113 protein-coding genes and 1 tRNA gene (1 of these 114 only partly in view) are annotated in these 111,417 nt (G+C 71.8%); 58 read left to right on the top strand and 56 right to left on the bottom strand.

Going from position 1 to position 111,417, the window contains the following annotated elements:
- The 9 genes from NVV95_RS14325 to NVV95_RS14285 all read right to left on the bottom strand — a co-directional run.
- A protein-coding gene (locus tag NVV95_RS14325) for a beta-galactosidase (protein ID WP_259487228.1) crosses the window boundary here: on the bottom strand, positions 1-1,051 show its 5' portion. Its footprint begins 992 nt before the window's first position; only the first 1,051 of its 2,043 coding nucleotides appear in the window; the start codon lies at positions 1,049-1,051; the stop codon falls past the left edge of the window.
- Positions 1,052-1,070: 19 nt separating this feature from the next.
- Complete coding sequence (locus NVV95_RS14320) at positions 1,071-2,084, bottom strand: LacI family DNA-binding transcriptional regulator (protein ID WP_259487227.1); 1,014 nt, start codon at positions 2,082-2,084, stop codon at positions 1,071-1,073.
- A 48-nt stretch (positions 2,085-2,132) separates the two neighbouring features.
- Complete coding sequence (locus tag NVV95_RS14315; protein ID WP_259487226.1) at positions 2,133-3,080, bottom strand: aldo/keto reductase; 948 nt, start codon at positions 3,078-3,080, stop codon at positions 2,133-2,135.
- Entirely contained in the window at positions 3,077-4,096 is a 1,020-nt protein-coding gene (locus tag NVV95_RS14310) for an ABC transporter permease (RefSeq protein WP_259487225.1), read from the bottom strand. Before NVV95_RS14310 ends, NVV95_RS14315 begins: the two co-directional genes overlap by 4 nt.
- Positions 4,093-5,109, bottom strand: coding sequence for an ABC transporter permease (locus NVV95_RS14305; protein WP_259487224.1), 1,017 nt, complete (start codon positions 5,107-5,109; stop codon positions 4,093-4,095). The genes NVV95_RS14310 and NVV95_RS14305 overlap by 4 nt, the downstream gene beginning before the upstream one ends.
- 86 nt (positions 5,110-5,195) lie before the next feature.
- A complete protein-coding gene (locus NVV95_RS14300; protein WP_259487223.1) occupies positions 5,196-6,293 on the bottom strand; it encodes a sugar ABC transporter substrate-binding protein in 1,098 nt (365 codons plus the stop codon).
- A gap of 128 nt (positions 6,294-6,421) precedes the next feature.
- Positions 6,422-7,249 carry an ATP-binding cassette domain-containing protein gene (locus NVV95_RS14295; RefSeq protein WP_259487222.1) on the bottom strand — a complete coding sequence of 276 codons (828 nt, stop codon included), beginning with the start codon at positions 7,247-7,249 and terminating at the stop codon, positions 6,422-6,424.
- 102 nt (positions 7,250-7,351) lie between these two features.
- The gene (locus NVV95_RS14290; protein WP_259487221.1) at positions 7,352-8,329 is read right to left on the bottom strand and encodes a heparan-alpha-glucosaminide N-acetyltransferase domain-containing protein; all 978 of its coding nucleotides are present in this window, start codon (positions 8,327-8,329) and stop codon (positions 7,352-7,354) included.
- A 130-nt stretch (positions 8,330-8,459) separates the two neighbouring features.
- On the bottom strand, positions 8,460-10,181 hold the full coding sequence (locus NVV95_RS14285; protein WP_259487220.1) for a cell wall-binding repeat-containing protein: 1,722 nt from the start codon (positions 10,179-10,181) through the stop codon (positions 8,460-8,462).
- Between the two features lie 116 nt (positions 10,182-10,297).
- Between NVV95_RS14285 and lpdA the strand changes: the two genes are divergently transcribed.
- Together lpdA and NVV95_RS14275 are read left to right on the top strand one after the other, a co-directional pair.
- Positions 10,298-11,698, top strand: coding sequence for a dihydrolipoyl dehydrogenase (gene lpdA / locus NVV95_RS14280; RefSeq protein WP_259487219.1), 1,401 nt, complete (start codon positions 10,298-10,300; stop codon positions 11,696-11,698).
- Positions 11,699-11,735: 37 nt separating this feature from the next.
- On the top strand, positions 11,736-13,004 hold the full coding sequence (locus NVV95_RS14275) for an MFS transporter (RefSeq protein ID WP_259487218.1): 1,269 nt from the start codon (positions 11,736-11,738) through the stop codon (positions 13,002-13,004).
- A 16-nt stretch (positions 13,005-13,020) separates the two neighbouring features.
- On the opposite strand, the gene NVV95_RS14270 is transcribed toward NVV95_RS14275, so the two are convergent.
- The 3 genes from NVV95_RS14270 to NVV95_RS14260 are packed head-to-tail and all read right to left on the bottom strand — an operon-like array spanning position 13,021 to position 14,436.
- Entirely contained in the window at positions 13,021-13,365 is a 345-nt protein-coding gene (locus NVV95_RS14270; protein ID WP_259487217.1) for a hypothetical protein, read from the bottom strand.
- Positions 13,358-13,951 (bottom strand): Asp23/Gls24 family envelope stress response protein, encoded by a 594-nt coding sequence (locus NVV95_RS14265; protein WP_259487216.1) that lies wholly within the window; start codon positions 13,949-13,951, stop codon positions 13,358-13,360. Before NVV95_RS14265 ends, NVV95_RS14270 begins: the two co-directional genes overlap by 8 nt.
- Positions 13,948-14,436 carry an RNA polymerase sigma factor gene (locus NVV95_RS14260; RefSeq protein WP_259487215.1) on the bottom strand — a complete coding sequence of 163 codons (489 nt, stop codon included), beginning with the start codon at positions 14,434-14,436 and terminating at the stop codon, positions 13,948-13,950. Before NVV95_RS14260 ends, NVV95_RS14265 begins: the two co-directional genes overlap by 4 nt.
- A 212-nt stretch (positions 14,437-14,648) precedes the next feature.
- Between NVV95_RS14260 and NVV95_RS14255 the strand changes: the two genes are divergently transcribed.
- A complete protein-coding gene (locus NVV95_RS14255) occupies positions 14,649-15,695 on the top strand; it encodes an AraC family transcriptional regulator (protein WP_259487214.1) in 1,047 nt (348 codons plus the stop codon).
- 20 nt (positions 15,696-15,715) lie between these two features.
- Here the strand turns inward: NVV95_RS14255 and NVV95_RS14250 are convergent, their stop codons facing one another.
- Positions 15,716-15,946, bottom strand: coding sequence for a hypothetical protein (locus NVV95_RS14250; protein ID WP_259487213.1), 231 nt, complete (start codon positions 15,944-15,946; stop codon positions 15,716-15,718).
- A 136-nt stretch (positions 15,947-16,082) separates the two neighbouring features.
- On the opposite strand from NVV95_RS14250, the gene NVV95_RS14245 reads away from it, so the two are divergent.
- A complete protein-coding gene (locus NVV95_RS14245) occupies positions 16,083-18,035 on the top strand; it encodes a cell wall-binding repeat-containing protein (protein WP_259487212.1) in 1,953 nt (650 codons plus the stop codon).
- 42 nt (positions 18,036-18,077) lie between these two features.
- Here the strand turns inward: NVV95_RS14245 and NVV95_RS14240 are convergent, their stop codons facing one another.
- The gene (locus NVV95_RS14240; protein WP_259487211.1) at positions 18,078-18,656 is read right to left on the bottom strand and encodes a hypothetical protein; all 579 of its coding nucleotides are present in this window, start codon (positions 18,654-18,656) and stop codon (positions 18,078-18,080) included.
- Complete coding sequence (locus tag NVV95_RS14235) at positions 18,646-19,743, bottom strand: hypothetical protein (protein WP_259487210.1); 1,098 nt, start codon at positions 19,741-19,743, stop codon at positions 18,646-18,648. Before NVV95_RS14235 ends, NVV95_RS14240 begins: the two co-directional genes overlap by 11 nt.
- Positions 19,744-19,909: 166 nt before the next feature.
- On the opposite strand from NVV95_RS14235, the gene NVV95_RS14230 reads away from it, so the two are divergent.
- Positions 19,910-21,127: an ATP-binding protein gene (locus NVV95_RS14230; RefSeq protein WP_259487209.1), complete on the top strand. Its 1,218-nt coding sequence runs from the start codon at positions 19,910-19,912 to the stop codon at positions 21,125-21,127.
- Positions 21,128-21,138: 11 nt separating this feature from the next.
- Here NVV95_RS14230 and NVV95_RS18425 read toward each other — a convergent pair whose 3' ends face one another.
- Genes NVV95_RS18425 through NVV95_RS14200 form a run of 5 tightly spaced genes read right to left on the bottom strand, consistent with a single transcriptional unit; the run spans position 21,139 to position 25,706 of the window.
- On the bottom strand, positions 21,139-22,428 hold the full coding sequence (locus NVV95_RS18425) for a sensor histidine kinase (RefSeq protein WP_269909052.1): 1,290 nt from the start codon (positions 22,426-22,428) through the stop codon (positions 21,139-21,141).
- On the bottom strand, positions 22,425-23,093 hold the full coding sequence (locus NVV95_RS14215; protein ID WP_259487208.1) for a response regulator transcription factor: 669 nt from the start codon (positions 23,091-23,093) through the stop codon (positions 22,425-22,427). Before NVV95_RS14215 ends, NVV95_RS18425 begins: the two co-directional genes overlap by 4 nt.
- A gap of 32 nt (positions 23,094-23,125) precedes the next feature.
- Positions 23,126-23,881 (bottom strand): FAD:protein FMN transferase, encoded by a 756-nt coding sequence (locus tag NVV95_RS14210; RefSeq protein WP_259487207.1) that lies wholly within the window; start codon positions 23,879-23,881, stop codon positions 23,126-23,128.
- Positions 23,882-23,883: 2 nt separating this feature from the next.
- The gene (locus NVV95_RS14205) at positions 23,884-24,396 is read right to left on the bottom strand and encodes an FMN-binding protein (RefSeq protein WP_259487206.1); all 513 of its coding nucleotides are present in this window, start codon (positions 24,394-24,396) and stop codon (positions 23,884-23,886) included.
- Positions 24,393-25,706: a ferredoxin reductase family protein gene (locus NVV95_RS14200; protein ID WP_259487205.1), complete on the bottom strand. Its 1,314-nt coding sequence runs from the start codon at positions 25,704-25,706 to the stop codon at positions 24,393-24,395. Before NVV95_RS14200 ends, NVV95_RS14205 begins: the two co-directional genes overlap by 4 nt.
- Before the next feature lie 225 nt (positions 25,707-25,931).
- On the opposite strand from NVV95_RS14200, the gene NVV95_RS14195 reads away from it, so the two are divergent.
- Together NVV95_RS14195 and NVV95_RS14190 are read left to right on the top strand one after the other, a co-directional pair.
- Complete coding sequence (locus NVV95_RS14195) at positions 25,932-26,666, top strand: VIT1/CCC1 transporter family protein (protein WP_259487204.1); 735 nt, start codon at positions 25,932-25,934, stop codon at positions 26,664-26,666.
- Positions 26,667-26,700: 34 nt separating this feature from the next.
- Positions 26,701-27,231, top strand: a complete 531-nt coding sequence (locus NVV95_RS14190; RefSeq protein ID WP_259487203.1) for a DUF2231 domain-containing protein — start codon at positions 26,701-26,703, stop codon at positions 27,229-27,231.
- A 46-nt stretch (positions 27,232-27,277) separates the two neighbouring features.
- Here the strand turns inward: NVV95_RS14190 and NVV95_RS14185 are convergent, their stop codons facing one another.
- From NVV95_RS14185 to NVV95_RS14145, 9 genes are all read right to left on the bottom strand, one after another.
- Positions 27,278-27,883 (bottom strand): response regulator transcription factor, encoded by a 606-nt coding sequence (locus NVV95_RS14185; RefSeq protein WP_259487202.1) that lies wholly within the window; start codon positions 27,881-27,883, stop codon positions 27,278-27,280.
- Positions 27,880-28,995 carry a sensor histidine kinase gene (locus NVV95_RS14180; protein ID WP_259487201.1) on the bottom strand — a complete coding sequence of 372 codons (1,116 nt, stop codon included), beginning with the start codon at positions 28,993-28,995 and terminating at the stop codon, positions 27,880-27,882. Before NVV95_RS14180 ends, NVV95_RS14185 begins: the two co-directional genes overlap by 4 nt.
- Before the next feature lie 30 nt (positions 28,996-29,025).
- Positions 29,026-29,823: an ABC transporter permease gene (locus tag NVV95_RS14175; protein WP_259487200.1), complete on the bottom strand. Its 798-nt coding sequence runs from the start codon at positions 29,821-29,823 to the stop codon at positions 29,026-29,028.
- A complete protein-coding gene (locus NVV95_RS14170) occupies positions 29,820-30,791 on the bottom strand; it encodes an ABC transporter ATP-binding protein (RefSeq protein WP_259487199.1) in 972 nt (323 codons plus the stop codon). The genes NVV95_RS14175 and NVV95_RS14170 overlap by 4 nt, the downstream gene beginning before the upstream one ends.
- 118 nt (positions 30,792-30,909) lie before the next feature.
- On the bottom strand, positions 30,910-32,088 hold the full coding sequence (locus NVV95_RS14165) for an MFS transporter (RefSeq protein ID WP_259487272.1): 1,179 nt from the start codon (positions 32,086-32,088) through the stop codon (positions 30,910-30,912).
- Between the two features lie 62 nt (positions 32,089-32,150).
- Complete coding sequence (locus NVV95_RS14160; protein ID WP_259487198.1) at positions 32,151-33,068, bottom strand: ABC transporter ATP-binding protein; 918 nt, start codon at positions 33,066-33,068, stop codon at positions 32,151-32,153.
- Positions 33,065-34,117 carry a FecCD family ABC transporter permease gene (locus NVV95_RS14155; RefSeq protein WP_259487197.1) on the bottom strand — a complete coding sequence of 351 codons (1,053 nt, stop codon included), beginning with the start codon at positions 34,115-34,117 and terminating at the stop codon, positions 33,065-33,067. The genes NVV95_RS14160 and NVV95_RS14155 overlap by 4 nt, the downstream gene beginning before the upstream one ends.
- Positions 34,114-35,160, bottom strand: coding sequence for a FecCD family ABC transporter permease (locus NVV95_RS14150; protein WP_259487196.1), 1,047 nt, complete (start codon positions 35,158-35,160; stop codon positions 34,114-34,116). The genes NVV95_RS14155 and NVV95_RS14150 overlap by 4 nt, the downstream gene beginning before the upstream one ends.
- A complete protein-coding gene (locus NVV95_RS14145; protein WP_259487195.1) occupies positions 35,157-36,185 on the bottom strand; it encodes an iron-siderophore ABC transporter substrate-binding protein in 1,029 nt (342 codons plus the stop codon). Before NVV95_RS14145 ends, NVV95_RS14150 begins: the two co-directional genes overlap by 4 nt.
- A gap of 148 nt (positions 36,186-36,333) precedes the next feature.
- Between NVV95_RS14145 and NVV95_RS14140 the strand changes: the two genes are divergently transcribed.
- The 10 genes from NVV95_RS14140 (at position 36,334) to NVV95_RS14095 (ending at position 43,546) form a co-directional block, all read left to right on the top strand.
- Positions 36,334-37,398 carry a permuted SH3 domain-containing protein gene (locus NVV95_RS14140; RefSeq protein WP_259487194.1) on the top strand — a complete coding sequence of 355 codons (1,065 nt, stop codon included), beginning with the start codon at positions 36,334-36,336 and terminating at the stop codon, positions 37,396-37,398.
- Positions 37,395-38,084 carry an ABC transporter ATP-binding protein gene (locus NVV95_RS14135; protein WP_259487193.1) on the top strand — a complete coding sequence of 230 codons (690 nt, stop codon included), beginning with the start codon at positions 37,395-37,397 and terminating at the stop codon, positions 38,082-38,084. The genes NVV95_RS14140 and NVV95_RS14135 overlap by 4 nt, the downstream gene beginning before the upstream one ends.
- Positions 38,081-39,334 carry an ABC transporter permease gene (locus tag NVV95_RS14130; RefSeq protein ID WP_259487192.1) on the top strand — a complete coding sequence of 418 codons (1,254 nt, stop codon included), beginning with the start codon at positions 38,081-38,083 and terminating at the stop codon, positions 39,332-39,334. The genes NVV95_RS14135 and NVV95_RS14130 overlap by 4 nt, the downstream gene beginning before the upstream one ends.
- Before the next feature lie 115 nt (positions 39,335-39,449).
- The gene (locus NVV95_RS14125) at positions 39,450-39,866 is read left to right on the top strand and encodes an Asp23/Gls24 family envelope stress response protein (protein WP_259487191.1); all 417 of its coding nucleotides are present in this window, start codon (positions 39,450-39,452) and stop codon (positions 39,864-39,866) included.
- Positions 39,863-40,051: a DUF2273 domain-containing protein gene (locus NVV95_RS14120; protein WP_259487190.1), complete on the top strand. Its 189-nt coding sequence runs from the start codon at positions 39,863-39,865 to the stop codon at positions 40,049-40,051. The genes NVV95_RS14125 and NVV95_RS14120 overlap by 4 nt, the downstream gene beginning before the upstream one ends.
- A complete protein-coding gene (locus NVV95_RS14115) occupies positions 40,048-40,506 on the top strand; it encodes a hypothetical protein (protein WP_259487189.1) in 459 nt (152 codons plus the stop codon). Before NVV95_RS14120 ends, NVV95_RS14115 begins: the two co-directional genes overlap by 4 nt.
- A complete protein-coding gene (locus NVV95_RS14110; RefSeq protein ID WP_259487188.1) occupies positions 40,503-41,081 on the top strand; it encodes an Asp23/Gls24 family envelope stress response protein in 579 nt (192 codons plus the stop codon). The genes NVV95_RS14115 and NVV95_RS14110 overlap by 4 nt, the downstream gene beginning before the upstream one ends.
- Positions 41,078-41,680, top strand: a complete 603-nt coding sequence (locus NVV95_RS14105; protein ID WP_259487187.1) for a hypothetical protein — start codon at positions 41,078-41,080, stop codon at positions 41,678-41,680. The genes NVV95_RS14110 and NVV95_RS14105 overlap by 4 nt, the downstream gene beginning before the upstream one ends.
- A gap of 41 nt (positions 41,681-41,721) precedes the next feature.
- Positions 41,722-43,227, top strand: coding sequence for an Asp23/Gls24 family envelope stress response protein (locus NVV95_RS14100; RefSeq protein WP_259487186.1), 1,506 nt, complete (start codon positions 41,722-41,724; stop codon positions 43,225-43,227).
- 4 nt (positions 43,228-43,231) lie between these two features.
- Positions 43,232-43,546 carry a hypothetical protein gene (locus NVV95_RS14095; RefSeq protein ID WP_259487185.1) on the top strand — a complete coding sequence of 105 codons (315 nt, stop codon included), beginning with the start codon at positions 43,232-43,234 and terminating at the stop codon, positions 43,544-43,546.
- 132 nt (positions 43,547-43,678) lie between these two features.
- Here NVV95_RS14095 and NVV95_RS14090 read toward each other — a convergent pair whose 3' ends face one another.
- The 5 genes from NVV95_RS14090 to NVV95_RS14070 form a co-directional block, all read right to left on the bottom strand.
- Entirely contained in the window at positions 43,679-44,209 is a 531-nt protein-coding gene (locus NVV95_RS14090) for a hypothetical protein (protein ID WP_259487184.1), read from the bottom strand.
- Positions 44,210-44,354: 145 nt separating this feature from the next.
- The gene (locus NVV95_RS14085; protein ID WP_259487183.1) at positions 44,355-44,942 is read right to left on the bottom strand and encodes a hypothetical protein; all 588 of its coding nucleotides are present in this window, start codon (positions 44,940-44,942) and stop codon (positions 44,355-44,357) included.
- A gap of 90 nt (positions 44,943-45,032) precedes the next feature.
- Positions 45,033-46,442 carry an L-serine ammonia-lyase gene (locus tag NVV95_RS14080; RefSeq protein ID WP_259487182.1) on the bottom strand — a complete coding sequence of 470 codons (1,410 nt, stop codon included), beginning with the start codon at positions 46,440-46,442 and terminating at the stop codon, positions 45,033-45,035.
- A gap of 199 nt (positions 46,443-46,641) precedes the next feature.
- Positions 46,642-47,601, bottom strand: a complete 960-nt coding sequence (locus NVV95_RS14075; protein WP_259487181.1) for an alpha/beta hydrolase — start codon at positions 47,599-47,601, stop codon at positions 46,642-46,644.
- A complete protein-coding gene (locus NVV95_RS14070) occupies positions 47,601-48,449 on the bottom strand; it encodes an alpha/beta fold hydrolase (RefSeq protein ID WP_259487180.1) in 849 nt (282 codons plus the stop codon). Before NVV95_RS14070 ends, NVV95_RS14075 begins: the two co-directional genes overlap by 1 nt.
- A 132-nt stretch (positions 48,450-48,581) precedes the next feature.
- On the opposite strand from NVV95_RS14070, the gene NVV95_RS14065 reads away from it, so the two are divergent.
- Positions 48,582-49,154, top strand: a complete 573-nt coding sequence (locus NVV95_RS14065) for a TetR/AcrR family transcriptional regulator (RefSeq protein ID WP_179547158.1) — start codon at positions 48,582-48,584, stop codon at positions 49,152-49,154.
- A gap of 19 nt (positions 49,155-49,173) precedes the next feature.
- Here NVV95_RS14065 and NVV95_RS14060 read toward each other — a convergent pair whose 3' ends face one another.
- Complete coding sequence (locus NVV95_RS14060) at positions 49,174-50,529, bottom strand: APC family permease (protein WP_259487179.1); 1,356 nt, start codon at positions 50,527-50,529, stop codon at positions 49,174-49,176.
- Positions 50,530-50,709: 180 nt separating this feature from the next.
- Between NVV95_RS14060 and NVV95_RS14055 the strand changes: the two genes are divergently transcribed.
- From NVV95_RS14055 to NVV95_RS14045, 3 genes are all read left to right on the top strand, one after another.
- Positions 50,710-50,985, top strand: a complete 276-nt coding sequence (locus NVV95_RS14055; protein WP_259487178.1) for a hypothetical protein — start codon at positions 50,710-50,712, stop codon at positions 50,983-50,985.
- A 48-nt stretch (positions 50,986-51,033) separates the two neighbouring features.
- The gene (locus tag NVV95_RS14050; RefSeq protein WP_259487177.1) at positions 51,034-51,945 is read left to right on the top strand and encodes a cation diffusion facilitator family transporter; all 912 of its coding nucleotides are present in this window, start codon (positions 51,034-51,036) and stop codon (positions 51,943-51,945) included.
- Between the two features lie 105 nt (positions 51,946-52,050).
- Complete coding sequence (locus NVV95_RS14045; RefSeq protein WP_259487176.1) at positions 52,051-53,292, top strand: kynureninase; 1,242 nt, start codon at positions 52,051-52,053, stop codon at positions 53,290-53,292.
- Positions 53,293-53,342: 50 nt separating this feature from the next.
- Here the strand turns inward: NVV95_RS14045 and NVV95_RS14040 are convergent, their stop codons facing one another.
- Entirely contained in the window at positions 53,343-53,816 is a 474-nt protein-coding gene (locus NVV95_RS14040; protein WP_259487175.1) for a MarR family winged helix-turn-helix transcriptional regulator, read from the bottom strand.
- A 21-nt stretch (positions 53,817-53,837) separates the two neighbouring features.
- On the opposite strand from NVV95_RS14040, the gene NVV95_RS14035 reads away from it, so the two are divergent.
- On the top strand, positions 53,838-54,086 hold the full coding sequence (locus NVV95_RS14035) for a hypothetical protein (RefSeq protein WP_259487174.1): 249 nt from the start codon (positions 53,838-53,840) through the stop codon (positions 54,084-54,086).
- A 22-nt stretch (positions 54,087-54,108) separates the two neighbouring features.
- Here NVV95_RS14035 and NVV95_RS14030 read toward each other — a convergent pair whose 3' ends face one another.
- A complete protein-coding gene (locus NVV95_RS14030; RefSeq protein WP_259487173.1) occupies positions 54,109-54,399 on the bottom strand; it encodes a hypothetical protein in 291 nt (96 codons plus the stop codon).
- A gap of 71 nt (positions 54,400-54,470) precedes the next feature.
- Between NVV95_RS14030 and NVV95_RS14025 the strand changes: the two genes are divergently transcribed.
- Together NVV95_RS14025 and NVV95_RS14020 are read left to right on the top strand one after the other, a co-directional pair.
- Positions 54,471-55,451, top strand: a complete 981-nt coding sequence (locus NVV95_RS14025) for an alpha/beta fold hydrolase (protein ID WP_259487172.1) — start codon at positions 54,471-54,473, stop codon at positions 55,449-55,451.
- Between the two features lie 85 nt (positions 55,452-55,536).
- The gene (locus NVV95_RS14020) at positions 55,537-56,190 is read left to right on the top strand and encodes a GNAT family N-acetyltransferase (RefSeq protein WP_259487171.1); all 654 of its coding nucleotides are present in this window, start codon (positions 55,537-55,539) and stop codon (positions 56,188-56,190) included.
- An 11-nt stretch (positions 56,191-56,201) separates the two neighbouring features.
- On the opposite strand, the gene NVV95_RS14015 is transcribed toward NVV95_RS14020, so the two are convergent.
- Together NVV95_RS14015 and NVV95_RS14010 are read right to left on the bottom strand one after the other, a co-directional pair.
- Positions 56,202-57,470: a type II toxin-antitoxin system HipA family toxin gene (locus NVV95_RS14015; protein ID WP_259487170.1), complete on the bottom strand. Its 1,269-nt coding sequence runs from the start codon at positions 57,468-57,470 to the stop codon at positions 56,202-56,204.
- Positions 57,470-57,769, bottom strand: a complete 300-nt coding sequence (locus tag NVV95_RS14010; protein WP_259487169.1) for a helix-turn-helix domain-containing protein — start codon at positions 57,767-57,769, stop codon at positions 57,470-57,472. The genes NVV95_RS14015 and NVV95_RS14010 overlap by 1 nt, the downstream gene beginning before the upstream one ends.
- Before the next feature lie 154 nt (positions 57,770-57,923).
- Between NVV95_RS14010 and NVV95_RS14005 the strand changes: the two genes are divergently transcribed.
- Complete coding sequence (locus NVV95_RS14005; RefSeq protein ID WP_259487168.1) at positions 57,924-59,126, top strand: LLM class flavin-dependent oxidoreductase; 1,203 nt, start codon at positions 57,924-57,926, stop codon at positions 59,124-59,126.
- 78 nt (positions 59,127-59,204) lie between these two features.
- Here NVV95_RS14005 and NVV95_RS14000 read toward each other — a convergent pair whose 3' ends face one another.
- Positions 59,205-59,558: a hypothetical protein gene (locus NVV95_RS14000; RefSeq protein ID WP_259487167.1), complete on the bottom strand. Its 354-nt coding sequence runs from the start codon at positions 59,556-59,558 to the stop codon at positions 59,205-59,207.
- Between the two features lie 152 nt (positions 59,559-59,710).
- Here NVV95_RS14000 and NVV95_RS13995 point away from each other — a divergent pair, with 152 nt between their 5' ends.
- On the top strand, positions 59,711-59,872 hold the full coding sequence (locus NVV95_RS13995; RefSeq protein WP_259487166.1) for a hypothetical protein: 162 nt from the start codon (positions 59,711-59,713) through the stop codon (positions 59,870-59,872).
- Between the two features lie 160 nt (positions 59,873-60,032).
- Positions 60,033-60,317, top strand: a complete 285-nt coding sequence (locus tag NVV95_RS13990; RefSeq protein ID WP_259487165.1) for a hypothetical protein — start codon at positions 60,033-60,035, stop codon at positions 60,315-60,317.
- A 186-nt stretch (positions 60,318-60,503) separates the two neighbouring features.
- On the opposite strand, the gene NVV95_RS13985 is transcribed toward NVV95_RS13990, so the two are convergent.
- Entirely contained in the window at positions 60,504-60,902 is a 399-nt protein-coding gene (locus NVV95_RS13985) for a tryptophan synthase subunit alpha (RefSeq protein WP_259487164.1), read from the bottom strand.
- A gap of 135 nt (positions 60,903-61,037) precedes the next feature.
- The gene (ypfJ, locus tag NVV95_RS13980; RefSeq protein WP_259487163.1) at positions 61,038-61,922 is read right to left on the bottom strand and encodes a KPN_02809 family neutral zinc metallopeptidase; all 885 of its coding nucleotides are present in this window, start codon (positions 61,920-61,922) and stop codon (positions 61,038-61,040) included.
- Positions 61,923-62,026: 104 nt separating this feature from the next.
- Between ypfJ and NVV95_RS13975 the strand changes: the two genes are divergently transcribed.
- The 6 genes from NVV95_RS13975 (at position 62,027) to NVV95_RS13950 (ending at position 68,220) form a co-directional block, all read left to right on the top strand.
- Positions 62,027-62,821 carry a GntR family transcriptional regulator gene (locus NVV95_RS13975; RefSeq protein WP_310796078.1) on the top strand — a complete coding sequence of 265 codons (795 nt, stop codon included), beginning with the start codon at positions 62,027-62,029 and terminating at the stop codon, positions 62,819-62,821.
- The gene (locus tag NVV95_RS13970; protein ID WP_259487162.1) at positions 62,818-64,326 is read left to right on the top strand and encodes an MmgE/PrpD family protein; all 1,509 of its coding nucleotides are present in this window, start codon (positions 62,818-62,820) and stop codon (positions 64,324-64,326) included. Before NVV95_RS13975 ends, NVV95_RS13970 begins: the two co-directional genes overlap by 4 nt.
- Complete coding sequence (gene prpB, locus NVV95_RS13965) at positions 64,326-65,231, top strand: methylisocitrate lyase (protein WP_259487161.1); 906 nt, start codon at positions 64,326-64,328, stop codon at positions 65,229-65,231. The genes NVV95_RS13970 and prpB overlap by 1 nt, the downstream gene beginning before the upstream one ends.
- A 59-nt stretch (positions 65,232-65,290) precedes the next feature.
- Positions 65,291-66,412 (top strand): bifunctional 2-methylcitrate synthase/citrate synthase, encoded by a 1,122-nt coding sequence (locus NVV95_RS13960; protein WP_259487160.1) that lies wholly within the window; start codon positions 65,291-65,293, stop codon positions 66,410-66,412.
- 3 nt (positions 66,413-66,415) lie between these two features.
- Positions 66,416-67,636, top strand: coding sequence for a cation:proton antiporter (locus NVV95_RS13955; RefSeq protein ID WP_259487159.1), 1,221 nt, complete (start codon positions 66,416-66,418; stop codon positions 67,634-67,636).
- A 77-nt stretch (positions 67,637-67,713) separates the two neighbouring features.
- Positions 67,714-68,220: a nucleoside deaminase gene (locus NVV95_RS13950; RefSeq protein ID WP_259487158.1), complete on the top strand. Its 507-nt coding sequence runs from the start codon at positions 67,714-67,716 to the stop codon at positions 68,218-68,220.
- Here NVV95_RS13950 and NVV95_RS13945 read toward each other — a convergent pair.
- Positions 68,217-68,729, bottom strand: a complete 513-nt coding sequence (locus NVV95_RS13945) for an Lrp/AsnC family transcriptional regulator (protein WP_259487157.1) — start codon at positions 68,727-68,729, stop codon at positions 68,217-68,219. The genes NVV95_RS13950 and NVV95_RS13945 overlap by 4 nt on opposite strands.
- Before the next feature lie 142 nt (positions 68,730-68,871).
- Between NVV95_RS13945 and ald the strand changes: the two genes are divergently transcribed.
- From ald to NVV95_RS13920, 5 genes are all read left to right on the top strand, one after another.
- On the top strand, positions 68,872-69,999 hold the full coding sequence (gene ald / locus NVV95_RS13940) for an alanine dehydrogenase (RefSeq protein WP_259487156.1): 1,128 nt from the start codon (positions 68,872-68,874) through the stop codon (positions 69,997-69,999).
- 202 nt (positions 70,000-70,201) lie between these two features.
- Positions 70,202-70,615 (top strand): hypothetical protein, encoded by a 414-nt coding sequence (locus tag NVV95_RS13935; RefSeq protein ID WP_259487155.1) that lies wholly within the window; start codon positions 70,202-70,204, stop codon positions 70,613-70,615.
- Positions 70,616-70,715: 100 nt separating this feature from the next.
- Entirely contained in the window at positions 70,716-71,996 is a 1,281-nt protein-coding gene (locus tag NVV95_RS13930) for a helix-turn-helix transcriptional regulator (protein ID WP_259487154.1), read from the top strand.
- Between the two features lie 113 nt (positions 71,997-72,109).
- The gene (locus NVV95_RS13925) at positions 72,110-72,877 is read left to right on the top strand and encodes a hypothetical protein (RefSeq protein ID WP_259487153.1); all 768 of its coding nucleotides are present in this window, start codon (positions 72,110-72,112) and stop codon (positions 72,875-72,877) included.
- 35 nt (positions 72,878-72,912) lie between these two features.
- On the top strand, positions 72,913-77,415 hold the full coding sequence (locus tag NVV95_RS13920; protein WP_259487152.1) for an LPXTG cell wall anchor domain-containing protein: 4,503 nt from the start codon (positions 72,913-72,915) through the stop codon (positions 77,413-77,415).
- Between the two features lie 124 nt (positions 77,416-77,539).
- On the opposite strand, the gene NVV95_RS13915 is transcribed toward NVV95_RS13920, so the two are convergent.
- Positions 77,540-80,713, bottom strand: a complete 3,174-nt coding sequence (locus NVV95_RS13915; RefSeq protein WP_259487151.1) for a DEAD/DEAH box helicase — start codon at positions 80,711-80,713, stop codon at positions 77,540-77,542.
- A gap of 124 nt (positions 80,714-80,837) precedes the next feature.
- On the opposite strand from NVV95_RS13915, the gene NVV95_RS13910 reads away from it, so the two are divergent.
- Together NVV95_RS13910 and NVV95_RS13905 are read left to right on the top strand one after the other, a co-directional pair.
- Positions 80,838-80,914, top strand: a tRNA-Arg gene (locus tag NVV95_RS13910).
- A gap of 112 nt (positions 80,915-81,026) precedes the next feature.
- The gene (locus NVV95_RS13905; RefSeq protein WP_259487150.1) at positions 81,027-81,257 is read left to right on the top strand and encodes a hypothetical protein; all 231 of its coding nucleotides are present in this window, start codon (positions 81,027-81,029) and stop codon (positions 81,255-81,257) included.
- A gap of 73 nt (positions 81,258-81,330) precedes the next feature.
- Here the strand turns inward: NVV95_RS13905 and NVV95_RS13900 are convergent, their stop codons facing one another.
- The 4 genes from NVV95_RS13900 to NVV95_RS13885 all read right to left on the bottom strand — a co-directional run bounded on the left by NVV95_RS13900 (position 81,331) and on the right by NVV95_RS13885 (position 83,170).
- Positions 81,331-81,507: a hypothetical protein gene (locus NVV95_RS13900; protein WP_259487149.1), complete on the bottom strand. Its 177-nt coding sequence runs from the start codon at positions 81,505-81,507 to the stop codon at positions 81,331-81,333.
- Positions 81,508-81,558: 51 nt separating this feature from the next.
- A complete protein-coding gene (locus NVV95_RS13895; protein WP_259487148.1) occupies positions 81,559-82,098 on the bottom strand; it encodes a DUF5701 family protein in 540 nt (179 codons plus the stop codon).
- A 155-nt stretch (positions 82,099-82,253) separates the two neighbouring features.
- Positions 82,254-82,595 (bottom strand): hypothetical protein, encoded by a 342-nt coding sequence (locus NVV95_RS13890; RefSeq protein WP_259487147.1) that lies wholly within the window; start codon positions 82,593-82,595, stop codon positions 82,254-82,256.
- A 149-nt stretch (positions 82,596-82,744) separates the two neighbouring features.
- On the bottom strand, positions 82,745-83,170 hold the full coding sequence (locus NVV95_RS13885; RefSeq protein ID WP_259487146.1) for a YchJ family protein: 426 nt from the start codon (positions 83,168-83,170) through the stop codon (positions 82,745-82,747).
- Between the two features lie 31 nt (positions 83,171-83,201).
- Between NVV95_RS13885 and NVV95_RS13880 the strand changes: the two genes are divergently transcribed.
- The gene (locus tag NVV95_RS13880) at positions 83,202-84,086 is read left to right on the top strand and encodes an alpha/beta fold hydrolase (protein WP_259487145.1); all 885 of its coding nucleotides are present in this window, start codon (positions 83,202-83,204) and stop codon (positions 84,084-84,086) included.
- Here the strand turns inward: NVV95_RS13880 and NVV95_RS13875 are convergent.
- Positions 84,025-84,678, bottom strand: coding sequence for a TMEM175 family protein (locus NVV95_RS13875; RefSeq protein ID WP_259487144.1), 654 nt, complete (start codon positions 84,676-84,678; stop codon positions 84,025-84,027). The two genes, NVV95_RS13880 and NVV95_RS13875, sit on opposite strands and share 62 nt — an antisense overlap.
- Positions 84,679-84,836: 158 nt before the next feature.
- On the opposite strand from NVV95_RS13875, the gene NVV95_RS13870 reads away from it, so the two are divergent.
- Positions 84,837-86,291 carry an MFS transporter gene (locus tag NVV95_RS13870; protein WP_259487143.1) on the top strand — a complete coding sequence of 485 codons (1,455 nt, stop codon included), beginning with the start codon at positions 84,837-84,839 and terminating at the stop codon, positions 86,289-86,291.
- Between the two features lie 102 nt (positions 86,292-86,393).
- Here the strand turns inward: NVV95_RS13870 and NVV95_RS13865 are convergent, their stop codons facing one another.
- Positions 86,394-87,329 (bottom strand): aldose 1-epimerase family protein, encoded by a 936-nt coding sequence (locus NVV95_RS13865; protein WP_259487142.1) that lies wholly within the window; start codon positions 87,327-87,329, stop codon positions 86,394-86,396.
- A gap of 204 nt (positions 87,330-87,533) precedes the next feature.
- Between NVV95_RS13865 and NVV95_RS13860 the strand changes: the two genes are divergently transcribed.
- The 4 genes from NVV95_RS13860 (at position 87,534) to NVV95_RS13845 (ending at position 90,474) form a co-directional block, all read left to right on the top strand.
- A complete protein-coding gene (locus NVV95_RS13860) occupies positions 87,534-88,001 on the top strand; it encodes a DUF4190 domain-containing protein (protein WP_259487141.1) in 468 nt (155 codons plus the stop codon).
- Positions 88,002-88,213: 212 nt separating this feature from the next.
- The gene (gene cysK, locus NVV95_RS13855; protein WP_259487140.1) at positions 88,214-89,152 is read left to right on the top strand and encodes a cysteine synthase A; all 939 of its coding nucleotides are present in this window, start codon (positions 88,214-88,216) and stop codon (positions 89,150-89,152) included.
- A gap of 190 nt (positions 89,153-89,342) precedes the next feature.
- Positions 89,343-89,933 (top strand): serine O-acetyltransferase EpsC, encoded by a 591-nt coding sequence (gene epsC / locus NVV95_RS13850; RefSeq protein WP_259487139.1) that lies wholly within the window; start codon positions 89,343-89,345, stop codon positions 89,931-89,933.
- Positions 89,934-89,997: 64 nt separating this feature from the next.
- Entirely contained in the window at positions 89,998-90,474 is a 477-nt protein-coding gene (locus tag NVV95_RS13845) for a hypothetical protein (protein WP_259487138.1), read from the top strand.
- Between the two features lie 37 nt (positions 90,475-90,511).
- Here the strand turns inward: NVV95_RS13845 and NVV95_RS13840 are convergent, their stop codons facing one another.
- Positions 90,512-92,494: a glycoside hydrolase family 15 protein gene (locus NVV95_RS13840; RefSeq protein ID WP_259487137.1), complete on the bottom strand. Its 1,983-nt coding sequence runs from the start codon at positions 92,492-92,494 to the stop codon at positions 90,512-90,514.
- A gap of 118 nt (positions 92,495-92,612) precedes the next feature.
- Between NVV95_RS13840 and NVV95_RS13835 the strand changes: the two genes are divergently transcribed.
- From NVV95_RS13835 to NVV95_RS13825, 3 genes are all read left to right on the top strand, one after another.
- Complete coding sequence (locus NVV95_RS13835; RefSeq protein WP_269909051.1) at positions 92,613-93,506, top strand: SDR family oxidoreductase; 894 nt, start codon at positions 92,613-92,615, stop codon at positions 93,504-93,506.
- Positions 93,507-93,642: 136 nt separating this feature from the next.
- The gene (locus NVV95_RS13830; RefSeq protein ID WP_259487136.1) at positions 93,643-94,515 is read left to right on the top strand and encodes an HpcH/HpaI aldolase/citrate lyase family protein; all 873 of its coding nucleotides are present in this window, start codon (positions 93,643-93,645) and stop codon (positions 94,513-94,515) included.
- 65 nt (positions 94,516-94,580) lie between these two features.
- The gene (locus NVV95_RS13825; protein ID WP_259487135.1) at positions 94,581-94,916 is read left to right on the top strand and encodes a hypothetical protein; all 336 of its coding nucleotides are present in this window, start codon (positions 94,581-94,583) and stop codon (positions 94,914-94,916) included.
- A 40-nt stretch (positions 94,917-94,956) separates the two neighbouring features.
- On the opposite strand, the gene NVV95_RS13820 is transcribed toward NVV95_RS13825, so the two are convergent.
- Positions 94,957-96,303 (bottom strand): alpha-amylase family glycosyl hydrolase, encoded by a 1,347-nt coding sequence (locus tag NVV95_RS13820; protein ID WP_259487134.1) that lies wholly within the window; start codon positions 96,301-96,303, stop codon positions 94,957-94,959.
- A gap of 55 nt (positions 96,304-96,358) precedes the next feature.
- Here NVV95_RS13820 and argG point away from each other — a divergent pair, with 55 nt between their 5' ends.
- Positions 96,359-97,798, top strand: a complete 1,440-nt coding sequence (argG, locus tag NVV95_RS13815; RefSeq protein ID WP_259487133.1) for an argininosuccinate synthase — start codon at positions 96,359-96,361, stop codon at positions 97,796-97,798.
- 116 nt (positions 97,799-97,914) lie between these two features.
- On the opposite strand, the gene NVV95_RS13810 is transcribed toward argG, so the two are convergent.
- Complete coding sequence (locus NVV95_RS13810) at positions 97,915-98,094, bottom strand: hypothetical protein (RefSeq protein ID WP_259487132.1); 180 nt, start codon at positions 98,092-98,094, stop codon at positions 97,915-97,917.
- A gap of 83 nt (positions 98,095-98,177) precedes the next feature.
- On the opposite strand from NVV95_RS13810, the gene NVV95_RS13805 reads away from it, so the two are divergent.
- From NVV95_RS13805 to NVV95_RS13775, 7 genes are all read left to right on the top strand, one after another.
- Complete coding sequence (locus tag NVV95_RS13805; RefSeq protein ID WP_259487131.1) at positions 98,178-99,782, top strand: FAD-dependent oxidoreductase; 1,605 nt, start codon at positions 98,178-98,180, stop codon at positions 99,780-99,782.
- Positions 99,783-99,834: 52 nt separating this feature from the next.
- A complete protein-coding gene (locus NVV95_RS13800; protein ID WP_259487130.1) occupies positions 99,835-101,172 on the top strand; it encodes an MFS transporter in 1,338 nt (445 codons plus the stop codon).
- A 9-nt stretch (positions 101,173-101,181) separates the two neighbouring features.
- Positions 101,182-102,801, top strand: coding sequence for a carboxylesterase/lipase family protein (locus NVV95_RS13795; protein WP_259487129.1), 1,620 nt, complete (start codon positions 101,182-101,184; stop codon positions 102,799-102,801).
- A 73-nt stretch (positions 102,802-102,874) separates the two neighbouring features.
- A complete protein-coding gene (locus NVV95_RS13790) occupies positions 102,875-103,543 on the top strand; it encodes a trimeric intracellular cation channel family protein (RefSeq protein ID WP_259487128.1) in 669 nt (222 codons plus the stop codon).
- A 154-nt stretch (positions 103,544-103,697) separates the two neighbouring features.
- Positions 103,698-104,204 (top strand): FMN-binding protein, encoded by a 507-nt coding sequence (locus NVV95_RS13785; protein WP_310796076.1) that lies wholly within the window; start codon positions 103,698-103,700, stop codon positions 104,202-104,204.
- A gap of 17 nt (positions 104,205-104,221) precedes the next feature.
- Positions 104,222-105,202 (top strand): FAD:protein FMN transferase, encoded by a 981-nt coding sequence (locus NVV95_RS13780; RefSeq protein ID WP_259487127.1) that lies wholly within the window; start codon positions 104,222-104,224, stop codon positions 105,200-105,202.
- Entirely contained in the window at positions 105,199-106,719 is a 1,521-nt protein-coding gene (locus NVV95_RS13775) for an FAD-dependent oxidoreductase (RefSeq protein WP_259487126.1), read from the top strand. The genes NVV95_RS13780 and NVV95_RS13775 overlap by 4 nt, the downstream gene beginning before the upstream one ends.
- A gap of 9 nt (positions 106,720-106,728) precedes the next feature.
- Here NVV95_RS13775 and NVV95_RS13770 read toward each other — a convergent pair whose 3' ends face one another.
- Together NVV95_RS13770 and NVV95_RS13765 are read right to left on the bottom strand one after the other, a co-directional pair.
- Positions 106,729-108,111: a cryptochrome/photolyase family protein gene (locus NVV95_RS13770; protein WP_259487125.1), complete on the bottom strand. Its 1,383-nt coding sequence runs from the start codon at positions 108,109-108,111 to the stop codon at positions 106,729-106,731.
- Positions 108,112-108,178: 67 nt separating this feature from the next.
- Positions 108,179-108,622, bottom strand: coding sequence for a MarR family winged helix-turn-helix transcriptional regulator (locus NVV95_RS13765; protein WP_259487124.1), 444 nt, complete (start codon positions 108,620-108,622; stop codon positions 108,179-108,181).
- Positions 108,623-108,724: 102 nt separating this feature from the next.
- Between NVV95_RS13765 and NVV95_RS13760 the strand changes: the two genes are divergently transcribed.
- Positions 108,725-110,299 (top strand): cell wall-binding repeat-containing protein, encoded by a 1,575-nt coding sequence (locus tag NVV95_RS13760; RefSeq protein ID WP_259487123.1) that lies wholly within the window; start codon positions 108,725-108,727, stop codon positions 110,297-110,299.
- Between the two features lie 329 nt (positions 110,300-110,628).
- On the opposite strand, the gene NVV95_RS13755 is transcribed toward NVV95_RS13760, so the two are convergent.
- Positions 110,629-111,327: a winged helix-turn-helix domain-containing protein gene (locus NVV95_RS13755; protein WP_259487122.1), complete on the bottom strand. Its 699-nt coding sequence runs from the start codon at positions 111,325-111,327 to the stop codon at positions 110,629-110,631.
- Between the last annotated feature and the right edge of the window lie 90 nt (positions 111,328-111,417).

Genomic DNA, 111,417 nt, shown 5'->3' with positions numbered 1-111,417 from the left:
AGTGGAACTTCTCGCTGCCCCGCCTCGACTGCCGCCACTGGAAGAACAGGATGCCGTCGGCCCCGTGCCCCACGGCCTGCATCGACAGCGCGGCGAGCTGACCAGGCGCCTTGGGCGCGTTGCTCGGCCGCCAGTTCACGGCGCTCGAGGCCTGCTCCATCAGCAGCCACGGCGTCTCGGGCTTGAGCGACCGCATCAGATCGCGGGTGAACGCGGCCGCGCGGAACGCGGTGGGGTCGTTCGGGTCGGGGTAGCTGTCGTCGCTGATCACGTCGAGCTCCCGGGCCCAGCGCCAGTAGTCGGCCGGGGGGAAGGCTCCCATGAAGTTGGTGGTTACCGGTTGGGTGGCCCCGGCCGCTTTGATGACGTCCCGCTCCATCGTGTAGAGCTCGAGCAGGGTGTCGGAGGTGAAGCGCTTGAAGTCGAGCAGTCCGCCCGGGTTGTGGCTGTACGGGGCTTTCCGCGGCGGCACGATCTCCTCGAACGAGCCGTAGCGCTGCGACCAGAACATGGTGCCCCACGAGGCGTTCAGGGCGTCGACGTCGTCGGCGTAGCGTCGGCGAAGCCAGGCGCGGAATGCCACGGCGGCACTGTCGGAGTAGTCGTAGTGCAGGTGGCAGCCGTACTCGTTGTTGACGTGCCAGAGCACGACGGCGGGGTGGTCCTTGTAGCGCTCGACGAGCTCGGTGACGAGGCGGGCGGCCAGGCGACGGTAGTCGGGCGACGACGGGGCGTAGTTCTGGCGGCTGCCCTGCCAGTACACCGCCCCGTCCTCGTCCTGCGGCCGGATGCCCGGGTAGGCCGTCACGGCCCAGGCCGGCGGCGAGGCGGTGGCGGTGGCGAGGTCGACCGCGATGCCGTTCTCGTGCAGCAGGTCGATCACCCGGTCGAGCCAGTCGAAGTCGAAGGTGTGCTCGTCGGGCTGGATGCGCGACCAGGCGAACACGCCCACGGTCGCCGTCGTGACGCCGGCCTCGCGCATCCGCTCGACGTCGTCGGTCCAGGTGGCCTCGGGCCACTGCTCGGGGTTGTAGTCTCCGCCGTAGTGCATGTCGTCCTTTGTTCGGTGGTCAGTCGCCCGCCGGATGGCGGGTCGACTGGCGCGGCACGAGCACGGGCTCGAACCGGGTGATCAGGGGCTCGTCGGGCACTGCGCCGAGCCGCTGCAGCAGCAGCCGCGCGGCGTTGGCGCCCATGTCGTGGCTCGGCTGGCGCACCGAGGTGAGGGGCACCACGGCGGCCGCGGCGAAGTCGATGTCGTCGTAGCCGACGATCGAGACCTCGGCGGGCACCGCGATGCCGTGCCGCAGCAGGCCCTGCAGCACGCCGAGCGCCACGTGGTCGTTGCCGGCGAAGATGCCGTCGGGCCGGTCGGCCGCGGGCAGGGCCGCGATGCGGTCGCCGATCTCGCGGCCGATGCCGGGGTTGAGGGTCTGGGTCTCGATGAAGGTGAACCGTGCCCCCGCACGCTCGACCGCCGCCCGGGCGCCCTCGAGGCGTTCGCGCATCTGGTCGACGCGCACCGGGCCGCCGACGAAGGCGACGTGGCGGCAGCCCGACCGCAGCAGGTGCTCGGTGGCGAGGGTGCCGCCCAGCACGTCGTCGAGCGAGATCGACGGCAGCACGCCGTCGTGGTCGACCCGGTCGACCAGCACCACGGGCACGTCGCGCTTGCGGAAGCGCTCGAGCAGCTCGAGCGAGCCGCTGACGGGCGCGATCAGCACCCCGTCGAGGCGCTGCCGCTCGAACAGGTCGAGGTAGCGCGCCTCGCGCTGCTCGGAGTCGTAGCTGTTGCCGACGATCACCGAGTAGCCGGCGAGCTCGGCCTCCTCCTCGGCGCCGAGCACGACGTCGGAGAAGAACGGGTTCGTGATGTTCAGCACGGCCATGCCGATGGCGTTGCTGCGCCCCGCCCGCAGCTGCCGGGCCGCCACGTTGGGCACGTAACCCAGCGCGCTGATCGCCTCGGCCACGCGGTCGGCGGCGGTGCGCGAGACGAGCTCGGGGCGGTTGAGCGCGTTCGACACGGTGCTGACCGAGACGCCGGCGTGCGCCGCGACGTCTCGGATGCCGATCTCGGTCACGATGGAACCCCCGTCTGATCGGCGCTTCTCGGTGCGCGGACGCCTTGCTCAGTCATTCAGCCACGATTCCACGGGCGGGCACAGCGCGTCGAGCTCCGACCACAGTTCGTCGGCGATCTCGATCGAGGCGAACTGCACGGCCTCGTCGACCTGGCGGGGCGAGACGACGCCGCAGATCGTCGAGTGGATGCGCGGGTCACGCGTCGAGAACTGCAGCGCCGCCGCGATCAGCGGCACCCCGGCCCGCTCGCAGGCAGACCCCATCGCGTCGACGGCCGCCAGCAGCTCGGGCGACGCCTGGCCGTAGTGATAGCGCTCCGAGCGGCGCGGCCAGTTGGCCAGGATGCCCCCGCCGAAGACCGCCGCATTCATCACGCCGAGCCCGGCGTCGTGCGCCGTCTGCAGCAGCCGGTCGGCCGTGCGGTCGACGAGGGTGAAGCGGTTGTGGGTGATCAGGGCGTCGAAGAGGCCCGTCTCGACGAAGCGCCGGAGCATCGAGGCCGGGCCGCCCGAGATGCCGATGCTGTCGACGAGGCCCTCGTCGCGCATCCGCCGCAGCGTCTCGACCGGGCCGCCGGCGGCCATCGCCGCGTCGAAGCCGATGTGCTCGGGATCGTGCAGGTAGAGCAACGGCACGCGGGGGAGGCCGAGGCGGTCCAGGCTCTCGGCGAGCGAGACGCGCATCCGCTCGCCGTCGAAGGAGCCGGTGACCGGGTCACGGTCGAGCTTGGTCTGCACGACGAAGCCCTCGGGCAGCCCGCCCGCCTCGCGCACGGCGAGACCCACCCGGCGCTCGCTCTCGCCGTCGCCGTACTCGTTCGAGGTGTCGAGGATGGTGAACGCTCCGTCGAAGGCGCGGCGGGCGGTCGCCACGGCGACCTCCTCGGGCACCGCGAGGCCGTGCACGGGGGAGGTCACCCCCCAGGCCGAGGTGCCCACGCACAGGCTCGAGACGGTCAGTCCGGTGCGGCCGAGCCGAGTGGTCGGGAGGCTCATTCGAACGAGTCCCCGCCTCGGATGCGATCGACGAGCACGGCGGCGAGCAGGATGATCGCCACGATCAGGTCGAGGTAGTCGGGGTCGAAGAACTGCACGTTCAGGATGTTCGTGATGCCCGCCACGACGAGCAGCCCGAGCAGCCCGCCCAGCGGGTTGCCGACCCCGCCGCGGGTGATCGAGTAGCCGCCGATCATCAGCGCCGCGTAGATCTGGAACTCCAGGCCCGTGCCGAGCACGTTCGACGCCGAGCCGAGCTGGCCGACGTAGAGGATTCCTCCGATCGCGGCGCCGATGCCGCTGACCATCAGGGCGATGACGCGCACCTTCGTCACCGAGATGCCGGCGCGGGCGGCCGCGCGGTCGTCGCCGCCGACGGCCTGCACCTTGCGGCCCACGCGGGTCTTCGACACGATGCCGGCGGCGATCAGCGTGACGCCGATGCCGATCAGCAGCAGGGTCGGGAAGCCGAGGATGGCGCCCTGGGTGACGGTGTAGAGCGGGTCGATCAGGGTGCTCGGCGGTGCGCTCACGACGATCACCTGGCAGAGGCCGCGGAGCAGCGTCAGCATGCCGAGGGTGACGGCGAGCGGCTCCGCGCCGAACTTCACGATCACGAGCGCGTTGGTGAGGCCGACGACGGCGCCCACGACGACGGTGATCAGCGCGACCAGCCAGGGGTCGAGTCCGGCGGCGACGAGCTGGTTGAAGATCACGGCGCCGAAGCCGACCATCGAGCCGATCGACAGGTCGACCACGCCGGCCAGCAGGGCGAAGGAGGCCATCACCCCGACGATCAGCGGGATGGCGACGCTCACGCCGACGATCTGCACGTTCGAGGGGGAGAGGTAGGCGGGGCCCACCCAGATCAGGCCGATCAGCAGGGTGACCACGAGCGCGGCCGAGATGCTGCCGACGGGGCCCTTGAAGGTGCCGAGGATGCGCCGGGCGGTGCTCTGCTGCGGGTCGTCGAAGAGCGGGGCCGGCCGGGCCGGGGCGGTGCTGGTGGTCGTCATCGCGCTGTCCTCTTCAGTCGGTAGCCGTCGATGCCGACGGCGATGATGAGCAGTGCGCCCTGGAAGACCAGCGCCCAGGCGGGCGGCAGGCCGAAGAACGCGATCGAGGCGGGGATGGTGGCGAGGAAGCCGATGCTCAGCAGCAGCACGAGCAGGTTGCCCTTGCCGCCGGAGAGGCTGATGCCGGCGAGGATGACCGCGCCGATGACGATCAGCTGGAACCCCGCTCCGGCCGCCGCCGTGAAGCTCGGGGTGACCGCGCTGAACATCACGCCCGCCAGGCCCGCGACGGCTCCGGCTCCGATGAAGGTCGCGAGGCGCATCCGTCGCAGGTTGATGCCGCGCGCCTTGGCGGCCTGGGCGTTGCCGCCCACGGCAACCACGTGCCGGCCCCAGCGGGTGAAGTGCAGGGCGAGGCCGGCCACGATGATCACGATCACCATCGGCCAGAAGATGTTCGGCAGGCCGAGGAAGCGGCCGAGCCCGTAGAGCCGGAGGTCGGAGGCCGAGGGGATCTGCGCGGAGGTGAAGAAGATCAGCATCACCGCGAGGCCGCCGAAGCCGGTGGCCAGGGTGACGATGATCGGGTTAAGCTTGCCGAAGACGACTATCAGGCCGTTCAGCGCGCCCCAGGCGGCGCCGGCCAGGATGCCGATCACGATCGCGACCGGGGTCGGCAGGCCGTTGTTCAGGGCGGTGACCGTGGCCCAGGCGCTGAACACCAGGGCGACCGGGAGGCTCAGGTCGAGCAGGCCGCCCGAGATGACGATGATCGCCTGGGCGACGGCCAGGATGCCGGAGATCGACATCGTGAAGGTCACGGCGAGGAGGGTCTGGCTCGACAGGAAGTCGGGCCGCACGACGGTGGTCGCGACGATCAGCACCAGCCAGACGGCGGCGATGCTGAGGGCGTCGCGATAACCCGCCGGCCCCCGGCGATCGGGGCGGCGCCGGCCGCCTCGACCCTCGGGGGCGGCGGCCGGATCGGCCGCGGTGATGAGTGACGTGGTCATGGTCTTTCCCGTGTCGGTTCGATCCGGAGGTGGTGCCGAGCCGGCCGCGCGTGGTCGGCCGGCTCGGCACCGAGGGCTGCTCGGGCCTAGGCCTTGCAGAACAGGTCGTACTCGGTGGAGCCCTTGGGGGCCGAGGCGAGCTGGCTCACGCGGTCCTCGATCGAGGGGATGGACGCGGCCTCCTCGGCGGTGACGGGGCAGGGCTTGACGCTCACGGCGGCGTCGTCGCCGGTGTCCTTGACCGCGGGTGCGTCACCGGCCTCGATCGCGTCGGCGATCTCGAAGGCCGAGGCGGGGTAGCCCTCGAGGAAGTACATCACGCTGCCGACCAGGTTCGGGTCGACGTTGTCACCCGTGATGAGCCCGCCGTCCTGGCCCCACCCCATGATCGAGCCGTCGCGGCCGAGCTGGGTGGCGGCCTGGAGGGCGCCGACCACGGCCTGGTCGTTCAGGCCGACGACGAGGATGTTCTTCGCGTCGGGGTGGGCGGCGAAGACGCCGGGGGCGTTCGCCAGGGACGTGGTGAGGTTGCCGTCGGCCTCGTAGGAGACGTAGTTGCCCTCGGGGATGTCGGGGCAGGTCTTCTTCACGGCGTCACGGGCGTTGCCCGTTCGCCAGGTGTTGATCTGGCCGGCGGCGGTGCCCTCGGCGGAGATGACGAGGTCGACCTTGCAGTCCCACTTCTCCTTGGCGAGCTCGCCGAGACTGGTACCGCCCTCGGTGCCGGCGGCCGCGTTGTCGACGCCGACGAAGTACCAGCCGGGCTGGGCGATGTCGAAGGTGACGACCGGGATGCCCGCCGCCTCGTACTTCTTGGCGATCACCGGGTTCGCCGAGGGCTGCCCGTTGAACATCATCACGACGTCAACGCCCTTCTGGATGAAGATGTCGGCGTTCTTGGTGGCGGTCGCCTCGCTGTTGTCGTTGCTCAGCTCGACGAAGTCCCAGCCGCGCTGCTCGGCGAGACCCTGGGCCACGTCGCCCTGCAGCTGCTGCCAGTCGGCGTCGGGCTGGCCGCCCGTGGCGAAGCCGACGGTGAAGGTGCCGTCGTCGGCGGCGCCGGTCGCGCCGGAGTCGCCTCCGGCGGTGGAGCCGACCGTGCTGCAGCCGGTGAGGGCGAGGCCGGCGGCGAGGCCGATCAGGCCGAGGCGGGCGAGGCGCCCGCGGGTGGTGGAGTGCGTCATTGCAGTTGTCTCCTCGGTGAAGGGTGGGTGGGGTGGTGCGGGGTGGTGGTCGGGTGGTGCTGTGGTGGTCTGGGCGGCCCGGCCGGTGGGCCGGGCGGTGTGGGCCGGGCGGCCTGGGCCGGGCCGGGTCAGGCGACGACGGTCGCCGAGTCCTCGGGGGTGGCGACGTCGGCCGGGAGGGCGCCGGTGATGAGACCGATGATGGTCTCGGGCGTGATGTCGGCGACGGTTCGGGTGGCGATCGTGCGACCCAGTCGCATCACCGTGACCCGGTCGGCGACCTGGGCGAGCTGCTGCATGTTGTGGCTGACGAGGATGACGCTCACGCCGTGGTCTCGCAGCCGCCCGATGAGTTCGAGCACCTGCTGCGACTCCCGCACGCCGAGCGCGGCGGTCGGTTCGTCGAGGATGACGATCTGGCGGCCCCAGAGCAGCGCCCGCGCGATCGCGAGGCACTGCCGCTGACCGCCCGACATGCCCTTGACCGAGACGTTCACCGACTGGATGCCGACGCCGAGCTCGGCCAGCACCTCGCGGGAGCGACGACGCATCCCGCCGTCGTTGACGACGTTGAGCAGCCGCAGGAACGGGTTCTTCGACAGCTCCTCGCGACCGAGGTAGACGTTCTGCACGGCCGACATGGTGTCGACGAGCGCGAGGTCCTGGTAGACGGTCTCGATGCCGGCCTCGAGCGCGTCGGAGGGGCGGCGGAAGCTCTGTTCGACCCCGCCGATCTCGATCGAGCCCGTGTCGGGCACGACGGCGCCCGACAGGATCTTCAGGAAGGTCGACTTGCCGGCGCCGTTGTCGCCGACGAGGCCCATGACCTCGCCGCGGCGCAGGGTCATCGACGCGTCGGCCAGGGCCACGACGGCGCCGTAGCGCCGGGAGATGCTCGTCGCCTGGAGCGCCACCTCGGAGGCGGCGGACTGCGGAGCGGATGCGTTTTCGGCCATCGGGAACCTCGTCGTTGAGAACCTAAAACGTTCTAGATGAAACGTTCTAGGAGAGAATCGCACGCGCCCGGCGCGACGTCAAGAGTCAGATTGAAACGTTTTTCAGCTAGCGCGCGACACCGCGGCGAACGGCAGCCAGGTGTCGGCGAGCGGAGCGCCCGAGCTCCGCCAGACGGCGAGGGCCACGACGTGCGCGGTGTACACGGTGAGGGGCATGGCGCCGACGGCCTGCAGCGGGCGGAGCGCCACCCCGAGCATCCGTCGCCAGCCGCTCGCGGGCTCGGTCAGCATGAGCAGCGCGGCCGTCAGGGCGAGGGCGGCGCCGATCGCGCCGAGGTGCACGAGCAGCTCGGTCGGGAAGGGGCGTTCGCCGGCGTGCTCGTGGGCGCCGCCGGTGATGCGGGTCGCCAGGGTCGCTGTGGCGAGCACGGCCCCGGCGCCCAGGAGCAGGAGCTGGGTGCTCCGCCGCCGGAGCATCAGGCGCGAGAAGGCGAGGCCGAGGATGAGGAAGCCGAACCAGAGCAGCAGCGGGTACGGCCCGATCGCGAGCCACTCGAACAGCTGATTCAGCACCTGGTGCCGGGCGAGCTCGTCACGGGCAGGTGCCGGCAGGGCGGCGGCCGACGCCGACGCCGCCACCACGGCCACCGCGGAACCCGCGAGCAGCAGCGGCGTGCGCACCCGCAGCACGGGCAGCGCGATCAGGAACAGCAGGCCCCAGGTGTCGAGCACCACCGCGACACCCGACGCCATCGTCTGCAGCACGAGCCCGAGGGCGATCAGGGCGACGCCGCGCACCGCGATCTCCCGGCGGAGCTCGCGATCGGAGAGCCCGCGCCGCTCGGCGCTCGCCAGGTACAGGCCGAGGGCGATCCCGCCGATCACCGCGAACAGGGTGCGTGGGCGCTCGCCGCCGCCCGCCACCTCGACGAGGTCGAGGGCGCCGGTCGGTGCGGCCGGCTGCGCGTGGGCGACGAACATGGTCAGCACGGCGACCCCGCGCGCGATGTCGATCGCGGGGATGCGCAGGGACGACGGCGCCGGCGGGCGGCGGGTCGGTGCGGTGGCGGTCGAGGTCATCCGGGGCTCCGAGGGTCGAGGTCCAGGTGCAGGTCGAGGTCCAGGTCCAGGTGCAGGTCGAGGCCCAGGCGCAGGTCCAGGTCCAGGTGTCCAGAGGTCCAGGTGTGTGGTCGTCCAGGCGTCGGGCGTCTCAGCAGGTGCTGAGCGACGCCACCCCGGATCCGAGCGAGACCGGGCCGCCGAGCAACGTGACCTTCGTGTTGTCGAAGGAGCGGAAGCTCGCCTTCACGTCGGCCGGCACGCAGTTCTGCGGCACCACCAGCAGGGGAGCACCCAGGGCGCCGGCGTAGGCGGAGCCGGCCAGCGCATCCGGGAAGTTCGCCCCGGTCGCCAGGAAGACGCGGTCGCTCGTGGAGTAGGCGTCGTCGTTCACGGCGAGGGCCGTCTCGTAGCGGTCGTCGCCCGCGAGTCGCTTCACCGCGACACCCGGGAGGGCGTCGAGCGAGGACGCGATGCCGGGGGAGACGGTGTTCGGCCCGCCGGCGATCGAGACCGTCGAGACCTTCAGGTTCTTCAGCGTCGTGGCGGTGGCGGAGTCGATCGAGGATGCTCCGCCGTTCACGAGGATCACGGGCCGCCCGAGATGCCCGCCCGCGCCGCTGGCGCTCAGGGCGTCGGGGAAGTTCAGGCCGGTCGCGACGTAGGCGCCGTCCGCCCCGTTCGGGAAGGCCGAGGCGGCGATGTTGCGGGAGACCGCGAATCGGTCGTCGCCGGCGATGCGCTTCACGGTGCCCGCGAGCTTCGCCACCTGCTGCTTCACGGTGTCGGAGACCGCGTTGACGCCGCCGACGATGACCACGGTGCTCGGGTCGAGCCGAGTGATCTCGGCCCGCACCTCGTCGGGCAGGGTGTCGGGGGTGGTCAGCAGCAGCGGCCCGCCCGCGGCGACCGCGGCCGGACCGGCCGAGAGGGCGTCGGCGTAGCCCGTGCCGGTGGCGAGGTAGACCGTGTCGGCGCCCTTCGGGAACGCCCGCTGCGAGATGGCGACGGCGCCCTCGAAGCGGTCGTCGCCCTGGATGCGGTCGACGTCGATGTGCGGGAAGCCGAACCAGTCGGTGTAGACGAACCAGAACAGCAGGTTGCCGATGCTTGAGCAGCGGTTGCCGTTGCTGCCCTGCACCTTGGCGGCCGCGTTGGGCTGATAGGGCGTGTACGAGTAGAGGGCCGCCGTCGCCACCGTGCGCAGGGTGATCGTGGCCGCGCCGCAGTCGGCATTCGGCGAGTAGTCGATGGAGGTCGGGCTGCCCACCGGCAGGCGCGGGTCGGTGCGGTAGTCCTTCAGCTGACGGGCGGCGTTGTAGACCTGGAGGAAGAAGCCCTTGTACGCCGGGTCGCAGCTGTCGGTGTCGGGGCAGCCGTAGCCCGTGGCCTGGTCGTAGAGGGCGTTGCTCGGGTCGTTGCTGAGCACGACCGACGACTCCTTCTGGATCAGTGCGAGCAGGGCCTTCTGGCTCACCCCGCAGGCCTTGCCCGACGCGGCGATCATGGCCGAGGCCTTTGTGAAGCCGCCGGCCACCGCCGTGCAGTCGTCGTTCGCCGGCTGGGCCGGCGAGGCGGGGAAGGAGCGGATGTCGATGCAGTTGCCGCTGGCGCATTGCGGGGTGTTCGCCACGAGGAAGTCCTGCACCTGGTCGGCCGTCATCGCGCCGCCGTCGTACATCTTCGCGTCGGAGATGATGTCGTCGTTCCGGAAGCTCGCGACGCTGCCCTCCGCCAGGTAGGCGTCGACGCTCGGGCCGGGCGGCGTGGGCGGCGGGTTCTCCGTGGCGAAGGCGGGCGCGGCCGTCGCGGCGACCAGCACCACCACGAGGGCGGCGGCGGACGACAGCGACCGGAGCATCCTGACTCTCATGGGGTCACGCTAGCTGCGATCGACAGTTGTCGGAAGAGACCGGGGGTGAACTCCCGGCGACTAGGGTCGTTAGCGGGCTGCGCTGCCCGCACCCGCACTTCCCCCGAAGGAGATCCATGTCCTCGCACTACGACGTCGTCGTCCTGGGAGCAGGCCCCGGCGGTTACGTCGCCGCCATCCGCGCCGCCCAATTGGGCAAGAAGGTGGCCGTCATCGAATCGCAGTACTGGGGCGGTGTCTGCCTCAACGTGGGCTGCATCCCCTCGAAGGCGCTGCTGCGCAACGCCGAGCTGGCGCACATCTTCCAGCACCAGGCCGAGCAGTTCGGCATGTCGGGCCAGGTCGACTTCGACTTCGGTGTGGCCTTCGACCGCAGCCGCTCGGTCGCCGACGGCCGCGTCAAGGGTGTGCACTTCCTGATGAAGAAGAACGGCATCACCGAGATCGACGGCCGCGGCTCGTTCCAGGATGCGCATACCATCGAGGTCGTGCTGGGCGCCGGCGGCACCGAGACCGTCACCTTCGACGACGCGATCATCGCGACCGGCAGCACGGTGCGCCTGCTCCCGGGTGTCGAGCTGAGCGACAACGTCGTGACCTACGAGACCCAGATCCTCACCCGCGAGCTGCCCCGCTCGATCGTGATCGTGGGCGCCGGCGCCATCGGCATGGAGTTCGCCTACGTGCTGAAGAACTACGGCGTCGACGTGACGATCGTCGAGTTCCTCGACCGCGCGCTGCCGAACGAGGACGCCGACGTCTCGAAGGAGATCGCCAAGCAGTACAAGAAGCTCGGCGTGACCATCCTCACCTCCACCAAGGTCGAGACCGTCGTCGACGACGGCTCGCAGGTGACGGTGACCTACACGGCGAAGGACGGCTCGAAGGGCGAGTTGGTTGCCGACAAGGTGCTGATGTCGATCGGCTTCGCCCCCCGCGTCGAGGGCTTCGGCCTCGAGACCACGGGCGTGCACCTCACCGAGCGCGGCGCCATCGCGATCGACGACTTCATGCGCACCAGCGTCGACGGCATCTACGCCATCGGCGACGTCACGGCCAAGCTGCAGCTCGCCCACGTGGCCGAGGCCCAGGGTGTCGTGGCGGCCGAGACCATCGGCGGCGCCGAGACCCAGTCGCTCGGCGACTACCGCATGATGCCCCGCGCCACCTTCTGCCAGCCGCAGGTCGCCTCCTTCGGCCTCACCGAGCAGCAGGCGCGCGACGAGGGCCACGAGCTGCTCGTGTCGAAGTTCCCGTTCACCGCGAACGGCAAGGCCCACGGGCTCGGCGAGCCCACCGGCTTCGTCAAGCTGATCGCGGATGCGCAGTACGGCGAACTGCTCGGAGCCCACCTCATCGGTCCCGACGTCTCCGAGCTGCTGCCCGAGCTGACGCTGGCCCAGAAGTGGGATCTCACGGCCACCGAGCTCGCCCGGAACGTGCACACGCACCCGACGCTGAGCGAGGCGCTGCAGGAGGGCTTCCACGGCCTCACCGGCCACATGATCAACATGTGACGCGGCCGGCCGTGGCCGGGCGTGGCAGGCTCGTGGGGTGAATCCGCCCACCGAGCCGCCCGCCAGGCCACCCGCGGGGCCGCCCGCCGAGCCCCCGGCCTGGCGCGGGTTCGAGCGCGGTGAGCGCTCCTACGGGCGTATCGTCGTGGCCCTCTTCGCCGCCGGCTTCGCGACCTTCGCGCAGATCTTCGACGCCCAGGCGGTGCTGCCGGCCCTCGGCCGCGAGCTCGGCGTGCCGGCGGCGGGCGCCGCGCTGACCGTCTCGGCGACCACCATCGGCCTGGCGATCTCGGTGCTGCCCTGGGCCTCCCTCGCCGACCGCATCGGGCGCACGGCCGCCATGAAGATCTCCCTCGTCTCGGCCACGCTGCTGTCGCTGCTGGTGCCGCTCATGCCGGGCTTCGAGTCGGTGCTCGTGATGCGCGGCCTCGTCGGGCTCGCGCTGGGGGCCGTGCCGGCCATCGCCGTGGCCTACCTCGCCGAGGAGCTGCACGGCTCGTGGGTCGGGGTCGCCGCCGGCACCTACGTGGCGGGCAACACGATCGGGGGCATCGCGGGGCGGCTCGTGGCCGGGCCGCTGTCGGAGGTCGTCGGCTGGCGCTCCGGCCTGCTGGCCGTGTCGGTGCTGGGGGCGATCGCCGCCGCGACCTTCTTCCTGCTGGTGCCGCCGCAGCGGGGGTTCGTGCGGCTGCGGTCGGCCGCGGTGCCGCTCGGCACGCGCATCCTGTTCCAGCTGAAGGACCCGGTGATGCTCGCGCTCTACGCGGTGGGCTTCCTGCTGATGGGGTCGTTCTCGGTGGTCTACAACTACCTCGGCTTCCACCTCACCGGTGCGCCGTTCCTCGTGCCCCAGGCCCTCGTCAGTCTGCTCTTCGTCGCCTACCTCTCGGGTACCGTGGCGAGTCGGGTCTCCGGTGGTCTCGGCCAGCGCATCGGCTACCTGCGGGTGATGCTCGTTGGGATCGGGGTGATGGCGGTCGGGCTGGTGCTGCTGCTCGGCGACTCGCTCGTCGTGGCGATCGTCGGGCTCGTCGTGTTCACGATCGGCTGCTTCAGCGCGCATCCGGTGGCCAGCGGACTGAGCGGACGCTGGGCCCAGCTCGGCCGCGGGCAGGCGACCGCGCTCTACCAGCTCGCCTGGCTCGGCGGTACGGCGTTCTTCGGCTGGGCGGTGGGGCTCGTCTACGACGCTGCGGGCTGGCCGGCGACCGTGGCGACGGTGCTCGGAATGTGCGCGGCGGCGGCGCTCGCGTTGGTGGTCGGGGTCGGCCTGCTGGGGCGGAAGCGACCGGTCCCGCCCGCCTGAGGATTCTGAACAAGGCTCAGCGGGCCGGCGGCTCCGTGTCGACCAGCCGCACCGCGACCGCGATGACCACCGGCGGGGCGAGGCTCGGCTCGGCGTCGGTGGCCCGGCGCAGCAGCTCGCCGACGCGGCGCAGGGTGTCGGGGGCCGGCAGGGCGTCGGCCGCGGCGATCTGCACGCGCACGGTGGCGACGCCGTCGGCGCGCTCGATGTCGACGCTCGATCCGGCGGGTCGCAGCTCGAGCGTCTCGGCGACGACGCCCGCCGCCGCCTCGAGCAGCGGCTGGGCGGGGTAGACGGCGGTCACGCCCTCGGCGGCGCGCACGAGCGCGGTCAGCCGCCGCGAGAGCTCGGTGTCAGACATCGGCGGCACCGCCCCTCGGGTAGACGTCGTCGACGGCCACGTCGATCGCGCCGATGACGAGCTCGGTGTGGCGGGCCAGCTCGGCCCGCACCCGCTCGCGCAGCCAATCGACGGTGGGGGCGATCGGCAGGCCGTACGCGACGGCGCAGCTGAGGTCGAGGCGGATCACTGCACCCGGCTCGCCGACGTCGCCGTCGAGGACGCACCGGCCCATCACCACCCCGCCGAGGGTGTCTCCGGCCTGGCGCACGAGGCCGCGCACGGCGGCCTCCGTGAGGGTCAGGCGCAGGGCGGGGTCGGGATGCGCGACCGGCACGTCGCGCCCCGAGGCGATCTCGGCGCGGATGATCTCCAGCAGTCCCGCGATCCACAGCGCGTCGCGGTCGGGCTCCCGCTCGGCCTGACGGGTCAGCAGCCCACCGGAGAGCCCGGCGAGCCGGGTCAGGTTCGCCAGCGCGAGGCGGCATCCGGGAGAGTTCTCGATCGAGGGGTCGTACGGGGTGCGTCCCCGGTCGAGGTACTCGCCGAGCTCGGCCAGGGTGTGGCCGTCGAGCTCGGGGTCGGGAGCGGAGTGGTCGGGATTCATCGCCACGCCTCCATCTCCCGCAGCAGCGACTGCCGCGCCCGGGCGAGCAGCCCGCGCACCGTCGAGACGGGCAGGCCGAGGCCCTCGGCGATCTCCTGGTAGCGGTAGCCGCCGATCTCACGCAGAAGCCAACACCGCTGCTGCTCCGCCGGCAAGCGGTTGAGCGCCAGCCACATCGCGTCGAACTGCAGTCGCGCCTCGACGATGCGGTCGGGGGAGGAGGCGTCGGGAGCGGGCGGATCCCAATCGTCGATGTCGTCGTGGCTGCGGTGGAGGCGCATCCGGTCGATGGCCTTGGAGCTGACGATGCGCATCAGCCACGCCCGCACGTGCTCGGGACGGTCGAGGTCGCCGAGGCGCCGCCAGCCCACGAGGAACGACTCCTGCACGACGTCGTCGGCCTCGCCGTCGCTGCCGAGCAGGCGCGAGGCGTACACGCGCATCAGCGGGCCGTGCCGCCGGGCGATCAGGGCGAAGGCCTGCACGTCGCCGTCGATGGCGCGGGCCGCGAGGAGGGCGTCATCGGCCTGCAGCAGGGCGTCGTGCTCGATGGTGTCCGCCTCCTTCCGGCCCTTCGGCGCTCCGGGCTCCGCGGTGAGAGCCCCCCAGAGTGCCTATCATCGTTGCTCCGCGACCCCGTCCGAGGTATCCGTTTTGCGAAAGTTGTGACGAAACGTTCGTTCTCTACGTCTTATCTGTGACCGCGTATTCCGCGACCGGGCAGACCCGCCCCGGACGCCGCGCCGTCTTCGAGATGGAGAGAACGACGAGCACCTACACAGCAGGCCAAGAACCCGGTGGAGCCCTGCGCCGCTTCGAGAGCGCGGGCGCCGACCCGCGTGAGGCGGCGACCACCTATTCCGACGCGTACGGCGGCGGCAATCTCCGCGTGCGCGCGACGTCGGGCGACTTCACCTACCGTTACGCCTACATCGGCGACGAGCGGGTGACCCTCCGCACCTCCGAGTGCTCCGGCATCCTCAGCGGCGACGTGCTGCACCTGCAGGAGTACGTGGTGGGCTGGTTCCGCCGCGGCGGCGGCACGCTCGATCTGCGGCGCATCATCCGGCGCGGATCGGACACCTCCGACCCGCTGCTGCTGCCCTCCGAGCGGCGCTTCAGCCTCGAGTTCGAACCGCACCGGCAGAACCTCATCCACTTCGCCCCCGACTTCCTCGACAAGGTCGCGACGGAGTTCCACGACGGCCCCGTGCAGCCGGTGTCGTTCGACTACGCGGCTCCGGCCGACCCGTCGGTGCTCGACCGGTGGCGCACGGCGGTCAGCGAGGCGACGCAGGCGATCGCCCGGGTGGGCGCCGGCCCGCTGGTGCGGCTCGCCGCCGAGCTCGACCTCGCGCGGGTGCTGCTGCGCCTGTTCCCGTGGCGCGCGTGGGACGTCCCCGAGAGCATCCGCACCCCGGCCGCCTGGCGCACCCGGGTCGCGCTGGACTTCCTGCACCACCACGCGCACGACCCCATCGCGCCGGCCGACGCGGCCGAGGCGGCGGGCATCCACACCCGCACCCTGCAGCAGGCGACCCGACGGCACTTCGGCATGTCGCCGTCGACCTACCTGCGCAACGTGCGGCTCGACCGGGTGCACCAGGAGCTGCTCGAGCGCGACCCGGGGTCGGCGACCGTGGCCGAGATCGGGCGCGACTGGGGCTTCGGCAACCTGGGGCGCTTCGCGGCGTCGTACTCGGCGCGGTTCGGCGAGCGGCCGAAGGACACGCTGCGGCGGTAGCCGGTCGCGCGGCCGCTGGACTACAGCTCTCGGCGTTCCTTGAGGCGCAGGCGTCGCGCCTGGAACGCCGAGAGGCCGCCGAGCAGCAGCAGACCGATCGCCAGCGCGACCGCGACCTGCCAGAACTCGTTGCGCGTGAGCAGGTTCGCGAACAGCACGATCAGGCAGCCGCCGTTCAGGCCGAGCGCGAGGTACGAGTACTGCGCCGAGGTCCAGCGCGGGCGGTCGGCGGGCGGCAGGGGGCTCGGCATGCCCCCATTCAAGCAGAGCGGATGCGCGTGCCGGCTGCGCGCTCGGCTGGAGCGCGCGGCTGGCGCATGGGTCGTTCCTGGACCACACTGAAGCCGACGGTGTGGTGGGCGCCGTCGGACACACAGGGGGACGACGATGACCGGTCGCGCACGCAGACGAGCAGGAACGATACTGGGCGGGCTGGCGGTGACGGCGGCGCTGGCGCTCGCCGTGCCGCTGGGGGCGGTTGCGGCACCCGCAGATGCCCCCGCTCCCGCGGTCGACCGCGTCGCCGGCGCCGACCGCACGGCCACCGCCGTCGCGATCTCGAAGGCGACCTATCCGGCCACGGCCCCCGTGGTCTACGTCGTCACCGGCACCGGGTACGCGGATGCGCTCTCCGCCGGTCCCGCGGCGGCCGTCGAGGGCGGCCCGCTGCTCCTGACGGCGGGCGCCACCCTGCCGCAGGCGGTGGCCGAGGAGATCACGCGACTCGACCCCGAGCGCATCGTCGTCGTCGGCGGTCCCGCCGCGGTCGGCCGGGCCGTGATCTCGGCCCTCGTCCCGCTGGCCCCGTCGGTCGAGCGGGTCGCGGGCGACACCCGCTTCTCGACCTCGCTGGCCGTCGCCGAGCACGCCTTCGGGGCGGGTGCGGACACCGCCTACGTCGCCACGGGACGCGACTTCCCCGACGCGCTCACCGCGGGTGCGGCCGCCGGCTTCCACGACGCTCCCGTGCTGCTGGTCGACGGCCAGGCGTCGGCGCTCGACACCCCGACCCGCGACCTGATGACGCGACTCGGCGTGCAGGACGCCGTCGTGGTGGGCGGACCCGCATCCGTCACCCCCGCCCTCGAGGCCGACCTCGAGACGGTCGCCACGACCAGGCGGATCGGCGGCGACGACCGCTTCGCGACTTCGGCCGCCGTGAACCTCGACGGCTTCGCCAGCGCCGAGCGTGCCTTCCTCGTGACCGGATCCGATTTCCCGGACGCCCTGGCCGGCTCGGCCGTCGCGGGCAGCGTCGGGGCCCCGCTCTACGCGGTGCGCACCGACTGCGTGCCCGAGCAGACCCTCGCGGCGCTGCGGCAGCAGGGGGTCGACCGGGTGACGCTGCTCGGCGGACCGAACGCGCTCGGCGCCGGCGTCGCAGCGCTCACGGGCTGCGGAGACTTCCCGCAGGCGCCGGTGCGCGTGCCGGTCGGCTGCGACACGGTGCTGCCCGAGGCCACGGCGGAGGCGCTGGCGGGCGGGGCGCTCGACCCCGTCGTGCGTGGCGGAAGCGACCCTCTGGACTTCGCCGACGCGCGGGCGGGATCGCTCCGGTGCGCCTTCCAGGGCCCCGACGTGCCGCCCGGCCGCTACCCGGCGTCGGCCCGGCTCACGATCGTGCCCGACGTCACCGACGACGACTACGCCTGGACCGCGAACGGTGAGACCTTCGGGGGCGCCTCGTCGATCCCCGGCGGTGGGCCGGAGTCGAAGGAGTTCTGCCGGGTCGGCGGCACCTTCCCGATCTGCGGCCTGATCGACCACGTCGACGGCTACGGGCTGCGCCTGTCGGTGTCACCGACCTCCGGGGCCGTCACCCCCGAGCTGGTCGCGGCGGCGCGCAGCGCGTTCGCCGGTGCGGTCGCCGCGGTGGCCGCGGCGGGGGAGCCAGGCCCGCTCTGGCACCCGGCCGGGGCCGACCTCCCCGGCGCGACGGACTGCGACGGGCTGATCCCCCTCGGCCGTGTGGCCGAGATCGTCGGGGACGGGACGACCCACGTCTACCGCAGCTACGAGGGCGAGTACGCGCTCGCGAGCTTCCGCAGCAACCGTCAGGTCGGCGGCTGCGGCTGCGCCTGGTCGGGCGAGACGGCGCCGACCGTCTGGGCGTCGGTGCTGCCGGGCGGCGCGGGCTACTTCCGCGAGTCGACCCCGGTGGGCGGGGGCGGTTGGACGCCGACGACCGGCTACCCGGGCGAGGCCTTCGTCTCGACGGCGGGCGACCAGGTGAGCATCCTCGTCGACAACGCCTGGGTCGCGGTGCGGGTCACGCCGGGCCAGGAGGCGCTGCTGCCGCAGCTCGCGGCCGCCGTCGTCGACTCGGTGTCGGGGGACTGACGCGGGGTCGACCGACCCGCTGCCGGCGCGGGTCGGCCCGCGTCACTGGAAGACGCTGCGCAGCACCAGGGTGCGGCCGTCGGCGGCGAGGTGCGCCGTCGTGCGGATGTCGCCCGGCGAGAACGCCGCGTCGAGCGCGTCCGAGGTGAGGTACGGACCGTCCGGCAGTGCGGCTTCGAGACCGCTCTCGACGACCGGGTCGGCGGTGGCCGGCGCCGGCTGGGTGTCGGCGGCGAGTTTCTCGGCGTCGGCGGCGGGCAGGGTGACGACGGCGTCGATCCAGTAGGTGGAGGGGCCCGGCACCGAGTCGTCGCCGAGCGTGCCCGACATCCAGGTGACCGACTCGGCGTCGGCGAGCAGCGGGAAGCGCGAGGTGAGCGGCTCGAGGTCGGTGCGCAGCTCACCGGTGCCGCTGCGCTGGGTGCTGCTGCCGCTGTCGGTGCCTGTGCTGCTGCCGCTGTCGGTGCTCATCGGGGCCTCCGTGGTTCGTGAGTCGGTTCGGGGGGTGCCGGCCTGGCCGGGCGACAGGATGCCCGCGCATCCGCCGAGCGCCAGCCCGACGCTGAGCGCCAGCATGACCGGGCCGGCGACCCGGCGCTTCGCAGCTCGATCACCGGCCACTGGGCTCCTCCGGCTCCGAGACCTGCACCGACCCAGGGTCGCCGACGGTCCAGGTGACCGTGCGGGTCACCGATCCCGAGCTGTCGAACGGCTTCGCCCAGCCGAGCTCGGTGAACCGCCCGTTCTCGTCATCGGACGCGTTCGAGGCGATGTCGGCCTGTCCGCGATTGAAGTTGTAGTGGTCCTCGGCGTGCACGGTGACGACCATCGTGGCCTGGTCGCCGTCGACCGTGACGTCTCCGCTCGACCACTGCTGGTAGCCGCCGATGGCCTTCTGCCAGTTCTCGGTCTCGGGGTAGCCGTCGCCGGCCGACGCGGCGCCCGTGAACTGGAAGGAGTCGCCACCCGAGCCGATCAGCTCGTCGGCCGCCGCCTGCGCGCGCTCGATCTCGCTCTGCACGTTCGACGCGATCACCGGGTCCTCGCGCACGGCCTCCTCGTAGTCGAACTCCCACGGGTCGCCCGTGTTGTCCCAGTAGTGCGAGTAGGCGTCCATGCCGTCGTCGAGGTCGCGCTTCAGGATGCCCGCGCCGGCGAGCTTGGCCTTCCACTCCGCCGCCGAGACGTAGTCGCCCGGGTTCGGGCTCTCGGAGTCGTACTCGAAGTCCTCGTCCCACTGGAAGGTGGGTCGGTCGGGTGGGCCGATCGTGTACTGGCCGTCACCCGTGGTCACGGGGTCGGTGCCCGGCCCATGGGGCGAGAAGGGGTTCGTGCCGGAGTCGAACCAGGCGGGCATCGTGCTGAACACGGGGGTCTGACCGCCGCCGACCCAGGCAGGCATGGTGCTCAGCACCGGGCCGGTCCCGCCGCCGGCGGCACCCTCCTGGCTGGTCGCATCCTGCTCGTCGGCGTTGCGCAGCAGGCTCTCGGCTGCGGCGGCGAGCCCCGCGCCGACCTTCTGCAGTGCGGGCGCCAGCTGCCCGTTCCAGGTCGAGGTGAACTCGACGCCGTCGGGTCCGCCCCAGGATGCTCGGCCGATGTCGCTCGTCAGCGCCGACCGGATGGCCGCGAGCCGCTCCCCGCTCGTCGCCACCGACTTCGCCAGCCGCCGCAGCTCGGCGACGTCCGCCCCCACGAATCCCGTCATCCCGCTCACCCCTTCCGCGTGCCGTGTGCTGCGACCCTATCCCGGGCGTCTGCGCGGGTCGATGGGGAGAACTCCCCGTCGCCGTCGTCCGACCGGGGTGATTTGCGAAGTTTAGAACGTTTTATTGACCATGGATAAAGCCATCTAAACCGGACAACCTCACCGCATGGATGCGATCGACAACCCGTACACGCCGAACGCGGGCGCGCGCCCCGAGATCCTGATCGGCAGAGACGAGCAAACCGCCGCATTCACCACCCTGCTCCATCGCCTGCGCCGCGGTCGCACTGAGCAGTCGATGATCATCACCGGCCTCAGAGGTGTCGGTAAGACGGTGCTTCTGAACTCCTTCCGTTCCATCGCCCAGAGGGAAGGATGGGAGGTCATCGAGTTCGAAGCGGTCAAGCACGGGGAGAACCGCTTCCGTCAGACGATGGCGTCTCAGCTCAAGGCTGCGCTGCTCCGACTGTCGCCGAGGGCGCGGTGGACGGCGATCGGGCGCAGGGCGGCGGAGGTGCTGAGCGCCTTCGCCGTATCGGTCGATGCTGAGGGCACGTGGTCCATGGGATGGGACGTGCCTCCGGCCGAGGGGTCGGCCGATCACGGTGACCTCGGGATGGACTTGACCGATGTCCTCGTAGCACTCGGAGAGGCTGCGGCAGAACAGGACAAGGGGGTTGTGCTCCTCCTCGACGAAGTGCAGTTCCTGAACGCACCGCAGCTCGAGGCCATCATCCAGGCGGTGCACAAGATCGTGCAGCGAAGTCTTCCTGTCACGTTCGTCGGCGCAGGGCTCCCACAGATCGCCGAACTGGCGGGCGACGCGAAGTCGTACGCGGAGCGTCTCTTCACGTTCCCCCGGATCGACTCGCTCGATCGCGCCGACGCGAGCGCTGCGCTCGTCGAAACTGCAGCGGCCGAAGGGGCCGTCTATGACGGCGACGCGGTCGATCTCGCGGTCGAGATCACGAACGGGTATCCGTACTTCATCCAAGAGCTGGGCTATCAAGAGTGGACGGTCGCGACCGGGAACCGTATCACCCGCGGCGATGTCGAACTCGCCCGCGATGCATACGGGGCCAAGCTCGACACCTCGTTCTTCCGGGTTCGACTCGACCGGGCGACCCCATTGCAGACCGCCTACATGCGCGCGATGGCCGAGCTCGGATCGGAGCCTCAGAAGGCATCAGATGTGGCGTCACTCATGGGACGGACGTCCACTCAGCTCGGCCCGACCCGCGCTGAGCTGATCGAGATGGGTCTCCTCTACACGCCCGAGCACGGCTACGCGGCGTTTACGGTGCCCGACTTCGACAAGTTCATGAAGAGAGCGGTCCCCACCCTCGATGTGCCGCCGCTGATCCCTCGCCGCAAGAGGTCGTGACTCCGCTGCGCTCACCCGCGTGCGGGTCGGCGGTTGCGGGGGAAGACGCAGACGATCGACGCTCCGCTCGGCGGATGCTCGATCCGCACGGTGCCGTGGTGGCGGCGCACGATCTCGGCGACGATCGCGAGGCCCAGGCCGTAGTGGCGGGTGACGGCTGTTTCCGGGGCGGCGTCGGTGCCGGTGTCCGGGTCGGCGTCGACCCCGGCGGCGGCGGCCGCGCGGCCGCTCGCGAAGCGCTCGAAGGCGGTGGCCGCGACCTCGGGCGGGAACCCGGGCCCGTCATCGGCGACCCGGACGACCGCGTCCCCGCTCGCCGCCGAAGTGACCGTCACCGTCACCTCGCTGCGCGCGTGGTCCAGCGCGTTCGTCGCGAGGGCGATCACGAGCCGGAGCAGCGCCGCGCGGCTGCCGATCGTCTCGACGGCGACGGCCGCCCCGTCCCGGGACAGGCGGAGCCCGCGGCCCGCCGCCCCGTCCCGGAGCAGCGCGACCGCCTCGTCGGCCGTGGCCGCCAGGTCGACCGGCGTCGGGTCGGCGGCCTTCCGAGGGTCGGCGGCGATCAAGAGGTCCTCGAGGATCTCGGTCAGCGCCCGGGTGTCCGTGACGATCTCGTCGACCGAGCGGGTCACGTCATCGGGCAGCTCGGGCCCGCTCCGTCGCCGCAGCATCTGGGCGCGGGTGCTGAGCAGCGTCAGCGGGGTGCGCAGCTCGTGACTCGCGTCCGCGACGAAGCGGCGCTGCAGCGCGAGCGCGTCGGACAGGGGTCTGATGGCCCGTCGCGCCATCAGGTAGGCGGCCCCGAACGCGAGCACGGCGGCCAGCAGCCCGCCCACGATCAGCGCGGTGGCGAGTCGCCCGAGCTCCTCCCCGCTCTCGCGGAGGTCGAGGGAGACCTGCACCACGCGATCGTGGTTGCGGTCACCCGTGTCGGAGGTGGTGAGCTGGAGGTAGTCGTGCCCGTCGACGCTCCGTCTGATGCTCACGTCGGCGCCCCCGGCGGCCACCGTGGAGATCGCCGAGGTGTCGACGAGGCCCGCAGGGATGGCGTTCGACGAGATGAGGGTGTCACCGCTGCGCCCGTCGATCATCGACAGGTACGAGCCGGCGGGGGCGTCCCCGGGCGAGTCCAGCTGGCTGAGGGTCGTCAGGGTCCGCTGGTCCGCCTCGGCGATGCTCGTGCTCACGAGGGCGAACACCACGGCACCGACGATCGCCAGCAGCACCAGAACGAGCGCGGTGAACTGCGCCGTGAGCCGCAGGGATGCCCGCCGGAGGTCGTCCGGCCGTGCCGCGGTCACGGCAGCGGCCCCAGCCGGTAGCCGACCCCGCGCACGGTCGTCACGCTGCCTCGCCCGAGCTTCTTGCGCAAATAGTGCACGTAGGTGTCGACCACGCCGGGGTCGTCGGCGTCGGGGAACACGGTGGCGAGCAGGTCGTCGCGTTCGAACACCTGGTGGGGGCGCCGCGCGAGTCGTTCGAGGAGGTCGGTCTCGCGTTCCGAGAGGGTGACCGTGTGGCCGTCGCGAGTGGTGACCGTTCGCCCGCCGACGTCGAGCGAGCCGGCCGGCAGGGCCAGCGTGGGCACCGTGCTGCGGTGGCGGCGCAGCAGCGCGCGCACCCGGGCCAGCAGCTCGTCGATGTCGAAGGGCTTCGCGAGATAGTCCTCAGCGCCCCGGTCGAGGCCCTCGACGCGATCGGCCGGGTTGCCGAGCGCCGAGAGCACGAGGGCGGGCGTCAGGATGCCCCGGCTCCTCAGCCGAGTCAGCACCTCCAGCCCCTCCAGCACCGGCAGGCCCCGGTCGAGCACGACCACGTCGAACTCCTGGGTCAGTCCCTCGTGCAGCGCCCGCTGACCGTCGCGGGCGAGCACCGTGTCGTAGCCCTCCCCGGCGAGAAGCTGCTCGAGCAGCTGAGCCAGGCGCGCGTCGTCCTCCACCAGCAGGATGCGGGCGCGCTCGGGCATGGTCGAAGTATAGGCAGGCGACTCCTCCGTGCTCATGAGCGCGCGAGGCCGCGTGCCTGCGTGAAGCCGGCGGTCGCGGTGAGTGCGCCGTCGAGATCGACCGTCAGCACCTCGAGGTCGAAGCGGTCGACCAGTTCCTGGCATCGCTCCGGCCCGGCGGCGACCAGTGCCGTGGCCAGCACGTCGGCGGTCATGATCCCCTCGGCCAGCACCGACACCTGGCTGTAGGGGGCGGATGCGCGGCCGGCGCCGCGCCAGATGTGCTCGCCCCGCTCGGCGGTGCCCGAGGTCGCGAGAGCGAGGCGTCGCCCACCGAGCTCCACCGCCGTGAGCAGAGCACCCCGGTCGTCCGGGTCGACGACGCCCGCCCGCCAGGGCTCGCCCCCGATCGCCCCGGCGACCAGGATGTCGCCGCCGGCCACGAGCATCCAGTCGGTCTCGCCGGCCGCGTCGAGGCGGTGGGCCGCCGCCGCGATCGCCCGGGCCTTCACCGTGCCCGAGAGATCGATGACCCCGTCGGGCCGGTGCGGGGTGAAGGCGCCGCCGGTGCGGGCCGACCAGTCGATCGCCTCGGCATAGGTCTCGCGCAGCTCGACACTCGAGCGTGTGAGGGCGAGTTCGCCGCGGGCCACCCGGCTGAGCTCGGAGTCGGGGCGATAGAGGCTGAAGCGGCGGTCGTGCTCGTCGAAGGCGTCCTCGACGCCGGCGAGAGCGGATGCGGCCGCCGTCGGTCCCGCGAAGCGCAGGCTCACCGTGGTGCCCATGGTGGTGAAGACGTGCACGCCCACGGTCAGAGCCCGGCCTGGTCGAGGGCCGACTGCAGCGAGGTGAGGTAGCCGTCGCTCGTGTAGGTCGCACCCGACACGCCCTGCACGTTCGCGGATTGCGCGGAGAGCACCTCCTGACGCAGTACGGGGGCCGCACGGTTGCTGATCGAGACGGAGCGCTGGTCGTCGTCGGTGAGGTGCAGTGCGGTGACGTCGGTGAGGGTGCCGCTCTCGACGGTGATCTGCACCTGCACGGCGCCGTAGCGGGTCTGCACGGAGCTGCCGGTGAACGTGCCCGAGGCCCCGGCGGGGGTGGGCGCCGAGGCGGACGGAGATACCGAGGCCGGGGTCGAGGTGGAGGGTGTCGGTGTCGGTGTCGGTGTCGGTGTCGGTGTCGACGAGGCGACCGGCCCGGGTGCCCCCGCATCCGGAACCGACGCGCTCGGCGCCTGCTGGTTCTGGGTGCCGAGCTGCCAGCCCACCGTCAGCACGGCGACCGACGACAGGACGCTCAGCACCAGCGCGCGCGCCCTCACCAGTCGAACCTCTCGACGTGCAGCTGCGACTCGGGCAGACCGGCGGCGCGGGCGTCGCGGGCGACGAGCTCGGCCCAGGCCGACGGCCCGCAGACGTACAGGTCGGAGTCGAGCAGCTCGGGGAACACGCTGGTGATCGTCACTCCGCGGCCGAGGGCGTCGGCCGACATCCAGGTCGACAGCCCGGGCGGGCGGGAGCCCAGCATCGAGTACACGGCGCTGCGCCGCATGCTCGGGAGCGCTCCGATCTCGTGCCAGAGATAGCTCCCGCTCGGTTCGGTCGCCCGGAGCAGCACGGTGGCCTCGCCCGGCCTGAGCGGGGAGTGCTCGAGCAGCGAGCGGATGGGCGTGACACCGATCCCCGCCGCGACCACGGCCAGCCGCGGGGCGACCCGGTGAGCATCGGTGAAGACGCCGTAGGGGCCCTCGAACGAGACCCGGGTGCCCGGGCGCACCCGGCTGATCGCGGCGCTGCCCCGGCCGAGGTCGCGAACCGTGATTCGGGCCGCCATCGCGGTCGGCACGGCGGAGAACGAGATCGGATGCGCGTGCCACCAGGTGCCGCCCGACCAGAACCGCCAGATCGCGTACTGCCCGCCGGCGGTCTGCAGCCGGTCGAGGTCGCGGCCCACGAGGTGGATCGAGACCACCCCCGTCGCCACAGTCTCCACTCCGGCGACCCGGATGCCGTGCCGCAGACTGCGCCACGCGGGCACCGCGAAGCGGAAGACGCCGATCGCGCCGAAGGCCAGGGCGTAGAGACCGATCCAGTAGATCCGCTGCGCGGTGCCGGCGGCGAGCACTCCGCCGGCGCTCAACTGGTGCGGCAGCGCGACGAGCACGGCCAGGTAGCTCAGCAGGTGGACGAGGTGCCAGGCCTCGTAGGAGAACCGGCGCCGCACCGCGACGACTGAGGTCACCACGACCGCGACAAGCAACCCCAGTGCCAGATAGGCCAGGGCCAGGTCGGGGCCCTCGAACAGGGCGATCGTCTCGGCGACGACGTTCGAGCCGTCGCTCAGCGAGTAGCCGACGGTGAGCAGGATGCCGTGGGCGAGGATCAGGTACAACGCCGGCTTGCCGAGCTGCCGGTGCAGGGCCATCGCTGCGTCCTGACCGACCACGCGATCGATCACGGGGATGCGGGCGGCCAGCACGAGCATCAGCAGGAGGAGATCGGTGCCGATCAGCCCCGTGACGATTCCGGCCGAGGTCACTGCCGACCCGGCATCCGTCACCTGGGCGACACCGCCGTACGCCAGCCAGAGCGCCACGGCGGTGGCGACGGATGCCCAGACGAGCGCCACCATGGCGTCGGCCGCGCGTAGTCGTCGCCGCGTCCTCGTGCGGCGGTCGCGAGCGACGGAATCGCTCGCAACGGCCGTTCGTCGGGTGGACACCGGGGCCGGTGGGGTCCTGAGGCTCATGATCCGCTCGATTCGCTGGGGCCGTCTGCTGACCCTCCCAACGATCGTCCTGAATTCTTCCAGCTTTCTTAGGCGCCTTCTCCGGCGAAGAGGTGCTTGAGTAAGCGCATGTCGACTGACGCCACGGGTCTTCCCGCACCCCATCCCGACGAGCCGCACCGCGGCGGCATCGCGCAGCGCCTGAACTGGCTGCGCGCCGGCGTGCTCGGAGCGAACGACGGGATCGTCTCGGTCGCGGCGATCGTGGTCGGGGTCGCCGGAGCGACCAGCGCGACCGGACCGATCCTGACCGCCGGTGTGGCGGGTCTGGTCGGTGGCGCGATCTCGATGGCGCTGGGGGAGTACGTGTCCGTCAGCAGCCAGAGCGACAGCGAGCGCGCGCTGATCGCGAAGGAACGCGCGGAACTGCGCGAGATGCCCACCGAGGAGCTCGACGAGCTGACCTTGATCTACCGCGCCAAGGGGCTGAGCGAGAGCACGGCGCGGCAGGTGGCCGTGGAGCTGACCGAGCACGACGCGCTCGCCGCCCACCTCTCGGCCGAACTCAACATCGACCAAGACGACGTCGTCAGCCCCTGGCATGCGGCCGCGGCCTCGGCGGCCGCGTTCACGATCGGGGCCGTCCTGCCGCTGCTCGCCATCCTGCTGCCGCCCGCCGAGTGGCGCGTGCCGGTGACCTTCGTGGCCGTGCTGGTGGCGCTCGCGATCACGGGCACCCTCTCCGCGACGATCGGCGGCAGCTCGCGCCGGCGGGCCACCCTCCGCGTGGTCCTCGGCGGAGCCCTGGCGCTCGCCGCCACCTACGCCATCGGCGCACTCCTCGGCGCCTCGGGAGCCGTCTAAGAATTCTCGAAGAATCGGCTATGAGGCTGGCATCGTGTTCGACACCTTCTTCGGCTTGCCCCTCCATCCGCTCGTAGTCCATGCGACGGAGGTGGTGGTACCGCTGGCCGCCGTGCTCGTGCTGCTGACCGCCGTCTGGCCTCGGTTCCGGCGCTGGGCCGGGTACCTTCCGCTGGGAGTGGCGGTCGTAGCCCTCGCGCTCGTGCCGATCTCGAAGGAGTCGGGCGAGCGCCTCGAGGAGCGGGTGGGGGAGAACGACCTGATCGAGACGCACTCGGCCCTGGCCGACGGCCTGCTGCCCTGGGTCATCGGCCTCGTCGTGGTGGCGGGCCTGCTGCTCTGGTGGAACCTCACCGAGAAGCGCGCCCGCGCCGCCGCCTCGGCTTCGTCGGCCGATGCCCGACGCGCCCCGGAGCGCCCCCGCCTCCGCCCTCGATGGATCCCCATCGTCCTGATCGCGCTGGCCCTCGTGGCATCCGCCGGCACCACGGTGCAGGCCGTCCTCATCGGCCACAGCGGCGCCACCGCGGTCTGGCAACAGGACATGGACCCGAGGACCCGCTAGCAGCGCGTCAGCGCCCAGGGCTAAGACTGAGCGATGACTGCTCGTTTCAGAGCCAACCCCGCTCCTCTGCGACGCGCACCGCATCCGCCCGATTCTTCCCGCCCGTCTTGCCGATCGCGCTCGACAGATGGTTGCGCACCGTGCCCTGCGACAGGTGCACCGCCCGGGCCACGTCGGAGATCGAGCCGCCCTGCCGCGCCGCCGCGAGCACGTAGGTCTCCCGCTCCGTGAGCGGTGAGTCCCCTTGCGCCAGCGACTCCGCCGCCAGCTGCAGATCCACCACCCGGAGCCCCATCGAGACCCGGCGAACGGCGTCCGCGAGTTCCGCCGCCGGGGTGTCCTTCACGACGAATCCGGCCGCGCCCGCCTGCATGGCGCGAGCGAGGTACCCCGGTCGCCCGAAGGTGGTCACCATGAGCACGCGGCACTCCGGCAGCTGAGCCCCCACCAGCGCCGCGGCGGCGATGCCGTCGATGCCGGGCATCTCGATGTCGAGCAGGGCGACGGTGGCTCCGGATGCTCGCACAGCCTCGACGACCTCGTCGCCGCGACCGACCTGGGCCACCACGTCGATGTCCTGCTCGAGATCGAGCAACGCGGCCAGCGCCCCCCGCACCAGCGCCTGGTCGTCGGCGATCAGCAGCCGGATCACCACGTCACCCTCACCCTGAAGCCACCGAGATCGCTCCGGCCGAGCGTCAATCGTGCGCCCGAACCCTCCACGCGCTCTCGCAGACCGGTCAGCCCGGAACCCGACTCGGCTGCGGCCGACGGGCCGCAGCCGTCGTCGGCCACCTCGATGCCGCGGGGGTCCAGTCGCACGCGGCAGGTGCGGGCGCCCGAGTGCCGCACCACGTTCGTCACGGCCTCGCGCACCACCCAGCCGGCGAGCTCGCGCCGGTCGGCGGGCACCTGCTCCGTCGAGCCGGGAAGGTCGGCCGAGACGTCCGCGCTCTCGAGGGCGGCGCGGGCGGCGGCGAGCTCTCCGCTGATGCTCACGCCGCGGAAGCCGTGCACCGTCGCCCGCACGTCGGCCAGCGCACCGCGGGCGAGCTGTTCGATCTGCGCGATCTCGCTGCGGGCGGCGAAGGAACCCGCATCCTGGAGTCGACCGGCGAGCTCGGCCTTCACGATGATCACGGTGAGCGAGTGGCCGAGGATGTCGTGCACGTCGCGCGCGACCCGGCTGCGCTCGCGTTCGGCGGCGAGCTCGGCGACCTGGTCCTGGGCGGCACGCAGGCGGTCGAGGGTCGAGATGTTGCCGGTGAGCGTCGCCATCATCACCGAGACCGACAGGATGACCGCCGCATTCAGGGCGCTGAGGCCGACGTCGGCGTCGTCCCACACCCCGACGGCGAAGGTCAGGCCCGCGAGCACGAGAAGCGTCGCCCACAGTCTCCACCACGACAGGCGCGAGACCGCGATCGCGACGCCCACGAAGGTCCAGAGCCATCGCACGTCGGCGCCGATCCACGGCACGAGCAGCAGGCTCACCACGAACAGCGACCCGGCCGGCACGAACCGCGCCGCACCCGTGGGGAGCCGGCGCATCACCGGCACGGTCGCCAGGAACATCGCCGAGAAGACCACCACGAGCAGCGTCGGCACGAGGTCGACGAGGGCGGGCCGCGCCCAGATCTGGATGAGGATGGGCACCGTCCACGCGAGCGACATGCCCGCACCGATGAACCACCCGCGGTCGGAGAACCCCACGGGCCTCGCCGCCGCGGCAGCGGGGGTGCGGGTGCGCTCGACGTCGTTCATCACGCTCACTGTACGGCCGCGGCCGCCCACTCAGCTGCGTCGGGTGTCGCGGCGGAAGAAGTAGACCGTCCCCGCCACGAACACCGCGAGCCAGACCACCGCGTTGATCAGGGCGCCGAGGTCGAAGCCCTCGCCCGTCAGCGGTGAGCGCGCGAGTTCACCGATGCCGTAGACCGGGGTCAGCCTGCCGATCGTCTGCAAGAAGTCGGGCATGTTCGACAGCGGGAAGAACAGTCCGCCGAGGAACGCGAGCAGCACGACCACGAGGCTCGTGATCTGGGCGACGTTCTCGCCCGGCACCATGTAGCCCACCATCAGTCCGAGGGTGGTGAAGACCGCTCCGGCGAGCAGCCACGCGGCGAGCCCCGACACGATCCACTGCACGGCGGACAGCTCGACGCCCGCGATCATCGCCACGAGGTAGGTCGCGATGATGGCGACGAGCCCGAACATCATTCCGGCGATGGTCTTCACCGCGACGTTGACGAGCGGGTTCAGCGGGGTGAGACGCAGCTGCCTGGTCCAGCCCTGCGCCCGCTCGGCGGCGACCGAGGCGCCGGTCTGGGTGGCCGACATCATCGCGCCGTACATCGCCATCGACACCATGATGTAGGCGGCGACCGAGACGCCACCCGCCGCGATCGGGGTGTCGGTGAGGGGGGTGTCGAGCAGCTGGTAGCCGACGATGAAAAACATCAGCACGGGGAACGCGACGGTGAAGAACAGCCCGCGCGGATTGCGGATCTTGCGCACCAGCTCCAGCCGCAGGTAGGTGAGGGTGAACCCGCCGAGGGCGGGGACCGGGCGGTCGAGGGTGATGGCGGTCATCGTGCTGCTCCGTTCAGGGGGGCATCGACGGATGCCGCGAGGTGGGTGGGGGCATCGATAGATGCCGCGGGTTCGGTGGTGAGGGCGAGGAACACGCTCTCGAGGTTCTGGGCCGTGATCTCGAGGTCGCGCGCCTCCGTCGTCGTGAGCAGGTGCCGGGCGAGACCGTCGGAGTCGCGGGTGTGCACCGTTACCCGGTCGCCCGCGGTCTCGACCGAGTCGACACCGGGCACGGCCGACAGCGCGGTGAGGTCGGCGTTCGGCAGGGTCAGCTGCACGACGCGCCCCGAGACGAGGTTCTTGATCTCGGCCGTCGTGCCGTCGGCCACGATGCTGCCGCGGCTCATCAGCACGATGCGGTCGGCGTACTCGTCGGCCTCCTCGAGGTAGTGCGTGGCGAACATCACGGTGCGCCCGCGGGCGGCGTCGGCGCGGATGGCGCTCCAGAACGAGCGGCGCGCCTCGACGTCCATACCCGTGGTCGGCTCGTCGAGGATGAGCAGCGCCGGGTCGCTCACCAGCGCCATCGCGAAGCGCAGCCGCTGCTGCTCGCCGCCCGAGCACAGGCCCACCCGCCGGTTCGCCAGCTCCAGGATGCCCGCCCGCTCCAGCGCCTCGTCGACCGGCCTCCGCTCGGCGAACAGGCTCGCGGTGAGCTCGACCGTCTCGCGCACGGTGATGTCCTTCAGCAGGCCACCGGTCTGGAGCACGGCTGAGATCAGCCCCCGGGCCACGGCCCCACGCGGGGTGTGGCCGAAGACCTCGATCGAGCCGGCGTCGGCGTTCGTCAGGCCGAGGATCATGTCGATCGTGGTGGTCTTGCCGGCGCCGTTCGGGCCGAGGAAGGCGACGATCTCGCCGGGCTGGACGGTCAGGTCGACGCCGCGCACGGCGTGCACGGAGCCGAAGCTCTTGACGACCCCGCGCGCGTCGATCGCGGCGGGTGGGCGGGTGGTGGAGGAGGTCATGTCCTCATGCTGGCGGCGGCGGGGCCGAGGTGCCTCGGCCTCCTGTCACCTTTCGCCCATGACGTTTGTCACGGCCAAGGCGCAGGTGCAGGCGCAGGGGCGGACGCCGCCGCCGCGCTCAGTGCGCGTGCGCCCGCCGCGTCGAGAGCACCCCCGCGAACACCACCACGAGCAACCCCACCACCGGCACGATCAGGAGCCCCACCCGCAGGCTCGTGGCATCCGCGACCGCCCCCACGAGCGGCGGCGACACCAGGAAACCGAGCCGCAGCAGCCAGCTCACGATCGTCAGCCCCGTGCCCGGCCGGAACCCCGGCAGCTCGTCGGCCGCCTGCATCGCCGCCGGGATGAGCGTCGAGACCCCGAGCCCGGCCAGCCCGAAGCCCGCGATCGTGCCCCACACCGAGGGGAACGCCAGCGCGAGCCCCATGCCCACCAGCACGATCGCGCCGCCGGTGCGGGCCACCGCGCGCTGGCCGAAGCGGTCGACGAGGCGGTCGCCGAGCATCCGCCCGATGAACTGCATGCCCTGCAGGGCCACGAAGCCGATGCCCGCCACGAACGCCGAGGTCTCGAGCGACCCCGAGAGGTAGAGCGCAGACCACGACGCACCCGAATCCTCGACCACGGCGCCGGCCGAGGCGATCACCACGAGCGCCAGCAGCACCCCGTAGGTGACGAGGCGGCCCGTGCGACGAGGGGCGGATGCGCGTTCCGGCGCGGCCGCGGCCCCGACCGGCTCCACCGGCTCCACCGGCTCCACCAGCTCCACCGGCTCCGGACCCGGCAGCAGCAGCCGGTACGCGACCACGGCGACGACCGTGAACAGCACGCCGCTCACCGCGAGATGCAGCGGGATCGGCACCGCGATCTGGGCGGCGGCGGCCCCCATCACCCCGCCCGAGACGGCGCCGATGCTCCAGATCGCGTGGAACGAGTTCAGGATCGAGCGCCCGTACAGCCGCTGCACCCTGAGCGCGTGGGAGTTCTGGGCGACGTCGGTGATCGAGTCCATCGCGCCGGCGATGAAGAGCCCGCCGGCGAGCACGGCCCACGACGACCCCGATGCCGCGATCAGGATGCCCGCCGCACTCAGCACCGTCGCCACCACCGCCACCCGCGACGAGCGGAACCGCCGGATCAGCGCACCGGCGCTCAGCCCGGCGAGCAGCGCCCCCACCGGGAACGCGGCCACGGCGAGCCCGAAGACCGCCTTGCTGAGGTCGAGCTGCTCGACGATCTCGGGGTAGCGCGGCAGCAGGTTGGCGAAGATGGCGCCGTTCGTGAAGAACAGCATCGCCGTTCCGAAGCGGGCACGGCGGGCGGCGGTGGTCGGCGTCGTTCGGGTGGAGGCGGCGGTCACCGTTCCGACGGTAACGCACCATCGGGCACCGCGCCCGCCACCGTGAGGACGGTCGCGGCGCCGGCGCCCTGCGGCGGCAGGCCCGCCACGTCCCCCGCCAGGCTCGGCACCGCCCCCGCTACGTGATGCCGCCCCAGCGGCAGCATCAGCGGCTTGCCCGAGGTCGGGTCGGCGATGATCCGGTTCTCCAACCCGAACACCGCGCGCACGACGTCCTCGGTGAGCACCTCGGCGGGGGTGCCCGCGGCGTGCACCCGTCCGTCGGCGAGCGCCACCAGGTGATCGGCGTAGCGCGCCGCCAGGTTCAGGTCGTGCAGCACCATCACGATCGTGGTGCCCCGCGTGCGGTTGAGGTCGGTGAGCAGGTCGAGCACGTCGATCTGGTGGCTGACGTCGAGGAAGGTCGTCGGCTCGTCCAGCAGCAGCAGCTCGGTCTGCTGCGCGAGCGCCATCGCGATCCAGACGCGCTGGCGCTGGCCGCCCGAGAGTTCGTCCACCGGGCGGTCGGCCAGGGCCACGGTCTCCGTGGCCTCCAGGGCGGCGGCGACTGCGGCGTCGTCGGCGGCGTTCCAGCGGGCGAACAGGCTCTGGTGCGGGTGCCGCCCCCGGCCCACGAGGTCGGAGACCGTGATGCCCTCGGGCGCGATGGGCGACTGCGGCAGGAGGCCGAGGGTGCGTGCGAGCTCCTTGGCGGGAATCCGGTGCACCTGCTTGCCGTCGAGCAGCACCTGGCCGCCCTTCGGCGCGAGCAGGCGGGACATCGAGCGCAGCAGCGTCGACTTGCCGCAGGCGTTCGCGCCCACGATGGCGGTCACGGCGCCGGGCGGCACGGCCAGGTCGAGGCCGTCGACGACGGTGCGATCGCCGTAGCCGAGGGTGAGGTCGGCGGCGACGAGGGTGTGGTCGCGGGTCACAGCGAGCCTCCTGAGCGGTTCGAGCGGATGATCAGATACACCAGATAGGGAGCGCCGAGCACACCCGTGACGACCCCGACGGGGTAGCGCGTGCCGAAGGCGAACTGGCCCACGAAGTCGGCGACCACCACGAGCAGGGCGCCGACGAGGGCGGCGGGCACGAGCAGGGAGCCGCCCGGGCCGACCAGCCGCGCCGCGATGGGCCCCGAGAGGAACGCGACGAACGCGATCGGGCCGGCGGCCGCCGTGGCGAAGGCGATCAGGCCGACCGCCGCGACGATCACGATGAGCCTCGTGCGGTCGACGCGCACGCCGAGCGCCGAGGCGGTGTCGTCGCCGAGCTGCGACACCGCGAGGTTGCGGCCCTGGCCGAGCAGCACCGGCGAAAGCACCGCGACCGCGACGAGCACCGGCAGCACCTGCGGCCAGCTCGTGCCGTTCAGGCTGCCGGTGAGCCAGCGCATGGCCTCCTGCAGATCCCACTGCGCGGCCTGCGAGAGCACGTAGGCGGTGACGCTGTCGAGCATCGCGGCCACGCCGATGCCGATCAGGATCAGCCGAGTGCCGGCCACGCCGCTGCGGTACGAGAGCAGGTAGATCAGCAGGGCGACGGCCAGCCCGACGACGATCGCGAACACCGAGACCTCGGTGGCACCGAGCGACAGCGTCACGATGGCGAAGGCCGCGGCGGCGCTCGCGCCCGAGCTGATGCCGATGATGTCGGGGCTCGCCAGCGGGTTCCGCAGCATGGTCTGGAAGGCGACACCGCCGAGACCGAACGACAGCCCCGCGAGCACGGCGAGCGCGGTGCGGGGCAGGCGCAGCCGGCCCACGGTGAACGAGGCCCCGGGTACGTCCTGGCCGAGGATGACGCCGATGACGTCGGCGGGCGGGTAGAAGGTGCGGCCCGCCATCAGGCTCACGGCGGCCATCACGGCGATCAGCAGCGCGAGCACCACGATCACCGTTCGGCGGCGGCGGGCTCGCGCGGCGCGGCCGTGCTGCACCGCATCCGTCGTCGAGGCCCGAGCGCGGTCGAGGAGCGTCACAGGCTCTTCACCTTCTGTCGGCGCACGATCGCGATGAACACGGGTGCCCCCACGAGCGCGGTGATGATGCCGACGTCGATCTCGGCGGGCCGGGCGACGATGCGCCCGAGGATGTCGGCCGCGGTCAGCAGACACGCGCCGACGACGGCCGAGAACGGCAGCAGCCAGCGGTGGTCGACCCCGACCAGCAGCCGGCAGGCGTGCGGCACCACGAGCCCGACGAAGCCGATCGGCCCGGCGATCGCGGTGACCGCACCGCAGAGCACGACCGCCCCGAGGGCCGCCCCGCCGCGAGCGAGGGCCACGCGCTCGCCGAGACCCGCCGCCAGTTCGTCTCCGAGGGCGAGCGAGTTGAGCCCGCGCGCCGAGAGCAGGCAGATCGCGAAGCCGGCGAGCACGAACGGCAGCACCTGCTGGATGCTCGTGAAGGTCGCCCCGCCCACTCCGCCGATCTGCCACGACCGCACGCTGTCGGAGATGTCGCCGCGCGGCAGCACGATCGCGCTGGTGAACGACACGAGTGCGGCCGAGGTGGCCGCGCCGGCCAGCGCCAGCTTGAGCGGCGTGGCGCCCCCGCGACCGAGCGAACCCACCACGTAGACGAAGACGGCGGCGACCGCGGCCCCGACGATCGCCACCCAGATCTGCGCCGATGCGCTCGCCAGCCCGAAGAACGCGATGCCCGTCACCACCGCGAGCGACGCCCCCATGTTCACGCCGAGGATGCCCGGGTCGGCCAGCGGGTTGCGGGTGACGCCCTGCATCACGGCACCCGACACCGCGAGCGCGGCCCCCGCCAGCACGGCGAGCAGGGTGCGCGGGATGCGCGTCGCGACCGCGGCCCGGTCGAAGCCGTCGGTGGCGCCGCCCAGGGCCGCGACGATGTCGTCCCAGCCCACCTCGCGCGACCCCACGGCCACGCTCGCCGCCGCGAGCGCCACCAGGACGGCCGCCGCGATCAGCAGCCAGAGCGCGCGCAGCCGCCTCGGGCGCCGTACGACGGCGGCTCCCGAGGCGGCGGGGGCGAGGGCGGTGGAGGTCACGCCTTGTCGGCGGCCTCGGCGAGCAGCGCCAGGTAGTCGTCGAGCACCCACGAGATCGACAGCGGCGTGGGGTTCGCGGCGGTGCCGAGCGGGCTGGTGCCGGGCAGGGCGACGATCGCCTTGTTCGCCACGGCGGGCATCTGCGACAGCAACGGGTCGGCCTCCAGCGCGGTCAGCAGCTCGTCGCCGCCGTAGGTAACGATGATGTCGATGTCGGTGAACGCATCGGCCTGCTCGGCGCTCTGGGTCAGGGCGAAGAGGTCGGTCGTCGCCGAGGCGGTGGCGATGCTCTCGGGCGTGGTCAGGCCGAGGTCGTCGAAGAACATGGCCCGGGTGTCGTGCGTCGTGTAGAAGCTGACCTCGCTGAGGTCGGCGGTGTCGACGTGGGTGAGGAAGGCGGCCGAGGTGCCCTCGAGCTGCGGGTACTCGGCGGCGGCGTCGGAGATCTGCGTCTCGAGGTCGGCGATCAGGGCCTCGCCCTCGGCCTTCTTGCCGATGGCCCCGCTGTTCAGCTCGATCATCTCGCGCCAGGGGGTGCCCCAGGCGGTCTCGGGGTAGGCCACGACGGGGGCGATCTCGCTCAGCGTGTCGTAGTCCTCCTGCGTCAGGCCGGAGTACGCCGCCAGGATGACGTCGGGGTCGGTGTCGGCGACGGCCTCGAAGTCGATGCCGTCGGTCTCGTCGAAGAGCACAGGGGTCTCGGCGCCGAGCTCGGTGAGCTTCTCCTCGACCCAGGGCAGCAGTCCGTCGCCGTCGTCGTCGCCGAAGTTCGCGGCGGCCATGCCGACGGGCACGACGCCGAGGGCCAGCGGCACCTCGTGGTTCGCCCAGTTCACGGTGGCCACGCGCTCGGGCTGCGTCTCGATCACGGTGGTGCCGAGGGCGTGCTCGATGGTGATCGGCTCGAAGGCGCCGTCGGTCGAGGAGGCGTCGGTGCCAGCCGACGAGGGGGACGAGCAGGCGGCGAGCGAGGCGGTGAGCAGGGCCGCCGTGGTGAGGGCGGCGAAGCGCGTGGCGCGGGGCATGGAGGTGCCTTTCGGTGGGATGCGGGAGATCGCGGATCCGTGCTGCTGTGACGGCACGTTAGGTTTGCCTAACCAAACTACGGGAGGCGACGACCGGATTGCAAACCCCCTAGGATTCGATGCGGGGACAGGAAGGTACGACGTGGGTGTGGCGAGGAAATGGGTCTTCCCGGTCATCCGGATCATTCTGATCGCGGTGATCGCAGTGGCTCTGGGCAAGCTGGCGTTCTTCCCCGACAAGCCGGCCGAGGCCGATCCGGCGGTGCCCACGGGCGCGCTGGTCGAGCCGACGGTGGCCGTCGCGCGGGGCACGATCACGAACGACGTCGTGCTCGACGCGACCGTCTCGGCCGACCCGGCGGTGCCCGTGAAGTCCACGGCCGCGGGTGCGGTCGACGAGGTGTTCGCGGCGGTCGGGGCCTCGATCGCGGCGGGCGACGTGGTGTTCGACGTCAAGGTCGAGATCGAGCGCGACCCGGCCGAGACCGTCGACGCCGAGGGCAAGCCGCTGCCCGCGATCTTCCGCTACGAGCAGGTGCTCGCGCCCATCTCGGGCACCCTCAGCTCGCTCGGGGTCATCCCCGGGCAGACCGTGGCGATCGGCGAGGCCGCCGGCCAGATGGCGCCGCCCACCTTCTCGGTGACGGGGTCGCTGCAGCCGGCCCAGCAGTACCGGCTGGTGAACCGGCCGACCGAGGCGTCGGTGGCCATCACGAACGGGCCGGCTCCGTTCACCTGCACCGGGTTGAGCATCCGCACGCCGCTGGCCGGCGCCTCCGAGGGGAGCTCGGGCGGAGGCGCTACGGGCGGCGCGACCGACGGCGGCTCCGGCGCGGGCGGCGGGGGAGCATCCGGAAGCACCACCACCGTGAGCTGCCCGGTGCCCGACGGCGTGACGGTGTTCCCCGGGCTCGCCGCCCAGCTGACCATCGCGGGCGGCAAGGCCGAGAACGTGCTCGTCGTGCCCACCACGGCGGTGCGCGGCGCCGCCCAGAGCGGAACCGTCTGGGTCGTGACCGCCGACGGCGCGAACGAGGAGCGGGCCGTGGGGCTCGGCCTCAGCGACGGCAGCACGGTGGAGATCACCGGTGGGCTCGCCGAGGGCGACACGGTGCTGCAGTTCGCGCCGGGCGCCGCCGCGGTGCCCGCCGACGGCATGGAGGGCTGCACCTCGCTGCCCGACGGCAGCAGCGTCTGCGGATCGTTCTCGTGACCCTGCTGCACCTCGCGTCGGTGACGCGCACGGTGCTCCCGCCCGACCAGCCGGCGCTGACCATCCTGAACGGCGTCGACCTCGACGTGGAGGAGGACGACCGCATCTCGGTGGTGGGCCGCTCCGGCTCGGGCAAGTCGACCCTGCTGAACCTGCTGGGGCTGCTCGACACCCCCACCAGCGGGGTGCTCGAGTTCGCGGGCAAGCCGGTGAAGCAGTACTCCTCCCGTGAGCGCGACCGGGTGCGCGGGCGTGAGATCGGCTTCGTGTTCCAGCAGTTCAACCTGCTGCCCGGGCGCACCGCGCTCGAGAACGTGATCATGCCGCTGCTCTACGCCGAGGGGCGGCAGTTCTGGCGGCGCCGGGCGATCGCCGCCGAGATGCTCGAAGAGGTGGGGCTCGGCCATCGCCTGGAGAGCCTGCCCGACCGGCTCTCGGGCGGCGAGCAGCAGCGGGTCGCGATCGCGCGCTCGCTCGTGCGCGGGCCGCGGCTCATCCTCGCCGACGAGCCGACCGGGGCGCTCGACCTCGACACCGGGCAGAGCGTGATGGAGCTGATCGACGAGGTCGCGACCCGCACACGGGCGGCTCTCGTGGTGATCACCCACGACCCGGCGATCGCGGAGCGGTCGCGCGACCACTACCGCCTCGACCACGGGGTGCTGACCCGGGCGGAGGCCTCGTGACCCGCCTGCTCACCGGACTGCTCGGGGCGGTGCTCGAGGCGTGGCAGGAGCTGCGCATCCACCGCACGCGCGTGCTGCTCTCGCTGATCGGGGTCGCCGTCGCCGTCGCGTCGCTCACCACCGTCGTCGCGCTCGGGGGCATCCTGCAGCAGACGACCGCCGAGCAGAGCGAGCGCCAGAGCGGCCGGCCGGCCACCCTCTACGTCTCGGCCTACGGCGCCGACGGCGGCCAGGTCGACGCCGAGGCGCTGCAGAGCGCCTGGGTCGAGACGGTCGCGCGCTACGGCATCGACTACGCCAGCCGGGTCGTGAACGCGGGCGTCGCCGTCGACTCGCCGAACGGCGTGCTCTCCGTCGGCACCCAGGCCGTCGACCAGCCCTACGGCGAGATGCACAGGGTGCGCATCTCCGAGGGCTCGTGGTTCACGCCGGTCGACGCCGAGCAGCTCGCGCCCCGGGTGATCGTGAACTCGGTGTTCTGGGAGCGCCTCGGACGCCCGGCGCTCGACGGGCATCCGCTGCTCTCGCTCGGCGGGCACGGCGGCACCGGGGCGACGACCGCCGTGATCGTGGGGGTGTACCCCTCGGCCGAGTGGGAGACCGAGCCGGCGATGTTCATGCTCGCCGACCAGCTCGCGGCCTTCCAGCAGGCGGATGCCGGCGCCGGAGCCGCGGTCGACCCCTTCGCCGGGTCGTCGGTGCAGTACGAGCTGTGGGTGCCGACCGGCGACTGGGAGGCGCTCGCCGCCGCGGTGAAGCGCGACCTCGCGGCCGCGGTCGGCGACGGGGCCACAGTCGACGTGATGCGGCAGGACGCCGCCCAGTACGGCGACGACCCGTTCCTCGTCACGCAGATGATCGTCGGCGGCATCGCCCTGCTCGTGCTGCTGCTGGGGGCGCTGGGGCTCGTCAACATCGCGCTCGTCACCGTGAAGCAGCGGGTTCGGGAGATCGGCATCCGGCGCAGCTTCGGGGCGACGGCCGGACGGGTGTTCTTCGCGGTGATGATGGAGAGCGTCGTCGCGACGGTCGCCGCCGGGGCCGTGGGGGTGGCGGCGGCCATCCTGGTCGTGCAGAGCCCGATGGTGCACGACCTCGTAGGGCAGGGGCTCGTCACCGACTTCCCGCCGTTCCCGGTCGACGCGGCCGTGCTGGGGCTCGTCGCGGCCTCGGCCGTCGGTGCGCTGGCCGGAATCCTGCCCGCGCTGGTGGCGGTGCGGGTCAAGGTCATCGACGCCATCCGCTACTGAGCCCCTTCGCGCTCCCTTCCTGAACGCTCCCTGAGTGCGTATGCCCTCTTGCGTGCTGTCCACGTCTCACTGGTGAAGACCCGCTTCCACGAAGCCTCTACCCAAGGAGAAGATCATGACCGACACCACCACCGCCAAGCACTCCACCACCGCGTCGAAGGGCACCAACACCGTCGCCGACGGCGTGGTCGAGAAGGTCGCCGGCATCGCCGCCCGCGAGGTCTACGGCGTGCACGACCTGGGCGGCGGAGCCGCTCGCGCCATCGGCGCCATCCGCAACGCCATCAACGCGCAGGACCGCGGCCAAGGCGTCAAGGTCGAGGTCGGCGAGCGCCAGGTCGCCGCCGACATCACCGTCGTCGCCGAGTACCCCGTCGAGCTGCAGAAGCTCGCCGACGAGATCCGCGCCAGCGTCAGCCGCGCCATCACCACCGTCGTGGGCATGGAGGTCGCCGAGGTCAACGTGACCGTCTCCGACGTGCACATCCCCTCCGACGACGAGGGCGACGACGCCGAGAGCCGCGTCCAGTGAGCTCCGCCACCACCGGCGTCCTGATCGGCGCCGTGCTCGCGCTGACCGCGATCATCCTCGGCTTCTGGGCCTTCGTGTTCGTGGCCATCGCGATGGCGATCGGCTGGGCCGCCGGCCGGGTGGCCTCGGGCGACCTCGACCTGCGCTCGCTCGCCGAGTCGCTCCGAGGGCGGCGGTCGTCGTGAGCGCGGCGGTGACGTCCGGTTCCGGCGGCCTCGCCGGCTCAGCCTCCGGGCTCGGTCGGTCGGCCGGCTCGGCCTCCGGGCACGGTCGCACCACGATCGCCCCGCGGGCCCTGCGCCGGATCGTGTCGGCCGTCACCGCCGACGCGCTCGACGTCGACGCGTCCGACGTATCGGTCGAGCTCGCCGATCACCGGGGGGTGCTCGTCGTGACGGCGAGCACCCCGATCCGCATCGCGCCACTCTCGGGCGGCGGGCGCGGGGCCGGCGGCGGGCGCGGGGCCGGTTCGCCCACCCCCGGTTCGCCCACCCCCGGTTCGCCCACCCTGCTCGAGCGCGTCGCCCAGGCGCAGACGAGCATCCGCACCCGCTGCCTGCAGCTGACCGGCTCGACCATCGACCGCGTCGACCTGCGCATCAGCAGCGCCGAGCTGACCGAACGAAGGAGGGTCGCATGACGACTCCCGCCCTCTACCGCCGCCTCGTGCGGCGCGAGACCCACTCCTCGCGGGCCGGCGCGGCCATCGCGGTGGCCGTGGTGCTGATGCTGCTGCTCGCGTGGGTCGGCACCGAACTGGTGCTGTCCGCGCTCGGGCAGCCGGCCCTGCTCGTCGCCCCGACCGACGCGGTGAACGCCCTGGCGGGTGCCGTCGCCGCCCCGGCCGGCATCGTCGTGGCGATCGGCGCCGTGGTCGCGGTGATCGGGCTGGTCCTCGTCGTCGTGGCCCTCACGCCCGCCCGCCGTGACCGGCGGCGCTCGGGCCTCGATCGCACCGCCGCCGTCGTCGACGACCGGGTGATCGCGACGAGCCTCGCCCGCACCGCGGCCTACGCCGGTGACGTCGACCCCGAGCAGGTGCACGTCACGGTGGCGCGCCGCCGCGCATCCGTCGTCGTCACGCCCAGCTCGGGCCGGCGCACCGATCTGGCGGCCATCCGCTCGGCGGTCGACGCCGAGGTCGCCGACTACGACTTCACCCCGGCGCTGCGTGCGAACGTGCGCCTGACCGAGAACGGAACCGTCGGCGCATGACCTCCACCAACCGCTTCCTCAACCGACTGCTGGTGCTCGTCGCCGGTCTCGCGCTGCTCGCCGTGGGCGGGGCCATCGCCGTCGGCGTGCTGCTTCCGGATGCTCGCGACGCCGTCTCGGGTGTCGCCTCCGATGCCCCGTCCGCCGTCTCGTCGACGCTCTCGAGTGCCCCCTGGATCCCGTGGGCCGCCGCCGTCGCGTGCCTGCTGCTGATCGTGCTGCTGCTGTGGTTCGCGCTGCGGCAGGGCCACGGCCGCACCGGCACGCTGCTGCGCGTCGACGCCTCGCCGGGGCGCGGTACGCCCACCGGCGGTTCCGTGACCGTCGACGCCAAGGTCGCCGAGCAGGTGCTGACCGACGCGCTCAGCCGGGTGCCGGCGATCGTGGCGCTCGACGTGACCGCGTTCCGGGTGCGGCGGCAGAACGTGCTGCGCGTCACCGCGCACACCCGCCGCGGTGCCTCGCCGGTCGCCGTGCGCTCGGAGATCGACCGCGCGGTCGCCCACTGGGACGCCGTGCTCGGTCGCGAGACGCCGGTCGTCATCCAGATCGTCGCCGGGCTGCGCACCCGGGTGGCCAAGGCCGCCCGGGTGGCGTGAGCCGCCTTTCTTCCCCTCTTCCTTCTGCTCTGGAGATCCGCATGACTCCCACCACTCCCGTTCCCTCCTCGTCGCCGTCGCCGGCGTCGTCGTCGTCGGCCTCGTCGGCCTCGTCTCGTCACGTCGTGCCGATCGATCTCGCTCAGGCGCAGGGGCCCGCCGACCCGAACCTCGACCCCGCCGAGGTGCTGGCGCGCACCGTCGCAGACACCGCACTCGGCGTCAGCGGCGTGCACCGCCTCGGCAGCCCTTTCGGCCGTGCGGTCGACACCGTGCGCCGCAGCGTCACCGGCTCGGGCGCCTTCCCGGGTATCACGATCTCGCGCCGTGACGCCGGCCTCGTGATCACGGTGGCGCTCGTGGTCGAATACCCGGCGAACGTCACCGAGGTCGCCGAGTCGGCACGCACCCAGATCGCCCACGCGGTGGCGCAGCTGCACGAGCAGCCGGCCTCGATCGACGTCACCATCACCGACGTGCACGGCCCGTTCGACCCCGCGGAGACCCCGCTCGAGTCGGCCACTTCGGCGGCCACCGGCGCCGCGTCCACCGCGGCCTCCGCTGTCGCGTCGGGCGTCGCCTCGGCGTCGTCCGCGGCCCGCTCGGGCGCGGCCTCGGCGAAGTCCGGTGCCGCGTCTGCTGCCGCGGCGGTGAAGGACGGGGCCGCCTCGGCGGCCGAGGCCGTCAAGGACGGGGCCGCTTCGGCGAAGTCGGGCGCCGCGTCGGCTGCCGCCGCCGTGAAAGACGGGGCGGCTTCGGCAGCCGAGGCCGTCAAGGAAGGGGCCGCTTCGGCGGCGGAGACCGCCAAGTCGGCCGGTGCGTCCGCGTCGGCGACGGCTTCCGACGCCGCCTCGACCGCGGCCGATGCCGTGCGGAGCGCCGCTGCGAACGCCGCCGACACGGTGCAGGACGCCGCCGAGTCGGCGGCCGCGTCCGACGACGCCGATGCCGCCGCCGTGAAGGGCGCGGTCGCGAAGGCGGCCGACACCGTCGATGACGCCACGACCGACGCGGCCCGTGATCTCCAGGTCACCGACGACGGGACCGCCCCCACCTCGGACGCCGCGCGTGATCTCGACCCCGCCCACGACGGCACTGCCCCCACCTCGAACGCCGCGCGTGATCTCGACCCCGCCCACGACGGGACCGCCCCCACCTCGGACGGCGCGCGCGAGCTCGACCCCGCCCACGCCGCCGAAGCGGCCGCCGACGCGGCGACCCGCGCGGCCGAGGCGGCCAGCGCCGCGGCCCAGGCCGCCGCCGACGCCGCCCGCGACGCGGCCGACGCCGTCAGGGACGCCGTCGAGCCCACCCCGACCACCCCCGCCGAGTCCGGCACCACACCGGCCGAGCCCGCCGCCATCCCGGCTGAACCGACCCCCACCCCGGCCGAGTCCGGCACCACACCGGCCGAGCCCGCCGCCACCCCGGCTGAACCGACCCCCACCCCGGCTGAGTCCGGCGCCACCGGGGCCGAGCCCGCCACCGCACCCACCCCGACCGCGTCGACCGCCGCGGCCGGCACCCTTACCGAGACGAAGGAGTAGCGCCATGGCATCGAACGACGCCGCCGAGCTGGCCAGGGAGACCGCCGACAGGCTCGCGAAGAACGCCCGCACGGCCACCGACGCCGCCGCCGAGAAGGCCCGGGACGCGGCCGACCACGTGTCCGGCGACGCCCGAAAGGCGGCCGACCGCGTGTCCGACGAGGCGCGCGAGGTCGCCAACCGCGCCGGTGACACGGCGGCCACCCTGTGGGAGCGGGCCGAGAAGGTCTACCGCGAGCATCCGACCCTCGTGAAGGTGGTCGCCGCGATCGTCGTCTCGGCCATCGGCGCCCACCTCGCCCGCCGCCTACGCGGCTGACCCGACCGCGAACACAACGGATGGAGAATCCGACCCACCGACGCCATCCCGGCCGCGGTGGGCACGGTTCTCCGTCCGTGTGCATGCCCGGGCGGGTGGAGGCCAGGCCGGCGGCCAGTGCCGGCGGCGGCGTCAGATCGCGAGGAGCGTCACGGGCGCGTGGTCCTGCCGCGTCACCCCGTCGATCACCGCGAAGCCCCGGGCGTCGGGCTGCGACTCCAGGCAGAGGCCCGCGCGGCCCGGTCCGCCGTCGCCGAGGCCGGCGGCATCCAGCCCCAGTGCCACGCACACCGCGGTGCCGGGGTAGCTGATCTCCGCCTCGTCGTGCCGCCGTCCGAGGTCGCCGCACCGGCTGAAGACGTTCACCGACCGCGGCTCGAACACCGCGTACAGCGTGACCCGGCGCGCCGCGTCATCGCGCAGGGCGTCGACCCCGAGCACCACGGTATCGACGCGATCGGCCGGCAGCACGTCGGACAGTGCGAACGTCATCACCAGCCGCCCGTCCGCCCGCTCGACGAACGCCGCGAGCAGCGGCCAACCCCCGCCAGGCCTGCCCGCCCCGCCGGGCCCCGCCGGGTTACCTTCGGCCGCCGGCGTATCGCCGCCTGCCGGGCTGCCCCCGCCTGCCGCGCTGCCCCCGTCGAACCTCTGCTCGCGCATCGCCCCTCCTCCACGGCCTCGTCCCGTGCATCCACCGTCGCGCGGATGCGTGGACGAGCTGAGGGGCTTGACACATCGGGCCGCCGCCACGGCGGGCCGGCCCCACAGCACGACGCCGCTCCAGAGGGCCGCCGCCACGGCGGGCTCAGGGCGCGGCAGGCGGCGGCGGGGTCAGAGCGAGATCGGTCAGGGCCCCGGTGACGGCCGGCCCCGAGGGAGGGGTGATGATGAACGATCCGCCGATGATGAACCCGTCGACGTGCTCATTCGTGGCGGGCCAGGTGAGGAACACCGCCAGGTAGACCGTGCCGGGCGGGAAGGTGAACCGCGTCGCCGTGAGGGTCAGCGTTCTCTCGACCGGGTCGGACGCGGCGGTGAAGGCGCTGTTCACGGTGGACACCCGGGTGCCGTCGCCCCGGTCCACCAGGCCGTCGCCGAGAACGGGTCCGAACTCCACCAGGTACGTCTGGTCGGCGGGCGTCTCCAGGCCGGTGAGCGTCACCGAGACGGTCTGGTCGGCGGCCTCGACCGTGCCGGTGTTCGTGATGGCGATGACGGCGGCGATGGTGTCCGAGCGCTTGAGCTGGAGGACGAGCGCGACGAAGTCGATCTCGAGCGTGCCGGTGCTGGCGGCGGCCGCCGGGGCCGCGACCGCGACCGCGATGACGGGGACCGCCCACGCGGCTCCGGCGAGCACGGTACGGCGGTCGACGGGCGTCGTGGGAAAGGCCATGGCGCCAGCCTAGAGACCGCCCGCCCGCCCACGCCCGCCCCCGACCGGGTCACGCCAGCAGAGCGGGTCACGTCAGCAGACCGGGCGACCTCAGCAGTTCGGCACGTTCACCGCGAGCCCGCCCCGCGCCGTCTCCTTGTACTTGCTCGACATGTCGGCACCCGTCTCGCGCATCGTCGCGATCACCTGGTCGAGCGACACGTGGTGCGTGCCGTCGCCCCAGAGCGCCATCTTCGCCGCGTTGACCGCCTTGGCGGCCGCGAGCGCGTTCCGCTCGATGCACGGAACCTGCACCAGCCCGCCGATCGGGTCGCAGGTGAGGCCGAGGTTGTGCTCCATCGCGATCTCGGCCGCGTTCTCGACCTGCCGGGGCGTTCCGCCGAGCACCGCCGCGAGGCCCGCCGCCGCCATCGACGACGCCGACCCGACCTCGCCCTGGCAGCCCACCTCGGCGCCCGAGATCGAGGCGTTGGTCTTGTAGAGGGCCCCGACGGCCGCCGCCGTCAACAGGAACTCCGTCACGATCCCGCGGTGCGCATCCGGAACCAGGGCCCGCGGCGTGTAGTGCAGCGCGAAGTAGAGCACCGCCGGGATGATGCCCGCCGCCCCGTTCGTCGGCGCCGTCACGACCCGCCCGCCCGAGGCGTTCTCCTCGTTCACCGCGAGGGCCACGAGGTTCACCCGCTCCTGCCAGAACTCGGGCCGCCGCTCGGGGTCGACGACCTCGAGGTGCGCGTGCAGCACGCCGGCCCGCCGACGCACGTTCAGCCCGCCCGGCAGCACGCCGGTGCGGGTGAGGGCGTTGCGCCAGCACGCGTCCATCGCCTGCTCGATCGCCACGAGACCGTCATCGAGGGCCGAGGCCGTGCGCGTCGCCAGCTCGTTGTGCCGCACGACCGCGGCGATCGACAGCCCCGTCTCGTCGCAGCGCGCGAGCAGCTCGTCGCCCGTGGCGAAGGGCAGGGGCACCGGATGCTCGTCCCGCCCGATCGCGCCCTCGTCGTCGCCCTCGCGCAGCACGAACCCGCCGCCCACGGAGTAGTACGTCTCGGTGGCCAGCGCGTCGCCCGCGGCGTCGACGGCCGAGAGCGTCAGCGCGTTCGGATGCCGCGGCGCGACCGTCAGCGGACGCAGCACGAAGTCGCCGACGGCGCAGCGCACCGGCCGCTCCCCGGCGAGCAGCACCTGCCCCGAGGCGGCGATCGCGGCGAGCCGCTCCTCGGCCTCTGCCGGCAGCGTCGTCTCGGGCCGCAGCCCCTCGAGCCCGAGCTGGATCGCCCCGAACGTGCCGTGCCCCGACCCGGTCGCGGCCAGCGACCCGAACAGCGTCACCCGCACCTCGGCGGTCGCGGCCCGCACGGCGGGGGAGAGGGAGTCGGCGAAGGCATTCGCGGCCCGCATGGGCCCGACCGTGTGCGAGCTCGAGGGCCCGAGACCGATGGTGAAGAGGTCGAAGACGCCGGCCAGTCGTGGCGGCGTCGCCGTGGATGGTCCGGTCATCGTGCACTGCTCCTTCGCGCCCGGCGTCGTGTGCCGGGAGGCTCCGGCCGCGCGGGGTGGGCGGGCGCGGAGTCGTTCGACCCTACCCGCGCGCCCACCGCCGATCAAGACCGCGCCCGGCGGCAGACCGCGGCCGCCCCCGCGTCACCCAGCGCGTGCAGGAGCCGGACGCGATCGCCGCCGCATCCGGCCCCCTTCCTCACAGCGCGAGACGCCGCCGCACCCACTCGCCGCGGGTGCGCCGAGCCGCCCGGGACAGTTCGGCGTCGGGCGCGAGCAGCTCGAACAGGTGGTAGCCGCCCGGCCAGACGTGCAGCTCGGCGTCACCGCCCGCGGCCCAGATGGCGCTCGCGTAGGCCACGTCCTCGTCCCGGAACACCTCGGCGGACCCCACCTCGATGTACGTCGGCGGCAGCCCGGCGAGACTGTCGGCGCTCGCCGGGGACTCGTAGGGAGTCAGCGACCCACCGTGCCGGCGGTCGCCGAGGAGGAAGTCCCAGCCCGTCTCGTTGCTCGTTCGGTCCCAGATGCCGACGCCGTCGATCTGCCGCGCGGACACCGAGTCGTTCCGCTCGTCGAGCATCCCGTACATGATCACCTGGCCGGCGAGGACTGGCCCGCCGCGGTCCCTGGCCATCAGGGTGATGCCCGCCGTGAGCCCGCCCCCGGCGCTGCCGCCGATGCTGAACAGCCGCTCGGGGTCGATGCCGAGCTCGGCGGCGTGCGCGGCCGTCCAGCGCAACGCGGTGTAGCTGTCCTCGAGAGCGGCGGGTGCCGGATGCTCGGGGGCCAACCGATACTCGACGGTCACGACCACGGCATCGAACTGATCGACGTAGTCCAGCACCGGCTCGACGCCCACGAAGCGGTCGCCGAAGATCATCCCGCCCACGTGGGTGAAGAAGAATCCGGGACCGGTGGTGTGGCCCGGGCGGCTGAACACCGAGACGAGGAGCTCGGGTGCGCCGTCTGGCCCCGGCACGATGGTCTCACGGTGCTCGAGATCGCGCTCGGCGAGCAGCTGATGGAGCGTCTTCGTGAAACCCGGACCGCGGAGCGCCTCGAGATGCTCCGGCAGCAGCGTCGGACTGATGGACTGGTTGACGACGTCGAGCACGACCTTCAGTTCGGGGTCGAACGGGGGAGGCGAGATCGTCATCACTTGCCCGCCGCCCGTTCGATCAGCTTCGCCACGTCGGCGGGCTTCTCGAGCATCGAGAGGTGGTCGGCCTTGACCTCGACCACGGTTCCGCCGGCGCGCGACGCCATGGCGCGCTGGCCGTCGGCCGGGATGACCCGGTCCTCGGTACCGATCAGGAAGAAGCTGGGCAGCGTCTTCCACGCCGGGGCACCGGACGGCTCCTGGAGGGCGCCACCGGCGATCGGCCGCTGTGAGGCCGCGAGGACAGCGGCGTCGTGTCGGTCGAGGTGCGCGGCGAACGCCGCCGCGAAGCCAGACCGCTTGACGTAGAGGTCGGGGTTCCCCGCGGGCAGGTTCGGATCCTGCACCGCGTCGAACACCTCACTCGGGTCGGCAGCGAGGGCCGAACCGGGTACCGCCCCCGCGAGCTGCACGATCGTCTCGCCCTCATCGGGTGCGAACGCGTCGATGTAGGCGAGCGCGGTGACACTGGGGGTCTGAGCCGCGGCGTTGGTGATCACCGCGCCACCGTAGGAGTGGCCGACGAGAACGACCGGTCCGGTGGTGGCCTGGTTCACGAACGCGGCGACGGTTCCGGCGTCGGCGGCGAGGCCGCGCAACGGATTCGGCGCGGACAGCACCGTGAAGCCGTCCTTCTGCAGGCGGGCGGTGACCGGGGCGAAGCTCGAGGAATCCGCCCAGGCGCCGTGCACCAGCACGATCGTCGGCTTGGCGGAGGGACGAGCGGCGATCTCGGCTGCCGCGGCAGGGGCGGCCGAGGCGGCGGCGAGGCCGGTCAGCGCGGCGACCGCGGTGACAGCGGCGGCGAGTCCCCGGTGGGAGCGCCGCGAGCGATGGAGTGACATGGAGTGCCTTTCGGTAAGTAGAACGATCGGTCGTTCTTGGTTAAAGAAAGCACTCGTTCCGGCTCCTGTCAACCTGGTTCAGAACAATTTCATCGGTAGATATACCGTTCGTTCTTGTGTATGATCACGAGCATGCCTGCACGCACCCGCGACTCACTTCCCCCTCGCGAGCATTTGCTCGAGGTAGCCGCCGGGCTGTTCTACCGCGAGGGCATCAACTCGGTGGGCATCGACCAGATCGTGCGGGCGGCCGGTGTCACGCGGGCCACCCTGTATCGGCACTTCCCCGGTAAGGAGGCGCTCGTCGTGGCCTACCTGCAGCGCGAGGACGAACTGCTCCGGGCGGTCTTCGCGCAGGGCGAGGCGCAGGCGGTGTCACCCGAGCACATGCTGGAATCCGCGCTGGAGGGCATCGCTGACGATGCGACGCGTCACCATCAGCGGGGCTGCCCCTTCATCAACGCCGCCGCGGAGTTCCCCGACGCCGACAGCGCCGTGCGCCGGGTCGTGGCCGACCATCGGGCCTGGTTCAAGGAGTCGCTCGCGCGCTATCTGAGCGACGCCGGCCGGCCCGAACCGGCCGAGACGGCCGACGCCCTCGGCATCCTGCGCGACGGGGTGCTGATCGGCAGCTACCTCGACGACTCCGCGAGGGTGCGCCGGGCCTTCCTGCGAACCGCGCGGCCTCTCGCCGGGCTCTCCTGAGGAGGCCGGGCGGGTGCCGTCACGCGCGGCGGCGGTCGCGCATCCGTCGCCCGATCACGGTCGCGAAGTACAGCACCACACCCAGCACCAGGAACCCGCCCCCGAACAGCCACACCACCGGCTCCTGCTGGGTCAGCAGCAGGAGGCACGACAGCACGCCGAGCACGGGCACGAACGTCCAGACGCGGAAGTGCTCGTGCTCGACCCGGTCCTTGCGCAGCACCAGCACCGCCACGTTCGTGCTGATGAACGTGAACAGCAGCAGCAGCACGACCGCCGAGGCGAGCGTCGCGAGGTCGCTCACCAGCGTGAGCAGCATCGCCACGATCGTGGTGCAGATGATCGCGACCCACGGGGTGCGCCGCTTCGGCAGCACCTTCGTGAGCGGGCTCGGCAGCAGCCCCTCGGTGGCCATGCCGTAGCTCAGGCGGCTCGTCATGATCATGGTCAGCAGCGCCCCGTTCGCGACCGCGACCAGCGCGATCAGGCTGAACAGCCAGTTCGGGATCGGCACCCCGCTCGCGGCCACGACCGCCAGCAGCGGCCCCGACGACTCGCCGAGCTCGTCGGCCGGCAGCGCGATCGACGAGGCGAGCCCGACGAGGATGTACACGACCCCGGCGGTGATCAGCGCTCCGAACAGCGCCTTGGGGTAGACCTTCGAGGGCCGTCGCACCTCCTCGGCGACGTTCGCCGAGGTCTCGAAGCCGACGAAGGAGTAGTAGGCGATGATCGCCCCGCCGAGCACCGCCAGCGCGGGCGAGGCCCCGGGCGGGAACTCCCCGACCCGCGAGACGTCGCCGCCCTCGCCGCCCAGCATCACCGCGACGACCACCACCACGATCACGAGGCCCGAGACCTCGATGACGGTCATCACGACGTTGCTCTTCACCGACTCGCTGATGCCGCGGGCGTTCAGCGCGGCCACCAGCAGCAGGAACACCAGCGCCGCCGGGATGGTCGGCACGGGCAGGAACGTCTGCAGGTACTCCCCGGCGAAGGCGATGGCGAGCCCCGCGGCGCTCGTCACCCCGGCGGCGAGCATGCTGAAGCCCACGAGGAACGACACGATCGGCGTCTTGAACGCCCGCTGCGCGAACACGGCGGCGCCGCCCGCCTTCGGGTACTTGGTGACGAGCTCGGCGTAGGAGCCCGCGGTCAGCAGCGCGAGCAGCAGCGCCACCGCCAGCGGGGCCCACAACGCGCCACCCACCTCGCCGGCGAGCACGCCCATCAGGGCGTAGATGCCCGCCCCGAGCACGTCGCCCAGGATGAACAGGAACAGCAGCGGCCCCGTGATCTTCTGCCGCAGCGGGCTGCCGCCGTCGCCATCGGGGGTGCCCGTCGGGGCCGTCTGTCGTGTCTCGCTCGTCATGGCGCACACGGTACGTGGCACGGTTCCGCCCGCCCACCCCCTTGCCGTGGCGGCCGGTTCGCGCCATCTTGCGACAGATGACGGGGCGCGGGCGGGGGCGGCGCGGCTAGGTTGGCGGGCGGATGCGCGTGCCCACGCGCATCCGTTCACCGCCAGTCACCACCACGGAAGGGGCGAGCGATGACCGGGATCGATCACGTCAGCCAGCACCACCGCACCACCCTCGAGCACATCGGACGCCACCCCACGACCCACAACCTCGAGTGGAACGACGTGATCGGCCTGCTCGACGAGGTCGCCGAGGTGCGCGAGGAGCACGACGGCAAATTCGTCGTGAAGCTCGGCGACGAGCGCATCGTGCTCACGAAGCCGCGGCACAAGGACGTCGACGAGCAGATGGTGCTCGACCTGCGCCGCCTGCTGAAGGGCGCCGGGTACCTGCCGGGCAAGCCGTAGCGGGCGGGTGGCTGCGAGCCGAGCCCGAGCGGGCGTAGCGTCGAGCGCATGACCGTCGTCATCGCGTTCGTCGCGAACATCCTCGTGGCCGTCGCCAAGTCGGTCGTCGCCGCGCTCACCGGTTCGGCCTCGATGCTCGCCGAGGCCGCGCACTCGTGGGCGGATGCGGGCAACGAGATCTTCCTGCTGATCGCCGACCGGCGCGCCGAGAAGAAGCAGGACGCCGCGCATCCGCTCGGCTACGGCCGGGACGCGTACATCTTCTCGCTGTTCGCGGCCTTCGGCATCTTCACGGTGGGTGCCGTGGTGTCGGTCTACCACGGCATCCAGAGCCTGGCGGCGCCCGAGGCGGTCGAGGACTACACGCTCAACTACGTCGTGCTCGCCGTGGCCTTCGTGCTCGAAGGCTTATCGCTGACGCAGTCGGTGATGCAGGGGCGGAAGGCGGCGCGGCAGTACGGTCGCGGCTTCTTCGACTACGTCGTGAACGGCTCGAACACGACGCTGCGCTCGGTGTTCTTCGAGGACACCGCCGCACTCCTCGGGCTGCTGATCGCCGCCGGTGGCATCGGGCTGCACCAGGCGACGGGCGACCCGGTGTGGGACGCGATCGGGTCGATCCTGATCGGGCTGCTGCTCGGCGGGGTGGCTCTGCTGCTGATCAGCCGCAACCGGCGGTACCTGCTGGGCGCCGGCCCGAGCGACGCGTACCGGGCCGAGACGGGGCGGATGCTCCTCGCGCACCCCGAGATCCAGCGCGTCACCTCGCTGTTCCTCGAGTTCTCGGGGCCCGGCACGCTCTTCCTGGTGGCCGCCGTCGACCTCGTCGGCGACCAGAACGAGGACGGCGTGGCCGCCCAGCTGCGGCGCCTCGAGGGCGACCTCGAGGGCGAGGAGCTGATCGGCAAGGCGGTGCTCACCCTCTCGGTCAGCGACGAGCCCTCCCTCGACTTCGCCTGAGCCGCGTGGCCGCCGTCGGTCGCTGGGGGCTGACGAGCGGCTGCGGGCCGACCGCCGGCGGCTGCGGGCTGACCGCCGGGGGGCGCCGTCTGCGAGCATGGGGGCATGACCTCACACGCCGCCGCCGTTCTGCCTGCGCTCGCCGCGCGGGCCGCCGAGCTCGACGCCGCCGATGCGCTCGCGCCCTTCCGTGGCGCGTTCGTCGCCGACCCCGGCGTGCGCTCCTACTTCGACGGCAACTCGCTCGGTCGCCCGGTCGCCGCCACGAAGGAGCGGATGGCGGCGCTCCTCGACGACTGGGGTGGCCGGCTCATCCGCGGCTGGGACGAGCAGTGGATGACCGCCCCCGAGCGGGTCGGCGACCGCATCGGCGCCCTGACGCTGGGTGCCGCCGCGGGGCAGGTCGTCGTGGGCGACTCGACGACGGTGCTGCTCTACAAGCTCATCCGTGCCGCCGTGGCCGCCCGCCCGGGCCGCGACGAGATCGCGATCGACGACGACGACTTCCCGACCGACCGCTTCCTGGTCGAGAGCATCGCCCGCGAGTGCGGCCTCACCGTGCGCTGGATCCCGGTGCCGCGCGACGGCGGCCCCGAGCCCGAGCAGATCGCCGAGCTCGTCACCGAGCGCACCGCGCTGCTGCTGCTCAGCCACGTCTCGTACCGCTCGGGCCACCTCGCCGACGTCGAGACGCTCACCCGCCTCGCGCACGAGGTCGGGGCGCTCGTGCTCTGGGACGTCTGCCACTCCGTCGGCTCCGTGCCCACCGAGCTCGACCGCTGGGGTGTCGACCTCGCCGTCGGCTGCACGTACAAGTACCTCAACGGCGGCCCGGGCGCACCCGCCTTCGCCTACGTGAGCGCGGCCCTGCAGCCCGAGCTGCGCCAGCCCATCACCGGGTGGATGGGCGCCGCCGACCCCTTCGCGATGGGAGAGCACTACGAGCCGGCCGCCGGCATCCGTCGCGTGCTGAGCGGCACGCCGTCGATCCTCGGCCTGCAGCCGATGCTCGACATGCTCGACCTGATCGAGCGAGCCGGCCTGCCGGCCATCCGCGCCAAGTCGGTCGCTCTCACCGGGCTCGTGCTCGAGGCGCTCGACGGCGAGCTCGCGGGCCTCGGCCTCACGCCGGCGTCACCGCGCGAGGCGTCGCGGCGCGGGGGCCACGTCACGCTCGGGCATCCGGATGCTCAGGCCGTCGTCGCCCGGGCCTGGCAGCGCGACGTGCTTCCCGACTACCGGGCGCCGGGGGGCATCCGCATCGGGCTGTCGCCGCTCAGCACCTCGTTCGCCGAGGTGGCCGACGGGCTCGGGGTGATCGCGGAGTGCATCCGCGCCGGTGACTGAAGCCGTCGGCGGCTGACCGCTCGGCTCAGGACGCGGTGGCCGACGCCGGCTCAGGACGCGGCGGCCGGCACCGCCGCTGACGCCGCCGCCGGCGCGATGCGCGCGATGATCGCCGTGAGCCGCTCCTGCAGCTCGAGCAGCTCATCGACGTCGACGCCGAGCGCCTCGATCACCTGCGGCGGCACCTGCTCGGCCCGCTCGCGCAGCCGGCGCCCATCCGGAGTCAGCTGCACCGCGAGCTGCCGCTCGTCGCTCGCCGACCGGGCGCGCGTGACGAGCCCGCCCGCCTCCAACCGCTTCACCAGCGGCGACAGCGTCGCGGGCTCCAGCCGCAGCGCGGCGGCGAGATCGCCGAGCGACCGCGGCTGACGCTCCCAGAGCGCCAGCATCACGAGGTACTGCGGATGCGTCAGCCCCAGCGGCTCGAGAATCGGCTTGTACACCCCGATCACCGAGCGGGAGGCCACCGCGAGCGCGTAGCAGAGCTGGCGGTCGAGGGCGAGCAGATCGGCACCGGTCGTCATATCGTTAGTATACTAATCGTTATGGCACGAAAGAAGGCGCCCCGCGAGCCGAACCCCATGAACCCCTTCGACGGCAAGCCGGGCTTCGTCAACCGTCTCAACCGCATCGTCTTCACCTTCACGGGCCCGGCCCAGGTCGGCATCGGCCGCCCCGAGGCGCCCTACGTGCCCCCGGCCGACCCCCGCTGCCCGCTCTGCGGCCGCCTCATGGCCGACCACACCATCGACCGCACGGGCGAACGCACCCAGCTCCACTGCCCCACCCCCTAGGCGGCGACCAGGGCCACCTCGATCAGCCGCCGGCGCTCGGCACGTCGGACGTCGGGTCGGCGATCTCGGGGTCGAACTCGTTGAGGTGGCCGCGCACGACCTGCTCCCAGTCGGTGCCCTCGAGGTTGCCGATCGAGCCGTCGACGAGGCGGGTCGTGTAGACGGGCTCGCCCTCCTCGCCGGCAGATGACTTGACGACCAGGTGCCCGATCGGCGCCCCCGCCCGGGTGATGGCCCACTCTGTCGGACCGCCGCTGAGCGAGTAGCTCGAGCCGCGGTGGTCGATGGTGGTGTCGCTCAGTTCGAGTGCCATGCCCTCACCGTAGGCCGCGCATCCGGACGCCGCACGGGGGATACCCGGCCGGCCTGAGGGAGAATGGAGGGATGGTGGAACGCGGCGGGGACCCGAGCGAGCCGAACACCTCGATCGAGGTGCGGCGCGTCGAGCGCGGCGACGTCTACGCGCGCGTCTCGACCATCGGCGCCCCGGGCGGGCGGGCTTTCGTGCTCGTGGCCGGTCTCGGTGTCGCCGCCACCTACTTCGAGCGCCTCGCCCCGAACCTCAACGAGTTCGGGCCGGTGCACGCGCTCGACCTGCCGGGGTTCGGCGGGGTGCCGCACCCGCCGAGCGCGATGAGCATCGAGGGGTATGCCGACCTGGTCGAGGCGGCGATCGACGAGCTCGGGCTCGACGACCCCATCCTCGTGGGCCACTCGATGGGCACGCAGATGGTGGCGGAGGTCGCTGCCCGGCGGCCCGACATCACGACGGTCGTGCTGATCAGCCCCGTCGTCGACCCCTCGGCCCGGCGGCTGCCGACGCTCGCGGTCCGCTTCCTGCGGGCGGCCTGGCACGAGCCGTTCAAGGTGAAGCTGCTGGCGGTCGGCTCGTACCTCACGTGCGGGCCGAAGTGGTTCCTGCGGGTGCTGCCGGCGATGATGCGGTTCCGCATCGAGGACAGGTTCGCGCGCATCCGGGCCGCCACGCTGATCGTGCGCGGCGAGCACGACGCGGTGGTGTCGAGACCCTTCGCGGAATGGGCGGCCACGCGCATCCCCGTCGCCTCGACCTGGGAGATCGGCGGCGCCGCCCACTCGGTGATGCACCGGCACGCGGAGGGCGTGGCGCGGCTGTGCGTCGAGTTCGCCCGCTCGCCCCGCGACACCGACGGGCTGCTGAACCGGATGTCGCACGAGGCGGCGGAGATCCCCGAGCCCGTGCACACGAGCCCGGCTCTCGCGGTCAAGGCCGTCGCCGGGCGCCTGCGCGAGCTCGTGGGGGTGCTGCGCCGTGACGACCGGCTGATCGCCGAGGGCAAGAGCCTGCACGCCGAGGCGATGGCGGAGGAGCAAGGGGAGCGCTGAGCGGTGCGTCTCGCTGCGCGGTGCGTCTGGCTGCGCCGTGCGTCTCGTTGCGCCGCCGTCTCGCCTCCCGCCCTACGCTGGTCGCATGAGCATCGACGACGTCTGGCCGCTGTTCGCCCTGCGCCTCGAGACCCCGCGGCTCGTGCTGCGGGTGGTGCGCGACGACGACCTGCCGGGTCTCGCCGACGCGGCGATCGCGGGCATCCACGGCGAGCGGATGCCCTTCATGCGCCCCTGGAGCGAGGAGGACCCCGCGACCCTCCGTCGCTCCCTGGCGCAGTTCCAGTGGCGGCGCCGCGCCGAGCTGCGGCCGGAGTCGTGGGGGCTGAACTTCGTGGTGCTGCAGGACGGGCGTCCGATCGGTGTGCAGGATCTCGAGGCCGACGACTTCGCCACCCTGCGCACGGTCTCGACCGGCTCGTGGCTCACCCGCTCGGCGCAGGGCCAGGGGCTCGGCACCGAGATGCGGCAGGCGGTGCTGACCTTCGCTTTCGACCACCTCGGGGCCGACTTCGCCGACTCGGGCGCGTTCGACTGGAACGAGCCCTCGCTGGCGGTCTCCCGCAAGCTCGGCTACCGGCCGAACGGCCTCGCCTTCGCGAGCCCGCGCCCGGGCGAGCGCGTCACCGAGCAGCGCCTCCGCCTGGCGGCCGCCGACTTCGCCCGCCCGCCCTGGCCGGTCGCCGTCACGGCCTCGCCGGCGGCCCTCACGGCCCTCCTCGGGGAGCGGGCTTCGTAACGCCCCGGCGACTAGCTCGTCGAGCCTCGGCCGGCTCGGCCGCCGCTGTCTGACCCGGCGATGACAACGTCGACGGTGGCGTCGAGGGTGGGCGTGAAGCGCTCCAGCTCACTCCGCGGGATGCGGTGCCGCTGGGCGGCCCCGCGCCACCCGCGGGCCGCGTCGGCGACCTCGCGCAGCACGGCGCGCGCCCCCACCGCGTCGAGGTCGAAGGACGGCGCGTAGTCGAGCAGGATGCGGAGTTCTGCGTCGGGAGTCGACGCGCCGCCGACCGAAGTCACCCGCTGGGCGGCGAGGGCCGGGTCGGGATTGAGGTCGAACGCGGGCGACAGCGTCCAGCCGCCGCGGGCGCGCAGGAAGCCGTGGTTGCGCAGATGGTCGTCGGTGTTGTGCAGGGCGATCGAGAACGCGATGCGCCGCCAGAGCTGACGGAGGTCGGCCGTCGCGCGAGCGCTCTGCGCGGCAAGGGCCTCGGCGATCTCGAGGTAATCGCGCGGTTCACCGTCGCCCGCCTCCAGCATCGTCATGGCGGAGATGTAGCCGACCCGGTCGTCGCCTGCCCGGTCGAAGCGCTCGAGCAGCAGCACGCTGCGGCCGTCGAGGTCGAGGTGCTGAGTCACCGGCACGTCGATCCCGGCCTCGCGGGCGAGTTCGAGGGCGACGCTCTCCCAGGCGATGACGTCCCAGTCGTCGCCGGGGTGGGGGAACTTCGCGATCAGGAGGCGCTCGCCGTCGCGCACTGAGGCCTTCGGGCGTGCCCCGCCGAGCGAACCCGTCCCGGCGTCGAGCAGCAGTTTCACGGCGGCCAGATCTCCGGGCTCGTCGCGGGCCACGCGCTCGGCAGCTCGCATCAGCTCGGGCAGCGCGATCAGCTTGGGTACGGTGTCGGCCGGATGCTCGAACGGTCCCTCGGGCGAGGTGCGGAACCGCAGGGCGCCATGCCGGGTGGCGTCGCTCACGCCGAGCAGGTAGTCGCGATCGTCGATCACCCCCATGACCTCGCCGCTGGCGGCCGCCTCGGCGCGCAGCCGCTTCGCGATCAGGGCGCGGCCCCACCGATCGGGTGCGGCATCGGCGAAGGCCCGGGGCAGCGGGGCGGCGAGCGCCTGAGACCCGGCATGCAAAGGGAGGGCGGGTTCGATCGCGTAGGACGACCGGTCGGCAAGGTAGCCGCGGTCGTAGCCGAACGACGAGACGACCGTTCGGCGCCGCACCGTGGAGAAGAGCTCGCCCACCGGTCTCGTCGTGCCGCCCTCGTCGAGCTCGGCGAGGATGCGCATCAGGGCCGCACCCGGAGGGGCAGCGCCTCGTCGGCGCGGGCTCGGCCGAGGTCGGTGCGGTAGGGGTCGGTCGACTCGACCAGCGCGTCGAGCACGCCGAGTGCCCGCGACACCGCGAGCACGGCGCCGAGACCGACTCCCGCGTCGCCGTGCTCGATCTTCGAGAGGGTGGAACGGGAGATGCCGGCGCGCTCGGCCAGTTGTGCCGAGGTGATCGACTGGAGCTTGCGCCACGCCGCGAGATTCTCGCCGATCTCGGCGGCGGACTGGGAGACGCGAAGAGGGACGGGCCGAACCATCTCGGCATCTCCTGTCTATTATCACCAGCACAAAGGGGCTTTGCGTCGCTGATCTGAGACATTACCACCCCACGCTGACGAGGGGAATAGTTCTGGCGGTAGGGTGTTGTACGAGATACATGCAAACGCATTGATCTGAGAAAGGGTCGCAGCCATGCAGTTCGGAATCTTCACCGTCGGCGACGTCACCACCGACCCCACCACGGGGCACACCCCCGACGACACGGAGCGCACCCGTGCCATCCTGACCATCGCGAAGCACGCCGACCAGGCCGGCCTCGACGTCTTCGCCCAGGGCGAGCACCACAACCCGCCGTTCGTGGTCTCGTCCCCCACCACTCTGCTCGGCTACCTCGCCGGGGTGACCGAGAACATCGTCCTCTCGACCGCGACGACCCTGATCACCACGAACGACCCGGTGAAGATCGCCGAGGACTACGCGATGCTCCAGGTCATCTCGAACGGCCGCATGGACCTCATGATGGGCCGCGGCAACACCGGGCCGGTCTACCCCTGGTTCGGCAAGGACATCCGGGCGGGCATCCCGCTCGCGCTCGAGAACTACGCGCTGCTGCGCCGCCTCTGGGAGGAGGAGGTCGTGGACTGGGAGGGCAAGTTCCGCACCCCGCTGCAGGGCTTCACCGCCACGCCCCGCCCGCTCGACGGCGTGCCGCCGTTCGTCTGGCACGGCAGCATCCGCAGCCCGCAGATCGCCGAGCAGGCCGCCTATTACGGCGACGGCTTCTTCCACAACAACATCTTCTGGCCCATCCAGCACACCGAGCAGATGGTGTCGCTCTACCGCAGCCGCTTCGAGCACTACGGGCACGGCCACGCCGACCAGGCGATCGTGGGCCTCGGCGGGCAGTTCTTCGCCCGCAAGAACTCGCAGGACGCCTGGAACGAGTTCCGGCCCTACTTCGACAACGCCCCGGTCTACGGCCACGGCCCGTCGATGGAGGACTTCACCGAGCAGACCCCGCTGACCGTGGGATCGCCGCAGCAGATCATCGACCGGTACGCCACCATGCGCGACCACGTCGGCGACTACCAGCGTCAGCTGTTCCTGATCGACCACGCCGGGCTGCCCCTGAAGACGGTGCTCGAGCAGATCGACATCCTCGCCGAGGAGATCGTGCCCGCCCTGCGCGAGATCAACGAGTCCAAGCGCCCCGCCGGGGTGCCGAGCAACCCGCCGTCGCACGCCGAGCGCGTGGCCGTGGCGCAGGCCGCCGGCTCGGTCGGTGAGGGTCACGTCGCCGGCGAGGACCGCTGGACCGGCTCGACCGCCGAGGACGACCGCACGCCGGCCGCCGCGGGGGTCGGGGCGCACACCGGGGCCGCGTTCGGCCTCTGACTCGCTGTTGTACCGAACGGGCCTTCCGCCGCAGTCCTGGTGGCGGGGGGCCCGTTTCTCATTCCTCGAACCGGGCGGTCAGCGCTGCGCCACCGCGAGGGCGACGAGGGTGGCGGTGCCGCCCACGAGCAGTGTCCAGCTCAGGATGCGCGCTGCGAGGTTGGCCCGGAGCCGCTCCCACGGGCTCAGCAGCTCGGGCCGCGCGAACGGCTTCGGGCCGGCGGGGGTGCGGGGGGCAGGCCGTCGAGTCTTCGCGGCGGCGCGCTCGTCGTCGACGTCGGCCCGTTGACGGGTCACATCGAATTCCCAGAGCAGATCCTCGAAGGCGGGGTCGTCGGTCTCGGGTGCCTCGTCGGTCTCGGGTGCCCTGTGCTCTGCTGCTCGCCGCGCCATCCGCTCCGCCGTTCCGTGATCGAACTCCGAGCGTTCCACGCCGCGGCGCCGGGGGCGATGGGGACAACTCCCCATCGGGGCGTGGCGTGGCGTGGGGTGGCGTGGCGACCGTGGCCGCGAGGGGGCTGGGGGATGCGCGAGCCGACGGCGTGGCTACCGCCGATGTCGGTGGTGCGGCGCACACTATCCGCATGGACATCTTCGATACCTGCGAACGCTGCGACGGCTCCGGGGCCGACCCGGTGCAGAACGTCTTCGACGACGAGTTCAGCCACTGCCGCGACTGCCACGGCGACGGCGTGACGCTCTCGTTCGACGAGCTGCTCGAGGAGCCCCTGCGCCTCTCGGCCTGACCGTCACCGCTCGGCGCCCCGTCGCCGAGCGCCACCCGGCCGCGATCCCGCGTGGCCGCGGAATGCCCCCTGAAGTCAAGCCGCAACGAAGCGATAACGAATCGTGGCGCTTCGTGCGAAACTTCCCGTAAGCGAGCACGATCTTCTCAGGGGAGGCGAGATGGCCACCAAGCACTACCGACGCGGCGAGGGTGCCGGTGCCATGGCCGTGGCCCCCGATCCGAGCGATCCGTACGCCGCCTATCTCGACTGGGTCGCCGAAGGTCGCCCCTCCCTTTCGGGTGGTCTCAGCACCGGCCCCACCCCCATGCCCGCGGGCCCCGCCGCCGAACCGCCGGCCATCCGCGTCACGGCCCATGTGCAGGTGCAAGACCTCGGCGGCGCCGCTGAGCAGCCCCTCCGCCCCTCCCTCTGGAAGCGGCTCACCTCTCTCGCCCGCCGCTGAGCCGCGCGCGCCGCTGAGCCGCGCGCGACGCCGGGCCGCACGCGCAGCTCAGCCGCGCGTGTCGCCGGGCCGCGCGTGTCGCCGGGCCGCGCGCGTCGCTGAGCCGCGCGGGCCGCTGAGCCGCGCGCGTCGGCGCAGAGAGTCAGGCGCGGTGAGCTCGCGTCAGCCTGCCCCGGCGGTCTCCGGTCAGCCCGCGCGGCGGTCGGGGGTGTCTGCCGCGTCGGCGGCACCGGGGCGCGCGACCGAGCCGTTGCGGCCCGGCCCGGGGGCCCAGTCGGGGGCGTCTTTGTCACCGATAAGTCGCCAGACCGCCGGTGTCAGGTCGGGGTGATCGAGCGCGATCTGCCGCAGCACGCGATAGTTGCGCGACGACGACGGCCGACGCCCGCCGTTCGAGGCGATGTTGTCGGCTCGCAGCAGGTAGATCACGAGCTCGTCGACGGAGGGCAGCTCGTCCATGAAGTCCCACGGATCCTCCCCCGACAGCAGCCGCTCCTGCACCACGGTGGCGAGCTCGTCGGCCGCCTCGGCGCGCAGCACCTCGAGACTGGCGCGCCCCCGCGGAAGATGCTCGTCGAACGTCACCAGAAGAGCCTACGCGGCACCTCCGACACCCGCCCAACCGGAGCATCGCTCACCACCCGAGATGCCGCACACGATGACGCACCCACCATCACGCACCCCCGGTGACGGGCTCGCCCGGGCCCGGCCGAATGAGGCTCAGAGCTGCGACGCGTCGACGCCGAAGGTGTCGCAGGCCGTCGGCCCGCCCGACAGCCCCGTCGAGAACCACTTCTGCCGCGACTGGCTCGACCCGTGCGTCCACGCCTCGGGGTTCACCTGCCCGCTGCTCTTCTCCTGGATGCGGTCGTCGCCGATCACCGAGGCGGCGTTCAGCGCATCCGCGATCTGCTGGTCGGTCACCGGCTCGAGGAAGGTCGTGCCGTTCTCGTCGGCGATGGTCGACGCGGCGCCCACCCAGGCCCCCGCGTAGCAGTCGGCCTGCAGCTCGGTGCGCACCGAGTCCGACGCCGGGCCCGTGTCGCCGGTGTTCTCCGACGCGAGCACCCCGGTGAGGTTCTGGATGTGGTGCCCCCACTCGTGCGCGATCACGTACATCTGCGAGAGCGTCCCCCCGCTCGCCCCGAACTGGGTGCGCAGCTCGTCGAAGAAGCCCGTGTCGAGGTAGATCTGCTGATCCGGCGGGCAGTAGAAGGGCCCGACGGCGCTCGTGGCCTGACCGCAGCCGGTGTTCGTCGACTGCTCGAAGAGGATGATGTCGCCCGGCGCCCGGTACTGCGTCCCGAGCTGCGAGGCCGCGCCGCTCCAGTACACGTCGAGCGAGGTCGCCGCGCCGGTGATCAGGCAGTCGGTGCTGGCGTTGGCGTCGGCACCGGTCTCGCACGAGACGGCCTGGTCCTGCGAGCTGTCCGACCCGCCACCGCCGCCGGCACCGCCCGCGAGCCCGCTCAGGTCGATCCCCGTCAGCTGCGACAGCAGGAACAGCCCCACCACGACCACGACGCTGCCGCCGCCGATGGCGACGCCGCGACCCCGCTTCGAGACCTTGCCGGAATCGATCTTGGCGTTCGGGTCGAATGTCATGTGCTGAATGTACTGCGGTTCGCGCATCCTGGCCCGTGTATACACAGCCGCTTGAAACCCGGTCGAGACGGGCGTAATGTGGCCTCGATGTATACAGAGAGCGGATGCGCGTGATGGCCCGCGCGGGCGAGCTCGCCTACGAGGCGCTGCGCTCCGAGATCCTGTCGTGGCAGCTCGCGCCGGGCGCGGTGCTGGCCGAGGTGGAGCTCTCGGGCCGCCTCGGCATCTCCCGCACCCCCGTTCGAGAGGCCCTCGCCCGGCTCGTGGCCGACGGGCTCGTCGAACCGCAGGGCGGGCGCGGACTCATCGTGACGCCGGTGTCGGCGGCGAACGTGTCCGAGCTCTTCGAGCTGCGGCGTGCCCTCGAGACCGAGGCGGCGGCGCTCGCGGCCCGCCGCCGCACGCGAGCGGTCTTCGTCGCCCTGCAGGACGAGCTGCGGGAGGTGCCCGCCCTGCTGACCGATCCCGATCCGGGCCGCCTGGCCTACTACGACCTCGCCCTGCGCTTCGACGCGGCCATCGACGAAGCCGTGCAGAACCCGTTCCTCGTGCAGGCGCTCACCACGGTGCGCACGCATCTCGTGCGCCTCCGCCGGCTCTCGCGCGACAACCCGGCCCGGCTGCTCGAGGCCGCCCGTGAGCACCTGCTCATCGTCGACGCGATCGTCGACGGCGACCCGCAGCTCGCGGCCGACGCCACGCGGGTGCACCTCGCCCGCAGCCTCCGCGCCACCCTCGGCTCCCTCGAGGCGGGCCTCCCCGAACCCTCCGACCGAGCATCCGCGCCACCGACCGGCACCTCGCCGACCGGCACCCCACCGGCCGGCACCCCACCGACCGGCACCCCACTGACCGACCACCCCACGCCCCCCACACCGAAAGGCGCCCCCGCCCGATGAACCTCCACCCCGTGCGCGTGCACCGCAGCGACGAGAACCTGCCCCGCGAAGACCAGCTGGCCCACAAGATCGCCCGGGTCGCCGCCGACCCCGTCGCCGTCACCGACGAGGTCACCGAGATGGTCATCAATCGCGTGATCGACAACGCCGCCGTCGCCGTGGCGAGCATCACCCGCGGCCCGGGTGTCGCCGCCCGCGCCCAGGCGCTCGACCACCCTGCCACCCCCGGAGCCGCGATCTTCGGCGTCACCACCACCGCGAGCCCCGAGTGGGCCGCCTGGGCGAACGGCGTGGCCGTGCGCGAGCTCGACTACCACGACACCTTCCTCGCGGCCGAGTACTCGCACCCGGGCGACAACATCCCGCCGATCCTCGCGGTCGCCCAGCACGTCGGCTGCACCGGCGCCGACCTCGTGCGCGGCATCGCCACGGGTTACGAGATCCAGGTCGACCTGGTCAAGGCGATCAGCCTGCACGAGCACAAGATCGACCACGTCGCCCACCTCGGCCCGTCGGCCGCCGCCGGCATCGGCACCCTGCTCGGCCTCGACGTCGACACGATCTTCCAGGCCGTCGGCCAGGCGCTGCACACCACGACGGCCACCCGCCAGTCGCGCAAGGGCGAGATCTCCACCTGGAAGGCGCACGCCCCCGCCTTCGCCGGCAAGATGGCCGTCGAGGCGGTCGACCGGGCGATGCGCGGCCAGACGAGCCCCACCCCCATCTACGAAGGCGAGGACGGCGTGATCGCCTGGCTCCTCGACGGGCCGGATGCGCGCTACGAAGTCCCTCTGCCTGAGGACGGCGAGGCGAAGCGCGCCATCCTCGACACCTACACGAAGGAGCACTCGGCCGAGTACCAGGCGCAGGCGTGGATCGACCTCGCCCGCAAGCTCAACCGCGAGCATCCGGAGACCACCGACCCGGCGAACGTCGTGTCGGTCACGATCCACACCAGCCACCACACGCACGTCGTGATCGGCTCCGGCGCCAACGACCCGCAGAAGTACGACCCAACGGCCAGCCGCGAGACGCTCGACCACTCGATCCCGTACATCTTCACGGTCGCGCTGCAGGACGGCGCCTGGCACCACGTCGACTCGTACAGCCCCGAGCGCTCCGGCCGCCCCGACACCGTCGAGCTGTGGCGCAAGGTGCAGACCCTCGAGGACGCCGAGTGGACCCGTCGCTACCACTCGCTCGACCCCGCCGAGAAGGCGTTCGGCGGTCGTGTCGAGATCGTGCTCGCCGACGGCTCGACCGTGGTCGACGAGATCGCGGTGGCCGACGCGCATCCGCTCGGTGCCCGGCCCTTCGCCCGCGCCGATTACGTGCGCAAGTTCCGGATGCTCGCCGCCGGCGTCGTGGAGGAGGCCGAGATCGAGCGCTTCCTCGCCCTGGCCGAGCGCCTCCCCGCCCTGAGCGTCGACGAGGTGCGGCAGCTGAACGTCGTCGCCCGGCCAGGCCTGCTCGAGGCCATCCCCACCCCGAAGGGACTGTTCTGATGCTGTACTCCACCGTTCCGGCGCACGAGAAGCGCGCCGCCTTCCGCCAGGCGCTCTCGAGCGGCCGACTGCTCAGGATGCCCGGCGCCTTCAACCCGCTGAGCGCCCGCCTGATCGAGCAGAAGGGCTTCGACGGCGTCTATATCTCGGGTGCCGTGATCGCCGCCGACCTCGGTCTGCCCGACATCGGCCTGACCACGCTCACCGAGGTGGCGACCCGGGGCGGGCAGATCTCGCGCATGACGAACCTGCCCACGCTGATCGACGCCGACACGGGCTTCGGCGAGCCGATGAACGTGGCGCGCACGGTGCAGACCCTCGAGGACGCCGGGGTCTCCGGCCTGCACATCGAGGACCAGGTCAACCCCAAGCGCTGCGGGCACCTCGACGGCAAGGCGGTGGTCGACGCCGACACGGCCGTCAAGCGCATCCGGGCCGCCGTCGACGCCCGACGTGACGCGAACCTGCTGATCATGGCGCGCACCGACATCCGCGCCGCCGATGGCCTCGGTGCCGCGATCGACCGCGCCAAGCAGCTCGTCGACGCCGGGGCCGACGCGATCTTCCCCGAGGCGATGGCCGACCTGTCGGAGTTCGAGGCCATGCGCGCTGCCGTCGACGTGCCGATGCTGGCGAACATGACCGAGTTCGGCAAGAGCGAGCTGTTCAGCGTCAGCGAGCTCGAGTCGGTGGGCGCCAACCTCGTGATCTACCCCGTCTCGCTGCTGCGCATCGCGATGGGCGCCGCCGAGCGCGGGCTCGACGCGCTCGTCGCCGAAGGTTCACTGAAGAGCGAGGTCGCCACGATGCAGACGCGTGCCAGACTCTACGAACTGGTCGACTACGCGGGCTACAACGCCTTCGACTCCTCGGTGTTCGACTTCGAGGTTCCGGATGCGCGCTGAGCGCCTCGACGCGGGGACGACGCCGTCCACGCCCATGCTGCTGACGAAGGAGTGCTGAGATGACCGATCCGCAGGAGATCAAGAAGGGGCTGGCCGGCGTCGTCGTCGACCACACCGCCGTGTCGAAGGTCAACCCCGAGACCAACTCGCTGCTCTACCGGGGGTATCCGGTGCAGGAGCTGGCGGCGTCGTGCTCCTTCGAGCAGGTCGCCTACCTGCTGTGGAACGGTGAGTTGCCCTCCGACGCCGAACTGGCCGCCTTCGAGCGGGCCGAGCGGTCGCAGCGCGCCCTCGATCCGGCCGTCAAACGGGTGATCGACGAGCTGCCGCTGACCGCGCATCCGATGGACGTCGTGCGCACCGCAGTCAGCGTCATCGGCGCGCTCGACCCCGCGTGGGAGGACTCATCGGAGGAGGGCACGCTCGGCAAGGCCGTGCACCTGCTCGCCGCCCTGCCCGCGATCGTCGCCTACGACCAGCGCCGCCGGCGTGGCCAGGAGCTCGTGGAGCCCGACGAGTCGCTCGGCTACTCGGCGAACTTCCTGCGGATGACCTTCGGTGACGTGCCGTCGGACGTGGTCGTGAAGGCGTTCGACGTGTCGATGATCCTGTACGCGGAGCACTCGTTCAACGCCTCGACCTTCACCGCGCGCGTCGTCACCTCGACGCTCAGCGACCTGTACTCGGCGGTCGTCGCGGGCATCGGTGCGCTGAAGGGCCCGCTGCACGGCGGCGCCAACGAGGCCGTGATGCACGTCTTCGACGAGATCGGCGAGGCCTCGGCCGCCGAGGCGTGGCTCGACTCGGCGTTGGCCGAGAAGCGCAAGATCATGGGCTTCGGGCACCGGGTCTACAAGAACGGCGACTCGCGGGTGCCCACCATGAAGGCGTCGCTCGACACCCTCGTCGCCGAGTACGACCGGCCCGACCTGCTCGCGCTCTACGACGCGCTCGACCAGGCGATGCAGGAGCGCAAGGGCATCAAGCCGAACCTCGACTACCCGTCGGGCCCGGCGTACCACCTGATGGGCTTCGACACCGAGCTGTTCACGCCGCTGTTCGTGGCGTCGCGGATCGTGGGGTGGACGGCGCACGTCCGGGAGCAGCTGGCGTCGAACGCGTTGATCAGGCCGCTCTCGGCCTACGACGGGGTCGACGAGCGGCACCTGCCGGGGGTGTAGCGGGTGGATCAGGCTGATCCGGTCGGCATCGTGCTGATCGCCGCGCTCGCCGTGGCGGCTCCGCTCGTCGCCGCGGCGGTGGGGCGGGTGGCGCGGGTGCCGCTGGTGGTGTTCGAGATCCTGCTCGGGGTGCTGGTGGGGCCGAGCGTGCTCGGCTGGCTCGGGCCGAGCCCGTTCTCGGGAGCAATCGCGGAGTTCGGGCTGGCGCTGCTGTTCTTCATGGCGGGCCGGGAGATCGACTTCGCCGCGATCGCCGGACGTCCGATCGTGCGCGCTGCCCTCGGCTGGGGCATCTCGCTGGTCGGTGCGATCGCCGTGGGGTTCCTAGTGGCGCCCGACCTCGAGGCCGCGGTGTTCATCGGGGTGGCGCTCACCTCGACGGCGCTGGGCACGATCATGCCCATGCTCCGCGACGCCGGAGAGCTGTCGACCCCGTTCGGGCGGGCCGTCACCGCCGTCGGGGCCGTGGGGGAGTTCGGGCCGCTGATCGCCATCTCGCTCTTCCTGAGCGGGCGCTCGCCCGGCATCTCGGCCGTGGTGCTGATCGGCTTCACGGCGATCGCGCTGCTGGGCATCCTGGCCGCCTCGCGCGGGCCGCGAACCGGGCTGCACCGCATCGTGACCGCGACCCTGCATACCAGCGGACAGTTCGCGGTGCGGCTGGTGCTGCTCGCGATCGCGGCGCTCGTGGTGCTGAGCGTGGTGCTCGGGCTCGACATGCTGCTCGGCGCCTTCGCCGCCGGCGTGATCTGCCGGGTGCTGCTGTCGGGCGTGAACAAGCCCGACCTCGAGCTGGTCGACGCGAAGCTCGAGGCGGTCGCGTTCGGGTTCCTCGTGCCGGTGTTCTTCATCTACACCGGCATCACGTTCGACCTGGGGGCGCTGGTCTCCGACCCGGCCGCGCTGGTGCTCCTGCCGGTGTTCGCCGTGCTGCTCCTCGTGGTGCGGGGGCTGCCGAGCATGCTGGCGGCGCCGGCCGGGTCGTCGCGGCGCGACCGCTTCGCGCTGGGGCTGTTCGGGGCGACCGGGCTGCCGATCATCGTGGCGGTCACCGGGATCGCGCTGTCGCGGCAGGCGATCCTGCCCGGGACGGCGGCGGCGCTGGTGGGGGCGGGGATGATCTCGGTGCTGCTGTATCCGCTGATCGGGCTGCTCATCCGGCGACGGGCGCGTGGGGGCGCGGCGCTGCCGCCCGACGACGAGCACGTGCCGGTCGAGGCGTAGGGGGCGCTCGGCGGGGGCCCGTGCCGGTCGAGGCTTAGGGGGCGCTCGGCGGGTGGGGCGTGTGCCAGGGTGGGTAGATGACCGACCCCGCGCTCGCGCCCGCCGATCTCGCCCCGTCCGACCTCGCGCACCTCGAGCGGGCCGTCGCCCTGGCGGCCGCCGCCCGTGACCGCGGCGACCACCCCTTCGGCGCCCTGCTCGTCACCGCCGATGGCCTCACCATCGAGGCGATGAACACCGTGAACACCGGGCACGACCCCATCGGTCACGCCGAGACCAACCTCGTGCGCGACTCCGGTCAGCAGCTCGAACGCGACGAGCTCGCCGGCTCGACGCTCTACACGAGCACCGAGCCCTGCGCGATGTGCACGGGGGCGATCTACTGGGCCGACATCCCGCGCGTGGTGTTCGCGCTGTCGGAGGAGGCGCTGCGCGAGCTCGTCGACGCGCAGGAGGGCGTGCCGACGCTGGCGCTGCCGTCGCGCGAGGTGTTCGCGCGGGGTGGGCGCGACGTGGAGGTCGTGGGGCCGGTGGCGCTGCCGGGAGCGACCGCGGTGCACGAGGGGTTCTGGGACGAGGACTAGAGCGCCTCGCGCACCTCGCTCCACGAGCTGCCCTGCTGCATGTGCTGCACGCCGATCAGGTGGTCGAAGACGATGTTCGTCTGAGTCGAGGCGACCGAGTTGTCCATGCTGAGCTCGGTGGCGACGAAGTCGCGCAGCTGCCCCGTCGAGGTGCACGCCACGTGGATCAGGAAGTCGTCGGCCCCGCCGAGGAAGAACACGTTCAGCACGTTCGGCAGGGTGATCACCCGCTGCGCATAGCTGCGGATCTCGGCCCGCGCCTGCGCCTTCAGCCGCACCTGCACGATCGCCTCGATCGGCAGCCCGAGCGACGCCCAGTCGGGCTGCGCGTGGAACGACCGCAGCACCCCGCTCGCGTGCAGCGCCCGCACCCGCACCAGACACGTCGACGGGGCGATGCCGACCCGCTCGGCCAGCTCTTTGTTCGGCAGCCGGGCCTCCCGGCAGAGCTCCCAGACGATCCGTTCGTCGATGTCGTCGATCGCCGCTGTTCCGCCGGTGTGCGCCATCGTGGCCCTCTTTCGAATTCTGCCGCGCCGTGTGCGGTTTCAGCCGAATGATATTCGGAAACGGTGACAACGAGCATCCGCTCGCTCGATAATCGAGGCGGATCGCGAATGCGACGGTCGACCACGAGCGAAGGAGCCCACCGTGATCATCGGGGTGCCGAAGGAGATCAAGAACAACGAGTTCCGAGTGGCGATGACGCCGTCGGGGGTGTTCGAGCTGGTCAAGCACGGGCACACGGTGCTCGTCGAGACGGGGGCCGGCGTCGGCTCGGCGATCCTCGACGACGAGTACGCGGCGGCGGGAGCATCCGTCGTCGACGTCGACGCGGTGTGGGCCGCCGAGATGATCGTGAAGGTGAAAGAGCCGATCGAGCCCGAATACGAGCGGATGCGCGCCGGGCAGCTCATTTTCACCTACCTTCACCTGGCCGCCGCCGAGCCCCTCGTCGCCGCGCTGATCGCGTCGCGCGCGACCTCGATCGCGTACGAGACCGTGCAGCTCGCCGACGGATCGCTGCCGCTGCTCGCCCCGATGAGCGAGGTCGCCGGACGGCTCTCGGTGATGGTCGGCAGCTACCACCTGATGGGCTCGAAGGGCGGGCGCGGGGTGCTGCTCGGCGGCGTGCCCGGGGTGCGGCCCGCCAAGGTGACGGTGATCGGCGGCGGACAGGCCGGTGAGAACGCCGTGCAGCAGGCCGTCGCCGCAGGCGCGGACGTGACCGTGCTCGATCTGTCGATCCCGCGGCTGCGGCACATCGACGAGGTGTTCGCCGGGCGGGTCAAGACCGTGGTCTCGAACGCGTTCGAGGTGGAGCGCAGCGTGCTGGAGGCCGATCTCGTGATCGGCGCGGTGCTGGTGCCGGGCGCCGCCGCGCCGAAGCTGGTCTCGCACGAGCTCGTGTCTCGCATGAAACGCGGCTCGGTGCTGGTCGACATCGCCATCGACCAGGGCGGCTGCTTCGAGGACTCGCGACCGACGACCCACGACGAGCCGACGTACCCCGTCGAGGAGACGATCTTCTACTGCGTGGCGAACATGCCGGGTGCGGTTCCGGCGACGTCGACGGCGGCGCTGACGAATGCGACGCTGCCGTACGTGGTGCGGCTGGCCGACCTCGGGTGGCGTTCGGCGGTGGAGCGGGATGCGGCGCTCGCGGCGGCGGTGTCGACGGTCGACGGGCGGTTGACGCACGAGCCGACGGCGGCGGCGTTCCCGCACTTCGGGTACACGCCGCTCGCGGCGGCGGTGGGGGTGGGGGCTGCGGTTTAGGGGTGCAGGCTACGGTCTAGGCGGGCTGGCTGCTTCGGTTCGTCGGCTCGGCTCGGCTCGGCGCGTCGGCGGAGTGCCGGAGGAGCCGCTGGGCGACGGGCGGGGAGGCGGCGCGTGACGAAGTGCAGGTGCCGGCCGTCTTCTAGGTGAACCGCGTGGGCTTCCAGGCCGTGCGCGGTGCCGCCGCCATTCGAGGAGCCCCATGCGATCGTTCAGCCGCACCCCCGCCCGCCGTCGCCCCCGCGCCGTCTGGGCCGCCGTCATCACCGCGGTGGTGCTCTGCCTGCTGACCGTCGTCGGCGTGATGCTTCCCGTGCTCGGCCTGATCGCGGGCGCCGACGCCACCACCGTCGGGGCGCTCGACGTGCCGGTGGGCGCAATCGTCGCATCGATCGCGATCTGCTCGATCGTCGCGCTGGGGTTCCTGGCGCTGGCGTTCGTGTCGCGGAACGGCGCCCTCTCGTGGATCGCGGCCGTCGCCGCCGTCGTCGCCACACCGATCGGCTCGGTCTGGCCGCTCGTCGCCACCGGGATGGCGAGCGTCGGGCAGGCGCAGGAGCTGATCCCGTTCATCCAGCAGCTGATCGCGCGGGTGGGCGGGCAGGGCCAGGGCTGAATCCGCCCGCGATCCGGGGCTTCCGTGGTGTCCTGTCCCGGGCGGCTCGCTAGACTCCGTGAGAAGGCAGTTCCGTATTGAACCCAGGGGCTCAGCGATCATGGCCACCGACTCCTCACCTCCCTTGCCGTCCGACGATCTCGATGAGCTGGGGCGTATCGCCGCAGCCGAGCTCAGGTCGGGAACCGAGCCGCGTTTCATCGGACAGCTCCGGCGGGCGGCTGCGGCGCTCGGCGAAGGGGCCGCGCGAGAGCATGCGGATGCGCTGCTCGCTCTTGCTGAGGTGGAGAGCGCGCGCAGCGAGCTGGCCCGAGCCCGGTCGGGGTTCCAGCGGGTGCTCGGAATCGACGGCATCCGGCCGGCCGTCAGGGTGATGGCCCTTTCCGGCCTCGTGATGGTGAACGTGCGGGAGGGCACCTGGTCGAGGGCGGCGAGGCTGGGGGAGGAAGCCGTCGTGCTGGCCGAGCTGCACGACCTCGACGAACTCCGATCGACCGCGATCGCGGCCAGCGCCATCGTTCCCGCCTCCCGGGGTGAGCTGCCACTCGCGCTGCAGCGTCTCGAGCGCGCTGAGCTTCCTCCGACCCGAGACGCCGGCCGGAACGACGCCCAACCGCTCCGCGCCGCCGCCCTGGTGCGGGCCCGCATCTGCCTCGCGATCGGGCTGAACGACTGGAACGCGCTGCAGCGCACGCTCGACGGCGCGGCCCTCGGTGGTCCGTCGGCCGATCACCCCCACCACTTCCGTCGCAGCGAGTGGCTGGGGTTGCAGGTATTGGCGTCGTGGCACCTCAAGAAGCGCGAGCGCGCCGATCATCTGATCACGGGCTGGAGCCGGGGGGCGGACGTCGCGAGCGACCCCTATTTCTTCGCCTTCTCGAGCGTTCTGCACGACCGTGATGGGCGATCGGGCGACGCCCTCGACAGCATCCACCACGCTCTCGAACTCGTCGGGCCCGGCGAGGACCCGCTCGGCCGCGCGTGGATCAGGCTCGTCGCGGGCACGGCGCTCACGCGCCATGGCGGCGATGACGGGAAGGTCGAGGGCCTCGCCGTCTACAAGGAGGCGCGGTCGGAACTCGCCGCTCTGGGCGCGAGCATCTTCGTCGCCCGCTGCGACTCCATCATCGCCGGCGCCGCAGCCGACGTCACCGACTCACTCAGCAGCCGACCGCTCAGCGCCTTGAGCGAACAGCAGCGCCGAGTGGCGACACTCGTTGCCCGGGGCTTCACGAGCGCCGAGATCAGTGCCCGGGTCGGCGTCTCTCGCAAGACGGTCGATTTCCACGTCGCGAACGTGCTCGCCCGGCTAGGACTCTCGAGTCGGCGCGACATCCGTCACCTGCTGAGGCAGTCGGGCGGGGAGGGAGTCGAGATCTGACGGCGAAGCGCATCGTCGCATCCCGCGCACTGGGAGGCGCTACCAGTGCTCCCGAGGCCGAACGGATCTACCGTGGCGGCAACGAGGTCGGGGCAGGATGGGCGGGGCGCGTTATGGATGATGGCGAGATCGAGCTGCCGAGCAGGAGAGCGGCTCTGCGAGCTGGGGCGTGGTCGCTCCCGATAATCGCGGTCGCCGTCGCGGCTCCCGCGGCTGTGGCGTCAGACGGAGGCGCCCTCAAGGCGCTTCCGGTCGCGCTCAGCGCTTACCCGAGCGAATTGTTCCCGCCCGTCACGATATCGGGAGGGGTCGAGCGGGCCGGCCAGGTGGTCGTTCTCGTTCTGCGCGGCGCTACGTTCTCGAATGGTGTCGAGGACAAGTCCGTCCAACTCGACCATCAGGGTTCGGTTGTGCTGTCGGACATTCTGGCGCCGGCCACCGCGATGTCAGGTTTCCTCGTGGCCATACCCAGCGAGGGGCCGACGTATTCGGTTGAGGTGCCACTGACCACACTCCGCGCACCCGCCGGCTACGACTTCGTCGACCTCACCGCTCGGACAGGGTCTGCCTACGCCGAGGTGGTCGCAGCGATCCGGATCGACCGTGTGCCGGTGCCGATCGGAGCAACGCTCGACGTCGACTTCGACACGTCGATCTACGCCTTCGCATCGCCGGAAAGCAATCCGCAGACCCATCCGATCGTCTCGGTGACAGCAACGGGCGTGCGGATCGTCCTTCAGACAGCGGTGCCGGTCGGGATGCTCAGGGTCTCCGTGATCTTCAGCCGGATCACCTCGATCTCCAGTCAGGTCACCGTGCGCACTGACTTCGGCTCGTCACCGGCCCTGGGGCCGACGACGAGATCCGTCACCCTTTCTTGAACCAACCCGCAGCACCCCGAACCGGAGGCCCATCCATGCTCCCTCGCCGCAGCGAACCGTCCTCTGTCCGCAGGCCCGTCTATCGCATCGCTGCGGCGGGCATCGCGCTGGCCGCCCTGGTCGGGGCCGGCTTCGCAGCCGCCCCCGCGAGTGCCGCTTCCCCGGACAAAGCCGTCACCCCGGTCGAGCTCGTCGACGATACACCGTCCTTACCGAACGACGCTCTCGGATCCTCGGCGGCGAGCTCGGTGGTGCAGAGCGACATGCTGCTGGCCCGGTCGCCCCTCAAATCGACCCAGGCCGTGCTGAAGGCGACGAGCTCTATGGAGACGGTGACCACCCAGGCGACCGGGTCGGAGACGGTGCTGCCGGACCCCATCGAGTACTACCCCGATCTCGTGCAGCAGTACCCCACCGCGTCGGGCAGGTTCACCGACGCAGGCCCGGAACGGGTGCTGGATGCCCAGCTCGTCGATGCGGGGGGCATCGGGCTGCTCACGCTCCGCTCGCCGTCGGTGGCGGTGGAGGCGCTCTCGCTGGCGGCGAGCGCCGAGACGCCGGTGGCCGGGAGTACGTACCGCATCGAATCGGCCTCCGGTGTCGTCCAGGTGAGTGGCGATCAGCCGTCGGATACCCTGCCGGGCGGCACGTATGTGGGCGGACCCGCTCTCATCGGCGCCGATCCTCAGACGGCAGCGGCTCCCGCCTCCAACTGGGCGGTGCAGGATGTCGGCGACTCGGCCGTGCAGATCGTGAACCAGCTCACGGGGATGTGCCTGACCGGGGACCCCGGCTCTCTGGCGGTGACGACCGCGCCCTGCGGCGGATTCGCCGCCGGACTTCAGCGCTGGGCGGTGAGCGACGGTCCCGACGGTCTCGTCCTCTTCGGCGGTGGGTCGGTGCTGCAGGAGAAGCCGGACGGGAGCGGCTACGCGCTGGTCGACTTCGAGAGCTGGAGCGCGGGGCCGAGCAGCACCCTGACGTTCACCGAAGTCCAACAGCCAGGCGGCGTCGTCCCCTCCTGGTCGGCCCCGAACTACTCGAAAGACCTCTCCCTCCCCTTCGACCTCGCGGTGGGCGACCTCGATCGCGCGGTCGACGCTGACGGGAACTACCACGACGAGGCCGCACTCGCGTATGTCGATGAGAACCACGTCCTCAACCTGGCGATCGTCGACTACAACGCCCCCGGTGGCTTCGCCGTCACACCCGTGGCCGAGTTCGCCGACGGGCCGGTGGGCGTGAACACCGAGAACGGATACGCGTCTGGCTCGATCGGGGTCGAGGTCGGTGACTTCGACGGAAACGGCGCGGACGAGATCGCGGTCATGTCGCAGGGGGTGGGGGCGTTCGGAGCAGTGACCATCAGCTTCGTGTCCTACGAGAGCCCGGGATCCGCCGACGTGCTCGCGAACACCGCGTCGCCATCACTCTTCGCTGACGGGGGAGCGTCATACATGGCCGGGCTCTTCGACACGGCTGCCGGAGATTTCGATGGTGGAGGACGATCGCAGTTCGCGGTGGCCTACCACGACAGCGGAAGCCTGCAGCCGACGGTCGAGATCATGAGCTTCGCTGCGGACTGGACGCTCGATGAATCCGTCAATCACCCTCTCGAGACCAAATACTCCGACGCATCGGGCACCATCAGCGACTTCGACACCTGGACGAATCGGGGCCTGAGGCTCGAGTCGGCCATTCTGCAGGTCGATGCCACGGGTGCCGGGTACGACTCGCGCCAGCTCGTGCTCGGCTTCAGCGGACTGCGGAAGTACGACAATGGCTGGCTGTCCCAGACCATCGTCGAGAGCTGCTTCGCGGGGCTGGCGCTCGCCTCGGGAGCGGTGACCGAGCTGGCGACGCAGTGCGTCGACCAGTCGGACCAGCCCATCACCGGCGAGAACATCACGGTCGACCTCCCTCCACTCCAGCTCGCCGCCGGCGGCTTCGACGGACGAGGCAGCGGCAGCACGCTGCCCACCTGGGGTTTCGCTACCTCGGTCTTCGTGGGGGGCTCGACCGAGGTGGTCTATTTCACGCTTTCGGGTAGCTCCTTCGATCAGATGTCGTCGACTGTGGTCTCCGACGGCCCGGTCATGCTCACCGCCCTCGACTACGACAACAGCTCGCTCCGGCTCGGGGCGCCGCTCGTTCTCGACGTCGACAGCTATCAAGACGTCGCGATGATCGCCGCTCAGCCCCCGTCGCACGTCGACTGGCTCTACGACGCTTCGAGCGGTACCACGGAGTTCATCAACATCTCGTCGAACCCCGACCTCGCCCTCACCATGAGCGACTCGACGGAGACGGCCTACACGAGCTCGTCCAGCAGTCAAGTGGGCGGCAGCGTCAGCGTCTCGGCCTCCGCCTCGGTGGGCGCTACCGTCAAGGCGGGCGTCGGCGCCGAGAAGGCGAGCGCGAGCCTCGACGTCACCGGCACGCTCACCGGAACGGTGTCGCACAACGTCGACGACCTCTCGGGCTTCTCCTCGTCGAAGAGCGTGTCGACGACGAGCAAGACCGAGAGCGACGACCTGCTCAGGGTGAAGACGCAGTCGCAGCGGGTGTATCGCTATCCCGTCCTCGGCGGCGCCGTGACGAACTCCGACGGGAGCAGTGCGTGCGAAGCCGCCTGCTACGCCTACTACGACGTCTACGTGCCGAGTTCCGAGCTCCAGCTCGACGCCGACGTGCCGGGCCGGGCCGTCGACTGGTATCAGCCGACGTGGCAGAACAACAACGTGCTCTCCTACCCCACGGGGCCTCTCGAAGAGCCGGGCGCGTACTCCTACGTCGACGACAACGGCGACACGGTCAGCGCGGCGGAGTACCTCATCGAGCAGTCCCACGTGCTCGGCGGCACCTCGGGTGTGACGGCACTCACGATCACAGGCGGCAGCAACTCCTCGCACACCTCCACGACCAGCGGCACCTTGGGCCAGGGAGTCGAGGTGAAGCAGTCGGCGAATGCGACGGCCAGTCAGGGCCTCGCATCAGAGTCGGCGCGCGAGTCCGTCGATGTGTCGGTGAACCTGACCGAGTCGTTCGGTGGCACAACCACCGGTACCACGGCCACCTCGAGCACGAGCGGCTTCCAGCTGGACGCCCCTCCGGTGGCCCGCGGGGGTTACGGCTTCACGACCTACTACTACTTCGACGACACGGGCACTCCGAAGGTGAACTACTCCGTCGATCTCACGCAGGGCGATCCCGAGTTCTGGACCCGCACCTACGGCCAGCAGGCCGATCCCGCTCTCAACCTGCCGGGCTACATCGACATCGACTACGACGACCGGCAGTACCAGGACGTGCCGAAGTTCTCGACCGAGTTCTCAAGGCAGCAGATCCGCGGCTTCGACGCCCTCATCCCGTCGGCGGCGGGCAACGACGCGGCTACGGCGTACGCCTCGTCGCCGGCCGCCGGTAACCAGGTCGTCTTCGGAGTCGACGTGCACAACTACAGCCTGGTGTCGGCGCAGAACACGACTGTCGAGTTCTTCGCCGTCCCGGTCGACGAGACCTACACCCCTGTCGGACCCGCCCAGCAGATCGGCGGGCCTCAGAGCGTCCCGTCATTGGCCGGCCAGGGCTCCACTCGGGTCTATTCGGACCAGTGGACGGCGGTGGGCAACAGCACCTCCGCCGCGCTCAACCAGGATTGGAACATCTTCGTGGTGCTGAACTCCGACGGCGAGGCGAGCGAGATCCACCCCTGGCAGGCCACGACGGCCAACGGTCAGGCGGCCTGCCCGACGACGCGCGGCGACGACGACTTCGAGAGCGCAGCCGAGGGCACGGTCGATACCGACGGCTTCCTGCTCGACCCGATGACGAACGCGACGGAGACGCTGGCCTGTGGTCAGAACAACCAGGGCTTCGGCACCGTCACCGTCACCGGCCAGAGCTCCTCGATCGACGCCGGGGAGGACCGCACGTCGAACGTGCGGCTGGCGGGAGCGGGCTTCGCCACCGGGGAGGCCGACGACCTCACCCTCACCGAGACCTCGGCCGTGCCGACGGTCAAGGAAGGCGTGCCGACCATCGGGCTCGTCCGCGTGGCGTCTGATACCGACTCGTCGACCCACCAGAGGGTGCTCGTGTACGACGGCGACCCCGATCAGGGCGGCCGGATGCTCGCCTCGACCACTCTGCGCGGCTCCAGCGCCGAGGGTGGAGGCGTGGCCCGGTTCAGCTGGACCCCGACTGGGCCGGGGGTGCACCAGCTGTACCAGAAGGTCGTCGGCGCCTCGAGCGCGGGCACCTCGGATGCGCAGATCGTCACCGTCGAGGTGGTGGCGGCCACGCCGGAACCCACGCCCACCGCATCCCCGACCCCCTCTGCACCGGCTTCACCGCGACCGTCGCCGGAGCCGTCGACCCCCGCCTCTGGCGCTTCGCCTGCTGGCCAGGACGACGGCGGTCCACTCGCCTACACCGGTCAGACGGTGCCGTGGATCGCGCTGGCGGGCGCAATTGCCGCCCTCGCCGTGGGTGGATGGGTTCTCAGGGCTCGCCGACGGCGCACCTCGGCCGAGTGAGATACCGAATCCAGCGGCATTCGATGCGAGCTGAGAGCCGAGCCGGGCGGTGACATCTGGCTCTGCGGTGGTGGGCGGCTCGCCAGCACGCTGCGCCCCGAGATCGACTCCCGGTGCCACGCCCTCAGGCGAGCAGCGCCCGCAAGTCGTCGGCCGTGAGCGAGCGCGAGAAGAGCGCATCGTCGTCGAGCACCGCGTCGAACAGCTCGGCCTTGTGCTCCTTCAGTGCCATCACCTTCTCCTCGATGGTGTCGCTCGCCACCAGCCGGTAGACGTTCACCGGATGTTCCTGCCCGATGCGGTGCGTGCGGTCGATCGCCTGCGACTCCGACGCCGGGTTCCACCACGGGTCGAGCAGGTAGACGTAGTCGGCCTCGGTGAGCGTCAGCCCGAAGCCGCCGGCCTTCAGGCTGATCAGGAACACCGGCGCCGAACCCGCCCGGAACCGCTCCACCACCTCCGGACGCCGCCGGGTCGACCCGTCGAGGTACTCGTAGGCGATGCCCTCCGAGTCGAGTCGGGCGGCGACCTTCGCGAGGTAGCTCGTGAACTGGCTGAACACGAGCGAGCGGTGCCCTTCGCCGATCACCTCGGTCAGCTGCTCGACCAGCACGTCGAGCTTGGAGGACGGGATGGACGCATGGGCGTCGTCGATGAGGGACGCGTCGAGGCTGAGCATCCTGAGCAGGGTGAGCGAGCGGAAGACGATGAAGCGGTTGCGGTCGAGGTCGTCGAGCAGGCCGAACAGCTTCTGCCGCTCGCGCTGCAGCACGGTGTCGTAGAGGTGCCGGTGCGCGGGGGAGAGCTCGACGGGCAGCACCTGCTCCTGCTTCTCAGGCAGCTCGGGCGCGACGGCGTCTTTGGTGCGGCGCAGCAGCACCGGGCGGATGCGCTGCCGCAGCGTCGCGAGCGCCCTCGGGTCGATGCCCCGCTCGATCGGCCGCTGGAACTTCTCGGCGAACAGGCGCGCCGAGGGGAACAGGCCGGGCGCCACGATGTCGAGCAGCGCCCAGAGCTCGAGGAGGTTGTTCTCGAGCGGGGTTCCGGTGATGGCGAGCCGGAACGGCACGTCGAGCTCGCGGGCCGCCTCGTGCGCCTTCGAGAGGTGGTTCTTCACGAACTGCGCCTCGTCGAGCACCAACCCGGCCCAGTCGAGGGCGCGGTAGTGGGCCGCGTCGAGGCGGAAGAGCGCGTAGCTCGTGACCACCACGTCGGCTCCGGCGGCGGCTTCGGCCAGTCGCGCGCTGCTGCCCTGCGTCGCGGTGAGGGCGCGCACGTCGAGACCGGGGGTGAAGTGCGCGGCTTCGGCCTGCCAGGTGCCGACGACCGAGGTCGGGGCGACCACGAGAAACGGGGGCGGATGCACGGCGGCGCCTGCCCCGGGCGCACCGGGCGGCTGCGCGGCGGTGCCTGCCCCGTCGACGGCACCGGCGGCCGGGTGCTCGCGGGCATGCGCGATCAGGGCGAGCGTCTGCAGCGTCTTGCCCAGACCCATGTCGTCGGCGAGCACCCCACCGAGCCTGTTGCGGTGCAGGAACGCCAGCCAATCGAAGCCGGCCTTCTGGTACGGGCGGAGGGTGGCCGAGACGGTGGCCGGCACCGGAGTCGGTGGCACCGGATCATCCGTCGCCGAAGCCAGCTGCTGCGCCGCCCGCACCGCCTGCCGCCAGGCGAGAGCGTCGGGGGTCTCGTCGGCGGTGTCGTCGAAGTCGGCGAGCCGCGCGGCCTGGTGGCGGCTGACACGCAGGCCGGTCTCCCACTCGTCGAGCGCGGTCGACTCCTCGAGCAGCTCGCGCAGCCGGTCGAAGGCTGGATGCTCGAGCGACAGATACGTCTTGTCGACCATCAGCAGCCGCGTGCGCCCCTTCGCGAGCGCCTTGAAGAGCGGGCCGAACGGAACCCGGTAGCCGTTGATGTTCACGACGATGCCGAGATCGAACCAGTCGCGCTTGAGCGTCTCGACGTGGGTGATGCTGATGTCGGGGTGCCCGATCAGCTCGCGGTAGGCGGGGCGCGGCCCGATCACGTCGACCCGCACGTTCTCGAGCGCGTCGAGCACCGCAAGCCCTTTCTCGGCGAAGGCGGCCGCGGTGACGCCGTCGAGGGTGACGGGCGGGGCATCCGCATCGATCTCGAGGGCGGCCGCCGCCGGGAAGCGTCGCAGCGCCGTGCCGAGCTGCTCGCGGGCGGCGTCACGCGTGTGCCGTTCGGACGCGGGGTCGCGCAAACCCACCCAGTCCCAGTCGAGGGTGAGCACGTCGTCGGCCAGGAATCGCGCCGTGAGCACCAGGGTCGGTGGCGCGACCGTCGGCAGGGCGACGCTCCCGTCGCTGCTCGTCAGCAGGATGCCGCGCCGCAGCGCCGGATAGTACTCCTCGAAGAACTGCGCGGTGTCGGCGGCCGGCACGGTGATGGCGGGCCGGCCGAGCGCGCGCTGCTCTTCGATGGTGAGCGGATGCGCAGCCGGTGCCAGCTCGATGCGCGGACGCTTCGGACGGCCGAGGTCGTAGGCGTAGATGCCGTGGTCGCCGATGGCTCCGGCGTGCTGGGCGGGGTGGAGATCGATGTCGGTCTCGTCCCCTTCCTCTCTGGTGCCCCCGGGGTGGTCGCGTGCCTCCGCGCCGCTGTCATCGGCTGCGCCCGGCGTCTCGGCGAAGGCGACGAGCGGGGTGAGGCGGAGGTCGCCCGACCGCTGGCGGGCGTCGAAGGAGACGGACGCGCATCCGCTCACCTGCACCGTGCCGGCCTTGGCCGAGCTGACGAGGGCGATGCCGAGCCGACGCGCCTCGGCCAACAGCTGCCAGAGCAGCGGGCTGAGGAAGTCGTCGAGCGTGAGCCAATCGGTCTCGGGCACCGCATGCGGCGGACGCGTGGCCCGGTGCAGCGCGGCGAACTGCGCGAACCAGCGGTGGTGCGCCGGGTCGAGGGCGAGCCGGTTGACCTGGTGGGCGAACGAGCCCCAGGCGATGTTCGCCTTAACGTACGAGCCCGAAGCCGAGCGGATGACCGGCCGAACCGCGAGCCGCCGCGGCGCCCCCTCGGCGGCCGCACCCTCGGCCGTCGCCGCGCGGGTGCTCGGGCCGCGCCAGCGGTCGTGGTCGCGCGGGGCCTCTTCACGCACCTCGAACTGCAGGCCCATCGGAGTCGTGCCCTCGCTGCCGGGGCCGCCGCGGCCGGTGCGCCCGCTGCGTTGCTCGCCCGCGGTGGCCGAGTGCGCGCCCGACTGCGCCCGCTCGGGCCCGGCCGGCGACAGCTCGTCGACGGCCGATCGCCAGCTCGAGGGCGGGGCGGGGGGCATGGGTCCATCGTGACATCCGCCCCCGACATCGGAGCGCGAGCGAGCTGAGCGTGCGTCGACTTTGTGTTGCCTCGAACGCCTGCTAGGCTCTGATGTTCGTGCGGGAGATCGTTTCTCACACACTGCGCCCTTAGCTCAGCTGGATAGAGCGTCTGACTACGGATCAGAAGGCCAGGGGTTCGAATCCCTTAGGGCGCACCACATGAAGGCCCCGGTTCCAGAACCGGGGCCTTCATCGTTTCCCGGTGTCGGACTGAATCGGCGACCGCTGCGAGAAGCCCGGGCTCGGGTGAGAATGGCTTCAGGGGGTGTGATGTCGATCAACGTGAAGGCTGGTATCGGGTTCCTGATCGCGTTCGCAATCGCCTGTGGTCTCTGCCTGATCTTTCTCCCCGACTTGGCCTACGGGGAGCCGGGGCGTGGCATTTTCCGGCTACTTCCGGGTGGGTCGCTTTTCATTCTCGGGATCGTCGTCAGTATCGGAGCGGTCGTTCTGATCTTCGTGAACCATCGTCGGATCAGGAACGGCAAGAAGCCGCTCTAGTCCGCGTTGCCCGATTTGGCGTCACGTCTCTTCTCGCACGTGTTGCCGGTCCTGACCATACCCGACTGGATAGTCAGCGAGCGCCCTGAGCGATGCGCGTGCGCAACGACTCGAAGTAGGTCTCGTCGAGCTCGGCTCCGGGCCCGAAAGTCATGCCGTCGATGATGAGTTTCCGGAGGGTCTCGCGGTCGCGGGATGAGAGGAGCGACTCGGTTCGGGCATCGGTCTGGAAGTCGTCCTGGGCGGTCATGACCCGAAGGTAGCCGTGGTGACAGGGATTGTCATCCGTTGGCGGGTCGGGTCAGGCCGCCGCGTCGAGGCGGGGGTGGCGGGCGCTCGTGCTGCGGGGGCGGTGGGTGGATGCGCGGCGGGGACCGAAGATCGAGCGGGCGCGGCTCGGGGTGGCCTGGGCGGGCTGCTGAAGAAGCCAGCTCAGGGTCTCGTTGGTCGTGAGGGGGCGGCGGTCGCCGAGCGGGGTCGCGTCATCGCTGTAGGGGGACGAGGCGGAGGTCGCGGCAATTCCGTGGATCACGGAGAATCCTTCTGGGCAGGGTTCGAGATCAGGATGCGCGTCGGGCGCGTCGAGGTGAGTGAGGGCGTCGACGGGGCCGACCGCCCGCGCGTCGTGGTGAAGCAGCGTGGCCAGCTGGTCCGGCGTGGAGATCGCGGGGCCGACGACGAGGATCGAGTCGGGGCGGCCGCGGAGGGCGGAGGCCCGGCTGCGCAGCTCCTCGGCGCTGATGCCGGCCAGTTCGGGCAGGCCCAGGTCGATGAGGCGCTGCAGCTGCTCGCTGAGCGGCGGAGTGGGGCGGGTCGTGGCTGTGGCGGTGGTCAAGGTCATGGCGGCCTCCCGGGTCACGGGATGCAACGACCGGGGGAGGACCGCCATTCCCCCAACTCGCGCGCGCCGGAGGTAGATCGGGCCCGACCTGGGTCGTTCAGGTCAGGCGACGAAATCGGCGTCCACCCGTGCCAGGGCCGAGGAAGGCGGGTAGGTCAGGCGACGCCGTCGGCGTCGGGGTTCGGGCTGTCGGCGTGGGGGTCTGCGGGCTCGGCCGAGGCGTCGGGGCCGTCGCTGTAGGCGCCGATGCCGTCGGGGCTGCTGGTGCCGGAGCCGTTCGGGCCCGCGCCGTCGACGTGGGCCTCGCGGGCGGCAAAGCTCTCGTGGTCAGGATCGAGCGAGGATTTCTCGCCGCGCTCGTCGACGCCGTCGGGCTGGTCGGCCGGGTCGCGCGAGTCGTCGGGGGCGGCGTCGACGGCGGGGGCGCCGAAAGAGCCCGCCTGGTCGAGGGCGTCGGGGTGGTCGGCGTCGTCGGGGGTGGGCGCGGTGTCGGTCATGGTGACTCCTCTGTCGGTGCTTCCAGCCTGGGCCCGATCAGCGGATGCGCAACCCCTCGGCCCGATCGGCCGATGCGCACCCCTGGGCCCGATCAGCGGATGCGCAACCCCTCGGCCCGATCAGCGGATGCGCAACACCTGAACGCTCGTCAGAGGGCGTCGACGTAGAACCAGGGGCCCCCTTCCCGCACGAAGCGGCTCGTCTCGTGCTGCACGCCCGCGGCGCCCGGGTGCCCGGGGCGGGAACGGTGGTGGGCGGCGAACTCGACGACGCCGTCGCGGTCGAGGGGGCCGCCCGCCGAGCGGGACAGGATGTCGAGACGGTACCACCGCAGCGAGTCGTCGAGCTCGAGGGAGGCGGGACGGGTGGTGGGGTGCCAGGTGGCGAGCAGGTAGTCGGGGTCGCCGACGGCGAAGGCCGCGAAGCGGGAGCGCATCAGCTGCTCGGCCGTTGGGGCGACGGCCGTGCAGGCGTGGAACGGCCCGCAGCATTCGTCATAGGGCGAGCCGCTGAGGCACGGGCAGCGCGCGCCGGCGGCGAGGCCGGACGGCGGCGGGGTGGAGGAGTCGGTCACCCGGTCATTCTCGCGCGCCTAGGGTGGTGGGGTGAGTGCGGGCGAGGCTGGCGGTGGAGAAGATCGGGGTTCCGGCAGCGGTGCAGGAGTGGATGCCCGGGCGGGGCAGCAGACGGCGGAGCACGTGGTCGGCGCGGGTGGGGCGCTGATCGCCTACGAGGCAGCCGGTCCGGCCGGGGCGCCGACGGTGCTGCTCGTGCACGGCTTCGCCTCCGACCGGCGCTCGAACTGGGTGCGCACGCGCTGGGTGTCCACGCTGGTCGACGCCGGTTTCCGGGTGATCGCGCCCGATCTCCGCGGGCACGGCGACAGCGCCCGGCCGCGCAACCTCGCCGCCTACGCGCTGCCCGCGTTCCGCGAGGACCTGACTGCCGTGCTCGACGCCGAGGCGCCGGCGAAAGGCGCGACCGTGCACCTCGTCGGCTACTCCCTGGGCGCGCGCCTCGTGCACGACTATGCTCAAGCGCACCCCGAGCGCGTGCGCTCGATCACGATGGGCGGCCCACCGATCGACGGATCCTTCGCCGGTTTCGATCTCGCCGCCGCCACGAGTGCACGGCACGGAAGCGGGAAAGCGCTGAACGCCGAGACCGCCCGCTACCTCGGCATGGCCTCGTCCGCCGGCAACGACCCCGAGGCGCTGCTGCGGCTGGCCGAGGCGGTTCGGCGCCGGGCGTTCGGGCCGCGGTCGTTCCAGCCGCGGGCTGGTGCCGCCGAGCATCCGCTCTTCATCGTGGCAGGCGACGACGACCCGGTGCACGAGGGCGCCCGGATGCTCGCCGAGCAGCTGTCCGGCGCGCGATTCCTCGGGCTGCCGGGCCGCGATCACGTGAGCGCCGTCACCTCGCGGGTGTTCAGGACGGCGGTGGTCGAGTTTCTGAGCGAGGTCGAGCAGGAGCATCCGAGTAGCCCGTGACCCGACGGGCGAGGAGCTGCAACGGAGTGGTGAGCACGAGCAGGAACAGCCCCCAGAGCCCGAGCCCCGGGATGAACGCCACCGCCAAGAACGTCACGAGCATCATGCCGGCCGTCACGGCGGAGGGCACGATGGTCAGGGTGCCGCGCGCCTCGGGGGCGACCAGCTGCGGGCGACGCTTCAGGATGACCTGCTGCCAGAGCAGCGCGAGGCTGCTCGCGAGCATCGTGCCGACGTAGATCATCGCGCGGCCGTCGTCGGTGCCGCTGCTCTCCGACAGCAGCTCGGTCGGATACGGCAGGAAGACGATCGTGAACAGCCAGAACAGATTCGCCCAGAGCAACCACGAGTCGTAGTCGACGGCGCGTTCGTAGACGCGGTGGTGGGCGATCCAGAAGCGGCCGATGACCGCGAAGCTGATGATGAACACCATGAACTTGCCGAGGTCGGCCCCCACGACGTCCCAGACGCTGGCGCCCTCGACGACGTCGGTCACGCTGTCGACCAGGGGAAGGATGAGCAGGGTGATCGCGATGGCCACGACGGCGTCGCTGAAGTTCACCAGTCGATCGAAGCCCCGCTCGGTGTGCATGGGCCCATTCTGCCGACATCGGGGGCTCGGCGCGCGCGGGTGAGGGCGGGCATCCTGACCCCGGGTGGGAATAGAGCGGATGCCCAGGCGGTTGAAACCGCGTAACTACTTCACAGGGGGCAATCATCTCGTCGACGCAATCGAGCAATGACCAGAACGTGCAGCAGGACATGCCGTGGCTCAGCGACGCCGAACGCGCCCGCTTGAGCGCACCCGTCAACCAGCGCGCGGTGGTCTTCACCCTTGCCTTCACCGGGCTCGTCGCGGCGTTCATGATGACGCTGCTCACGCCGCTGGTGCCGTCGCTGCCGGCTCTGCTGGACGTCTCGCCCGAGGACGGGCAGTGGGCCGTCACCGTGACGCTGCTCGCCGCGGCGGTGTCGACGCCGATCGCCGGGCGCCTCGGCGACCTCTACGGCAAGCGCCGGATGGTGCTCGTCCTGCTCGCCCTCGTGATCGTCGGGTCGGTGGTGGCGCTGTTCGCGTACTCGCTGATCCCGCTGATCGTGGGGCGGGCACTGCAGGGCGCGGGGATCGGGGTGATCCCGCTGGGCGTCAGCATCCTGCGCGACGTGCTGCACCGCGACCGGCTCGGCGGCGCGGTCGCGCTGGTCAGTGCGACGCTAGGTGTGGGCGGCGCGGTCGGTCTGCCGGTCGCTGCGGTGATCTCGCAGTACCTCGACTGGCACGCGCTGTTCATCGTCTCGGGTGCGCTCGCGGCGGCGGGGCTGGTGCTGGTGTGGCGGTTGATCCCGGTGAGCACCCTGCGGAGCGAGGGGCGCTTCGACGTGCTCGGCGCCGCGGGCCTCGCGGTCGGTCTGACCGGGGTGCTGCTCGGGGTGTCCAAGGGCGGCAGCTGGGGCTGGGGGTCGCCGCTGACCCTCGGGGCGATCGTCGGCGGAGCCGTGGTGCTGCTCGCCTGGGGTGTGTTCGAGCTGCGCACGCCGAGCCCGCTGATCGACCTGCGGGTGGCGGCGAGCCGCACGGTGCTGCTGACCAACCTGGCGTCGATCACGGTGGGCTTCGCGTTCTTCGCCAGCACCGTCGTGCTGCCGCAGCTGCTCGAGGCGCCCACCGGAACCGGCGTGGGGCTGGGCCAGACGATGCTCGTCGCCTCGCTCTGCCTGATGCCGAGCGGGCTCGTGATGTGGGCGATGTCGCCCGTGGCGGCGCGCTTGATCAAGGCGCGCGGGGCGCGGACCAGCTTCATGCTCGGCATCGCGATCATCGCCGTGGGATACGTGCTGGCCCTGTTCCTGATGACCGAGGTGTGGCACACGGTCGTGATCGCCACGGCGGTCGGGTTCGGCGTGGGGTTCGCGTACTCGTCGATGCCGACGTTGATCATGGCCGCGGTGCCGGCGACCGAAACCGCCGCGTCGAACGGACTGAACTCGGTGATGCGCACGCTCGGGTCGACCATCGCGAGTGCGGTGCTGGGCGTGGTGCTCGCCGGGAACCTGGTGACCGCGAACGGGGTGACGACGCCCAGCGCGTCGGCGTTCCAGGTGACGTTCGTGATCTCGGCGGCGGCTGCGGTGGTGGGGGTGGTGCTGACGGTGTTCATTCCGCGGCACTCGGCGGCGAGGCGCGGGGCGAGCCTGCCCGACTAGGCGCGGGGCGGGCGAGCGGCGGATGCGCGGGCCGGGGTCAGGCGGCGGGGTGCGGATGCGCGGGCCGGGGTCAGGCGGCGGGTGCGGATGCGCGGGCCGGCATCAGGCGGCGGCGATGCTCCAGGCCGCGGTGGTCGACTCGCCCGGCGCCAGGACGATGAGGTCGGTGCCCGAGTTGAAGGCGTCGGGCGGGCACGTCATGGGCTCGACCGCGAGGCCTGCGCGATGCATCGACGGGTCGACGTTGTCGGCCGTGTGCACCTGCACCCAGCCGCACTCGGGCCCGAAGGTCATGGCGGTGGCCGTGCCCTCGGGAGAGCGGACCGTGACCGTCGCGACACCGTCGGCATCGCGGGAGATCATGTGGAACGCGTGGTCGATGAAGGTGTCGGCGATGAGCCGCTCGGTGCGGAAGTCGAAGACTCCGCCGCCCTCGCTCGCCACATCGGCGACGGCCACGGGGATGAGGCGGTCGGGCGTGACCGTGAGCACCTCGGTGGCGGGCAGCTCGAGCATCCAGTCGTCGACCCGGCCTGGGCCGGCTACGAGGTAGGGGTGCGGGCCGGTGCCGTAGGGTGCCGGGGTGTCGGAGACGTTCGTGGCCGTCACCGCCTGGCGCAGGCCGGCCTCGGCGTCGAGGACGTACTCCACCGCGAGCTCGAGGCGGTGCGGGTAGCCGGCCTGCGGCTCGACGGTCGCGCCGAGGAGCACCCGGTCGACGCCGCGTTCGAGCACCGTGAAGTCGAGCCAGGCCGCGAGACCGTGCAGGGCGTGCCCGCGGGCCGGCTCGGTGAGCGCGAGCACCTGGTCGACGCCGTCGAAGGTGTAGCGGCCGTCGACCACCCGGTTCGGCCAGGGCGCGAGGGTGGCACCGCGGTAGGCGGGGCGCAGCTCGTCGAGCCCGAACGGCACGACGAGGTCGCGGCCCTCGTGCTGGAGGAGGCGCAGGGTGGCGCCGACGCTCGCGATCGAGGCGCGGTAGGCGCCGGCTTCGAGGTCGATCCGCGATCCGGACAGGGGGCGGCGGGAGGCGTTCACGAGGGCTTCTTCCAGACGAGAAGGGACGGCGGGATGCGACGTCGGTGGTTCGACCTGATCGCGCCTCCACGCTAGCGCCTTGTCGGCGACGGGCCGGGTCGGGAGCAGCCATCTGTGGACGGTCCGCCGAGCATCCGAGCCTGTGGAGGAGCTTCGCGGTAGCTTTGAGACGCACCTGCTCATCCACTGAAGGGGACACAGACGATGACCGACGACAGCCAGCGCCCGGGCGAACCGACGCCTCCGCCCGCCGCGCCCCAGTACGACGCGCCGCAGGGCCAGCAGCCCGCCCAGCCCTACCCGGCCGCGCCCCAGTACAACGCGGCGCCCCAGTACAACGCCGCCCCGCCCGCGGGTCAGGGTGCCACCGTGCCCGGCAAGACGCTCGGCATCGTCAGCCTCGTGCTCGGCATCGTGGGCTTCTTCTTCCTCGCCTTCGTCGCGCCGATCGGCGGCATCATCACCGGTGTCATCGCCGGTCGTCAGTCGAAGGCCGCGGGCGTGAAGAACACCCCGGCCAAGGCGGGTCTGATCATCTCGATCGTCGCGCTCGTGCTGCAGATCATCATCACGATCATCGTGATCGTGGCCCTCGGCAGCGTGGTCGCCGAGTGCGCCAACCTCGGTCCGGGCGTCTACGAGCTCGACGGCCGCACCTACACCTGCGGCTGATCCGCACCCACGCGGCCGACGCCGCGGAATCGACGAGAGCCCTGGAGGATCAGTCCTCCGGGGCTCTCGCGATTCCTGCACAGTTCACGGCGACGCTGTTCGCGTGCACAGCTCCGCAACATTCGGACTCTGCGGAGGCTGTCGAACTAGAGTTGGCAGCGACGATCAACGTCCAGTCCACGCTCCAGACGCTCCCAGAAAGACGGTTACCCATGGCTGCTCGCATCTACGACGACGTCACCCAGCTCGTCGGCCGCACCCCGCTCGTGCGCATCAACCGGCTCACCGAGGGCATCGACGCCACGGTGCTCGGCAAGCTCGAGTTCTACAACCCCGCCAACAGCGTGAAAGACCGCATCGGCGTGGCCATCATCGACGCCGCCGAGAAGTCGGGCGAGCTGAAGCCGGGCGGCACGATCGTCGAGGGCACGAGCGGCAACACCGGCATCGCGCTGGCCATGGTGGGCGCGGCCCGCGGCTACAAGGTCATCATCACCATGCCCGAGACGGCCTCCACCGAGCGTCGTGTCGTGATGCGGGCGTACGGCGCCGAGATCGTCCTGACGCCGGGCCCCGAGGGCATCCGCGGCGCCCTGGCCAAGGCGCACGAGATCGTCGACGCCACCCCCAACTCGATCCTCGCGCGGCAGTTCGAGAACGCGGCGAACCCCGAGATCCACCGCACCACCACGGCCGAGGAGATCTGGGCCGACACCGACGGCGCCATCGACATCTTCGTCGCCGGCATCGGCACCGGTGGCACCATCACGGGTGTCGGCCAGGTGCTGAAGCAGCGCAAGCCCGGCGTGCAGGTCGTCGGTGTCGAGCCGCTCGACTCGCCCTTGCTCACCGAAGGCAAGGCGGGGCCGCACAAGATCCAGGGCATCGGCGCGAACATCGTCCCCGACATCCTCGACCGCGAGGTCTACGACGAGATCATCGACGTCTCGCTCGACGACGCCCTGAAGGTGGGCCGCGAGCTCGCGAGCGAAGAGGGCATCATGGCCGGCATCTCGTCGGGCGCCATCATGTGGGCGGCGCTCGAGGTCGCCAAGCGTCCCGAGAACGCGGGCAAGACCGTGGTCGCCATCGTCTGCGACCTCGGCGAGCGCTACATCTCGACGCCGCTCTGGGCCGGCCTCGGCGACTGACGCCGGGGGCAAACGAGGCGTGAGCGAACGAACGGCGGATGCGCGGCGGGGGCCCCACGGCCCTCGCGAGCCGCGCCGTGCCGTCCGGTCGCGAGCCGCACGCGCCGCGTCACCGCTGCCCGAGGCCACCGCCCCCGCCCCGGAGCCCCGATCGGCACCTCGAGCTGCCCCGGCCCTGCCGACACGGGGGTTGGAGCGCATCGCGGCGCGAGCGCGGGAGGACGTGCGCGCCGCGCGGGTGCACGACCCGGCCGCTCGGTCGGGGCTCGAGATCGTGCTGGCGTATCCGGGGGTGCACGCGGTGTGGGTGCACCGGGTGGCGCACCGGTGGTGGCGAAGCCCCGGGCTCCGGCTGCCGGCGCGGCTGCTGTCGCAGTTCGCCCGGTTCCTGACGGGCGTCGAGATCCACCCGGGAGCCCGCATCGGGCGGCGTCTCTTCATCGACCACGGCATGGGTGTCGTGATCGGCGAGACCGCGGTGATCGGCGACGACGTGATGCTCTATCACGCGGTCACGCTGGGCGGCAAGAGCACCCGGCGGGAGCAGCGCCATCCGACTCTCGGCGACCGGGTGACGGTCGGCGCCGGCGCGACGATCCTCGGGCCGGTGCACATCGGCTCCGACTCGAGCGTGGGGGCGGGGGCTGTCGTGGTGAAGGATGCTCCGGCCGGTGCGATCCTCGTAGGGATCCCGGCTCGGGATCTGTCGCAGCAGGCCTCGACCGGGCCGGGCTCGCTCACCGATCCCGCCTTCTACCTCGACCCGGGCATCTACATCTGATCCGGCGTCGCCTCCGGCCCGCAACCCCGTGGGCGGGAATCCGTCACCGGGGCAGGCTCGGGACATGAGCGACGACAGGACCGAAACGAGAAACGAGCAACGAACCACCGACCGCGACGACGGCCCCGACGCCGCGCATCGGCGCCCCGAGGGGCTCGACGACGCCACTGTGGAGGCGCTGGGCAAGCTGTCCGAGGCCCTCGAGGTGATGGAGCAGGCGCGTGGGTTCCTGTACGGCTTCCACCGCCTGACCGGCAAGGCCGACCTCGCGCTCGGCGAGGCCGTCGGCCTGCTGCGCGACGCCGGACACGACGAGCTCGCCGACCGCATCGACCGCGAGGTCGTGGGCCGCAACGTCATCGAGGGCCGGTGGACGTTCCAGATCGTCGAGGACTTCGACGACACCTACTACACCGCCTTCCGCGACGCGGAGCGTGATGCCCGCGACCAGCTCGCCGCCGGCCGCCGTCATCTGTTCGAGGCGGAGATGAAGGAGGACCGCCGCACCCACGGCCGCCGCCACCACGAAGCGCGCCCCTGAGGCGAGCCGCGAGCCGCGAGCCGCGAGCCGCGAGCCGCTAGACGCGAGCCTCCGACCCGGCGGAACGGATCGACAGCGCCGCATTGATCAGCGCCAGATGACTCAACCCCTGCGGCAGATTCCCGAGGAACGCGTGATCCGACGCCGCGATGATCTCGCTGTAGAGGCCGACGTCGTTGGCGAGGGGGATCAGGGCGCGCATCCGCTCGCTCGCATCGCCCACCCGCCCCGTGCGGGCCAGCGCCTCGGTGAGCCAGAACGCGCAGGCCACGAACGTGCCCTCCTCCTCGTCGACCCCGCTGTAGCGGTAGAGCAGCGGCCCGGCCGACAGCTCCTCGTCGATGCGGGCGATGGTGGCGTCCATTCGGGCACGCGGCCCGAAGTCACGGTCGGCGTGCAGCAGGATCGACGCGTCGAGCCGATCGCTGCCGGGGTGCATCAGGTACGAGCCCCGCTCCTCGCTCCACCCGTGCTCGGCCACCCACTCCTCGATCAGCCGACGGTTCTCGCGCCAGTGCGACAGGTCGTCGTCGCTCGGCTTGATCTCGCCGATCTCGGCGAGGTGCAGCGCGTCGGTGATCGCCTGCCAGCAGCCCACCTTGCTCGAGACATAGTGCTCCTCCTCGGGCAGCTCCCACATGCCCGAGTCCTTCTTCGGCCAGTTGCGGCAGGCCGCGTCGGTGAAGGCGACGATCAGCTCGCTCGTGCGCTCGTCCAAGATGTTCCCGGCGTCGACATAGCGCGCCATGATGCCGACGACATCGGCGTAGACCCCGAGCTGCAGCTGGTCGCTGGCGTCGTTGCCGATGCGCACCGGGCCGATCCCGCGCCAGCCCTCGGCGGGGGCGTCGTGCATCTCGCCCGGCAGCGAGCCGTCGAGGCGGAAGAAAATGTGCAGCTCGCCCTCGTACTGCTTAAGCGTCTTCAGCACCCACGACACGGCCGCGTGCGTCTCCTCGCGCAGACCGAACTCGACGAGGGCGCCCACCGTGTAGGCGAGGTCGCGCACCCAGGCGAAGCGGTAGTCGTAGTTCTTCCCTCCCGTGCGGTTCTCGGGCAGGCCCGTGGTGGCGGCGGCCGCGATCGATCCGGTGGGGCTGAAGATGAGCAGTTTGAGGGCCAGGGCGCTGCGCTGCACCACATCGGTCCACTCGTCGTCCTCGTCGTCGGGGCCGTCGAACTCGCGGGTCCAGGCCTGCCAGCTCTCGATCGAGCGGTCGATGCCGCGGTCGACGTTCTCGGGCACCGGCACGTGGATCGGCTCGTCGTCGGTGCCGCAGAGCGTGAGCAGGTGGCGTGACCCCGCGGTCGCGGTGAAGGCGCCGTAGAACGACAGCGGCCCGTCGGGGAAGCCGTCGCCGGGCTCGGCCGGGTCGATCCGGCCGTGCTCGCTGCCGACCAGCACGAGGTCGATCCGGCCCACACGCAGCAGCGGTCCGTGCACCGTGTCGACGCGCTTCACCCCAGGTATGTCGCTGCCGTCCTCGCCCGAGTCCTCGACGAGAGGGCCGGATGCGCGGTCGGACACGTCCTCGTGCGATGACGTGCCGCCGCCGTCCTCCGCGTCGTCCAGCCCGGCCCCGTCGTCCTGCAGCCCGTCGAACACGGCTCCCGGGACGACCGCCCAGCGCATCGGCACCGACCCCTCGAGCCCCTCGATCCGGCGGGCGAGCTCGAGCCAGGGCAGCCGTCCGGCGACACCGGTGACCAGCGCATCCGTCACCCGCACCACGCCGGTCGCGGTGGTGAAGGTGGTCTGCAGCACGTTCGTGCCCTCGACGTAGCGGCGTTCGGTGGTGAAGTCGCCCTCGGGGCGGAGCTCGAAGCGGCCGCCACCGGGGCCGTCGACGAGGGCGGCGAAGACGGGGGGCGAGTGCAGGGCCGGAACGGGCATCCAGTCGACCTGGCCGTCGAGGGCGATCAGGGCGACGGTCCGGCCGTCGCCGATCGCGGCGTAGTCGCGCAGGTCGACGTAGCGGGTGGGGAGCTGGGGCGCCGAGCCGGCCGGTGAAGGTGTCATCGCTCTCGATCATGCCCCCGCGCGCAGCGCACGGCATCACCGGCGCAGCGACTACGCCGCCTGCCAGCAGGCTGCAAGCCCCGCGCGGAACGGGCGCGACCGTCGTAGCGTCGCCAGCATGTCCGACACCATGTACACGCCCCAGGATCCGACCACCCAGTACCCGCGCCCGCCGTTCCCGCCCCAGCAGCAGGAGGGGCCCGGCGACAGCCGCAAGATGGACCCGGCCCCCGACCACGGTGAGACCACGTACGTCGGCACCGGCCGTCTGCCCGGCCGCAAGGCGCTCGTCACCGGAGCGGACTCCGGCATCGGCCGCGCCGTGGCCATCGCCTACGCCCGCGAGGGCGCCGACGTGGCGCTGAGCTACCTCCCCGAGGAGCAGGCGGAGGCCGAGGAGGTCGCCGAGCTGATCCGCGCCGAGGGCCGAACCGCGGTGCTGCTGCCCGGCGACCTGCAGGACGAGGCGGTCGACCAGCAGATCGTCGCCGACGCCGTCGAGGGACTCGGCGGTCTCGACATCCTCGTCATCAACGCGGGCGCCATGCCCACGGTCGACAGCATCGACGACTTCGAGACCGAGACCCTCGACAAGGTGCTCAAGACGAACATCTACCCGCTGTTCTGGCTCACCAAGGCGGCCTCGTCGCACCTGAAGCCGGGTTCGTCGATCATCACGACGTCGAGCATCCAGGGCTTCGTGCCGTCGCCGTCGCTGGCCGAGTACGCGGTCTCGAAGGCGGGCATCGCCAACTGGACCCGGGCGATGGCGCAGCAGCTGATCGAGCGCGGCATCCGCGTGAACGGCGTGGCCCCCGGCCCCGTCTGGACGCCGCTGCAGCCGGCCTTCGTGCCGAACGAGAAGATCGAGGAGTTCGGCAGCGAGACGCCCATGGGCCGCGCCGGCCAGCCGGTCGAGCTCGCACCGGCCTTCGTCTTCCTCGCCTCGCAGGAGTCGAGCTACGTCGTGGGCGAGACCATCGCCGTCACGGGCGGGTCGCCGACGCACTAGTTGCAAGCGGGCCAGAGAGGCGGATGCGGGGGTCACCCGGCATCCGCCTCTCGCGTTCTCAATGCACGCAAGTCGAGGTGGGGGCAGTGGGGACCGTAGGGTTGGGGTGCAGCCTGTCGATGAAGAGAGAAGCACCATGACGTCTGAGACCACGACCACTCCCACCGGCGCGCCCGCCGCCGAGCGCCACGAGGTGCCCGCCGAGATCTCGCGCTCGTGGCTGCTGCTGTCGGCCCGGCGCACCGACGAGTTCGACCGGGCCTCCGTGTCGCGCGCCGACCAGGTCGTGCTCGACCTCGAGGACGCGATCGACCCCAAGCACAAGGACTCCTCGCGGGACGACGTCGCGTCGTGGCTGAGCGGCGGCGGCAGCGCGTGGGTGCGCATCAACGACCGCGCCAGCGACTTCTGGAGTGACGACGTCGATCAGCTGAAGGGCCTGCCGGGCCTGAAGGGCGTGATGCTCGCCAAGACCGAGGACGCCTCGCACGTCACCGAGACCTTCGACCGCCTCGGCGGCACCACGCCGGTGCTCGTGCTGGTCGAGTCGGCGCTCGGCATCGAGGAGTCGGTCAACATCGCCCGTGCCCGCGGGGCCTTCCGGCTCGCGTTCGGCAGCGGCGACTACCGCCGCGACACCGGCACGAGCGCCGAAGACATCGCGATGGCCTACCCGCGCTCGCGTCTCGTCGTCGCGAGCCGCGTCGGCGGTCTGCCGGGCCCGATCGACGGCCCCACCGTGTCGTCGAGCCACCCCGTGCTGCGCGAGCAGTCGGCCACCGCGGTGGCGCTCGGTCTCACCGGCAAGCTCTGCCTGCAGACCGATCAGCTGCCCGTCATCAACGAGGTGATCAGCCCGACCCAGTCCGACGTGACCTGGGCGCGGGACTTCCTCGCCGACTTCGAGGCGCGGGGCCGGGTCATCCGCGACGGCAGCGACCTGCCCCGCCTCGGCCGGGCCGAGAAGATCGACCGCCTCGCGCGGGCCTTCGGGGTCGGCCCGCTGTAGCGGATCGAGCGCGAATTCCGGCCATCACCGGCGAGGATGTCGGTGGTGCCCGTTATTATCGAGGAATGCCTTATCGCAGCAAGGAGACTCTCGAGCACTGGCTCGAGGAGTTCCGCACCACCCGCGAGGGGGGCGCGCTCATCAACGTCCTGGTCCAAGACGGAGGCGACGGTGCAGACACCGGTCTCGTCGTCGTTCCACTCCGCAACGAGGGCACAGAGATCTACATGCAGCCGGTCGCCGTCGGAGATGCGAACTGGACGGTGACGCTCGGCCCGCGCACCAGCCCGCGCGAGCTGTCGTCGCTCGAGCTGCAGGGTCTCGTCGCCGAGCTCGCGGTGGCCGCCTCCCTGTGCCAGTTCCTGCAGGACAAGTCGGCGACCATCGTCGAGACCGACTAGCCGAGCACGGCCCACCGGCCCGCCGCGGGACTCGCTCGGGTCAGTCGCCCAGCACGGCCCAGCCATGCGGCGGCAGGCTCGCCCGCCCCGCCGCGAGCGACGCCGAGCCGGCCAGCACCGACGACGCCCCGCCCGCCGGCACCGCGACCGCCTCGTCGCCGATGTTCAGCGCCGTCACCACCGCCCCCGACCCGGTCGCCGTGCGGACGACCAACGCCATGTTCGTGACGTGCAGCACGTCCGATCGCGCCGAGTGCAGCCACGCATGCCGACGCCGCAGCGCGATCAGCTCGCCGTGCAGCGCCAGCAGCTCGCGGGCGTCGGGGCCCGCTCCCGGCATCGCCTCGGGCTCGACGGGGGGCTCCTCCGGGAACTCCGGCCGCACCGCGTCGTCCCCGCCGAGGCGCTCCTCCTTCACGGCGCGCAGGCCGAACTCGTCACCGGCGTAGACCATCGGGGTGCCCGCCAGGGTGAACAGCAGGGCGAGGGCGTGCGGCAGATGCCGTGCATCCGGGATCGCCGAGGCGATGCGCGAGACGTCGTGGTTGCCCACGAAGGTGGTGGGCACGAAGCCCTCGAGCAGCTCGTTGCCGCGCTCGATCGCGTGCTTCAGCTCGAACAGGTTCGCGTCGGCGATGCCGTGCCAGACGCCCTGCCAGAGCTCGTACTGGGTGAGCGAGTCGAGCCCCGACTCCGCCACGATCGCGAGCGCGTCGCCGTGGATCACCTCACCGGTGAACCAGGCCGCCGGATGCGCGTCCCGCACGCGCGGCAGCACCTGTGCCCAGAACGCCGGCGGCACCGCGTACGCGGCGTCGAGCCGCCAGCCGTCGGCTCCGCGACCGAGCCAGTACCGCATCACCTCGACGACGAGGTCGACCACGGCGGGGGAGGAGTGGTCGAGCGCGACGAGCTGGTCGTGCCCCTCGAAGACGTCGGCCCGCACGGGGTCGCCGGGCTGCCAGCCCTCCCAGTCGACGCGGAAGAGGCCCGCGGTACCGGCCGACGGCCCCTCCTGCTCGAGGGCGGCGAACGCCGGATGAGCACGGCCCACATGGTTGAACACCCCGTCGAGCAGCACGCGGACACCGCGTTCGTGCGCCGCGGCGACCAGCCGGTCGAAGTCGCCGTCGTCACCGAGCCGCGGGTCGATGCGGAAGTGGTCGACCGTGTCGTAGCCGTGGGTGCTGCCGGCGAAGACGGGCCCGAGGGCGAGGCCGTTCAGCCCGAGGTCGACGACGTGGTCGAGCCAGTTCTCGAGGCGCCCGAGACGGTGCTGGGGAGCATCCGCCACCCCACTCTCACCGGAGGTCGGGCGCACCGGTGCCCCGGTGAAGCCGAGCGGATAGACATGCCACCACATGACGTGGTCGACCCAGGAGCTCATCCCGCCAGTCAACACCGTTCCGAGCCGGGTGCGGCGAGACCATAGGATTTAGGGCATGTCCAAGGTACTGAGCAGGCTCCCCGTCGGCGAACGCGTCGGCATCGCATTCTCGGGAGGCCTCGACACCTCCTGCGCCGTGGCGTGGATGCGCGAGAAGGGCGCGGTGCCCTGCACCTACACGGCCGACATCGGCCAGTACGACGAGCCCGAGATCGACAAGGTGCCGGGTCGCGCACTCGAGTACGGCGCCGAGATCGCGCGCCTGGTCGACGCGAAGGCCGCCCTGGTCGAGGAGGGTCTGGTGGCGCTGCAGTGCGGCGCGTTCCACATCCGCTCCGGCGGCAAGACCTACTTCAACACCACGCCGCTCGGCCGGGCCGTCACCGGCACCCTGCTGGTGCGTGCCATGAAGGAGGACGGCGTCGACATCTGGGGCGACGGCTCCACCTACAAGGGCAACGACATCGAGCGGTTCTACCGCTACGGCCTGCTCGCCAATCCGCGCCTGCGCGTCTACAAGCCCTGGCTCGACGCCTCCTTCGTGGGCGAGCTCGGCGGCCGCACCGAGATGAGCGAGTGGCTCGTCGAGCGCGGCTTCCCCTACCGCGACTCCACCGAGAAGGCCTACAGCACCGACGCCAACATCTGGGGCGCCACCCACGAGGCCAAGCGACTCGAGGAGCTCTCGGCCGGGCTCGACCTGATCGAGCCGATCATGGGTGTCGCCGCCTGGCGCGACGACGTCGAGGTCGCCACCGAGGAGGTGTCGGTGCGCTTCGAGGCCGGCCGCCCGGTCGCGATCAACGGCGTCGAGTACACGGATGCGGTGCAGCTCGTCTTCGAGGCCAACGCGATCGGCGGCCGGCACGGGCTCGGCGTCAGCGACCAGATCGAGAACCGCATCATCGAGGCCAAGAGCCGCGGGATCTACGAGGCCCCCGGCATGGCGCTGCTGCACATCGCCTACGAGCGGCTGCTGAACGCCATCCACAACGAGGACACCGTGGCGAACTACCACACCGAGGGCCGCCGCCTCGGGCGCCTGATGTACGAGGGCCGATGGCTCGACCCGCAGTCGCTGATGTTGCGCGAGTCCATCCAGCGCTGGGTCGGCTCGGCCGTCACCGGCGAGGTCGTGCTGCGCCTTCGCCGCGGCGACGACTACACGATCCTCGACACCACGGGCCCCGCGCTCAGCTACCACCCCGGCAAGCTGTCGATGGAGCGCGTCGGCGACGCCGCCTTCGGCCCCGATGACCGCATCGGCCAGCTCACCATGCGCAACCTCGACATCGCCGACTCGCGCGCCCGGCTCGAGCAGTACGCCTCGGCCGGCATCATCGGCGGCGCGACCGCCGAGCTGGTGGGCGAGCTCGAGCAGGGCGAGGCGACCTCGATCCTCGAGGGCGGGCACGTGTCCGATTCCGAGGACGCGCTGGAGCGGGCGACCGACCTGGCCTCCAAGGGCGCCGCCTTCGACGCGGGCACCGACTGACGAGGGCTCCGGCGCATGCCGCGGGCGCTGCTGGGCTCCGGCTTACACCGCCACACGCACGACGGCCCCGGTCACCCGCTCATCGAGCCGGGCGGCCGGGGCCGTTCGCGTGATCGCTACTCGTCGTAGTTGAGGTTGTCGGCGATGACCTCCTGGTCGTCGCCGAACACGGGGTTGATCTCCTCCGCGTCGTCCTCCTGCACCTCGTCGATGCTCACGGTGTCGTCGAGGTCGACGTCCTCCGCGCCCACGTCGGTCAGGTCGGGGTCTTCGATTCGCTCGTTCACGTCGGACATGCCGTTCCTCTCAGGGGAAGTCAGTAGCTGCAACCCCTCCAACTTACGCACACTTCGTGCGGCGGGAGGAGTCTACTGAGGAGATGTCCTCCACTCATCCCAGCGCCTCGGCCCAGCCTCCCGCCGGTCGGTCGCTCTGGCGCGACCGACCCGCCGCCCCGAGCGTCGCCACGCCGTTCGACCCCGCCCCCGTGCACGACGTGGCCGTGGTCGGCGCCGGGCTGACCGGTCTGATCACCGCCCTGCGGCTCGCTCGCGCGGGCAAGCGCGTCGCCGTGCTCGAGGCGCTCGAGATCGGCGCGCTGGCGTCGGGCAACACCACCGGCAAGGTGTCGCTCCTGCAGGGCAGCCGGTTCTCGACCATCCGCTCGCACCATTCGTCGCGCATCCTGAAGGCCTATGCCGAGATGAACCGCGACGGCCAGGAGTGGCTGCTCGGCTTCTGCGAGGAGCGGGGCGTGCCGGTCGAGTACCGCACCGCCTACAGCTACGCCCAGCACGCCGACTCGAGGGCCGCCGACACCGTCGAGGCCGAGTACCGGGCCGCCCGCGAGGCCGGCCTGCCGGTGTCGCTCGTCAGCCCCGACGACGTCGACGTGCCGTTCCCGTTCGCCTTCGGGGTCGCGCTGCCCGAGCAGGCGCAGCTCGACGCGATGGACGTGCTCGAGGCCCTGGCCGCCGAGTTCGTGGCGCTCGGCGGTGTCGTGCACACCGAGACGCGGGTCACCGGCGTGCGCGCCTCGAAGCCCGCACGCGTGCGCACGAGCCGCGGCGAGCTGCGGGCGCACTCGGTGGTGCTCGCCACGGCGACCCCCGTGCTCGACCGAGGCCTCTACTTCGCGAAGGTCGAGGGCCTGCGCAGCTACGGCCTGGCGTTCGAGCTCCCGGATGCTCGTCCCGGCGCCCTCCCGGACGGGATGTTCATCTCGGTCGGCGATCCGGCCGAGGAGGGCTCGCGCTCGGTGCGGACGGCTCCGCGCGACGGCGGCGAGCTGCTCGTGATCGGGGGCGACGGGCATCCGGTCGGGCGCCCGGGCGATCGCTCGGAGAAGGAGCGCGTCGCCCAGCTGGAGCGCTGGACCGAGGCGCAGTGGCCCGGCGCCCGGCTGACCCACGCCTGGTCGGCCCAGGACTACGAGTCGCACAACACGATCCCGTTCGTCGGGGCGCTGCCCCGCGGTCGCGGCCGGGTCTTCATCGCGACCGGGTACGCCAAGTGGGGGCTGACCAATTCGGCCGGTGCGGCCATCCGGCTGACCGACGAGCTCGCCGGCACGCCACGACGGGAGCGGGCGCACTGGCAGACGGTGCTCGGCACGCGGCTCACCCGACCGGCCGACCTCGCGAAGGGGGCGGCGGCGGGAGCATCCGTGGGGTTGCAGACGGCCAAGGGGTGGCTCGGGGCCGAGACCCGGTCGACGCCGGTGCCGCAGCCGCGGGAGGGGGAGGGGGTGGTGGCCAACGCGGGCGGTCGGCCGGTCGGCATCTCGACGGTGGAGGGCCGCACCTGCGCCGTGAGCGCGGTCTGCCCGCACCTCGGTGGGGTGCTGGAGTGGAACGACGCCGAGCGCAGCTGGGACTGCCCGCTGCACGCCTCGCGATTCGCGGCCGACGGCGCGCGGCTCGAGGGGCCGGCGCTGAGCGATCTGCCGACCCTGCCGCGCACACGACACCGGCACACCGCCTAGGGCGATCGGCCGCTCCCTCCACGATGTCGGTGGTGATGTCTACGCTGTACACATGACCACCGAGACGCCCGTGCACTGGAAGCGCAACGTCGGCCTGTTCCTCACCGGGCAGACCGTGTCGCTGTTCGGGTCGATGGTCGTGCAGTACGCGGTGATGTGGTACGTGACGTTCGAGACCCGCTCGGGTGTGGCGGTGGCGCTCTACGCGCTCGCCGCCTTCCTGCCGCAGGGCGTCGTGTCGATCTTCGGCGGGGTGATCGCCGACCGGGTGAACCGCAAAGTGCTCGTCATGGTCGCCGACGGCAGCATCGCCCTGGCCACGCTCGCGCTGGCGCTGCTGATGCTGAACGGGCTGACCGATCTGTGGATCATCATGATCGCGGTGGCCGTGCGCTCCGTCGGGGCCGGGGTGCAGTCGCCGGCCGTGCAGGCGATGATCCCGCAGATCGCGCCGCCCGACCAGCTGATGCGGGTGAACGGGTTCTTCCAGACCATCCAGTCGGCCATGGCCTTGCTCGCGCCGGCCGCCGCAGGGGCGGTGTTCGGGGTGTTCGGCATCGTGCCGGTCTTCTTCATCGACGTGGTGACGGCGGTCATCGGCGTGGGTCTGCTCGCCTTCGTCACGGTGCCCACCCTGGCCTCGGTCGCGGCGAAGCAGACCAGCTTCCGCTACGACCTCGTCGAGGGCATGCAGTACATCTGGCGGCACAAGGTGGTGCGCTGGCTGCTGGTGGTGTTCGCCATCATCTTCCTGCTCACGGTGGCGCCGTCGATGATCACCCCGCTGCTGGTGGCCCGCACCTTCGGCGAGGAGGTGTGGATGGTGACGGTGCTCGAGCTGGCCTTCAGTGTCGGCATGATCATCGGCGGTGTCCTCGTGTCGACGGTGCTCGGGCGGTTCAGCCGCATGGGGCTGATCCTGTTCGCCACCTTCGGCTTCGCGGTGTTCACCACGGCGCTCGGTCTCAGCCCGAACCTCTGGGTGTTCTACGCGTTCATGTTCGGCTTCGGTCTGCTGGTGCCGCTGTTCTCGGCGCCGTTCATGACGCTGGTGCAGGAAACCGTCGACCCCGACAAGCACGGTCGCGTGTTCAGCTACGTGGGCATCGTGATGGCGCTGGCGGCACCGATCGGCATGACCGTGTTCGGGCCGCTCGCCGACGTCATCAGCGTGCAGCTGCTGCTCGTGGTGGCGGGGGCGGTGACGGTGCTCGTCGTGGTGGTGGCGATCGCGCTGCCGTCGGGGCGGGCGGCGATCGCGGCGTCGCGGGCGGTGGGGGCTGCGGAGCCGGTGGCGGAGGAGGCGGCCGGCGGGTCTGCCCCAGAGGCGGCCGGCGGGCCCACCCCCGAGGCGGCCGACGCCCCGGCCCCACCCAGCCGGCGTGAGTAGCATCGCAGCATGAGCCGTGCGGAATCGCCCATCCGCCAGACCCGTGCCGGAGCCGTGCGCGGTGCCCGTGCCGGCGACGTGATGAGCTGGAAGGGCATCCCCTTCGCGGCCCCGCCCACCGGCGAGCGCCGCTTCCGCCGTCCGCAGCCGCCCACGCCCTGGCACGAGCTCCGCGACGCCACCGCGTTCGGCGCGATGGCGCCGCAGCACGTGCTGAAGTCGATGGAGGTCGACTCCTCGGTGCCCCTCAGCGAGGACTGCCTGACGCTCAACGTCTGGGCACCCACGGGGGCCGTCGGCAAGCCGGTGATGGTGTGGATCCACGGCGGGGGCTACTTCGCGGGCTCGACCGCCCAGCGCTTCTACGACGCCACCGTGCTCGCCGGCGAGGGCGACGTGGTGGTGGTCACGCTCAACTACCGCCTGGGCATCCTGGGTTTCGTCGACTTCTCGAGCCTCACCCCGTCTGCGGGCCCGGCCTTCGGGCACGGCTTCGAGGCGAACGTCGGTCTGCGCGACCAGATCGCCGGACTGCACTGGGTGCAGCAGAACATCGCCGCCTTCGGGGGCGACCCCGGCAACGTGACGCTGTTCGGCGAATCGGCGGGCGGAGCATCCGTCATCGCCCTGATGGCCTCGCCGCTCACCTCCGGTCTCTTCCACCGGGCCATCGCCCAGAGCGCCCCCGTCACCTCGGTCTACGGGCCGGAGCGTGCCGCGACGGTCGCAGACCGCTTCCTCGACATCGTCGGTATCGAGCCGGGAGACGCGCATCGGCTGCGCGAGCTCGACCCGTTCGACCTCGTCGACGCCGGTGCCGAGCTCGTGCACGAGGTCTCCGGGGCGGTGCCGGGCACGCTCGCGATGGCGCCGGTGATCGACGGCGAGGTCGTTCCCGAGTACCCGTTGACGGCGTTCCGCGAGGGGCGGGTGCCGCGCCTGCCCCTGATCATCGGCACCAATCACGACGAGTCGTCGTTCTTCAAGCTGATGCGCTCGCCGCTCCTGCCCATCACCTCCGACAAGGTCGAGCAGATGTTCGCCGAGATCGCGGCCGACAACCCCGGCAGCCCGGGCTTCGACGAGGCCGGGGCGCGCATCACGAGTGCCTATCCCAGCTACCCGCGCCGCCGCACCCCGTCCGAGGTCTCGCGAGACGCGGGGTTCCGGATGCCCAGCATCTGGCTCGCGGAGGCCTACAGCCGGCACGCCCCCACCTGGATGTACCGCTTCGACCACGCCACGCCGCTGCTGCGCGTCACCGGCATCGGAGCCACGCACGCCGCCGAGCTCGCCTACGTCTTCGGCTCGTTCGCCCCGCGCGGCCGCGACATCGTGTTCGGGCTCGGCGGGCGGGCCGAGGCGCTCGCGGTGGCGGGGCGGATGCGCGGCCGCTGGATCGCGTTCGCCCGCGGCGGGGCGCCGGAGCTGAGCGGCGCTGCCGACGACGCTTCGGCTGCCCCTGCCACCCCTGCCGCTGCCGCCGCCCAGACCGCCGCCTTGCTCTGGCCGCCCTACGACGTCGCGGCCCGGCCGACGCTGATCATCGACCGGGACGACCGGGTCGAGAACGACCCCGACGGCGAGATCCGCGAGGCGTGGGGGCCGGAGATCCTCGCCTTCCGGTAGCGATCTCCGAACGGGGCTCGGGCGAGCATCCGCCCACCCCCGGAGCGCCTCGTCGTCGTGATAGGAATGCTGCATGGTCGCCGAGCAGTTCGTCACGCCGTTCTGGCTCGACCTCGCGGCGACCGGCCTCGGCAGCGTGCAGGGGGCGTCGTTCGCCGCCCAGTTCAAGGACCGCCGGCTCGATCTGCTCGGCGTCGGCCTGATCGGGGTGGTCGCCGGCTTCGGCGGCGGTCTCATCCGCGACCTGCTGCTGAACACCGTGCCGGCGGCGCTGGAGTCGAACTGGTTCATCCCCGTCGCGATCGTCGCCGCCCTGCTCGGCATGCTGCTCGAGCGCCTCTTCACCCGCCTGAACGTGCTCGTCACCGTGCTCGACGCGGTGAGCCTCGGGCTGTTCTGCGCGATCGGCACGAGCAAGGCGCTCTCGTTCGGGCTGCCCGTGGTGCCGGCGATCTTCGTCGGAATCGTCGCGGCGGTCGGCGGAGGCATGCTCCGCGACATCCTGCTCGGCCTGCCGATCGGTGTGATGCACGTCGGCTCGCTCTACGCCGTGGCGGCGGGTGCCGGGGCGATCTTCCTCACGGTCGCGATCGGCGTCGGCGCGAACATCACGGTGGCGGGCATCGGCTGCGTGATCGTGACGACGCTCATCCGCCTGCTGGCCGTGCGCTTCGGGTGGAGCCTGCCCGAGCAGCGCACCATCAGCACCCTGCGGCGGCTGCGCCGCCAGAAGCGGGCCTGAACGTTTCGTCGCCCCCTCCCGTTGTCCGAGGATGAGGCCGTCGGCAGCCCTCCCCGCACACGGCTCTCAGGCCAGGTGCAGAGAAAGGCCATAGGGCTCTGCCAGCTTCGCTCAATACCGTCGAGACCGCCCCCCGAAACGACAGGATGCGCCCATGATGACCACCCGACAGAAGAAGATCGGCCTGACCGCCCTCGCCGGAGTCTCGCTCTCGGTCGCCCTCGCCGGCTGCGCCACCGACGCGACCGCCGAGTCCGACGCCGGTGCCGCGGCACCCGCCGAGACCCCCGCCGCGTCGTCGGCCGCCACCCCCGCCGCGACCTCCTCGGCCTCCTCCGGCGACTCGGCCGGCTCGTCGAGCGGCTCGACCTACAAGGACGGCACCTACGAGGCGACCGGCAGCTACACCTCGCCGAACGGGCAGGAGGAGATCGACGTCTCGCTGACCCTCGCGGGCGACGTCATCACCGCCGTCACGGTCACGCCCGAGGCCACCAACCCGAACTCCGTGAACTACCAGAACCAGTTCGCCGACGGCATCGCGCAGGTCGTCGTGGGCAAGGACATCGACGAGATCGAGGTCTCCCGCGTCGCCGGATCGAGCCTGACCAGCGGCGGCTTCAACAAGGCCGTCGAGACGATCAAGGCCGACGCGGCCTGACGACGGCCGAATCCGTCATGATCGCCGATCCCGCCCAGGTCGAGGCCGCCGCCGACACTGACCCCGCCGGTGCCGATCCCGCGGGCGCCGATCCCGTCGCTTCGGCGGCCGGGCCGTCGCGCTTCGACTTCGAGGCGATCGGCACGCACTGGCAGATCGAGACGCCGCACCCGCTCGACCCGGCGACCAGGGCCGCCGTGCTCGCGCGGGTCGAGGCCTTCGACCGCGACTTCTCGCGCTTCCGGCCCGACTCGCTCGTCACCGCGCTGGCCCGCGGCGCCGGGACGGTCGACCTCCCGGCCGACGCCGTGCCGCTGTTCGAGCTGTACGACCGGCTGCACGCCGCCACCGACGGGGCGGTCGACCCGCTGGTGGGAGCGCGGCTGGAGGAGCTCGGCTATGACGCGGCGTACACGCTGCGGCCTTCCGAGTCGACGGTTCCGGATGCGCGTGCCCGCCCGAGCTGGGCCGGTGGCGTCACACGCGCCGCCGCCGCGCGGGGCGGGGTCGCCGTGTCCGCGCCGGCCGGCACCGTGATCGACGTCGGCGCCGCCGGAAAGGGCTACCTCGTCGATCTCGTGGCCTCTGTGCTGCGTGACGCGGGTCACACCGAGTACGTCGTCGACGGCAGCGGCGATCTGGCGCACTCGGGCGGTGCTCCCGTGCGGGTGGGGCTCGAGCATCCGCTCGACCCGCGCAAGGCGATCGGTGTCGCCGAGCTCGCCGGAGTCTCGCTCTGCGCCTCGGCGAGCAACCGCCGGGTGTGGGGCGAGGGACTGCACCACATCGTCGACCCGCGCACCGGGTCGCCCGCCCGCGAGGTGATCGCCACCTGGGTCGTCGCCTCGACCACGGCGCTCGCCGACGGACTTGCGACCGCACTCTTCTTCACCGGCGCCCACCAGCTGGCGAAGACATTCCACTTCAGCTATGTCCGCATGTACGCCGACGGGCGCGCCGAGCGCTCCCGTGACTTCCCCGGGGAGCTCTTCGCATGAAAGCCCGACTCGACACCCTGATCGGTCGCGTCACGATGTACAACCTGATCGTGCTGGTGCTCGCCGCCCTGCTCGTGATCGCAATCGTCGCGGGAGCGCTGGGGCAGCTGTTCTACACGCCGCTGCAGCTCGTGCTCTCCGCCGCGGTCGCCGTGGTCGCCACCGGAGCGGCGAGCTGGCTGCTCGCGCGGCTGTTCCGCACGAGGGCCCATCTGCCGTCGTCGGCGATCACGGGGCTGATCATCGTCTTCGTCTTCATGCCGACGGCCGACCCCGCCGGGCTGGCGCTGATCGCGCTCACCGGAGTCGTCGCCGCCGCGTCGAAGTTCCTGCTGGCGTTCCGGGGCCGGCACATCCTGAACCCGGTCGCCGCGGCCGCGGTCGTGATGAGCGTCACCGGACTCTTCCCCTCGGCCTGGTGGGTGGCGACGCCGGTGCTGCTGCCGTTCGTGGCTATCGGCGCGTTCCTCGTGCTCTGGCGCACCCGCAAGCTCTCGCTCGGACTCACCTTCGTGGTGGTGGCCGGCGCGATCACCGTCGGCCGTATCGTACTCACCGGCACCGCATTTCCCGATGCTCTCGTGCTCGCGTTCGGGTCGTTCCCGATCGTCTTCCTCGCCGGCTTCATGCTGAGCGAACCGCTGACCCTGCCGCCGCGCCGCTGGCAGCAACTTCTGGTGGCGGTGGTGGTCGCGGTGCCGTTCTCGATCCCGTTCACGATCGGCAGCGTCTACTCCACCCCCGAGATCGCGCTCGTGATCGGCAACGTCGTGGCCTTCGCCTTCGGCCAGCGGCGCGCGGTTCGGCTGCGTTTCGCGGGCAGCCGCGCACTCACCCCCACTACGGCCGCCTTCGACTTCGAACCGCTCGCGCCGGTGCCCTTCCGCGCCGGGCAGTACCTCGAGCTGTCGCTGCCCCATCGCCGCGCGGACTCCCGGGGCGCCCGCCGGATGTTCAGCATCACCACGCCGCCGCCCGCCGGGCCGCACGCGGTCGCGCCGGTCTCGCTCGGGGTCAAGCTCTCGCGGCCGTCGAGTTCGTTCAAGCAGGCGCTGACCACGCTGGCACCCGGGACGACCGTGCAGGCGACGTGGGTCGGCGGGGACTTCCTGCTGCCCTCCGACGTCTCGGTGCCGCTGGTGCTGGCGGCCGGGGGCATCGGCGTCACGCCGTTCGTCAGCCAGCTGGCCGAACGCGCGGGCCGCGGCTCGACGGGGGACGTGGTGCTGATCTACTCGGCGTCGGCTCCCGACGAGCTGGCGTACGCCGACGAGATCGCGGCGACGGGCATCCGCGTGCTGGTGATCGCCCCCGACCGGCCGGATGAGCTGCCGCCGGGGTGGGAGTATCTCGGGCCGGCGCGGCTCACGGCCGACGTGGCCCGCGCGGCCATCCCGGATCTGGCGTCGCGGCGGACGTTCGTCTCGGGCCCTCCCGGGTACGTCGACCACGTGTCGGCGCAGCTGCGCACGGCCGGGGCGCGGGGCGTGCGCACCGACGCCTTCGCCGGGTACTGAGCCGGCGCGTCAGCCCCGGATGCTGGCGTAGGCGTCGAGCGCCGCGCGGCGGCTCTCCTTCAGGTCGACCATCGGCTCGGGATAGGCCGGCGTCCCGGCTTCGGGCACGTAGCGGTTCACGTAGGAGCCGTGCTTGTCGAACTTCGAGGCCTGCAGCTCGGGGTTGAAGACCCGGAAGTAGGGTGCCGCATCCGGCCCAGAACCGGCCACCCACTGCCAGTTCAGCGCATTGGCGGCCGGGTCGGCGTCGACCAGCGTGTCCCAGAACCAGGCCTCGCCGACCCGCCAATCGACCCGCAGGTTCTTGACCAGGAACGACGCCACCACCATGCGCACCCGGTTGTGCATGATGCCCGTCTGCCAGAGCTCGCGCATGCCGGCGTCGACCAGTGGGATGCCGGTGTCGCCCTGCTGCCAGCGCTCGAGCTCGGCCGGGCTCGGGTCGACCCAGGGGAAGCGGTCGAACTCCTCGCGCATGTTCTGGGTGGTGATGCTCGGCAGGTGGTACAGCAGGTGGTACGAGAACTCGCGCCAGATCAGCTGGCGCAGCACGGCCGCGGCCCCCTCGGCGTCGGCCGACGCCCGCGCCCGGTGCCCGTCGAGCGCGTGCCAGAACTGGAACGGGCTCATCTCGCCCCACCGCAGGTGCGGTGACAGCATCGAGGTGCCCTCCTCGGCCGGCAGGTCGTGCTCGGCGACGTAGTGCGACACCCGCTCGGTGAGGAACGTGTCGAGGCGCTCGGCCGCCCCGGTCTCGCCCGGTCGCCAGCGTTCGCGCAGGCCCCCGGCCCAGTCGGGCGTGGGCGACGTGGGCAGGAGGTGCCAGTCGGCCAGCGCATCCGTCGCCACCGTGCGATGGTGCAGCCCGTCGCCGACGGTGGGCGCCGGCAGCGGATGCCGCGGAGTCTGCCGCGCCATCACCGCGCGGTAGAACGGGCTGAACACCTTGTACCAGCCGCCCTGGCCGGTGAGCACCGTCCACGGTTCGGCGAGCAGCGAGCCCTGGAAGCTGTCGGCCTCGACGCCCGCCTCGCGCAGACTCGACTTGAGGTCGCCGTCGATGCCGCGCTCGACCTCGCCGTAGCGCCGGTTCCACAGCACCCGGGTTGCACCGACGTCGCCCACCAGGGCGGTGACGACCTCACGCGCGGGCCCGCGGCGCAACGTGAGCGTGAGCCCGACCGCCTTCAGCGATTCGGCGAGAGACTCGAGCGAGTGGTGCAGCCACCAGCGCGAGGCCCCGCCGATCGGCCGGATGCCCGGCGACTCGTCGTCGAGCACGTAGAGGCAGACGATCGGGTCGCCGCGGAGCACGGCCTCGTGCAGGGCGGGATTGTCGCTGATGCGCAGGTCGTCGCGGAACCAGACGACGGTGGTGGGGGTCTCGCTCACGACCCCAGTCAACCCCACGCCACCGACACCCGCCCGATCCGGTGTCGGTGCGCGCCGGCCCGATCGCTCAGCGGCCCGAGACGCCTTCGCGAAGCTTGTCGCAGAGCCGGGTCAGTTCGGCCAGCTCGTCCTGTGAGAGGTGCCCCGTCATGTGCGCCGTGATCGACTGCGCGTGCACCACGGCGGCCTGCCGATACACGTCGACTCCTTCGTCGGTCAGGCGAACCAGCGTGCCGCGCCCGTCGCTCGGGTCGTCGGTCTTCTCGAGGATGCCCCGCGCGGCCAGCCGGTCGACCAGCCGGCTGATGCTGGGTTGGGTCAGCAGCACCTTCTCCCCGAGATCCCGGATGCGCAGCGTGCGCCCCGGGCACAGCGAGAGGTTGAACAGCACGTCGTACTCGTTCAGCGACACGACGCTCGAGGGGAACTCGGCGGCCAGCTCGCGCATCACGCTCACCTGCGCGCGGAACAGCGACTCCCACGCCGCAACCGGCGACACCTCGGCGGCCATGGCACTCCTTCGACTCGGGCCTTCATCCTTCCACGAATTCTCTTCAGCTAAGATGAGAGATCCTCTGGTAAGGTGCAAGCCTCTCGGAAGGAGGGATGTTTCGTGAAGAGGACGATGATCTCCCGCGCGTCGATGGCTTTCCCGCTGCTGGTCGCGCTTCTGGTGGTCGCGCCGGTTGCGGCCCATGCGTCGGTCGAGAAAGTCACGACCGATGACTCATATCAATTCGTGTTGGGTTCCCCAGGCGTCGTGCCGAGCCCCGGAATCTTCGCGAACGACAGGGGTACCGCCGGGCTCACGATAAAGGTCGTCACCCCGCCGGCCAAAGGCGTACTGTCAGCACCACCGGACGGAATGGTCGGTGGATTCACCTATACCCCCAACGACGGGACAGTGATTGAAGACTCCTTCACCTATTGCCTGCACAGTGCGGGCACGTGCCTCTCGAACGTCTCGCGAGTCTCGATCAAGTTCAGACAGCTCGCGATAGCCAGCGACTTCCTGGCTACCGCGGTCGATATGAAGCTCGAAGCGCCGGAGGCGAAGCTCATTCTCGACAATGACGACGATCTCGCCGTGAACTGGTCGCTCCTCTCCAAGCCTCGACACGGGCAACTGGCGCAGCCGTCGAGGCTCGGTGTCGGCTTCGTCTATACCCCCGACCCGGGATTCCAGGGCATCGACATGTTCCGGTACTGCTTGTCGAGACTCAGCGGGTCCGCCGCGGATTGCATCTCACAGCAGGCCGTCGTGTCGATCTCGATTGGTGACGGAGGTATCACCCGGGTGGGGGGAGCGGATCGTTTTGCGGTGGCGGCGGAGGTGTCGCGGAGGGGGCATCCGACCGGGACGGCGCCGGTGATGGTGGCCTCGGGGGAGGGGTATGCCGACGCGTTGAGCGCGGCGCCGGCCGCGGTGAAGAGTGGGGCGTCGTTGTTGCTGGCGACGAAGGCGGCTCTGCCGGCTGCCACCGCGGGTGAGATCACGCGGCTGCAGCCGATGAAGGTTACGGTCGTAGGAGGACCGGCGGCGATCTCCGACGGGGTGGTCGCCGAGATCAAGCGGCTGCTGCCCGTGGGGGCGCAGGTCGAGCGGATCGGCGGGGAGGACCGGTTCGCCGTGAGCCGGGCGATCGCGAAACAGTTCTTCGGAACGTCGGCGCACTCGTTCGTGACCACCGGGCTGAATTTTCCTGACGCATTGGCTGCGGGTGCCGCCGCCGGGTCAGGGGGAGAGCCCGTGCTGTTGGTGAACGGCGGGGCAGACTCGGTCGACGCCGAGACGAAGGCGGCGCTGTCGGGGCTGGCGACCTCACGGCTGGCGGTGGTCGGAGGGCCGAACGCGGTGTCCGGCGGGATGGAGACGTCGCTGAAGGGGTTGGCGAGTGTCGACCGGCTTATGGGGGCCGATCGATACGAGACGGCGGTGTCCGTCGCCAAGGCGGTCTTCCCGACGGCTGACACGGTGTACTTCACGACCGGGCTCAACTTTCCGGATGCGTTGGTGGGGAGCGTGGCCGCGGGGGCGGGGCATTCGCCGATCTACACGGTGCCCGGGACCTGCGTGCCCCAGTCGGTGCTCGACGACATGGCGCGGTTGGGTGCCCAGCACGTCGTGCTACTCGGCGGCGAGAGGGCGTTGAGCCCGGCGGTCGAGCAGCTCACGCCCTGCGACTGAACTGGCGAGCGTGAAGAGGCAGGGGCGGGGGCAAGAAGCCCGCCGGTTAAATGATTGAGGGCCCGTCGTAGAGGCTAACGACGGGCCCTCTCCCTTGCACCAAGAGTGTCCTGCAATCACATTCCGCGGGAGCTGCCACAGCAAACAACTTCCGCTCCATGAATATATAACGGCTAGGTAACGGAAAGCTAGTTATCGAATCGTTATTTTTCTGGGAGTTGCCTGTGTCACCAGAACGAGGGCCACGACAGGCGGGACGAGCGCCTGGAACAGGCGGGTCGAGCGCCCAAACAGGCGGGCTGAGCGCTCAGAACAGGCGGGACTGGCGCTCAGAACAGGTCGGGCGAGGGCGTGCTGGTGTGCCGCACGCTCACGTCGGCGTGGCGGTCGAAGCGGTAGCCGACGCCGCGCACGGTGCGCACGATGTCCTCGTAGTCGCCGAGCTTGGAGCGCAGACGCCGCACGTGCACGTCGATCGTGCGCTCGTTCGGCACCTCCTCGTCGCCGGCCGACCAGAGCGAGGAGATGAGCTCGGCGCGCTCGATGGTGCGGCCTTCGCGGAGCACGAGGTACTGCAGCAGCTCGAACTCCTTGTAGGTGAGGTTCGCGGCTTGGTTGTCGAGCAGCACCCGCTTGCGGGAGAGGTCGACGACGACGCCGTCGCGAGCGCGGTCCAGTTCCTCGTCGGGGGTCTGGCGGTGCTTGGCGAGGGCGGCCGGGTCCTGCAGCGCGAGCCGCACGACCTCGACGTCGCGGCCGCCTGCGCCGCGGGGGGCGAGGGCGACGGCGGCGTAGGTCTCCGACGACGGGGCGATCTGAGCGGCGAGGGCCTTGAGCTGCTCGACGATGCGGCCGAGGTCGGTGCCGTCGGCGGCGGCCTTGTCCTCGTCGATGCCGACGTAGAGCACGAAGCCGCGGGCTTCGGTGCCGTCGGGCACGGCGCGGATGCGAGGGGCGGGCTCCGCCGCGGCGCGCGAGCGGAGGGGGGTGACGGTGGAGGGGCGGGAATCGAGATGGGCGATCGACATGGAGGCGTGTCCTAGCGGGAGCGGCCCGTGGTCGACGGGCCGGAAAGTGTCATTCCGGAGGATCCTGGTGCGGATCCGGGGACGGCAGAC

This window comes from Herbiconiux gentiana (assembly GCF_024978135.1).
In the GTDB taxonomy this organism is placed as follows: domain Bacteria; phylum Actinomycetota; class Actinomycetes; order Actinomycetales; family Microbacteriaceae; genus Herbiconiux; species Herbiconiux gentiana.
The sequence above is the reverse complement of the archived record's forward strand: the minus strand, read 5'-3'. Positions and strand labels throughout refer to the sequence as shown.

Coding starts and splice junctions, on each gene's coding strand:
- NVV95_RS13790 (WP_259487128.1), top strand. CDS start 102,875: ATGGTCGCCGAGCAGTTCGTCACGCCGTTCTGGCTCGACCTCGCGGCG.
- NVV95_RS14180 (WP_259487201.1), bottom strand. CDS start 28,995: ATGAACGACGTCGAGCGCACCCGCACCCCCGCTGCCGCGGCGGCGAGG.
- NVV95_RS13930 (WP_259487154.1), top strand. CDS start 70,716: ATGGCCACCGACTCCTCACCTCCCTTGCCGTCCGACGATCTCGATGAG.
- NVV95_RS14090 (WP_259487184.1), bottom strand. CDS start 44,209: ATGCGCGAGCAGAGGTTCGACGGGGGCAGCGCGGCAGGCGGGGGCAGC.
- NVV95_RS13805 (WP_259487131.1), top strand. CDS start 98,178: ATGTCCTCCACTCATCCCAGCGCCTCGGCCCAGCCTCCCGCCGGTCGG.
- NVV95_RS13970 (WP_259487162.1), top strand. CDS start 62,818: ATGAACCTCCACCCCGTGCGCGTGCACCGCAGCGACGAGAACCTGCCC.
- NVV95_RS13900 (WP_259487149.1), bottom strand. CDS start 81,507: ATGACCGCCCAGGACGACTTCCAGACCGATGCCCGAACCGAGTCGCTC.
- NVV95_RS13975 (WP_310796078.1), top strand. CDS start 62,027: ATGCGCGTGATGGCCCGCGCGGGCGAGCTCGCCTACGAGGCGCTGCGC.
- NVV95_RS14315 (WP_259487226.1), bottom strand. CDS start 3,080: ATGAGCCTCCCGACCACTCGGCTCGGCCGCACCGGACTGACCGTCTCG.
- NVV95_RS14250 (WP_259487213.1), bottom strand. CDS start 15,946: ATGCCGAGCCCCCTGCCGCCCGCCGACCGCCCGCGCTGGACCTCGGCG.
- NVV95_RS14010 (WP_259487169.1), bottom strand. CDS start 57,769: ATGGTTCGGCCCGTCCCTCTTCGCGTCTCCCAGTCCGCCGCCGAGATC.
- NVV95_RS13845 (WP_259487138.1), top strand. CDS start 89,998: ATGAGCGACGACAGGACCGAAACGAGAAACGAGCAACGAACCACCGAC.
- NVV95_RS13875 (WP_259487144.1), bottom strand. CDS start 84,678: ATGCACACCGAGCGGGGCTTCGATCGACTGGTGAACTTCAGCGACGCC.
- NVV95_RS14015 (WP_259487170.1), bottom strand. CDS start 57,470: ATGCGCATCCTCGCCGAGCTCGACGAGGGCGGCACGACGAGACCGGTG.
- NVV95_RS14300 (WP_259487223.1), bottom strand. CDS start 6,293: ATGACGCACTCCACCACCCGCGGGCGCCTCGCCCGCCTCGGCCTGATC.
- NVV95_RS14265 (WP_259487216.1), bottom strand. CDS start 13,951: ATGAATCCCGACCACTCCGCTCCCGACCCCGAGCTCGACGGCCACACC.
- NVV95_RS13755 (WP_259487122.1), bottom strand. CDS start 111,327: ATGTCGATCGCCCATCTCGATTCCCGCCCCTCCACCGTCACCCCCCTC.
- cysK (WP_259487140.1), top strand. CDS start 88,214: ATGGCTGCTCGCATCTACGACGACGTCACCCAGCTCGTCGGCCGCACC.
- NVV95_RS13950 (WP_259487158.1), top strand. CDS start 67,714: ATGACCGACCCCGCGCTCGCGCCCGCCGATCTCGCCCCGTCCGACCTC.
- NVV95_RS13800 (WP_259487130.1), top strand. CDS start 99,835: ATGACCACCGAGACGCCCGTGCACTGGAAGCGCAACGTCGGCCTGTTC.
- NVV95_RS13810 (WP_259487132.1), bottom strand. CDS start 98,094: ATGTCCGACGTGAACGAGCGAATCGAAGACCCCGACCTGACCGACGTG.
- NVV95_RS13765 (WP_259487124.1), bottom strand. CDS start 108,622: ATGGCCGCCGAGGTGTCGCCGGTTGCGGCGTGGGAGTCGCTGTTCCGC.
- NVV95_RS14065 (WP_179547158.1), top strand. CDS start 48,582: ATGCCTGCACGCACCCGCGACTCACTTCCCCCTCGCGAGCATTTGCTC.
- NVV95_RS14060 (WP_259487179.1), bottom strand. CDS start 50,529: ATGACGAGCGAGACACGACAGACGGCCCCGACGGGCACCCCCGATGGC.
- NVV95_RS13825 (WP_259487135.1), top strand. CDS start 94,581: ATGCCTTATCGCAGCAAGGAGACTCTCGAGCACTGGCTCGAGGAGTTC.
- NVV95_RS14245 (WP_259487212.1), top strand. CDS start 16,083: ATGACCGGTCGCGCACGCAGACGAGCAGGAACGATACTGGGCGGGCTG.
- NVV95_RS14295 (WP_259487222.1), bottom strand. CDS start 7,249: ATGGCCGAAAACGCATCCGCTCCGCAGTCCGCCGCCTCCGAGGTGGCG.
- NVV95_RS13785 (WP_310796076.1), top strand. CDS start 103,698: ATGATGACCACCCGACAGAAGAAGATCGGCCTGACCGCCCTCGCCGGA.
- NVV95_RS13945 (WP_259487157.1), bottom strand. CDS start 68,729: ATGGCGCACACCGGCGGAACAGCGGCGATCGACGACATCGACGAACGG.
- NVV95_RS14055 (WP_259487178.1), top strand. CDS start 50,710: ATGACCGGGATCGATCACGTCAGCCAGCACCACCGCACCACCCTCGAG.
- NVV95_RS13995 (WP_259487166.1), top strand. CDS start 59,711: ATGGACATCTTCGATACCTGCGAACGCTGCGACGGCTCCGGGGCCGAC.
- NVV95_RS14290 (WP_259487221.1), bottom strand. CDS start 8,329: ATGACCTCGACCGCCACCGCACCGACCCGCCGCCCGCCGGCGCCGTCG.
- NVV95_RS14175 (WP_259487200.1), bottom strand. CDS start 29,823: ATGACCGCCATCACCCTCGACCGCCCGGTCCCCGCCCTCGGCGGGTTC.
- NVV95_RS14310 (WP_259487225.1), bottom strand. CDS start 4,096: ATGACGACCACCAGCACCGCCCCGGCCCGGCCGGCCCCGCTCTTCGAC.
- NVV95_RS14050 (WP_259487177.1), top strand. CDS start 51,034: ATGACCGTCGTCATCGCGTTCGTCGCGAACATCCTCGTGGCCGTCGCC.
- argG (WP_259487133.1), top strand. CDS start 96,359: ATGTCCAAGGTACTGAGCAGGCTCCCCGTCGGCGAACGCGTCGGCATC.
- NVV95_RS14020 (WP_259487171.1), top strand. CDS start 55,537: ATGAGCATCGACGACGTCTGGCCGCTGTTCGCCCTGCGCCTCGAGACC.
- NVV95_RS14170 (WP_259487199.1), bottom strand. CDS start 30,791: ATGACCTCCTCCACCACCCGCCCACCCGCCGCGATCGACGCGCGCGGG.
- NVV95_RS14125 (WP_259487191.1), top strand. CDS start 39,450: ATGACCGACACCACCACCGCCAAGCACTCCACCACCGCGTCGAAGGGC.
- prpB (WP_259487161.1), top strand. CDS start 64,326: ATGCTGTACTCCACCGTTCCGGCGCACGAGAAGCGCGCCGCCTTCCGC.
- ypfJ (WP_259487163.1), bottom strand. CDS start 61,922: ATGACATTCGACCCGAACGCCAAGATCGATTCCGGCAAGGTCTCGAAG.
- NVV95_RS13925 (WP_259487153.1), top strand. CDS start 72,110: ATGGATGATGGCGAGATCGAGCTGCCGAGCAGGAGAGCGGCTCTGCGA.
- NVV95_RS14025 (WP_259487172.1), top strand. CDS start 54,471: ATGGTGGAACGCGGCGGGGACCCGAGCGAGCCGAACACCTCGATCGAG.
- NVV95_RS14040 (WP_259487175.1), bottom strand. CDS start 53,816: ATGACGACCGGTGCCGATCTGCTCGCCCTCGACCGCCAGCTCTGCTAC.
- NVV95_RS14285 (WP_259487220.1), bottom strand. CDS start 10,181: ATGAGAGTCAGGATGCTCCGGTCGCTGTCGTCCGCCGCCGCCCTCGTG.
- NVV95_RS14100 (WP_259487186.1), top strand. CDS start 41,722: ATGACTCCCACCACTCCCGTTCCCTCCTCGTCGCCGTCGCCGGCGTCG.
- NVV95_RS13990 (WP_259487165.1), top strand. CDS start 60,033: ATGGCCACCAAGCACTACCGACGCGGCGAGGGTGCCGGTGCCATGGCC.
- NVV95_RS14200 (WP_259487205.1), bottom strand. CDS start 25,706: ATGGTGGCGCTCGTCTGGGCATCCGTCGCCACCGCCGTGGCGCTCTGG.
- NVV95_RS13860 (WP_259487141.1), top strand. CDS start 87,534: ATGACCGACGACAGCCAGCGCCCGGGCGAACCGACGCCTCCGCCCGCC.
- NVV95_RS14085 (WP_259487183.1), bottom strand. CDS start 44,942: ATGGCCTTTCCCACGACGCCCGTCGACCGCCGTACCGTGCTCGCCGGA.
- NVV95_RS14045 (WP_259487176.1), top strand. CDS start 52,051: ATGACCTCACACGCCGCCGCCGTTCTGCCTGCGCTCGCCGCGCGGGCC.
- NVV95_RS14070 (WP_259487180.1), bottom strand. CDS start 48,449: ATGTCACTCCATCGCTCGCGGCGCTCCCACCGGGGACTCGCCGCCGCT.
- NVV95_RS13935 (WP_259487155.1), top strand. CDS start 70,202: ATGCGATCGTTCAGCCGCACCCCCGCCCGCCGTCGCCCCCGCGCCGTC.
- NVV95_RS14270 (WP_259487217.1), bottom strand. CDS start 13,365: ATGTCTGACACCGAGCTCTCGCGGCGGCTGACCGCGCTCGTGCGCGCC.
- NVV95_RS13830 (WP_259487136.1), top strand. CDS start 93,643: ATGACGTCTGAGACCACGACCACTCCCACCGGCGCGCCCGCCGCCGAG.
- NVV95_RS14145 (WP_259487195.1), bottom strand. CDS start 36,185: ATGCCCCGCGCCACGCGCTTCGCCGCCCTCACCACGGCGGCCCTGCTC.
- NVV95_RS14230 (WP_259487209.1), top strand. CDS start 19,910: ATGGATGCGATCGACAACCCGTACACGCCGAACGCGGGCGCGCGCCCC.
- NVV95_RS14005 (WP_259487168.1), top strand. CDS start 57,924: ATGCAGTTCGGAATCTTCACCGTCGGCGACGTCACCACCGACCCCACC.
- NVV95_RS14095 (WP_259487185.1), top strand. CDS start 43,232: ATGGCATCGAACGACGCCGCCGAGCTGGCCAGGGAGACCGCCGACAGG.
- NVV95_RS13890 (WP_259487147.1), bottom strand. CDS start 82,595: ATGACCGACACCGCGCCCACCCCCGACGACGCCGACCACCCCGACGCC.
- NVV95_RS13775 (WP_259487126.1), top strand. CDS start 105,199: ATGAAAGCCCGACTCGACACCCTGATCGGTCGCGTCACGATGTACAAC.
- NVV95_RS13835 (WP_269909051.1), top strand. CDS start 92,613: ATGTCCGACACCATGTACACGCCCCAGGATCCGACCACCCAGTACCCG.
- lpdA (WP_259487219.1), top strand. CDS start 10,298: ATGTCCTCGCACTACGACGTCGTCGTCCTGGGAGCAGGCCCCGGCGGT.
- NVV95_RS13780 (WP_259487127.1), top strand. CDS start 104,222: ATGATCGCCGATCCCGCCCAGGTCGAGGCCGCCGCCGACACTGACCCC.
- NVV95_RS13915 (WP_259487151.1), bottom strand. CDS start 80,713: ATGCCCCCCGCCCCGCCCTCGAGCTGGCGATCGGCCGTCGACGAGCTG.
- NVV95_RS14215 (WP_259487208.1), bottom strand. CDS start 23,093: ATGCCCGAGCGCGCCCGCATCCTGCTGGTGGAGGACGACGCGCGCCTG.
- NVV95_RS13840 (WP_259487137.1), bottom strand. CDS start 92,494: ATGACACCTTCACCGGCCGGCTCGGCGCCCCAGCTCCCCACCCGCTAC.
- NVV95_RS14030 (WP_259487173.1), bottom strand. CDS start 54,399: ATGGCACTCGAACTGAGCGACACCACCATCGACCACCGCGGCTCGAGC.
- NVV95_RS14110 (WP_259487188.1), top strand. CDS start 40,503: ATGACGACTCCCGCCCTCTACCGCCGCCTCGTGCGGCGCGAGACCCAC.
- NVV95_RS14165 (WP_259487272.1), bottom strand. CDS start 32,088: ATGCTGTTCTTCACGAACGGCGCCATCTTCGCCAACCTGCTGCCGCGC.
- NVV95_RS14305 (WP_259487224.1), bottom strand. CDS start 5,109: ATGACCACGTCACTCATCACCGCGGCCGATCCGGCCGCCGCCCCCGAG.
- NVV95_RS13905 (WP_259487150.1), top strand. CDS start 81,027: ATGTCGATCAACGTGAAGGCTGGTATCGGGTTCCTGATCGCGTTCGCA.
- NVV95_RS14195 (WP_259487204.1), top strand. CDS start 25,932: ATGTCGACTGACGCCACGGGTCTTCCCGCACCCCATCCCGACGAGCCG.
- NVV95_RS14080 (WP_259487182.1), bottom strand. CDS start 46,442: ATGACCGGACCATCCACGGCGACGCCGCCACGACTGGCCGGCGTCTTC.
- NVV95_RS14075 (WP_259487181.1), bottom strand. CDS start 47,601: ATGACGATCTCGCCTCCCCCGTTCGACCCCGAACTGAAGGTCGTGCTC.
- NVV95_RS14235 (WP_259487210.1), bottom strand. CDS start 19,743: ATGACGGGATTCGTGGGGGCGGACGTCGCCGAGCTGCGGCGGCTGGCG.
- NVV95_RS13795 (WP_259487129.1), top strand. CDS start 101,182: ATGAGCCGTGCGGAATCGCCCATCCGCCAGACCCGTGCCGGAGCCGTG.
- NVV95_RS13960 (WP_259487160.1), top strand. CDS start 65,291: ATGACCGATCCGCAGGAGATCAAGAAGGGGCTGGCCGGCGTCGTCGTC.
- NVV95_RS13820 (WP_259487134.1), bottom strand. CDS start 96,303: ATGAGCTCCTGGGTCGACCACGTCATGTGGTGGCATGTCTATCCGCTC.
- NVV95_RS13920 (WP_259487152.1), top strand. CDS start 72,913: ATGCTCCCTCGCCGCAGCGAACCGTCCTCTGTCCGCAGGCCCGTCTAT.
- NVV95_RS14035 (WP_259487174.1), top strand. CDS start 53,838: ATGGCACGAAAGAAGGCGCCCCGCGAGCCGAACCCCATGAACCCCTTC.
- NVV95_RS14105 (WP_259487187.1), top strand. CDS start 41,078: ATGACCTCCACCAACCGCTTCCTCAACCGACTGCTGGTGCTCGTCGCC.
- NVV95_RS13895 (WP_259487148.1), bottom strand. CDS start 82,098: ATGACCTTGACCACCGCCACAGCCACGACCCGCCCCACTCCGCCGCTC.